We start from the raw sequence: 115,343 nt of genomic DNA on the forward strand, positions 1-115,343 counted from the left end.
TCCGGATCCGCATTGGGAATCGTTCCTGTCAGCAGCGCCGTCGCTGATGGCTGCAGCGGGCTGACCTTGTACAGCGAACCGTTTCCGAGAATCGCCGACACGTCGATTCCCGACAGAATCGGATTGGTGGTCACGGAATCCGACGCCGGAGTTATAGACACGTTCGGACCGTCGCCGTGGTGATTCGTGTAGTGGCCGCCGAAGACATCTGCGTCGAATTCGGGCCACGCTTCATGGCCTTCGGGAGGCTGTTCGTTGCGAAGGCTGAATGCGTGACTTGCCGTGCGAATGCCGATCACGGGTTTCCCGGATGCCACGAAGTCGCGCACGATCTGCAGTTGTTCGTGCGGCAGCGTCCGGCGGCGGACGCTGATCAGTACCGCGTCCGCGCTGCGGAGTACTTCAATTCCCGGAAGGCTGTTGCGATCGTCGGCGGCATCCCAGACGAAGTGGACTCGAAAGTCCTGCCCCAGATATTTCCCGGCGAACTGCCGCAGTGTGTCCTTCGTTTCGTACTCCTGTTCCGCGCACAGAATTGCCAGATCGGAGCGATGATCGTCTTCGAAGCGAAACTCGCTGCCGCCGATCAGGTCGGTGCTGAGAACTGTCGGACACCAGTAGTGTTCGATGTGTTCCACGACAAGATCCGTTCCCGTGAAATGACTGACAAACGGAGCCATGTTCGGGTTGTACATCGTGTCCGTCATATCTCGCATCAACACGACGTTCTGCCCCTGCTGCACCATTTGTCGAATGGAAAACGGCCGTCCCAGGACGCACATGTTCGTGTGAACTCCCATGACGATCACGTTTTCGATGCCGCGCTGCTTCATCAGATAGAACGCTTCCTCGCTGTCAGTGATGGCATCCTGTTCGGCGATTTCGATGGCGGGATGCTGGCGAGACCACGCACGATAATTCTTCACCGGTTCGTCACAGTCGCAGCCGCCGTCGGAATCGTCGATCGGCAGAGCTGCTCCTTCGACCTTGCTGTCCAGGTGGCACCACCTCTGCAGCGGGATTTTGGTGTCGATCGGCGGTGCGGCCTGAGCGAGCCTGCGCTGCGGCCAGTCTTTGTAGAAGTCCATTGTGTCGCTGGGACAGTGAATGATCAGCACGCCCTTTCTGCGAGCGGCGCTGACGACTTCGTTCATGCGCGGAGCCATCTGGCCGACTCGCTTCGTGGCATTCGGGCACCAGTGTTTGTCCCACATGTCGCAGATCACCAGTGCGGTCCTGTCCGCCCGCCAGGTGACCGGCGTCGTCAGCGAGTGAAACCGACCGCTGCCTGGTTCTGTTTCCGTCCGCTGCCGGGCGGAGAGGTTCAGTTGCTCCTGTGAAAAACCGGTTGCAGTCAGCACAGCGACCGCTGAAACAATCGTGAAGAGTCGCAGGTGGAAGAAGCTCATGAGTCGGGCTTTCGTGCATGGTGCGGGCGAACGAAGCGAAACGGCTGCCATCGGGAAAATGTTACCGCCGGCTTCGGAAAGTTTCACACGTTGAACAACCGTCGGGCGTTGTCCGTTGTGACCTTCACGAATTCATCGATCGACAGCCCGTGAACGTCGGCCAGGCATTCTGCCGTCAGCCGGACCCAGGCCGGTTCGTTTCGTTTGCCGCGGTTCGGGTGAGGCGCAAGATACGGGGCATCCGTTTCGACCAGCAGGCGGTCCAGCGGCACGGACTTCGCCACGGACCGCAACTGGTCGTTCTTTCGAAAGGTGACCATGCCGGCAAAGGAAATGTGCATGCCCATCGCCACACATCTTGCCGCTGTTTCCGCATTGCCGCAGAAGGAATGCATCACACCGTTCAGAGGGCCGTGGACGGCTTCGGCTTCCAGCACATGCACAACTTCCGCGTCGGCCTCACGGCAATGCACGATGAACGGCAGTCCGCTGCTGCGGGAAAACTGCAGGTGCCTGATGAAGTATTCCGTCTGAATGTCCAGCGGTGCAAAGTCCCAGTACTTGTCGAGCCCGGTTTCGCCGATCGCGACAACCTGCGGGTGAGATGCCAGGTCGACGATTGCGTCCCAATCGCCGGCGTGAGCTTCGTGCGCATAGTTGGGCTGGATTCCGACGACAGCGGACACATTCTCGAAGCGGTTCGCCAGCAGCACCGCCGCTTTGCTGGTTTCCAGGGTGATGCCAACCGTCAGTATTCGTTCGACACCGCTGTCGACCGCTCGCTGAATGACTTCTTCCAGATCCTGATGAAACGCTTCGGCGTCCAGGTGGCAATGAGTGTCAATCAGCATCGGCGGCATCGGCGAACGGCTCTGCAATTCCAGTATTCAGCGAACGATGAATCGGACGGACGAGCCGCATTGAGTCGGCCGTCCGGGCAGGCAAGCGTAGCGAAACGATGTGCGGGAGAACATCGCGGCGGTATCCCGAATTTACCGCGGCGATTCGATAGCTTGGAAAACTCGCGACGACTCGTGACACTCCGGCTTCGCCGGCCGACTGATCGCCGCGCTGCATGAGCGACCCGACGAAGGAACCTGATCCGACGTGAATCTCGCCGCAACAAACGTCCTGACACTGCCGGACTACGCTGTCATCGTGTTGTACCTGATCGGGACCATCGCGATGGGATTCGCGATCGGTTGGCGCATGAAGACCGGTGCTGACTTCTTTCTGGGTGGCCGGCGGCTGCCGTGGTGGGCGATCGGCATGTCACTGGTCGCAACAGACATCGGCGGAACGGACATCATCGGCGTGGGCGGAGCCGCGTACAGTCACGGACTTGCGGTGGCCAACTTCGAATGGATCGGATGCGTGCCCGCGATGATCGTCGGTGCTTTCCTGTTCATTCCCTTCTTCTACCGCGCCGGCGTTTACACGGTGCCGGAGTTTCTGGAACGCCGCTACAACGCCGGTGTGCGAGCCGTGATGGCAGTGTGCTGGCTGTTGTTCATGGCCTGCAATCTGGGACTGATGCTGCTGGCATCCGCGAAGATGATGTCGGCCGTCTTCGGCTGGAACGAAGCCGTCTGCATCATCGTGACGGCAGTTCTGGTCGGCGGTTACACGTTTGTCGGAGGACTCGCGGCAGTCGTTTATACCGACATGATTCAGTGCGCGGTGATGATCGCCGGGTGTCTGTCAATTCTTGTGCTGGGACTGATCCGGGTTGGCGGAGTCGGCGAATTGAAGGAACGCCTGGCCGAAGCGGAAGCTCGAAAGGCGGCGGTCGCGATACACCAGGACGATGTTGCAACGGCGGAAACGAGTGTCCGGGATTCGTCAGCGCTGCAGCACACGTCGCTGATCCTTCCCGTGGATACGAAATCGCCGTTTCCCTGGCCCGGCGTCTACTTTGGTCTCGCGATGATTCTCAGCCCGGCCTACTGGATCGGTAATCAGGCCATCGTTCAGCGGTCACTGGGGGCTCGCAGTGAGTTCGAAGCCAAAGCATCCTACATCTGGGGAGCACTGCTGAAGAATATCATACCGCTGATTGTTGCTGTCCCCGGACTGATCGCCGTGGCGATTCTTCCGGATCTGAGCGACGGCGATACGGCCGTGCCGAATCTTGTGGGCGAACTGCTGCCTGCCGGCATGCGCGGCCTGTTCGTCGCTGCGTTTCTGGCGGCACTGATGTCAAGCATCGATTCCTACCTCAACTCCGCGGCGACGATTGCTTCCAGCGACTTGTACAAACGCTTTATCAATCGAAACACGACTGACGAACAGTTGCTGCTGATCGGACGCGCGACGACGGTGGCGCTGGTGATCTGGGCGGTCGCGTTCGCGTTTGCGTTGTCGGTAATGAACGAGAAGTCCGGTCTGTACGCGATTTTTCAGACGCTGATGGCGTTCTTCCAGGGACCGGCATTCGCGATTCTGCTGATCGGAATTCTCTGGCGACGAGCCACCGGCAGTGCCGCGTTGGTCGCGCTGTTGTGCGGAATCGGCACGTCTGTGTCGCTCTATGCACTGAATCAACCGGCCGTGTATCAGGCACTCGGATGGCAGCCGCTGTTTCAGATTCAGGAGCCGTTTCTGTACTTTTCCGTCTGGGCATTTCTGGTGACCGCCGTCCTGTTGATCGTGCTCAGCCTGCTGACTAAACCGATTTCAGACGAGCAGCTTGCGTACGTGCTTCGCGGCAGTCGCGACGAATCGGAAGCCGGCGGTTCAGGAACGGCGGCGGCACACGTCGGCGCGAGTTCAGCATCGGGAGCAGGCGAATGACACCGCTGCACCGGATCGGTGATTTTCTGCGGCATGCTCTGGGTGAAATTCCCATACCGCTGGTACGAATCCTGTTCGTCGGCAGCTTCATTGTGCTGCTGATCTGGGTGCTGCTGCTGCCGCGTTCCGCCACGACGGCACCGAACGGGTCGGGGCGTGCCGGGGACAACCTGAAAACGGGAGCCGTCGTAACGCTCGTGATACAGATCCTGATCTACTCGATATTATGATGCGGTACGGAAATCCCTGTCGGGCCGCTCACGAATTCAGTCGGGACTGCTGCCATGAATGTTCGAATGTTGCTGTTTGTGGTCCTTCTCTCAGTTTCGCCGTTCTCAGGTCGATGCGCGGCCATTGATGTGCTGTTCCCGGCCTATGCCAACCCGTGTTGCGACGGCGGCCCGCTGATGTGGTCGTCGCTGATTGAAACGGCCCGCGACCGGAGGCGGATGTTTGAACTGCACGTCATTTTCAATCCGGCGTCCGGTCCCGGAATTGAGCGTGACCCGAACTACGTGGATGCGTCCGGCAACGGCCCGCTGAAGGATTTGAAATCTGCCGGCGGAATCATCCACGGTTATGTCGGCACCCGCTACGGCACTCGGCCGCTTGAGGACATCAAAGCGGATGTAGACGCATACTTCACAGGTCACTACGCGGGCTTCGTCGACGGCATCTTTTTTGACGAGATGTCCAACGACCTGGCGAACACGGGCTACTACGCCGAACTGCAGGACTACGTGAAGTCTCTGCAGGCGACAGCTCGAACGTTCGGCAATCCGGGGACGCCATACACGGAGAACCCCAGCGGCCAGACGGAATTCACAGCTGAGGACTATATCGATTCGCTGGACACGATCATCACCATCGAGAACACCGACGCCGTGTACATGACCGAATACAGGTCATTCCCGTACCTTGAAGATCTGCACCCGCACAAGATCGGCCACATTATTCACTCCCGAAAAACGTGGGACGCCGGACTGCTGAAACTTGCCGCCGAACGGGGAGCCGGATTCCTGTATGTGACGGATGATGTCATGCCGCCGAACGACAATCCCTACGATGCCATCCCCGGTTACTGGGGGCAGTTCACGTCTGATGTTTCTTCATTCAACAAGTCGGAATTCAGAAAGCCCCCATCGCGCAGAGGTCGCGGCCGCGACGGCAAACGTCGCGAATCTCGCGGTGAGCGGCGTCGGTAGCCGGTCGAAATTCTTTTCGCAGCGAATTCGCCTGTGACGAGAGATGACGATCGAATGTGACCGGCCTGCGACAAAGACTCACACGATCCCGGCGGCGGATTCGTGTCATTGCGGACGCAGAATCACGGGTTCGCCGTTGCCCGGCGAGTCTGATCGTGCGGCAGGATTTCCATCACGACCGGCTGGCCGGGCCTCAACTGCAGCCGGCTGTTGTCAATTTCCGCTTTGACCTGAACCTGTTGGTTGACCGGATCGATTTCCGGACTGACGAAAGTGATCTTTCCCGAAACAGTGACGGTACCGTTTGCGTCGGTCGCCGAGACTCGCACCGAACGTCCGCGAGCGGACAGGTCCATCTGCGAGGCGTCGGCATGACCTTCGACAAGCAGTCGGTCCAGCCGGACGATTCGAAAGACAGTGTCTCCCGGTTCGACCCATTCACCCGTGTCGCGCATCTGTTCAACGATAACGCCGACCAGCGGTGACAAGACCTGTCGCCTGCGAAGCTGTTCTTCCGCCAGGGCGAGCGACTCCTGCTTCATCCTGACCATCAGATCGGTCACATTGGATTCGGTGCGCGCCTGGTTCAGTTCGAATTCCAGCCGGCGGACGGCGGACTGCTGCTGCTGAATTGTGGCATCTTCGACACCGGTGCGAATGCCGGCGATCCTGAGGTCGTCGCGGGCTTTTTCGATCTGCAGTTCTCCGGAATCGCGATGCAGCTGCAGACGTTCCAGTTCCGCATCGGACACGCTGGGCTTGAATTCCTTTCGCGCGGCCAGAGCGCGATTCAGATCCGCCAGAGCGGCGTCACGTGACTTGGTGGCCTGACGCACGGCCGTATCGGATTCGGCCTGCTGACGGGCAATGCGGCTGGTGATCCTTGCCTGTTCAAGCAGATGTTTCGCCTCCTCAAGCGCTGCCGTGGCGATTTCAACAGTGACAGACGATTCGTGCCGTTTTGTCGCAATCAGCAGATCCAGCTTCGCCACTTCCACCGCGATTCTGGCTTCCGTATCGTCCAGCGTCGCCAGCGGCTCGCCCTGCGCCACAGTGGCACCTTCGGTACCGATGACCTGCTGCAGAACGCCGCGGTTCAATGCCGGTACATTGGCCTCCTCAAGAACCCGCAGATAGCACGAATTGAGCGTAATGGTCTGCGCGGCAGCAGGTCCCGCCAGCGCGCAACAAGCAAACGTCAGCACGACCAGTCCCCGCCCGGCGTGGAAATGGCTCTGGTGTCGGCGATGCGAACTGGTCCACGCAACTGACGATTTCTGACACATGGTGGCTCCTTCCTGCAGCAAATGTGCTCATCTGTTTTGTGTGGAGGCACTCCGGTTGCATCCTCCGTGGACGCGGCTTATGTCCGCGCACCGTTCCTTTATACTGGCCGCGGCGGACGCCGATACTTTTCGCTCTTCTTGCTCCCGCGAGCCCGAATGTCTCATTCTGCCCCGCTCGCGGTATAGTTCCGGCGGGATTTCCTTCCGGCATCGATCCACGGACAGCAGGTCGGTCAGCGGGCCGAAAATGACTGTCCCGGCCGGCGACTCATCATTCGGCGAGATCGACACAGATGATTTCGTTGTCGTTCCGGATGTAGGCGTGCTGATTGGCGAACGCCGGCATACTCCAAACGACGTCACGGCCGAACGCGACATTGCTTGGCTGGATCACGTTCGCCCGATCGACTTCTTCGTATCCGTCAGGTGACAGCTTCGCGATGATCAGATCGCCAAGTTCGTTGAAGATCCAGAAATGATCCTCGTGCCGGACGATGAATGCCGTTTCGGAACCGGCCGGGCGTTTTCCGATAACGTCCGTTGTTTCCCACAGCAGATCTCCCGACGGAAGATCCACCGCTCTCATCACGCCTTTCTGATCAAACCCATACAGGACGTTATCGGCCAGAATCGGTTGAACGTTGACCGGGCAGATGACGTCCTTTTTGCCTCGCCAGACTTCGGTGGCTCCGGGTTTGTCCGCATTCAGCTTCAGCAGCAGGCTGACGTCGCTGTATCCGGCGACGTAGAGGTGTTCTCCCGCCAGAACCGGCGACATGATGATCGAACCGTTTGTGGCCTTGTACGGAACGGACCAGTATTCTTTGCCGGTATCGGGATTGATGGACGAAACCGCGTCCGGCCGCAGCAGGATCAACTGACGGGCGCCGGCGTAATTGATGATTGTCGGCGGCGAGTAACCCTGTTCCGGTGCTGTCGTACTGCGCCAGACTTCCTTTCCGGTCCGCTTGTTGAAGGCAACGATGTGGCTGCCTTCGCCGCCGGCGAGTGTCAGAATGTTGTCTCCGTCAATCAGCGGGTGAGCGGCATATCCCCAAAGCGCGGCCTTCGTCCTGTAATCCGCCTTCAGGTCCTTTGACCACACGATCTCGCCGCTGCCGGCCTTGAAGCAGAACAGGTTGCCTTCGGCGCCCAGAGTGTAGACGTAATCACCGTCAACACACGGCGTACAGCGCGGACCGGACGGATACGAGATCGTGTACTTCACCGGGTACTCGTGCTTCCACAACACTTCACCGGTCGCTTCATCCAGGCACATGACCTGTTCCGTACCGGTGAACTCCTTCCGTTCGAAGTTGCCGACCTTTACGTCATCGCTGGTTGCGTATGCAGTCAGAAAGACTCGCCCGCCGGAAACCGCGGGACCGGAATAGCCCCCTGCGACAGGAGTGCGCCACAGAATCTTCGGCCCGCCGGATGGAAATGCGGTGATGATTCCGCTTTCGCGCCAGGTGTTGTCGCGCCCCGGTCCCATCCACTGCGGCCAGTCGTCCGCGAGAACATTCAGACTGCCGACACAGCAGAGACAACACGCCAGCAAGAGACTTCGCATTTCAAGGCACTCCCGATTGATAAGAACATGGATTCTGACGCAGCGGTGTTGCGCTGCAAAGAGCGTTCGCGGGTTATAGCAGCAGCCTGCGTTCGAGGAACTCGATCACGCGGCGAAAATACACGAACCCGGCGCGGGCCGGGCCACAGTCCACGCGAGCGACGACTCCCGAACCTGGCCGGAGGTGATCGCGCGTCGCAGCGGCCGGAAGTTCAGCCGTGGCCAGTGTCGCCAGTCTGCCGGTCTCGTCCAGTTCCGTCGATTCCGCCACGGAAGTCAGCGTTGTGTGATGAACATTCTGCGGCGACGTCTCCAGCACAAACGTCACCGGCAGTGATTGCGTTGCGGTTGCCTGGGCCGCGAAGACGTGGCGGATGTCCGATTCCGGAATGCGAAGCTGCAGTTCCCACGGCCCGGTTTCGTCGGCGACTTCCAGCAGGAGCTGACCCTTTTGAACGGGACGTCCGGTCAGTGATTCGGCAATCCGTTCGCGATGGACTGTTCCCGGAATTGGCGAACGAACAACAAGAGTCTCAACCTGAGCATCGACGATCGATTTCTGCTGTTCCAGTCCCAGGACGCGCTGCTTGAGTTCTTCCTTTTCCGCCGAAATTGGCAAACCGCTGTTCGACGCGGCGACACTGGAGCGAGGCAAGGACTCAAGCGCGGCCAGCCGTGTGCGCGCGGCGCTGAGGTCGCCCTGCAGCCGCTCCTGCAGAATCTCCAGTTCGTCGTTTCGAATTCGGCAAAGAACATCGCCCTGCCCGACAACCTGGTGGTCCGCAACAACGACCTCGGTAATCACGCCTCCTTCCGGAGCAAACACGAACTGCCGACCGACGGGAATCGTTGTGCCGTATGCTTCGATTCGCAGCGTCGCGGTCCCGAACAGCAGCCACAGCAGCGGCAGCCCCAGCAACAGCGTGACAGCCAGCGCGCGTCGTGCGAACACTTGCCCAATCGCGTTGCGAAGGCGGACCGTCGGTCTCAGGTTTTCGACTCGCCGGCAGTTTTCCAGTGCCTCGGCAACATGCCGGCACAGAATGTCGGCAGTCGCAGTATCGGACGCTGCCGGAACGCGGCCGAATTCAATCACAGCCGCGGCGTCGGCCGTTGCCCAGTTGGCATCGCGCGACAAAGGCCGGACCAGTGTGGCGGAATCGCCGGACGCCTCACCGCCGTCGATTCCGGAATCCGTCGAACCCGTTGCGGCGGAGGCTGCTTGTTCGACGAGCCGCCGGAGTGCCCGAACCGCGTCCGACCGGTGTTCCGGGTCCGTGACTCCCGTCGATGACGACAACTGCCAGTTTCCGCGTGATTCCCGGACAGCCACGGAAACTCGGTCCGCCCTCAGGACGGCCGCGCCGTCGGTGGCGAAGACTGTCATGACGCGGTTTCGATCGAGTCCGTCGTTCATCGCCGTGACCAGATTCAGGATGCCCGAATAGCGGTCGGACATCTGAAGCATCCGCGAAAGCAGCTCGCGGCGATAAAGGTCAGCGATGACGTCGGCCAGCATCTGCAGCAGATCGGTCGACATGGGATCCGCCGGCATGGCATCCGCCGCGGACACGGCCAGCACAATTTGAACTTTGGGAACTACGTCCGCGCTGGAAATCAGTGTCGCTCTGACGTCGCTGCCGGATTCGGTTTCGTACGGTTCTTCGTCGAGTCTGACGCCGGTCGATTGAGCGATCGCCAGCGGTCGCCCGTCGCCGCCCATCGTCAGCAGCGGCGCGCGGCTTCCGGGACGGACGTCCCACACAGTCACCGCGCTGCATTCCGGCAGATCGCTGATTTCGCGCGTCAGGGCTGCCAGCAACTGAAACGCATCGTCCGGTGATGAGCATCGTCGTTCCGCCTGCTGCAGCATGGCGGCTGCGCGGAACTGGACGGTGGAAGAATCATCGATTGCCACAAACGCTGAACCTGTAACTGGCAAAAGCTGCCGGTTGGTATTCTTAGCCCAGATTCCGGGATTCATACCACAGCGCCGTTCAACGCTCAAACACCAGACGCCGCTGGCCATTCACGCAAATCGTCAAAGTCATTTGCCGATGATCCCGACACAGGCACTTCCTTGCGCGGTGCCAAACGCCTGCGCGTTATGCACATGACGATGATCGCGTCCGCACGGACCTGCGGCGCGGCACGTCAATGTCACGAATACGGCAACGTCACGAAACGGAAACTCCGCTTCGTGACAACGGCTGGCAGCGATCCTATTGAGCCTTTCTGAATGGATGTCGAAAATGGCGAGTTTCCATCAACAACGATTGAGTAACTCGACAGTTCCTCCTGCTGCAGGCGCTGCGCGGAATCACCTGCCGGCATCCTGCCTGATGCTGCTCGTGTCGGCGATATTCTTCGGCTGCACCGCCGCATCACCGGAAGTCTGGGAAACGACCGTCGGCAACGACACGACAGCCGTCGACAGAATCACCTCACAGATTGACAGCGCGAAGCCGGAGATCTTCGAAGTCAGCCAGTCCGTTGAACCGGTCACCGCGTTCACAATCGAAAATCTGACGGAAGACAGCTATCGCGACATGGACCTGAACGCCGTGCTGCGGACAGCGATGGAAAACTCCACCGTTCTGCGCGACATCGGCGGTGTGGTTCTCAGGTCTCCCGGCACGACAACGACACGCTATACCAGTCAGCTTCAGGAAACCGATCCGCGATTCGGCATGGAAGCCGCGCTAAGCGCGTTTGATGCGCAACTGGCGGCTTCGGCAGCGTTCAACAACAACAACCGCCTGTTTAACAACACCTTCTTTGCCGGCGGGACGCGTGCCTTCAGTCAGGACCTGAACGACTACCAGATCGAACTGTCCAAACTGACGGCCACGGGATCACGAGTGGCTCTTCGCGGAGTGGCCAACTATGACGCAAACAATGCTCCTGCGAACACATTCGCGTCGGCGTGGCAGAGCTGGCTGGAAGGGGAAATCCGCCAACCGCTGTTGCAGGGCGGCGGGCTGGAATTCAATCGGATCGCCGGCCCCGGCGGTACACCCGGCATCTACAACGGGATTCTGATTGCCAAAGTCAACAACGACGTCAACAACGCCGACTTCACTGTCGCACTGCGTGACTATGTCAGCAACATCGAAAATGCCTACTGGGACCTGTATCTGGCCTACCGCGAACTGGATGCTCGCAAGAAGGCGATGGAACACGCCCTGATCACCTGGAATTCCCGGAAGGCGACGGAACAGAATACTCAGGATCTGTCCGAAGAATCTCTCGCGCGACATCAGTATTTTCAGTTCAAGTCCGAAGTCGACGAAGCACTCAGCGGTCGCCTGCTGCAGGGAACGCAGACTCGCAACGGCAGCAAGGGCGGAACGCTGCAGTCCACCGGCGGAGTGCTGACGGCTGAACGCCGGCTAAGGCTTCTGATCGGTCTGCCGGCATCCGACGGAATGCTGCTGCGTCCGTCCGAAGAACCGACGATGGCGCAGATTCATTTCGACTGGCAGTCCGGAAGCCAGGAAGCGCTGACTCAGCGACCGGAGCTTGCCCGGCAGCAGTTGATCGTCAAGAAGTCGGAAATGGAACTGCTGGCAGCCCGGAACTTTCTGAATCCCCGGCTGGACGCGTTCGGCCGATACCGATTCCGCGGCTTCGGTCACGATCTGATCGCCAACGGATTCCAGGGCGGAACGGAACCCGCTTCGGCGCTGGGTAACCTGGTGACGGGCGATCAGCAGGAATGGGCTCTGGGCGTTGAGCTGACAGTGCCCATCGGATACCGCCAGGCTCACGCCGCGGTTTCCAATGCCGAACTTTCGCTGGCGCGAGCTCGCGCGATCCAGCGCGAACAGCAGCGGGAAGTCATCAGCGATTTGAGCGGCGCGATCGCCGACTCGGCCCGCGCCTACGTGGCCGTGCAAAACAACCTGAACCAGTACCTGGCCGCTCAGGAATATCTGAAGGCGCTGACAGTGCGGTCCAACCAGCGCATCGACGTTGACGTTGACCGGTTGCTGGATGCTCAGCGCCGCGTGGTCGAATCCGAAATCCGCTTCTTCCGCTCACGGGCCGAATACGCCGTGGCGCTGAAGAACATTCACTACGAAAAGGCGTCGCTGCTGTCGTACCGGGACCTGCGGCTGAACGATACGGAACCTGTCATTGCAGAACCGCTGCCGGTCGGCGGAGAAGTGTTCTTTGACGACGTTGTCCCCGGTGAGCCGCCGGTGGAGATCCCCGCCGAAGACGGTCCGTCGGAAGCCGTGCCCGCTCCCGATTCCACACCGGCGCCGGATGCCGCTGCAGATGATTCTCAGCCGGCGCAAAAGCAGCCGGCGATCGCCGTTGAGGAAATGCTGCACGCGATCCGTCAGCGCCGCGAGAAGAAATCCAGGGGCAGCAGAATCGCCGGCGGAGTGGCGGATCTGGCAGGCAAGACGGTCGCTTCGGCAGCATGGGCTGCCACGGCTCGCGAAATGGATCCGGCAACAACGTCCCAGGTCGTCCCGGATATCTCACTGACATCCGACGTCGGCAAGTTCTCACCGCTGCCTGGCAATGACGACGAACCCGCCGTCGGCGCCATGACTCCGATTTCGCTGACTCCGATTTCGCTTTCACGAGAAGTCATTTTGAAGCCAGAGCCCGCTGGTCAGGAAAACAGGCAGCCATCCGCAGAACCTCCGGTCATCGGCGAATTCACACCGCTGCCGCAGTAACGCCTGGCATGGCGCGTCAGCGGTCGAACTGGTCAATGTTCAGCGGACTAACCAGCTCCGAAGCATCGCGCTGTAGGGATTCCGCGGACGTGAATGCGACATAAAGCGTTCCCAGCGAATCCAGCGAACCTTCGACGGAGAATGCATTTTCCACCGCGCCGTTTTCGACGACGGTGATGGTCTTCGTCCAGTTCAGCGGTTCAAATCGTTCCGGTCTGTCGAGTGCGTCGAGCTTTCCGATTTCGATCCGCATGTCATGATGCGGCTGCTGTCCCGCCGGAACCGTACCTGGCGGCAGCCCGACGCCGATCTGCAGAACGCCGCCGCCGCCCTGCCGACTGCTCCACACCAGCATCTTCGGAAGCCCGTTGCCGGTGCCGCCAAACTCGATGGCGTGCTCACGACCATCCGCCTTTAGCACGTCGGTCAGCGACAGAAAATCATTCGGCACAGTTCGCTGCATTTTCCAGTGAGCACTGATGCCGATGCCGCGGTCCTTTGGCCACGGCGTCATCTGCAGCACCCAGCCAGGGCCGCCCTGTTCATAGGTGAACGTCTGAGTGAACTGGTCCGGCCGAAAGTCCGGCAGCCCCGCGGCGTGGACGTCAAACTGAATCTCCGCAGGCTGTCGCACGGGACGATAGACGTCATCATTGTCCAGCATGATGGTCACCGCCGCTGTGCCGAAACCATCCTGCACATCGGTCAGCCGGATCTTCGACATGGCTCTCAGTTTTGTCGGCGAATCCTGAACCGCTTCATCGGCGGCACTGCGTCTTGCGGTCGCGAAGAGTGGCGGCTGCTGACGCCAGATCTTTATTTTTCCCTGTTTCCAGTCGGGCTGGAGCCTGAAGTTATCGCCACCGCGAAGTGTCAGATTGCCGAGTTTCATGTCCGAAAATGTGACTGAGAATTCTCCAGAAGGAATCCCCTCGATCGCCGTTCCCAGCCTTGCGGACCGGCTGAACGGAGGACTTGAGCCGGTGATTTGGTATTCGCGGGGATCAAGTGCGCTGGTGATCCTGTCGAAGAGTTGCTCCTGGTTGTTCTCCGCATTCACGATCGGAAAATTCAGACCGGTTTCAAAGACACTCCTGAGTTGAATAAGTTCGTTTTCACGGCCCTTCAGATCCAGCGCCACGACGACGGCAGTATGCAGGTCGTCCCGATAGGCGTCCTGCAGTTCTCCGAGGGTCTTTCTATTAGCAGTTGTAATGCTGGGAAGTGCATCATCGTCTGCGGAGATAATCCTTGCCCGCTTCAGTTCAGCGGCATCGCCGATATCGCTCGCGGCGCCGTCTGTGATCGCAATGACCAGTCCGCTTTCTCCCGAGGCGAAACCGTTCGCCGCGCGCGTCAGTCCAAGTCCCAGCGGCGTCGATCCCCAGGGACGAACTTTTCGCAGTTGATCGTCAATCACCATGCGGAATTTCTGACGCGTTTCGTTCGTCAGGCGAGCGGGTTCGATGAGAACTTCGACGTCATCACGGTCTCGCAGATTCGGGGGCACGGGTCGACCAAAGAACTCCGGATAGTCAGGATTCGGCTGACCGGCTCCGTTGACTCGATGCCCGTAGACAATCAGCCCGGCGCGGTCGTCATCCTGCAGAGTTCCCAGAATCCGCGTCAGCGTGTTCAGTGCCGTGATCTGACGACCGGCACCGCTGAAATTCATGCTGCCCGACCAGTCGACGACAAACATGATCGGACGCACATCTTTGCCGTCGATCACGACACTTCCCGTATCGGCGTGGCGAACCAGGCGGATTGTCCGCTGGTTCGGCAGGCACGGATTCGCTCGAAAGGGACTGCCGGACCACACTTCGCCGCGGAAGAACACATCGGCCTCCAGCGGAACCGGTCCGCAGCCGTCGCTCCCCGGACTTGTCAGAATACGCACCATCATGTTGCGGGTCGCGGTCTGCGACGACATGGGAACGCTGACCGCCTGAGAATTCTGATCGACGCCGACGAATGGCGACTGGCTGAGCACCCGCACCGCCGCGATGCCATGCACGGACTGGTCATTCCGTCCGTTGACATTGATCGATGCGCTGAGTCGCTGTTGAGGCGCTTCACCAAGAATCAGCTCTTCAGCAGGTCCTGCGGAGTCGAATCGCAGGGCCACGACGTTACGCAGCCGATCGCGAAGGTCCTCAATCTGCTTTGACATCAGTTCCGCGATTCCGCCCTGAGCGGGCGTTCGCAGGTTCGATGCCAGTTGATCGGCCGCTGACAGCCAGCTTTCGGTCCGACGGAAGTACCAGTGCTGTTCGCCGGGCTTGTCGCCATCGTCAGGCTGCAGCCAGCGACTTTGAATCGACCGATCTGCATTCATCACACAATACTGAAACCGTCGAATTTGATTCGCCAGGACGGTCGGCGAGTCAGAGCTTTCCAGCAGAAACGTGACGTCGTAACCGCTGATCAGCAGGCGGGATTCCACGTCGGCAACGTCAAGCTTTCGGCGGCGATCGGCAAGTGACCCGGTTCCCGCGACGGCGGTTGCCAGCCGCTTGTCACGAACCTCCATCCAATGTTCGCGCACGAGTCCGGCCAGCGTCGCGCGTTGTTCGTGATCCGGCTGTGTTGCCGTTCGAAGATCGCGATATGCCGCTCGAAGCCGGTCGAGTCGCGCGGTGTCGCCGGAGACTGCCGCCAGCAGACTGTGAGTCTGCAGCATCCATGCCGCGTTCCATGCCGCGGCATCGTTGTCGCTGGATTCATCTGCAACGGACTCCCTGGCAGGGCTGCCTTCCGCAGCAGCCGCCGAAGTCGCCACTTCTCCGTCGAGACCCGTCACGATGCTCATCAGGTCGCGCCGCTGCTCGACAGACGACATTGTCAGGTCGAGCAGCCGCCGGGCACGATTGCGGAGACTAAGCTTCGCCGGAAGTTCGGCCGGAAACGACTTGCCGGCGTTGCCGTCCGAAATGCAGGTTGCGATCAGTTCCGTCGCGACCCTGGTCGCATTCGCGTGAGATCTCGACAATTCCCGCTCGGCGTCCTGCAGTTGCTGTGTCAGGACTCCGACATCGTTCAGCGAACCTGGCTGTGCTGACTTGTCACCGGCAAGCAGTGGTAATAGTTTTTCCGTGTCGCGAATCAGTTGAACCGTCGCCGCCGGTAGCGGCCCGTCGTCTGCCGCTCGCACCGGAAGTTCCGAGGCGCTGCCCGGTTCCAGGACGTCCAGGAAACTTTCCCGCGTCGTCTTCGGCAGTTCGTCCCGAACCGCAGCAGCGTAACGGGCAAGCGCAGTGATGTCGTCCAGCGCGAAGGACAGTGTCGTCAATGCCTTCTGGCGAGCTTCCGCGCGTGCCTGCAGTGCGCTAAAGAAAGCATCGGCGTTCTGCTGCCGCGTTGCCCGCGGAGGCTGGCTTGACGGTTCATCCGCCGCGACGGCGCTGTTGACGAACAGCAGATCTTCCGAAGTCAGCAGCAGGTTGTCGGCATCTGTGATCATAGGGCCGATGTTCTGCTCAATGCCGAAGGCTTCGGCCACCGCGTTTTCGGCTCGAACGCGCACGCCGGCGGCCGTCTGTTGTTCTTCGCTCGACGGAGCGGCGACACCTGCCTGCTGAAAAGGATACGACTGCAACTGCGAAGTCAGCACGTCTTCGGCGCTGCTGAGATCCGAGGCACCGTCCGCTTCGGACTTCCACAGATTTCTCAGCCGCTGTTCCGCCGGCAATCCGCGAAACCAGTCGGCTCGCAATCCCCGAGTCGCCGCGATTTCGTCGACCGCCGGGCTGGACTGTTCCAGCAGTTTCAATTGACCTTCGGCGACATCCAGCGCGGTTCCTGCGGGCTTTGTTTGTCCATCCAGCAGATTTCTTTGTGCGGACAGCAGTGATTCGGTGGCAGATCGCCAGCGCATGGGATCCCACAGAATTGCCGAACGAGCGGCCAGAGCTTCTCGCTGCTGCCAGAGTGACATCATCCGCTTCGTGAGCGTTTCATCGAGGGAGCCCGTCGAAGCTTCCAGCGCCGGAGGAAGGTTCTTCATCACAATGAAGTTCTTCCGGTCGTCCTGAACGTCAAGACTTTCCAGCGGCGGAAAGATGGCGACCTGCTGCCCTGCGACGCTGCGGTGTCCGCGAACCCAGGCATCGGTTTCTGACTGAACGAAGCGGCAGAATTCGGCGACGGTCAGATGTCCATCACCCTTCGCTTTGGATTCCGCCGCCTGATCGGCCTGCAAGGTGAATGCTCGGCGGACAATGCTTCCGAAAACTGTGCGGCCATCTTCCAGGGATCCCGCCTTCCAGTTCGTAGCGCCGTCAGAGGACGATGCCACAACGACCAGATTGTCAATGTCGTCCGGCCAGGTTCTTAACTGCCGGGTGATGTCCGAGCCGACCGTTCCCAGCCGCCAGTCCGGTTCCGTTTCCAGGTCAAGCAGCAGCAGCTTGTGCTGTTTTGGCCGACTGCTGAGCGATTCCTTCAGAGTGGCGAGATTCTGGAAATCCGAACCGACTCGCAGATCCGGACTGCCGTTGCCGACGACGCAAAACTGTGCTGAATCCCGGCCGGCGACCGCCAGCAGATTGACGTAGACAACAATCACGTGGGCATTGTCGATCGCAGAACTGTCAGCGCTGTCCGGTTGCGCGGCAAAAGACAACTCGGCGGGATGGCTGCTGGAGATTTCGGATGCCGAGAATCCCCGAGCCTTGTCGGCCGGGAAGCCGGGCGCGGAGCTGTACGAAAACTGCGGCGTCTCCCGCAGCAGATCGATCGTTACGAAATGCGTATGAACGGGAACATTCAGATTCCACAGATAGATACCCGCGCCGACAAAGACGGCCAGCAGAATGACGCCCAGTCCCAGCCGGGCGAGCCGTTTCCTGGACGGTCCTGAACTGCCCGGAGCGGCCGCGGCGCGGCGACCGGATCGCCGCCAGCTTCGACCGGCTGTTTCGTCCTTATCGCGGCGCGGAGCCGCGCCGCCACGCCAGCCTCTGCCCCGGCCACCGGTCATTGCCCTTCTCCCCGGAGTTTCGTGATAAAGATCCAGACGTTGGCCGCCATCAGCAGAGCCGCCGCGGCGAACAGAATTCCGGACAGCAACCGGGCTCGCGACTGTGAACGTTCCAGTTGCGGCGTCCAGGCAACGTCGGCTTCGGATTCGTTCAGCCGATCCAGCACGCCGCGCACAAATCCCTGCTCCGTCGATGCTTTTCCGGTTGCGGCGAAATAGCAGCCGTGCAGCCGGACTCCCGGTTTCACGATGCGGTAAAGGCTTTCTCGCAGCAGCGTAACCAGCGCCTGTTTGCGCTGACTGATTTCGCAAAGCATGTGAAACAGCTTGGGGTTGTCCTTGTTGTCAACGTCATTGGAAAACGCGGTGTAGACCCAGCCGCGGAACCACTGCATCGCGCGGTCGACAACCCAGCCGGCGTTGCCGTCGTTGATTTCCGCTCCGGCAGCGAACCGCGATCCGGCTCGCGATTTTCGCAGTCCCGGCTGCATTCGTTCGGCTCGCAACAGGAATTCCTTCATACCGGTCAACGCATCCAGTTCCGTAATCAGCGCGACGACGGGAAACTGCAACTGGAAGGCTTCGTGAACAGTCACCAGATCATCGCGAATCGCCGGAGCCAGCCGCCTGGCATAGTCCTGGTCCGATGCCCAGGAAATCGGGACCGCCTGCAGCATGCCGTTGATGGGGCAATAGGGCCGCCGCGATTCGGAAATCAGCCGGCACAGATGCTGCATGCGGCGGATGCCGACCATGGTGTCGATTTCGGAAATCGGGCGAAGTCGCTTCTTTCCATATCCCTTGGCGACCGTGTTCAGCCCGGAGAAAGTCTGCATGGCTTTTTTCAGACTGCCGGGAGACATTGTTCCGAAGAATCCTCCGATACTGCCGGCCATGGTTCCCGTCATGGTTGCCGTGGGAACCGCTGCCGGCGCGGGGGCGAGTTCGTCGGGCATCGACATGATTGTGCCGGTTCCCGTCTGCGGCGGACGAACGGCAGCGGGTTTCAGGGAACCGGCCTGCTGCGTCGCGGTGACTCCGCCGGGAAGAGCCATCATGGTACCGCCGCCGCGGAATTCCCCGGAAACCGAATTGCTTTCGTCGATCGAACCGTGCTGGCAGTTGGTTGTGCCGATTCCCGTACAGGAAATAAAGATGGCATCATCGTGAGCGTAGACTCGCAGTACCGCCGACGTCTGCGACACCGGCGGCGCGACCACCTTCCACTGAATCCCTGAAGCGGCGTCAAAAGCGCTTTGTTCCTGCTGCGGCGTCAGACCGTTGACCAGAAACAACGGCAGTTCGTCAATGTACAGACGCTCGCGATCCAGCGCGTCCAGAGCTTCGTGCCAGTCGCGATCGATATCAGTGAACTCCGACTCCTCTTCGATACCCAGCAGTGTCGAAAGGTACAGCAGAACTCGCACAATGGCGTAAATCACCAGGAACACCAGGCCGCACCAGATGCGATTCATCCAGCCGATCGTCAGCCCCATTTCTCCGATCCCCAGCCCGCGTCGTATCCCATCGCTGAAGATCGACAGCAGGATGAAAACAACCGCCACGGCCGTGTAGTGGATGGCCAGATACAGCTTCGGCGAAACGATAGCCGACTTGGGGACGACGCCGCAGATCAGCCGCAGCCAGTCCATTGCCTTGTAGAAGAAGTGCAGCATGTGAGTTCCACGTGATTCCAAAAAACGTCAGTAAATGTGAGACCCAAAGATGTGTGGTTCGATGATCGAAAAATGCATGCGAAGACGTCCGAAAGACTTTTGACGGGGCCTCCGCGTATCCCCTGGCAGGAGCCGCTTCACGCGAGCCCAAAATCAGGTTCCAGCGAGATTCCGCCCCGGATTGGCGAACTGCCGCGGGACGTTCTTCCGGATAGTCATTCTCCCCGGCAAGGAAAGAACGAAGCGGTTGTCGCTGATCGTATTGACAACTTGAGTGACCGCGAACGTGTTGTTCGTCACCAAATCTCTATTCCGCCGCGACGGTAACCGACCCTTCTGTAATTTTGATCCCGGACTTCGAACCCGATTTCTTGGTGTATGAGTTCTTCCATGTCAGGTCGTATGTTCCTGGCTGCAAATCGGAAAACGTGACGCTGCCCCCTTTGCCGGGGCTCTTTTTCATTCCGGGAGTCGGGCCCTTCAACTCCACGTCAAAAACTGCCCGGCTGCTGAATGTCACCACGACGGCACCGAGATTCGGCCTGGTTTCCTTCATTTCCGGCCCGGGTTCACGGTACAGCAGGACTCGCCTGCTGTCCTGCACGAAAAGTCCGACGCGGTTGGTGACCTTCACGTACAGTTCGGCAGTCTGCTGGTTTCGCTGCCTCTGGTTTGGCGGCACGGGCGGGACCAGTGAGCCCAAATCAGCGGGCGGGAATTCGAAGCGAGCCTGCTGTTCCGGTTCAAACACGCCACCTGATTCGGGCAGCGGAATCTCCTTCAGCTTGCCTTCATCAAAGCCAACGGCGACGCTTTTGATGCCGGACTGGTCATCTCTCACGCGGACAGAACCTCGCAGAGTTTTCGTAACATCCTGATCGTTTCGCGGCAGCTCAATCTGAACAATTTCGGGTTCCGATACATCGAATGTGAACGCCGCGTCGTCGCTGCCCAGATCGGCCGGCGGTTCCGTCTGCCGTAACGTGCTTCGCAGCGTAAACCGACCTTCCCCCAGTCGCGTCCTGAAGTCCGAAAAGTCAACTTCCGGCAGCTTCGTGTCCGTCGACAGCAGCCAACCGACGCCTTCACCGGGCCGGACGATGGCGCTGCTGACTCGCGGTCCCCGGAGCTTAATCAGCGGATAGGATGTTCGTGAATTGTTGCCCTGCAGGACTTCCACGCGCACCAGGTATTCGTTGCCGCTGCCCAGAGATTCCGTTCCTCCGTGGATTTCGACTTCGCCGCGGAATTCGGCTGTTTTCCAGTCCGCTCCCAGCAGTAATTCGTTGTTGAGCCATTGTGCCTTGACAGCATCGGGGTTCAGCAACTGCAGGTCGGCATGGATCGAAGGGTGTTCGCCCTGGAGCAACTCGGGATTTCCTGAGCGGCTCAGTTTCCAGCGCCACGCTGCGGGGACTCCCGCCGCGGACACGCTGAATTCCAGGTCGCTGTTTCCGCCGCGCAGCTCCTGTTCAATCTGCGGCTGGAACGTAATGCGAGCGATCTGCTCCGATTCCAGGTCGGCCAGGCCGCTGAACGGAACTTCGACAAGATTCTGCAGCCCGCGATTCAGTTTGACGTCAACAGGAAGCTTCGCCGGACGCAGCACGCTTTCATCCAGAATGGTGTTGCGTCTTAAGGGAATGGACAGAGTTCTGGACGACGCATCGTACTGCGGTGTCGGTCTGACAACGTACTGGTCGGCTCCATACGGATCCGGGTAGACGTCGACCTGAACCGTGGCACTTTTGCCGGCCGGCGACAGCGGCGTCACACGGAACTGCAGCCCATGGGAAATCAGAAACTGCGGGGCTGCGGGAGCTGCTGCTGCGGCCGCTGGTGGTGCCTGACCTTCGGCGGGAGGCAGCAGCGGAATCGCGGCTTCGTTGTCCGTTTCGGAGAAGCTGACCGTACGCTTCGCGCCGATTTCGGTCAGTTCGCTGTTTTCATCCCGGACAAAGATCTGAACGTCGGCCTGCGGCATGATGTCTCCCGGCGGACGCACCAGCCTCACGGATAACGGCAAGGGAGCGTCAGCGGGCGTTTTTGGAATCAGCTCGAGCAGTTTTCCGTTGGCACCAATGCGGGACAGGATCTTCTTGTTGCCGGAGTAAAACGCGATATCCCACAGCGACGGGTCAGTGGCCGGAAACACGGTGAGCGACGTCGTTTCCTGAACGATGCCGTACGCGTCGACTCGGACGATCACGACCGGTGCCACCTGCTTCAAATGCGAACTGCCTGAACTCGCGACGGACAAGCGCAGCAGATTGTCGGCGGCGGGATGCAGCGTCTTCCAGCGACCGTCGCCGGGATCCTGCCGAGCACCCTCCGGTCGCATCAATTCGCTGAAGACGTAGATCGAGTCACCTTCCGGCACTCCGGCAATCGGCACGGTTACGGAACCGGCGTCCGACGTTTCCAGCCGCTTTGAGATAGCGGCCAGCGCGCTGACCGGACGTGCTGCTCTGAGATCAAACAGTTGTCTTAACCGCTGGGCGTAGTCGCCGACGGAAGAGTGGCGTTGCAGATCATCCTGAATCAGCGACCGGAAATCTTCTTCCGATGTCAGCAGCGCAGGGGCTTCGGTATCCTGACCGCTCAGCAGCGAATTCCACGCACTGCGCAGCCGTGTTCCCAGGACCACGCGGCTCTTAATGGCATCAATCGTCCGTCCGTCCGACGCTTCATCCCTCTGCAGGTCGGCCACCAGTTGTGACCACAAAGTCCAGAGTTCCGTATCGGCATCCGAGTATCCCGTGGCGGACAGCGCCCGGATTGACCAGAACGCCATCCAGAGGCCGGTTTCCGACATCCCCTGGCTTCGAGTTCCGCCGGAAGGCGACACCTTCTGCAGCGCCAGTGAAATCTGTTCGCGCTGTTCGAATGAGACCCACGGATCGTTCAGAACATCGAACTGCTGGTCGACGGCAAGGCTGCCTCGCGATGCGGACGCGAACATTCCTTCGGCGACGCTGCGAAGACGAGTGAAGCGGGTCACCTGATCGTCGACACCGACCGGGCTGCCCTGAGGTTCCGACAGCGCGACCATGTCGTCGAAGCTGCCCTGCAGATTCGTGCTGTTCAGCACTGCCTGAGGAAAACTGCGAACGTTCACCGCAGCGCCGCCTGTCGCGTCCGAAATCTGCGATGCCGATGTCAGTTCGTTGCCGGACAGCACGACTCGTTCCTGCTGCTGAGCCAGCAGCTCCAGCAGCGCCGGCAATTCGGCGTGTTTTGCGTCCAGAACCGCCTGATCACGATTGATGGTCGCAGCGGTTGTCTGAGCTTCACCGAGAATTCGGTTGGCTTCATCAAGTTGTTTCTCCGCCAGAGTCAGCGCTTCATCGCCGACGGCCAGCCAGCGTTCGGCGGCTGTCGTCCTGATCAGCGCCTGTTCGATGTTGGTTTGGATCCGATTCCAGGCCGCCGCACGAAGATGCTCACCACCGGACGCGAAGCCGGTAGCGAGACGAAGTGTCTGCCGCCTTGCCGTCAGGATTTTCGAAAGCAGCGACAACGCCCGGGAACTGCTCTGAGCGCGCGGAAACAACTCGTTCAGCGCCACGAGTTCATGAGGCCACTCGTCTGAGCGCCACGCGCCGCTGCGATTCAGGTTCTTCAGAAACGCGGGCCACTGTTGTATCGCCTCGGTGCGCTGTTCGGCCGGCAGTTGATCAAAGGACGCTGCCAGTTCCTGCAGATGGTCACCGACAAGCCAGTCGATGAACTGCAGCCGGTTGCGGTCCTCGGCGAAATAGTCGCGGGCGGGGGTCAGGCGATCTCCTTCCTGAGCACTCGTCACCTGATCCATCACGCCCCGCGGGTCCGGCGGCCGAGTTCTGTTTTCGGCGCCGCCGGCATCCTTGTCGGAGGTGTCTTCGGCCAGCGGCGGCTGAACCCACAGTCGCAGTTCCTGAAGTTCCCGCGACACGACGGATGAAGTCGCACCGCCAACGGTTTTCTGAATCGTGCGTATCAGAGCGTCGGCCGAGTCGTGGCAGCGAGCGAACGTGTCGTCGTCATTCTGCCGGAGTGCCAGGTCCGCACTGAGCAGCAACTGCTGGAGATTCAGCCATTCGCGCCATGCCACGGCTGCGGCGATTCCCTGTTCGCGCAATTCATCGCGTTGTTTCCACAGCGCTGCCATCTTTTCCGAAGGAGTCGCGTCGCGCGGCCGGGAGGCGGTCGATTCCGCGGCGGGAGCGTCGCCTTCAGCAGCCGCCGGCTCCTCAGTTTTCTCTGCTGATTCCGAGGCCGGGGCCTTATAAACGACCTGAGTCAACAGGCTGGCGCTGGACGCCGTCCGGCCACCGTCGAACCGGGCAATCGTCTGCGTGCCCCCGAACGATTTCGCGTCAACGGAGCTTCGGATGGCGGCTTCCAGATCGCCGATCGTCTCTGCTTTCCCGTCTTGAAAAGCCTGTGCGACGGCGTGGCCGAATGCCGTTCCGGAGAAGGAAATCCGATCCGGCGTCGCCGGACTGCCCGGTTCGGCGGGCGCAGTTGTTTGGGGAGTCCTGGAAATGACCGGCCAGTTCCGTTCACCCGACGCCGCGGAACAGATCACTGTCAACCGGCGGTACGGATGATCTTTGGCGTCACCGTCTTTGGCCGATTCCAGAATATGTCGAACAACGGCGACGTTGTCGTTGGCGAGGACTCCGGTCGTCAGACCGGGGCGTGTCTGCGAAACGTCCAGCAGCAGAACAACGCTGGCAGGTGACGATTCCAGCAGCGTGTCGAGCAGCGACCGCAGCGAGGTATCGGCATCGCCCGAGCCGGACAGCAACTGCAGGTCCAGCACGTCATCTTTTTCGATCTGAGCGACGGCATTGACCGAACAATAGACGACCAGTGCCGCGTTCCTGGGAACGTCCGCCAGATCGGTTTTCAACTTTGCCAGGTCGGTCTTCACCGGAGCGGCGACGCGAGCACTGTTCTGTTCATTCAGGCCGGTGAAAACCGTCTGCAGTTGTTCGACATCTCCCAGCGCGGCCGAGTTCGGAGACAGTCGCTGCTGTTCGTATCCGGTTTCCACAATGCTGACGAACTGCACCGGCGTTGTTGAACCCGGCCAGATGATCCAGATGCCGAACGACAGCAGCAGGAACAGCACTGCCGCAAGTCCGGCAATCTTCTGTTTGCGGCTGCTTTTGCGTCGACGTCCGCCGCCGGGCCGCCAGTTGCGTGAGTGGGATCTTGAGGACACGATTCTCAGCCCGATGGGTTCTGATTTGCGAATCAGCGAGTGCCACGTTTGATGAACGCCGGACACGTAGGCAATCGTATGCTATCAAGGCCGGGCGGCATGGCAAAAGGAACAGCAGCGGATCGGCGTTGGCAAGATTTCACCGCCAGCAAGCCATCAACTCACGAAATCTCCGGCTTGCCTGGACTGCCTGGTTCGACTGAGAACGCGGCGGCGCCGGAGCTTTACTCGCGGCAACGCACTGGCACCGCGAAAGGTGCGATCATCCTGATAACCGGACGTCGTCGCCCTCTTGCGTGACAGATGCCTATTCGGCAGTGTGGAATCGTCGGCCGCAACGGCGTACCGTAGCAGCGGGATCGTGGCACGACGACGTGCCCGAACCTGCCGGGCGGCAACACGGCGGCACGACGTCTGATTTCCCGATCTCCTGAATCGGAGACCTCTCTTATGGTGCATGACGACAACCTGGACACGTCGATGCCGTCGGTGGATCGCGTCAATGAATTGCTGGACCGCTGGCAGGCCGCTCGCAGAGATGGCAGGGAGTTGAGTCCGGAAGAACTCTGCCGCGACTGTCCCGAAATGCGCGGACTGCTGGAATTGAAGATTCACGCGCTGCAGAGAACGGACACGGTGGTGAGCGACGATCCGGATTCGGAATTCAACGCTGAAGGAAGCAGCGAAACTCTGTGTGTGAACAGCGAAATCACGGATCTGGCATTTCACGCAAAGGGCGGTCTGGGAGCCGTCTACCGCGCGACGGAGAAGGAACTCAACCGCGAAGTCGCCGTGAAGTTTCTCCACCGCAACCTGGTTGACAACCTGGAATGCCAGCACCGGTTTCAACTGGAAGCCGAAGTCACGGGACGGCTCGAACATCCCGGCGTCGTTCCATTGTACGGCATTGGCCGCGCGGACGACGGACGGCTGTTCTACTACATGAGGTACATCGATGGCGAAACACTCGACGACGCCATCTGTCGGTTCCACAAGGCTCGAACCGGTCGAAAGTCGCTGGGAACTCACAGCGTGGAATTCCGCAGACTGCTGACCTGCTACGTGTCCGTTTGCCGGACCATCGCGTACGCGCACAATCGCGGCATCGTGCATCGCGATATCAAACCGGCCAATGTCATGCTGGGACGCTACGGTGAAACAATCGTTGTCGATTGGGGCCTGGCGGTACCGGTCATGCGCGATGACCGATTTCGGCTCAGCGGCGAAGCGACTCTGATGCCGCAGTCCGGTGGCAATTCCGGAACATCCTCAGGCGCGGGTGTGGGGACTCCGGCCTACATGAGTCCCGAGCAGATGACCGGTCTGGCGCCGACTCCTGCCTGCGACGTCTACAGTCTTGGTGCGACGCTGTACCGCATTCTGACGGGCGAACCGGCGTTTGTCGCAAACCGAGCCGAACGGCTGGCGTGGCTTGTGCTGCACGGCGATTTTCGAAAGCCGCGGGAAGTCTGTCCCGCCGTTTCGCAGACTCTGGAAGCCGTGTGTCTGAAAGCCATGGCGCTGCAGCCGACAGCGCGATATCAGACAGCGCTTGAACTGGCTGACGATGTCGAAAACTATCTGGCCGATGCTCCGGTCACGGCGTATCCCGAACGACTGACTCAGAAAATCCGCCGCTGGGCGCGACGCCACAAGGCTGCCACGCGGTCCGTTCTTCTGGCGGCGGTGGCGATTCTGCTCATCAGTTTCTTTTCCGCCCTGCGAATGAAACGCCTTGCGTTTCTGGAATCGGAAGCTCGCGAAGAAGCAAGCCGTCTGTACGTCACGGCCGAGGAAGCGCGAGAGACCAATCTGAAGAACTCCGCCGGCTTTCTGGCACAGGCGATCGGGTACGAGATCGATCGGCGCTGGCGACTTCTGGAAACCGAAGTCCGGTCCGAGGAACTTCGTCGGATGGTCCAGGAAATCAACGCCAATTCCGGCAACGCCGTGCTCCGGCGCCCGCTGCAAAGCTGGCTGAACGATCGCCGTGTTCTGAAGGAAACCGCGGTGCAGAATTCCGCGTGGTGTGTCTACGACGCCGACGGAATTCAGGTCGCGCGGTCGCCGCGAGCGGACAGTATCGGCAGAAATTTTCGGCACCGCGACTACTTTCACGGCTTCGGTCGCGACCTGGACGGTGGCGACGAACGGCTGAACGAAGTCCGGCCGTTTCAGTTCGTGCTGGACCGCGTCAGCGGACAGGATGCCGTTTATATGTCCTGCGTGTTCGAAAGCACCAACACGCGAACTCTGTTTGTTTCGTTCACCGCACCGATCTGGGACAAGCCGGAGGAAGCTGATGATCGGTCACCGATCGGAGTGTTTTCGCTGCCGGTCGAAATCAGCCAGTTCGACATGCCGCCGAACGCGATGCTGTTTCAACTGGACAACGATCCCTTTGAAGACAAGCCCGGGCTGATTATCGCTCATCCGCAACTCGGTGATCGCAGCGAGAACGACCTTCCGCCGCGCGTGTCCGACGATGTGCTGGAACTGGCCCGCGTGCTTCGCAATGAGCGGCTGCGGTCTCGACGAGCGGGCAGCGTGTCCGCGTCCCGGCAGGACGCCTTCATTCGGGAATTCGCGGACCCAATCACATCGCAGGTGGCTCCGGCGGTCATCGAACCGATTGTCGTACCGGGTCGCCCGGAAGTCATCGCCGACACCGGCTGGTTCGTTGTCGTTCGCGAACTGTAGAGACGCCCGGTGGATCAGTTGATGCCATCATCCGTCGTCGATGGCTATTCCGACGTTTGTCCCAGAATATGGTCGACCATGCGTTTCACGTATTCTCCTGACGCATTCATCGACTTCACAGTTTCCTTTGCTGCAGCCGCGGCGGAGCCCATATCGTCCAGTTCCACCAGCGCGGCATGACGGACAAATTCGCTGTTGTCGGACAGTGCTGTCACCACTGTCGGTAGTGCGTCTTCGGTTCGGCCCGCGCGATGCAGACCTCGCGCGGCGGCAACTCGCACGGCCCCGGATGCATCGGTCAGCCGAGCCGTCAGCGTGCGGATGTCCTCATCGGAAACGGCTGGCAGGTTTCCAAGTCCCGTGGCAGCCCACCAGCGGACAGCCGCATCATCCGACGCCGCGGACGCTCGCAGAGTCGCCGCGTCCTCAGCCGCGGGTTGGCGAGCTATCAGAGCAATGTTCAGCAGTTGTTCGCAGCGCTGCTGGCCGCCATTCTGATGCAGAATTCCCCAGCGGCTGCCGATCTGCTGTTCTTCCGCATCCAGGATCGGCTCGGGAATCAGCTGAGCATCGCGAACATCCAGTTGCCAGCGACTGCATTCCTGCTGCAGACGAGCCAGCAGTTCGGCGCGCTGCGGATCACCCGCCAGATTGTGAAGTTCGAACGGGTCGTTCTGCAGATCATACAATTCGTCGGCCGGACGCTGAGGCGCCAGAAACTGAGCAGACTCCGGGTGCAACCGACCTTCCGCCAGCAGTCGCCGCATTTCCTTTCGGACAACGCTGTTTTCGGAATAGCCGATGTGCTGCAGAGCCGGCCGCCACGGCATGAAGTTTCTGACGTACCGATACCGGTCGTCTCGCACGGAACGCACCATGTCGAACCGCTCATCCACGCGATCGCGGGCACCGTAAATGTACCGGCGCGGTTCCGGAAGATTCGGTCCCAGAAACGGCTGGCCGAACATGTGATCGGGAACTTCGACTCCGGCCAGATTCAGGACGGTCGGCCCCAGATCGATAAGATTGATGAGTTGATCGCTGACGCTTCCGGGAACGCCCTGACCGGCGACGCGATACTTTTCCGGGACGCGAGCGATCATTGGCACCAGAGTACCCGTGTCGTAGATCCAGCGTTTGGCTCGGGGAAATCCGTCGCCGTGGTCGGACCAGAAGATCACAATCGTGTTGTCCGCCAGACCGGCTTCATCCAGTTCCCGCAGGTAGTTTCCGGCGGTTTCGTCCATCACCATGATCAGATCCAGCAATCGAGCTTCCGCGGCTCTCACATCCGGTGTATCGGGATAGAGCGGAGGGACGACGATCTTCGCGGGATCGTGCAGCCGTTCTTTGGGAATCCCCTCGACGACCTTTTCCCAGTTGGCAGGCCAGATCCGGCTTTCATGCGTCATCGTCAGATTGAACACGGCAAAGAACGGCTGATCGTCGCTGCGCCGGTTTTTCCAGTGAGCCTTGTTCGACGATTCGTCCCAGACGTCTTCAACCTTCCAGTGGAAGTTGTAGTCGGTCTTCGAATTGTTTGTGCAGTAGTATCCCGCCTGCTTCAGGTACTGTGGAAAGCACTTGACGTGTTCCGGCAGAGTCGCCTTCGACCGCATGTGATTCGCTCCCAGGCCGATCGGGTACATTCCGGTGATGATGCCGGTCCGGCACGGAGCGCAGACTCCGTGGGGCGTGAACGCTCGCGTGTAGCGGACTCCTTCCGTGGCCAGACGGTCCAGATTCGGAGTGGTTGCGTTCGCGTCTCCGTAACAGCCCAGATGCGCACTAATGTCTTCGCAACTGATCCACAGGATGTTGGGACGGTCGTCAGCCGCGCACTTCGTCTGGCGGCAGGGAAACGCGGCCAGAATCAGAACAACGGCGGTCAATACGCAGCGCATGGAGCAGGTTCCCGATGAATTGCGGCAAGTCAGCAACAGACACCTCCCATAGTGCCACCAGTTGCCGCGACGATCAAGCATGACCGACCCGTTCACCGGAATCCGATGCCTGCCGCGACTGCCTTGTTTCGGTTGACCGACAGATCCATAATCACGGCCGCAGCGCTGCGACCGGCGGCATTTCGTCCAGCGACACTCGAAGCGGCTTTTCACTTCGACGATTCCATTCCTGTCCCAGGTGAGTCCATCACAATGAAAACGACTGTTTGCTTTTTGTGCCTCGGTTTCATGCTGGCATCCGCCGGCGCAAACGCGGAAGTCCCCGGCGCGGAAGCCTTTGGAAAGACAAAAGACGGAGAAGCCGTGGAAAGCTATACACTAAAGAGTGATCAGGGTCTTGTTGCAAAAGTCATCACACGCGGCGCCACGCTGGTGGAGCTTGATGTGCCTGACCGAAACGGGCGGTCTGCCGATGTTGTCCTGGGTTTTGACACCGTTGCCGGATATGAATCTGACGACAATCAGTACTTCGGCACAACCGTCGGGCGAGTCGGAAACCGGATTGCAAAGGGCCGATTCACTCTGGACGGTAAAGAGTATCACCTGGCCATCAACAACGACCCCAACCATCTGCACGGCGGAGTCGAACGAAGTCTGGACAAAGTGGTGTGGGCCGCTGAACCGTTCGAAAACGATCGAGGCCAGGGAGTGCGATTTTCCTATACAAGTCCCGACGGCGAAGAAGGCTATCCGGGAACTCTGCACGTCGAAGTCAGCTACTTTGTTCCCAAATCCTCAAATCGTGTTGGTATCCGGTACCGAGCCACGACCGACAAGGCGACTCCCGTCAACCTGACGAATCACAGCTATTTCAACCTGGCAGGAGCCGGAAGTGAAACCGTGCTGGATCACACGCTGATGCTGAACGCCGACAAGTACACTCCGGTTGACGACACACTGATTCCGACGGGAAAGATTGAATCGGTGGAAGGTACGGAACTGGACTTTCGGAAAGCCAAACGCATCGGCGACGACATCGGCCCGCTGACAGACACCGGCGCAATTGGTTTCGACCACAATTTTGTGCTGAACGAGAATGGCGGCGATCGACGTCGCCGGCTGGCCGCCGTGCTTACGGATCCGGGTTCCGGCCGCGTGCTGACCGTGCGGACCACCGAACCGGGGGTCCAATTCTATTCGGGCAATTTCCTGAAGGGCCAGAAGGGCAAAAACGGTCGCACATACGCTCACCGCAGTGCGCTGTGCCTGGAAACTCAGCACTATCCGGATTCCGTCAACCACGAGAATTTCCCGACGACAATTCTGCAGCCGGGGCAGGAACTGCGCAGCTCGACCGTCTTCGAATTCAGCGTGGCGGATTAGATTCGCGGACCGCTGCCCGCTGCCACAGGCCGCGATAGATTGGCAGACCCAGTTTCCTTTTTTTGCGTTCGAAACTGGTCTGATAGTCCATATCGTGGCCGGGGCTGCGTTCCGCCGGCGGTTCCAGCGCGGTGAACTGCAAGTGGCTGTTCATCAGATCGCTGATGATGTCGAAGTATTCCGCCACGTCGGACCAGGAATGCACTTCCCCGCCGGGCCGGACAACTCCTGCCAGCATGTCGACGAACTCCGGTGTGAACAGCCGGCGTTTGTGGTGACGCTTCTTCCACCACGGATCGGGAAAGTACACGTGCGCCGCGTCGACGGAATGCGGTTCGATCATTTCCGTCAGGACTCGCCGACAGTCACCGCCGATCACGCGGGCATTCGTGAGTTCGCCCTTCATCAGGCGAGTCGCCGTGCGGCGGCCTTCGCGATAGTCGATTTCCAGTCCCAGATAATTGATGTGCGGATTGGCCGTCGCCGCGGTGTGCAGAAACAGGCCGCGCCCGCAGCCGATGTCGAGCTGAACCGGGTTGTCGTTGCGGAAGAAGTCGGACCAGTCAAGCCGGTCACCGACGTCGGCGATTACCTGGAACCACGGCTTCAGCGGTTTGATGGGGGCCGTCTGCATCAGTTCAGCTGCCCTCGTCGCCTTCCACCACGGCGCGGTTCACGGTGACGCCCAGCATTTCGCCTTCAAACATCAGTTGTCCGTCGACGAATCCCTGGAACTGAAACTGCGCCAGCCTGCGAGCTCGCACACGAGTCACCTGCGCCACCAGATCCAGCCTTGAGCCTGGAAAGATGGGCTTCCGAAAGCGAACGGAATCCATGCCGCCGAACCCCAAATAGTCGCCGCCGATCAGGTCGTACTTTCTGGCGTAAAATCCCCCCAGCTGCGCCGCGCTTTCACACTGGACGACGCCGGGCATCAGAGGAAAGTCCGGCATGTGGCCGCGGACCCAGAATTCCTGATCGGTGATCTGCTTGTAGCCGACAATCAGGTGTTTCGGTTCGTCGACATGAATTATCGCGGTCAGTTGCTCCATCTCGTGACGCTGCGGATTGATCTCCCGAATATCGTCGATGGAAAACAGCGGCCTGGAAAAATCAAACCGGCTCATGTCGACCAGTGGTTCAGATGGCATGGACGAAACTCGTGGTGGTTACTTCGGCTTCAGAAGGGCACGGAACAGCCGCCGGTAACGCTCAGCGGCCTCCGACGATGTCTGAGATCTGGGTCAGATCCGTCACCAGGCGATCGGGGCGAGTTGCGGAATCCTTGAGCATTTCGACAGGAGCTTCAAGCCCGTTTTTTTCCGCGGCCAGCAGCGCCGTTTTCATTCCCGCAGCCTTTGCGGGAACCAGGTCCGTGGTCAGCCGGCAACTGACGTGCAGCGTTTCTTCGGGAGCAATGCCGATGCTGCGAAGTTCCTCGCATGCTGTGGAAAACAGCGACTTCGACGGCTTTTTGACACCCAACTGATGGGAAAACAGGATCGTCTCGGGACAAAAAACGGTCGGCAGCGGCGGGAGTGTACCCTGAGCTCCCAAAGCCCGCAACAACTGCACCATCGTGAACGACTGACCGTCCGCCAGCAATCCCTGCTGAATCTCCAATGCGGCCAGGTCCGTCATTACCTGCACCGCTCCGCAGCGAGCCTCCAGCGCCTGCAGATTGCAGTGAAAGAAGTACGCGATCTTCTGGCACAACTGACGGACGTCTCCATAGATTCCGGCGTCGTAGCTGTAATCCTTGTCATACAGCCGATCGACGATGCCTTCCCAGACATCCACCAGGTCGACGTCGGTGAAGTCGCCGCGGCGTTCGGGCGCCATCATCGACAGCCGCTGAGCGTAATCGCGGTACTGATTGATCATCGATTTCCACGGCGGCCCCGGCTTGCGGTACATGCTGTGCCACATGTGAAATTCGTGAATCGTCTTGTCCAGAGCAATCTGCAGCCGCACTTCGTCATTCGGAAACAGCGAGAACCCGCCGTCGGAAGTCCGCAGGATCGTTCCATAGACATCCCACAGCACGGCACGAATTCCCGGCAGCGGCTTCAGCTTCGGCACTGCCCTGACAGGTGTGGGAGCCGGCACCGAGGGCCAGATCAAATCCCGTTCGTCCAGTGAATCAGCGTACTCAGCAAGCGACAGTGGCATTTGTGGAAATGGAAAACGACAAAGAAGCGGCAGACAACTTCCGCCGGCGGCACCGGACGATGCGATCCGGTTTGCAGCGCGCAGAAGTCGGAAGTCGAAGGTGTCCGCCGCGACCGGCGGAATTCTCAGTTGTGGTCGGAGCGTAGCCCGATTTTCAGGCCGGGAAAAGCCTTCCCCGGCGACCGAATTCGACATCCCGGCAAAACCATCACAGGAGTCCCGACAATCCGATTTCCACGAAGAAACTGACGCGCCGCGTGATGGCTGTCCTGCTAATCTTCGCCCGTCCCGGATACAGGTTTGTCAGGAAAGGATGATCATGACACACGGTTTCCGAATCGCCGTCGCGGCGGCTGTCGTCTGCTGTCTTGGCTCCGCGGGCTGCGGTCCCGATGCGGTCCCCGTTCAGGAGCTGTCGACGTCAGCCGATGCAATTGCCCCGGCGTCCCCGATCGTGGTTTCGCCCGACGACTGGCCGTGGTGGCGAGGTCCGACATTCAACAATGTCGCTTCGGATCAGTCCGTGCCGACAACCTGGAACGAATCGCAGAACGTCGTCTGGAAGACTCCAATTCCCGGCAGGGGACATGGTTCACCCACTGTTGTCGGAGACCGGATTTTTCTGTGTACGGCCGACGAGAGTCAGCAGCGGCAGCTCGTGCTGGGGCTGGATCGCGGCACCGGAGAACAGCTCTGGGAAACTGTGGTCCATTCCGGAGGACTTCCCGGTCGGCGTGAAATGCATCCCAAAAGTACTCACGCGAATTGCACCGCCGCCTGCGACGGCTCGCGCGTGTTTGTCGCATTCCTGAACAACGAGGAAATCACTGCCACCGCGCTGTCGACGGAAGGAGATATTCAGTGGCAGACGAAGCTGGGACACTTCGGTTCGAAATTCGGATACGCTCCGTCGCCGTGTCTGTTTGAATCGCTTGTCATCATCGCCGCTGATAATCGAGGCGGCGGCTTTCTGGCGGCTGTCCATCGTGAATCGGGCGAGATCGTCTGGCGCAAGGCTCGCAATAATGTCGACACGTATTCGTCCGCGATCGTGACAGTCGTCGCCGGGAAGCCGCAACTGCTGATTAGCGGCGATAACAAAGTCGCCAGCTACGATCCGTGGACCGGAAAGGAATTGTGGGACTGTCCGGGCACGGCCGAAGCCACGTGTGGAACCGTCGTCTGGAAGGACAATCTGGTCTACGGCAGCGGGGGCTATCCGGAACAACAAACGCTGTGCGTCGACGCCGCGAGTGGTCAGCCGGTATGGGAAGACGGCGTGAAGTGCTACGAACAGTCCATGCTGGTCGCCGGTGACTATTTGTATGCCGTCACCGATGACGGTATCGCGATGTGCTGGAACGCCGATACGGGCGATCGCCAGTGGCGACACCGGCTTTCCGGGCCCATCAGCGCTTCGCCGGTGCTCGTGGGAGACCTCATCTTCGCCACGAACGAATCCGGAACAACCTGGGTTTTTCGTGCCGCACCAGAGAGATTCGAACAGGTTGCGAAAAACCAGCTTGGCACAGAAAGCTTCGCGTCGCTGTCAATCTGCGGCGAGCGAATCTACGCGCGAGTCGCCTCCGACGCGGGCGGTGCCAGGCAGGAGTTTCTGTACTGCATTGGTGACCAGGAATGAAGCGGCATCGCGTGGACGCAACAGATTTGTCGTCGTCCCGCCGCTCGTCGATTTGAATTCCTCATTCACCGCCGCACCCCGCGGAACATGCTGCCACATGCGGAATCGACTGAAGTACCGTCCGACTGTCAGGCCGGGAGCGAGTTCGTTCGGTGGTTCAGCAGGTTCAGAATCAGGCCGGTCAGCGCCAGGGCATCACTGAGCGTTTCGTGAGATTCACTGGATTGCGGACGGCCGGCGTCGACAAGCAGGATGCGACTTTCGTCGTTCGAAACGTGTGCCGTGACGTGCAGTGCAGAACTGCGGGTGGCGCTGTTCAGCCACGAAGCGAGTTGCGAGTTGCTGAGTTGCCGGCCGCTGCGGTTGAAGACTTTCAGATGCCGATCATCTTCCGCCACGACGAATGCCGCTTCGGCATCAAACCGTTTCAGGGTGTCGAACACGGCTGGATCGGTTGCGTTGCCGGTGATCTTCGAAGGAAGTTCAGCAACCAGTGGACCGGCTCCGGGAGCGCCGCCGGAAGATTCAACAAGCTCCCTGAGGCGTTCGACGCACTTTGAGTCTTCCGCGAACAGAACAACGCGTCTTCGCACATCTGACGGAAACCACCGCCGCAGCCATTTCCGGTATTCGGGTTCAAAATCGACGCTGCGGTGCTGACCGCTGACTCGCACGGATCGAAATACCAATCCGGAACGGTTCGGCAGCGACGGCAGCGTCAGCAGCATCTCCGGAGCCTGCTGTGTGTCGCGATTTGAGCCATTTTCATCAGCAGCGCGGCCGGGGACGCCGGTGTCGTGACAGCCAGCCGGTTTGCTCGAATGCTCATTTCCCGGCTTTGGTGAATCGACTTCACTCGTCGTGTCGCGGCTTGTTCGAATCCGGTGCAGGAAGTCGTGTACCGAGGTCGAATGCAGCTCGGTTCTGACTTCGCCCGACGCTGCTGCGGAAACACGCGTTGTGGAAAAAAGTGCTGTGTGAAGAAGTGAAGTGTTGCGATCCGCGCGGACGGAAACGCCATATTTCTGCCACGGAACGCTGATGCCTTCGCCGGACCGGTCAAACACGTCGATGCCGGTGAATCCCGCCGCGCAACCGGCGCCGGTTACAATCACGCCGGCACTGACCGTCGGCATCGAGCGCAGGCATTCCTGAAGTGACGCGGTCGTGCAGCGACCGATGTCGATCACATGACATCCGTTCTGGCGAATCGAGGAAATCACTCCCGCGAAGATGTCGGGCGAATGCCGTCGACCGTCGAATCCGGCGGCGATGGAAATCTGTGACGCACAGCGCACGTAAGGCGCGCGGTTCGCGCCGTCGGCGGCTTCGGAGCGAGCGGCGTCAGACTCGGAGCCGGCATCGAAGTCAACTGAGGTACGTGTCAGGTGCGTTGCGAAGATTGCCGCCAACTGAGCCGCTTTCGTGCGATCCATGTCGTTCAGGTACGCGGCTCGCACGCCAAATGCCGTCCGTCGAATTCCCGGTTGGCGACAACTGGCAGCGCTGACGGCCTGGTGCGGGTATCGTTCGGTGGTTTCACTGTTCCGAAAACGCAGGTCGCATTGCAGACATGTCTGCCAGCCCGATGCCAGTCTGGCCGTGTGGACGGCGTGACTGACCGGCGACGATTCACCGGGGCAGAAATACACGTCGGACGCGGCCATCGGCAAGCGGCCAGCGCCAGAAGTTGTTATCTGAGAAGTCGCGTCCATGCGTTCTGTGTGCCCGTGAAGAGGAATCGGCGGAGTATCTGCGATTGACTCAAATCGGGCCAGATCGATCGTCGACCTTAAACGGCATCCAGTTCCAGCAGCAGACTGTCAATGTCGTTTTCGAAGACCGCGCCGAGCGATGCGTCGGCAACCTGGAAATCGGTTCGTGCGCTCCAGGCGGACGCGACTGTTCCGGACGGCGTGTCGCGGAATGCTCGAACCCAGGCGCTGTAACGGCCGGGGGACAGGCTTCCGGCGTCAAACGCGGGATCGGTCAGGTCCGTCAGGTGAACAACACGAGCACGGATCGATGTGCCGCGGGCGCTGACTTCGTTGATCCACAGTTCGACGTGTGTCGTGACAGCGCTGGTCGCCCAGGAAAGTTCGACACCGTCCACGGACAGACTCGGCGTGTCGCTGACGGCCATCGCATGCGGCCAGCCCCAGCGAGTTTGTCCGCCGCTTGTCAGCACAGCGCGGACCCAGACCTGGTATTCGCCCGGATTCAGATCGTCTTCGATCACGTGTTCCGTTGCGGCGATTCCGGCAAGCCGGTACGCCGGATCGGACTGTCCGACCTGCCGGACATAGATTTCGTAGGAAGCGGCTTCGGCAATCGGTTGCCACGACACGGCCTGCGGCTGACCCGGCAGCAGCGTACCGATGGGATCTACGAACACGGCGTCTCCATAAACTGCCAGCGTTGCTCGCTGCGACCACTGCGTCGCTGAACCATCCGCAAAGCTTGCTTTGACCCAGGCGTGATAGCGGCCGGGAGCGAACGGCGTGATCGTTGCGCCGGCAAGCGCTCCCGTACCGCCTTGTGCGACCTCCGTGTTGAATGTGGCCAGGGATTCAGCATCGTCGTTGATGCGTTCGCCGGTCACGGCATTTGCGATCCAGACTTCAAACGACTGCGCGCCGCTGGCCGCCGACCAGGTGAATCCGTTCGGCAACACGGTAACGTCCGGCCGGTCAGCGATCGTCAGGCGGTAGGTGTCACTCCATTCGGTCACGACGCCGGATGACAGCGCCGCTCGAACTCGGACCAGGCTGATTCCGGCAGGAAGTCCGTCAGGAAATCCGTACTGTGGGTCGGACAACCCCGCAGCTCGGGTGACGACTTCTGCATTCGCTTCCGATACCGCTTCGATCTCATAGCTGATCGCGTCTTGGGCGTTTTCCCAATGCACCAGCGGGGAGACATTGGCGGTGACGGCAACTCCGTCGCGAAATCGCAGTTTCGCGCCAAGGACGGAAAATCGGTCTTCGGATGACCAGTCGCCCCGGGTTCCGTCAGCAAACACCGCGCGGAACCATACGGAGTAGCGACCGGCAGACAGGTCGCCGACGTCCAACTGCGTACTTTCGACATGGCGATCCAGCAGCACAGGCTGGCGACTGTTTTCACTGCTGACCCAGACTTCGTAGTGACTGACGGGATTGCCGGTCAGAAGCTGCGTCTTCTCCGCAGCCGCCGCGCCGGCGGGAGTGACCTGAACGGCGCGCGAGCCACGGTCAGCGACGGTCGACCATTTCAGAAGTGCCGCTTCCGGTGAAAGCTCGTCGGGCGACGTTCGAACCGGACGTTCGTCGAAGAGACGGACAAGCGCGGCTTCCGACCAGTTGCTCCAGGAACCGTTCCTGAGTGAGTTGTCACGCGTGCGAACCTGAATCAGGACCTGCGCCGGTCCGGAGTATCCTCCCGCCGGCCGCCCTTCGACGATGGTTGAGGGATCGTGCAGCAGGGCGACGGACTGTTGTGATTCAAGACGCTGAATCGGCGCGCCGGAATCGGGATCCAGGATTCGAAACTCGTAGCTCAGTCGGCTGGTGGTCACGGCGTCGGCGTCCGTGAGTGAGTTCCAGTCGTCCGGCCGCAGACCGCTTCCGATATAGATCAGACCTGAGTCAGCGACCTCGCCGGTGAACCGCGTAACGAAGACGTCCTGCGTGCGAGCCACATAGTCCTGCACAAGTTCCGTTTGAGGAACGATGGGCACTTCGATCGGGTTGGGTTCCGGTGACGGAGGATCGACACCGGGACCGGGATCTTCAGCCGGATTCAGTTCAACGGATTCGATGACGGTATCCGGCGCGCCGAGATCAATCACACTGATCGAGTCTTCCGAAATCGCGTACAGATACTCTTCGACACGCACACTGCGCCGGACGCTGCCTGGCTGGTCGATGTCACTGACAACTTCGAAGCCGTTGATCGGATCGACGTGCAGCATGATCAGGCCGGCGGTCCAGGTGCCTACTTCAGGATTTGAAAACGGCACCGCCAGCAGTTGCCGGTCAGCGATGTAGTTGAATGCGTGGTGGTCAACCAGCGCCTCGGACTGTCCGCTTCGCCCGCCTTCGAAGGAGTACCGGTGCAGCAGGATCGGGTTCGCCATGTCGGAGACGTCAAACAGCGAGACCTGAACTTCCTGAAACAATCCGAAACCCGGCGGGTCATTGTCGTCCGCTCCGCGACCGACCGCCAGCAGCAGGTTTTCGTCGATCAGCTGCAGGTAGTCGGAGAATCCGGGAATCTTCAGTTCCCCGGTCACGCGGGGATTTGTCGGATCACTCAGGTCAAACGAATACACCGGGTCCACGCGCCGGAACGTTACCATCCACGCGCGGTCGCCGTCGAAACGCATGGCGTAGATGGTTTCCGTCGGCGCGATTCCTTCGACACTGCCGACCACATTCAGTGCATCACCGGTTTGTTCCAGCACGTAAAGATTGTTTTCCGAATCCACGCCGTTGAATGCCGCAGTTGTTGTGGCGACTCGCAGGTAGCCGTCGAATTCGTCAACGGAAAACTGATCGTGAACAGTTCCGCGAACACTTCCCGATGCCTCCAGCAGCATCCGTTCTCCGGTAAGACTGACCTTTGTGATGCGAACCGACGGCTGACTCTGATCGAGGATCCAGAAACGTCCATCCACCTCAACCTGCTGATACTCATTCGTCAGCAGGTAGATCGCGTCCTGCGAAGCGTACAGGATTGTTCCCCAGCCGCTGCCGACCGGAATGCTGACGTTGTCGACAGGACCGGGATTCGTTTCCGTAACGTTGAACTTCAGCACGTTGGTCTGTGAACCGGCAACGCTTTCGAAGTCCGTGTCGAGGAAGGAATCGTTCAGCCATCCGATTCGCTCCGGATCGCCCGAGATCGTGTCCCTGTAGATTCCCGGAGGCGTCGACCGTTCCACGACACTGTCCAGCGTCTGCAGAAACTCGTCGCGAGTCTGATATCGGTAGACGGCGTTTCCATCGTCGCCGAATCCGTCGAACACAACCTTCAGACCCGGCAGGTACGGCACGTTGAACGAGTTGTTGACGACAACGTAAACATCGTCCCCGATCGCTCGCGCGTTGACGTACGCGCCGTCCACGATTGTCTGCTGAACCAGGGATGGCTGAGCCGCATTTGTCACGTCGAACACGCTGACGGTCGTCTGAAGGCGAGGCAGCAGAACGGAATCCATCAGGCCGAGAACCGGCGGAGCCTCCGGACCGCTGTTCCCCGTCGCGATCACGGTCAGGCGACCGTTGTGCAGGAACATCGCCGATGGATACCCGTTCAATTGAGTGCGGGACACGACGTCGGCCGCTTCCCCGGACTCACCGATTGTCCGGACAATGACAAGTTCACCGTGAGTCAGGATGTAGAGGTACTGACCGTCTGTTTCGACGATGTCGCCTTCGTCAACGCCGGCCACCTGCACGTTGGTCTCGGAAAACGTCAGGCTGGCGGCCTCACCCGTCGTGATGCCGCGATCAAAAAGATCTGCTTCGGCAAGTCCGACACGAATGTCACCGATGACGGGCAGCCAGACGGCCGATGTTTCCTGACCGAACAGGTCTCCGTAGGCGGCGTCCGCATCGGACAGCAGCTTTTCGCGAACCGCCTCGCGCCATGCGCTGAGCGCAGGATCGGTGCGGCTGTAAATCAGCTCCGCATCGCGACCTTCCAGCAGCGCGTGAAATTCGCGGACGTCCCGGATGGGAGGCGTCACGACGCGATCCACGCCAGGACCGTCGTAATCCCCCGAGCCGCCGATGCGAAAGTGTTGCCGGGGAAATTCGGGAGCGGCAACGGTGACTTCATCCGTGACCAGATACGCATCCGTGACCGGTCCCTGCGCCGCAGTCGTCGAATCCGGCGAAGACAGGCGTGACAGAATCCAGATCTCATTGTCGACGACGTGGATTTCTTCGATGCTGATCGAATAGCCGGGGGCAGCAGTGTCTTCGGAAACGACAAACGTCTGTTCCACGACGGCGGCCGACCCGGTGGCGCTGAGAAGCTGTCTGGATTCCAGCACTTCGAGCGAAGCGTGTGTCCGCAGAGCTGCGAAGCGAGGCGACTGGCGGCGGGACCGGCGGCGACGTGATGATCGGTGAGCGAACATGATCGGTGGCTTTGAAAATGGTCTACAGGTTTTCCCGGACTCTACCGGAACCGGACGGTTGATCTCACCCTTTTCAGGGACTCACAGGCCGGTGAATTCCGGTGGAATCGGGCGAGCCGCGGGTGTTCGTCGACTTACGAAGCCACAAACCGGCAGGATCTGCCGAAGCGAAGCGTGTCCGGCGGGCGATATTCGGCCAGGGTCGAATGGCCGGCGAAATCAGTGATCGTCCGCGGTGTTCAGTGGTGAGGCCAGCTCCGCGGCTGCCTGGAGAGCGATGTAGGCTCCCAGGCAACCGCGACAGCGGCGCAGATGGCTGAACAGAACGGACGACAATTCGCCGTCCGGTTCTGCCAGCAGCTCGATCGGCAGGCTTTGGCGGACCTGCCGGCATTCGTCATTCATTGTCGCGGATCGCGCGGACGAGATCGATTCGGAAGAGGTCATGTGGCCACGTCCAGTTTCAGTCGAAGTCGTTCGATGGCTTTCTGTTTTCGCCGTGTGACTGCCTGAGGTGAAAGGTCAAGCAGCCGGGCGATTTCGGTTCCGTCGTAACCGCGCCGCAACATTTCAATCACCAGTCGCTGATCCAGCGGCAGGGATTCGATTTCGTTGCGAAGATCGATAATCAGATCGGAATCCGGTTCACAGTCGGCCGGTTCAAACTCCATCGTTGTTTCCGCGGGACCGCCGCGAATGCAGCGCTTCCGCAGTTTGCCAAAAGCTCGATCCGTCGCTCGGCGGACCGCCTTCTGCAGGCGCAGGGTCTGAGACTGCGGATCTTCCGAGAATTCCTCCAGCTCTTCGTCCGAGTGATTGAACTGGATCCACGCGTCCTGGAACAGGTCATCCGCGTCGTGCGTCGCACTCAGATGCCTGTTTCGAAAATACTGATATCGGGTCAGATTCCGCATCAGGGAATCGTCAGAGTTCAGAGGCATTTCCTGGCTCCGTGAGGTGTTCGAAGGACTTCCAATTCAGCGATTGGATGTCACCGAAGGACCTCGTGGAGCAATACTGTGCCGCAGCCGTCGAAGCTGCCCGGACATCGCATCTGTCCGGCCGAATTCCGAGCCCGAAAGTGAGTCGCTGACGGGCGGGCCACGCGGGTTGCAGTCAAATTTCAGTTGCTGCCAGATCCCGGAAATCTCCGGCGGTTCCGGAGGTTGATCGGAAAGCAGCAGTAGTGTCGGGTCGCCGCCGATGGAAACTTCCAGCCGCGCCATCGCGTGCTGTTCGCGATGCAATTCGCGCGGGCCGGAATTCGAATCGGAAGGTTCCGCGAATTGTTCATGAGCCTCGGACAGGTCGCCTGCCGGAACCGGGCTTTCCAGAATTTCATTCGTCGCGCGCGTGGTCAGCCAGGCTTCGACGGACGCACCGGCGGCTTCGTATCCATCGGCGGGACTCCGATTGCCGGAATGCGCGGCAAGGCTGCTGTTTGAAGTCGGCAGGACAATCGTCAACAAACCATTCGCAGATGAAACCCCGACGGCAAGCGGATTGTTCAACGGCGTCGGACGGATCGCGAGCTCGGCAGCGAGCGGCACCAGTCCAGGACCATCGTTCAACGGGAATTCGGCCGGTGCGGGCGATGTCGTGTCGCCGTCGGCACCGTGCGCGCCGGCGCCGCTGGAGGCGTCCGGCCCTTCGTCGGCGGCACCGCCGTTCAGCCGCGGTTGTGGTCGGCCAGTTGCCGACAACGCAGCCGCGTTCGTGGAATCAGCAACGACGACACGATCCGCTTCCCGCCGCAGTGGGTCCGTTGGCGACACGAGATCCTTCGTCGATTTCACCGTCGGCTGTGTCGGCAGCGATGACTCGAATCCTGGCAGCTTAAGCGTGATGTTCGGCAATGTGATTGGCAGCGAGTGCCCGGCATCTCCATTCGGCAGCGGAACCGAACCGCCGGAAGAGTTCACCGCGAAGTGAACGGTAATCTGACCGCCGGAAAGATCGATCACGAGCCGCTGTCCGGCCGGGAGCGAGCCGGAAATCTGAAGCGTCAGAACGCGATCACGGCCGATCGGTGGCGAAGGGGAGTCTTCGCCGTTGACGGCGTCGCCGCTGCCCGGAGCCGTCTTCTGTCCGTCAGGTACGAACACCGCGGCGGAATGCTTTGTCCGCGGGGAAGACACCCGAATGGTGCCGTCGACCTGTCGCGTTCCGTCGATAATCGTCGCCGGGACGGACATGGTGGAGTTCTGCGAAACGGCAACAGCAACCGCTTCAGAAACATCGCCGACGGCGGCGGACAGCAGCAGACGCGGTTCCAGTTGCGCTTCGACCGACAACGGCGCCGCGACCGTCTGGCAACGTCGGCGTCGCCGGGATCGCAACGGATATGACCGCGGCAGCCATCGATGAAGTATCTGCCGGATCTTCACGCCGTGATACCTTGCAGGGTACGGTGCGGGAAGCTGCGGCTGCGGCCAATCCAACCGGCGAATGTACCTTCACACACGATGGCCGTACCGAACCCGTTCGGCGCCCACGCTTCGCAGGGCTCCGCTTCTTTCTGACCGGGTTGCGGCAGCGTGATTGTCAGCAGCAGTTCCTGCGGCGATGTTGTCTGATTTGATGTGCGCATCTTGCGCCCCCTGGTTCTTACAGGACCGGCGACGGACGGGATTCCGCCCGATCTGACATTTTTCCTGCGATTTCCGAAAAGATTCGCCGGGACATCCGGCGGACTTCAGTCGGTGGAATTCAGAATTCGCATTGATCCCAGCGTTCCGGGCCGAATCGCCAGGTCGGAATTTTCGAATTCCGCGCGAATCCGCACCTGCTGGTTAACGGGGTCGATTTCCGAACTGACAAACGTAATGTGGCCGGGAATCTCACTGCGACCAGCGGCGGGCGGGCTGCCGTTGTCGCCATTTCGCTGGTCTGCAACCGCGGAAAGCCGCCCGGCCGGTGTAATCAACACGCTGCGGCCGACCAGCGACTGATCGGCATCAACGGCGTCGAGAAATCCTTCCGCCTGCAGAGTTTGCAGATGAATCAGGCGAATCACAGCAGTGCCTGGTTCCAGCCATTCACCAGGTTGCTTTTCGATTTTCGCGACAACGCCGTCAAAGGGAGCCACGATCCTTCGACGCCGCAACTCCAGGCCAGCAGCGGCACCTTCGTTTTCCACGATTTCGCGATTGATGCGAGCGACGCCGGCATCCTTCTGAGTCTGCTTCAGCGCGAGTTCGAATCGGGCGATGGTCTCCTTTTGCTGCTGCAGCTCGGCCTGTTCCATTTGCGGCCTCAGCTTCGCCTGGTCGTGATCGTGCCGGGCCTGTTCGAGCTGCAGTTTCCGGTAACTCTCCGTTGCTTCCAGGCGGTCGAATTCCATCTGAGAAACGGACTCCCGGAACTGTTGCCGGGCCTTTCCTGCGCGGATCAGTTCCAGTCCCGCCAGTTTCCATTGAGATTCCGCGAGTCGCACGGCGACGTCGTTTTCGGAATCGGCCTGAGACAGCTGCAGCGAGACCTGCTGGCGCTGTTCCGCCGCCTGGGCCTCACGCAGTTGAGTGGCCGCGGACTGCACGGCAAGGTCGTCTTCGCTGCGGGCGACGGCGATCGCAAGATTCAGCTCGGCCGTCTTCAACGACAGTTGCTGCTGTTCGTTCGTCAGTTCGGCCAGTAACTGACCGTGTTCAACGCGCTGCCCTTCGGTAACGTGAAGTTGCTGGATCACGCCCGCATCGTGAGCCGACACGCTGGCCTGTCGAACCAGGCTGACGGTGATTCGCGGAATGACAACCGAAGAATCCTGTGCCTGCGCCCCGACGACGGATGGCAGCAGCAGGCAAAACCAGGTGAGCGACGTGCTGAAAAATTTCCCGTCGGACATTGCCTTCGACTCCTGTTGAATGTGCGGCCTGCACCAGGCGATCAATCCCCTGACCTCACACCGATTTTCGTCGCTGTGAATTCGCGGCCGGCACGACTTACAGCCACGCAAAGCTGACCTGCTGCAGGAATTCAATCACTTCGCGAAATATCACGAATCCCAGGGGCCGGCGTCCACAGTCGATTCGTGCGGTCACTGATGTTCCGGGGCGAAGGTCGGAATCTGCGGATTCTGCAACGTCGGCTCTGGCAATGCACGTGAGCTGACCGTCGATGAGCTGAATGGCTGAGTCGACCGTTGTCAGCGTCGCGTCATGCCGCTCGTCGGGACGAGCACGCAGCAGGTAGCGTACGGTCACGGGCTGATCGGTCGATCGTCGATGAGAATTCAGGTATCCGATCATCGCGTCGGAAATCCGCAGTTCCAGTTGCCACGGTTCGTTGTCGGGAACGATCTCCAGAAGCAACTGTCCGCGCTGGACCGGGCGTGAAATCAATTCGTGAAGCGGTTCACGGCGAAACACCATTCCGTCGACCGGAGCTTCAATGCGCAGGGCGCTGATCCGATCCAGCAGCAGTTGCCGGCGTTCGTTCAGGTTGTTCAGCCGCAGTTCCAGCAGTTGTTCGTCGGAACTCTGCCGTGTTTCGAGCCCTGCAGGTGATTCATTGCCGGAACCCGTCAGTCGAGCCGTCCGCGCCGCGGCAAGCTGAGCACCGACGGTATCGATTTCTCCCTGAAGCTGACGCTGCTGAAGCTGCAGGTCCGCGTTTGAAAGTTCCAGCAGCACACTGTGGCTGCTGACGTGCTGGTCCTGCTGAATCGGCACAGCCTGAACGACTCCGTCTTCCGGCGCGAAAACCCGCTGCCGAAGTTTCGGTGAAAGCTGTCCGGTTGTTTCAATTTCAAATCGTACTGGCCAGAACAACAACACCACGACCGCCACGGCTCCACTCGCGCCGATCAGTCGTCGCCTGCCGGAAGTTCGCGGGTTCGCATTCGGAACAATCGCCCGAAGTCGTTGACGGCAAATCTGCACCAGTTCCTGCAACACGGGTTCGCAAGGCGCTGCGGTGTCCGTGAAGGCTTCAACAACAAGAACATGTTTCGGGGTGTTGTGATCCTGTTCTGACTGCGGTTGGGAAACAGCTGTGGACGTTTCGTCGCGAGATAGCGGAAGGACGCGAAACCGCGAGACGCTGTTGGACGCCAGCACTTCAGTCGCACGTTCGATCTCGGGTTCGTTCGCTGGTTCGTCGACGTCAATCCAGCGACTCGCGCAGGATGTCGCAGCGCTTCCGGCAATCGCCTCGATGGCTCGGACCGAAGCGGCGGCGGGATTGATCTTCTGAACACCGCTCACGGCAATCACGCGACATGCCGTGCCGTTCCGTTCCAACAGCGAGACGCGACAGTCGCCGAGCACTGCGGGGGTGCTGTGCGCAATCGCGGCCGCGAGTTCGGGAACGGTACTGCAGTCACTGAGCCGAACAGCCAGCGCCGTCATCGTCCGCTGCTGCCGCAGCCGGGATTCCGATTCCGTTACCAGTTGACGACTGGCATGTTCCGCGACGACAGACAGCACGGCGTGCCCGGCTTCGGTCAGCGATTGATCAGTCGCCAGACGTGACGCCGCGACCAGCATCGTGCATCGAATGTTGTCACCAACCGGCGTCGACAGCACCACAACCGAGAGGTCCGGGTCAGCACACGTCGCCGCGCCGCGGGCCGAAGAAGACTCGGCCAAAGAACATTCGGCCAGAGAAGATTCGGCCCTTGACCATTCGGTCGCCGAGATGATCGAAGTGCGCTGGCTGGACGCCTGCAGAACTGCGTCGTCCGGCAGGGCGATGGCGATCGTCCCCGCGTCGGCAAGCCGCTCGACGCTGCCATTCCATGCGTCGTCAGGCGAATTGTCGTCATGCCGAACCAGGACGAGTTCGACAGCCGGGACGTCTGCGGCAAGGCACAGTGTGTCGCGGCATTCTTCGGCCAGCTTCGCGATCGAGACGCCGCCGGATGCTTTCTGTTCAAGCTGTTCCAGCCGCGACTCGAAGGCCGGCAGCCATTCGTCTGTCATGGCGATCGTTGTGTTCGCGAAGGACGGAAAGATGTGACGACCGGAATTCTGGCAGGACTGACCGTGAACGGAAGTGAACAAAGGCAGCGCGCGTTCCGCCCGCCGCCGACACTGTCCGGCGAGCGCATTTCCGGGGCGTGCATGTTCGCTGGCGGTTGACGTGGCCGGCATGGCCTAGACGCACAAGCGCGTGGCGGACTGTAACGATTATCCGGGTTGTTCCGAGCGTTCGGATTATGCAGGCGGAGGGAAGCAATTCTCGCTGGTTTCGTCGCCCCCAGGGCATGCGGCGGATTCTGACGACTGCAGCGGACGTGAAAGTCGTGATGAATGATCGGCGTGGATTCGCGCCTCTGACCGATGACAACGTCAGGCAGATTGCACTCCGCAGCGCCACCCGCGCGGCGCGACTTTTCAGGAGTGTCGCCGGTCAACAGCAATGTCAAATTCCGCTCGGAACCCGAAGGACTCACGCGCTTCCGGCGGCGAATGCGCCGCCGCGGGTTCCGCTGCGCACGCGCCGGGCATCAGATGGCTGACGCGAATGGTCGCGGCAATGTGCGCCGTGATTGCATCCGGGGTGTTGCTGCTGGCTGGCTGCAGCACTCCAGCCGCCTGGCAGGAAACTGTGGGAAACGACACATCAGCGATTGACCGAGTCGCGGCAAGAGTCGATCAGCCGGCCACGGAAATTCACACCGCCGCCATGTCCCAGGCTCCGCTGACCGCGCGGGATCAGATCCGGCTGGACGAGATCTCCTACGTGGACGTGTCGCTGGACGAAGTCTTGCGAGTCGCCATGACGAATTCCGACGTGCTGCGCGAACTGGGCGGCACGGTCCTGCGGCATCCGGAAATCATGTACTCGCGATTCTCCAACAGCCTGCAGGTGACGGACCCGCGTTTCAGCCCGGAAGCGGCTCTCAGCGCATTCGACGCGCAGCTGAAGGCGTCCGCGTTTTTCAGCAACAACGACCAGATCTTCAACAATCCGTTCTTCGCCGGAGGCATCACGAACTTCCGGCAGGATCTGAACGAGTACAACATCGAACTTTCGAAGCGCACCGCCACGGGTTCCCGGTTCGCGCTGCGTTCGATTTCGAAATACGACAGTAACAACGCTCCCGGTAATACGTTCCCCAGCGCCTGGGACACGTATCTGGAAGGCGAACTCCGTCAGCCGCTGTTGCAGGGCGGCGGACTGCAGTTCAACCGAATTGCCGGTCCCGGCAGCAGTCCCGGAGTTTACAACGGCATCCTGCTGGCCAGGGTCAGCGCCGATCGCACTCAGGCGGAATTCGAAGTCGCCGTGCGTGACTACGTCAGCAACGTGGTCAATGCGTATTGGGACCTGTACTACTCTTACCGGGATCTCGACGCGCGTTCGCGAGCGATGCAGCGGTCACTGGAAGTCTGGAATCGGGTTCGATCACGGCAGCAGAGTGATCTGGATTCCGGAGCTCGTGAATACCTGGCCCGAGAACAGTACTACCGGTTTCGGACGGAGGTCGATGAAGCGCTGTCCGGCCGGCTGGTGCAGGGGACTCAGAATCGCAACGGCAGCACCGGCGGAACCGTTCGAGGGGCAAGCGGAGTGCAGGTTGCCGAACGCCGGCTGCGTTTGCTGACGGGAATGGCGATCACGGACGGACAACTGCTGCGCCCATCCGATGAGCCTCTGCTGGCCGATGTCGTGTTCGACTGGGACGCCGTGATGCACGAAGCGCTGAATCGCCGGCCGGAAATTCGCCGACAGCAGTTGCAGGTTCGTCGCCGGGAAATGGAACTTCTGGCGGCTCGCAACTTTCTCAACCCGCAGCTCGACGCCGTGGGACGCTACCGTTTTCGCGGATTCGGGCACGACCTGGTGAATTATGACGGCCTGCAAAGCAGTACGGCTCCGTCTTCGGCCGCGGGCAGTCTGACCACCGGAGATCTTCAGGAATGGTATCTGGGCGTTGAGTACACGGTTCCGCTGGGATTCCGGAAGGCTCACCTGGCCGTCACGAACTCCGAACTGATGCTGTCGCGCGAACGGATCATTCTTCGCGAACAGCAGCGCGAAGTTGTCCACGACCTGAGCAACGCGATCACCGACGCGTCACGAGCATACGAAGCATGCCGCAACTGCATGAACCGGTACCTGGCGGCTCACGAACTGCTGCAGGCGTACGAAGCCAGAGACCAGAACGACATCGAGATCGACGTCGACCGACTGCTGGACGCTCAGCGCCGCGTCGCCGAAGCGGAGATCCGCTACTTCCAGTCGCGCACCGAATACGCCGTCGCTCTGAAGAACGTTCATCTGGAAAAAGGTTCGCTGATGGCCTACAGCGATCTGGAGATTCTGGATGGCGAAGTTCCTGTCGTGACGGAACCCGTGACCGGCACGGAACAGTCCGATGCGGGTCAAGCCGACACCGAGCCGCCCGCCAGGTCGACAACAGCACCGGACGAAGCCAGGGAACCGGAGCCGACGGAACTTGACGATTCCGTCGAATAACGATCGGCAGGACCCGCTCACGGCGGCAGCGATCACCGTGGACTCCGGCGGGATTCTCTTCAGGCGACCATCCGCGGAACGGGCTTCGTGTAGCGATCCCGCGCCCTGCGACTCCAGCGCGTGAGATTCCGTGAAAGCCCGCCTGCGAACTGGCGTTGCCCGCTGACAACACGCTACAACGTATTCCTGCCGAAAATTGCCGTTCAATCAGGAAGTGTCATTCATGAACCCCAGTCGCCGCCAGTTCCTTGCCGCCGCCGCAGCCGCAACCACCGCAACGATTGCCGCGTCGCACGTTGCCGCGTCCGGAGCTTCCGCCGCGAGCGCCGCCGCCCAGCCGACGGAGTTTTCGTACTGTCTTAACACCGCCACGATCCGCGGCCAGGAACTGGGGATCGAACAGGAAGTGCGCGTCACCGCCGAAGCCGGTTATAACGCCATTGAACCGTGGATCGGCAGTCTGCGGAAATTTGTGGAAAGCGGCGGCGTCCTGAAGGATCTGCGATCGCTGATCAGTGACAGCGGCCTGACCGTCGAAAGCGCGATCGGATTCGCTCAATGGATTGCCGACGACGAAGCCGCTCGAATGAAGGGGCTCGACGAAGCTCGTCGAGACATGGAGATGCTGCGCGAGATCGGCGGGACTCGCATCGCGGCGCCGCCGGTGGGCGCTCACAACGACGGACCGAAGCTGGACCTGATGGTCGTCGCGGATCGCTACCGAGCTCTGCTGGAAATCGGCGACGAAACCGGCGTCGTACCTCAACTGGAGGTCTGGGGCTTCAGCCGCAACCTTTCTCGACTCGGTGAATCCGTGGCCGTCTGCGTTGAAGCGGGACATCCAAAAGCCTGCCTGTTGCCGGACGTGTACCACATCTTCAAGGGCGGCTCTGACTTTGCCGGCCTGTCGCTGCTTTCGGATTCGGCCATTCAGGTGTTTCACATGAATGACTATCCGTCGGAACCTTCGCGGCAGGAGATGAACGATTCGCACCGCGTGTTTCCCGGCGACGGCGTCGCTCCGCTGGCCGACATCCTGAACATGATCGGCGGCCACGGTCGCAAAGTGGTGCTTTCACTGGAACTGTTCAACCGCGATTACTGGCAGCGCGATGCGCTTGAGGTTGCAAAGACCGGGCTGCAAAAAATGCAGTCGGCCGTCGCGTCGATCCAGCCAGCCAACGCCTGACAGCCTGCCGCCGGACCCCCGGACGGCTTCGCCTGGGAGAGGTGCCGGCACGGCTGCGCCGCGAATTGCAAGTACCCCTCCCGGCCGAAGGCCATCAGGGAGGGGTCGAACGAGCGAAGCGACGTTCGGGGGAGGGGACGTCCGCGCAATGGTCATTCTGCGTTGCAGAACGCTGAACGCGCGCCCGGCCCTCTCCCCGGCATCGCTTCGCTCGCCCGACCTCTCCCGGACGGCTTCGCCTGGGAGAGGTGGATAGCGCGGACGCTGCGCAGTGAGGTCTGCAGGCCGTGTTGCGTTGGGGGCGTCGGCAATCGGACGTGTTCGAGAGGTTGCCAAAGCTCAAGCGAAACGTGATGCTTTGCTGCCGGCTGCCGTCGGGCGAACGCGGAAGTTCCTGCGAAACAATCTGCACAAAGGCGCGACAGACATGCTTCGGATTTGCGTATTACTGACCGTGCTGACTTCGACCCTGCCGGCCGAGGAAATCCGCGTTCCGGCTTTCACGTCGTATGTCGATCCCGACGGCGACGGCGCGCGAGTGTCGGAGAAACGCGGCGTCACTCAGTGGACCGATCCGGGAACGGAAATCGTGTGGTTCGGCCGGTTTCAGCACACGGGGAAATTGACGGCCACGGTCGAACTCAGACTTCCCGCAGGCATGACATCGATGCTGCAGCTCACCGTCGGGCAGCATTCCCGCCAGGCGGAAGTGACTGGTCAGGGTGACTCGCTGGTGACCGCAGAGTTTGGTGCGTTCAACATCGCAGACACGGGGTACCAGTCGTTTCGGCTGCGATCCATGAACAGTGAAGGCCATGCAAACGGTGACATCGAAGCGCTGGTGCTTGATGGTCCCGCGACCACGGATTCTCACTTCAACCTGAAACCCCGGAGAAACGCGGCTTCGGTTCATTTGTTCTATCCGATTCCGAACGACACTCAGATATCGGCGTTCTATTGCGAGATGACGGGGCTGGAAGATCCTCTGTGGTCGTACTACATGGCCTGTGGCTGGCATCGGGGCTACTTTGGAATGCAGGTGAACAGTCCCACAGAACGCCGCATCATTTTTAGCGTCTGTGACAGCGGCAACGAAGCCGTTGATCGCAGCAAAGTCGCGGCGGAAGATCGGGTGACACTTTTCGACAAGGGCGAAGATGTGTTTTCCGGCGATTTCGGAAACGAGGGCACCGGCGGGCACAGCCACCTGAAGTTCCCCTGGGTCACCGGCGCAAAGCAGCGGTTTCTGGTAACCGCGGAACCCGTCGACGAAACTCACACGATTTTCGCCGGCTACTATTTTCGGCCGGACACGCAGCAGTGGATGCTGATTTCAAGCTGGAAGGCACCGAAAGAAGGCGGCTATCTGCGCGGCCTGTACAGCTTCAGTGAGAACTTCGTCGGCCGAAACGGCCACGTGCTTCGCAAAGCTCTTTACGGCAATCAGTGGATTCGTGCCGCAGACGGAACGTGGCGGGAATTGACAACCGCCAGGTTCAGTCACGATCCGACCGGCCGGGAAGACCGACTCGATCGATTCATGGGAATCGAAGACGGTCAGTTTTTTCTGTCGCACGGCGGGTATGTCGAGGGACAAACAGAATTCGGCAATACGTTCGAACGTCCCGCCACCGGTGATTCTCCGGCCGGAATGAAACTTCCGCCGCTGCCCGCGCCGCGGCGATCCACGGAATAGGCGAACTACTCCGGCGCGCCGTCTGCCGCGGGCGCGGGGACTTCGACCCAGAACCAGCCGCGAAGATCGTTTTCGTGGAATCCGGTGGCCTGGTCGCCGGGATACTGCCGCTTCAGCGCGGCCTGAACATCGGCGGGGATCTGATCTTCGGTGCCGTGGCAGACGACGCACTTCTGCTGCAGACGGATCGGCAGCAGCACTCCCAGCGTTTCGTCCGCCAGAGCGACCAGCCGCGGCGAATCGACTTGTTCCGTCACGAAATCCGTCGCCCAGTCGGGGGCCGGGTTCATGGAATTGCGCAGCCGGAACGACGTTCGCCCGATGTCGACGCCGAATTCCTGTTTGACCTGTTCCGCCATAGCGGGAGCTTCCGCGCGACACACGTCAATGGCGGCGGCCGGCCCGTTCTGTTCGATAACGCTTGTCAGCCGACCGGAAAGCCTGGTGAACAATGCGTCTCTGGCAGCCAAAGCTGTGGTGTGCTGTTCCTGCTGCGACGCCGAAAGCTGTTCGACAGAATCGATCTGCCGAACACTATCGACCGCCTTGTCCGGTGCAGCGACCGAGCCGGAGGTTGCCGACGGCGGCGACGTCGTCGAAGCCTCCCGCCCGCAGCCGTTCAGCAGCAACACAGCGATGACAGGAATTGCAGCAGACGGGTTGCGACGCATGATGGCTCCTTCGGACTGTCCGGGAATGTTCCTGGGAAGTGACTGTGGGGGAACGCTCCTCGCTCCGGCGACGGACTGCGGAACAGTCCGCAACATTCAGCGCACTCCTGACCGGTGATCTCCTGATGTCAGCGCTTCCGGATCAGCAGTGACGTCGTCATTGTCGTCTTCCAGCTCTGCCGATCGCGGGTTGTCGCTTTCGGCGGCTGGGTTCTTCGGTTGAGAATTGGCAGAGTCCGACCGGACCTGGCAGCTATTGCTGAGTCAGGTCTGCATTCCGAATTTCGGAAGCACCCACATGTTCAACACGAACCAGCCCGCCAGAACGGCCAGTGGAATCCAGAGGTCTCTCATCGTCTTGCCTTCTTTGTTGGTCTTGCTGTGCCAGTTCTGCTCGCCGCGCCACAAGGTGTGACGTAACCGCTCAGTCCGCACGAATCGGTCCCCACGTTGTTGTGTTGTCGTTTGCTGCGGAGTAGCGGCAAATGTCGTGCCTTCCGATTTATCGAATCCGGGCAGCCAGACGCGTGAAACAATTCGATCGCCGCGAACATTGTGGAACGAGTCCGCCATGTGCCGCGACTTGTGTTGAGAAGTATTTCCTTCTGATCGCCTGCAGGCAATGATTGGCATTCAAGTTGCGAACGGTATCCGTCCGTCCCCGGCTTGTGCGGCGGGTGACCGCGCTGTCGTGGCAGCGTTCCGTTTACTCTCGATTGAGGAGAAATGACCATGAGAACATTGACGATCCTTGCGGTAATGGCCTGCTGTGTCCGCGCGGAAGCTCAGAGGCCGGACCTGGCCGCGTGTCCCTGCGGACCGGACTGGATTGTGGGAGCCGACCGGGCACTGATACCGCAGGACTGGTACGGCGCAAACTTCCGTCCGGCCTGCAACCGGCACGACGCGTGCCTGAACGCCGGCTGCGACAGCCGAGGACGATGTGACAGGCAGTTTCGGCGAGACCTGCTGGCCTCCTGCCGAAATTCCGCACGACCGGGTGAATGTCGACGAGTGTCGAACATCATGTACCGTGCCGTTCGCTCATACGGCGGACGCGACTTGTCGCCGTACGAACAGCAGGCGGCCATCAATCGCCTGCGAGAAGCGAACGCTCGCTACGGAAGAAATCCCTATCCGGGCTACGCAGGCTATGGATGGTAGCTCGCCGGATCCTGCCGACGGTGATTGCGCGAATCGAACCTTGCTGTGATCACCCGGAGTCGCGGCTTCGCACGGAGCCGCCAACGTATCCTGGCCGGGTTGTGCCACGGATTGCACAGTCCGGTCGCTTGCGGGTTGCCACGGATCGACGGTGACCGGCACTCCGGCAGTTGACACTCACGTGACAGCCATTCGATGAAAGACCCGGCGCTGTTGGAACATCGCTGCCGGCAGCGGCGGCTCGTGTCAACAGGCTGAACCGATTGGGGACTGTTCGGAGGACACCTGCACGTCGTTCGTCAGGCGGTCCACGTCAGGAATCGCCAGCACGGATTGCTGCGCTATCTGCTTCAGATGCCAGCTTGGCACCTGACCTCGCAGCCAAACATTTCCGCGGCTGACTCCGACCGCCACGCGCTGAAGTTCGCCAAAGCCGGATCGGCGAAACGACTGCTGGATTGTCTCCAACAGTCGATCGTCGTCGGCACTTCGCGGCGAATCCGGTTCAGAAAGAGTGACATGCTGTCGAAGGTTGTCGGCGAAGTCGCTTACCGGCTGCGGTGCGGACAGCGTCCTGTCAGACACCCTTCGGCCGGCGTTCAACAGTGAGGTAATCGTCATTGAGAGCTCCTTGTAGCCACGATGTGCGTTGAAGGACGGTGCACGCCACAACAGCGAGCCGGTGGAGCCATCATTACCTCGCTGTGTGAATTCCGCATCAAGAAATGACGGTCAACTCGTGTCAGGAGTTTTTCCACACGCAGCCTGCGAAAGCCGGCATCGCGCGGATGTCGCCGATTTCAGAATCGTTTACGGCGTCAGCAGGTCATCAACGGACTCTGACAGCACTTCGTCCAGAACCTGCAAATCGCTGTCCGGGGGACTCGCGGGTTCAGGGCTGGCCGCCAACGCTGCAGTTTGAGTGCTGGTCCGCGAAGACTGATAGGTTCCCGCCGACCCGGATGATGCCGTAGTCGGAACTGACGGTGGTGCTGTCGGCGGTGCCGGATACCACTCCGACGACGCGAAGCCCGGACCGAACAAACCGGGAAACGACGTGGGCGGCATCGCCAGAAAGTGCTGGAACACGATCACGGCATCGGAAATGTTCAGAATCGCGTCACCGTTCATGTCCGCGAACAGGGAATAACCAGCGCCGCCGGGCTGGGCCAGAAAATTCTGAAACACCAGCACCGCGTCGCTGATGTTGACCAGTCCGCTGCGATTGGCATCGCCGGGATTAACAACGAAGTGGAAATTGAAATCGTTCGCGGGGTGTCCCTGGGGAGCCGGTCCGCCGGAAACTGAGTCGACCTGGTTGACGAAGTCGCCGTCCAGCGGATCGCCACTGACGCTCAGCACGGTGTCCTGGATCTCCAGTCGCAGCGCGTCGACCGGCAGCGCGGCATTCAGATCGATGATCATCTGATTTCCGACGACGTTGATCTGGCTGATTGACGGTGACGAGTTGACGGCATGAATTGAAACGTTGCCGTTGGCGACGACCGAGCCGGCATCAATGTCCTGGCTGAACGTCACCACCAATCGCCGGATATTCGACCACGGCAGCGGCTTTGTCTGAGTTGCCGCACCGGTCAGGACCGAATAGCCGATTCCCGCGCCGGAACCCGCCGGCGCGCCGTCCGACGTATCGCGGAAAGCTGCAGACCATGACGTGGAGCTGACCTGTAAGTCACGCACCTGCATCCTCGTGACCCCGGCAACCTGCAGCACGGAGATCGCACCGCGATTGGCGCCACCGTCGTCTCGACCGGGAATTCCCACGACCAGCTCGCTGACGCCGTCGCCGTTCAGGTCGCCTGCGTACGAAACGGCGGCTCCGAAGTTGTCCGCGTTGTTCAGCGCTCCGGTGAAGCTTCCCTGAGTATCGCTGACCTTCTGCTGAGACTTCACCGTCCCGTCGGTGTGCATCAGCAACACGTAGGCTGCTCCGCGATCGGTTCCGCCGTCGTCGTCGCCCAGTGCTCCCACGACCAGGTCCGTCACGTAGTCTCCGTCCAGATCGCCGATCGCAGTGATCGAGCTTCCGAACTGATCGCTGACATCCAGTGCCGCCGAAAAGCCGCCGGTCGTGCTGCTGATCTTCTGGTGCGACTTCACGGTTCCGTCGGAGTTCAGGAACAGCACGTAGATGGCGCCGCCATCGGCGCTTCCGTCGTCATCCCCGGATGCTCCCACGGCAAGATCGGGGACACCATCGGCATCGAGATCGCCGACACCTGCCACCGATGACGCGAAGGAATCACCGTCCAGCAGCGCTGCGGTGAAGTTGCCGGATGTATTGCTGATCTTCTGAAGCGCCTTTACTGTGGCATTGGCGTTCATGAACAGCACATACGCGGCTCCGCGGTCTGTGCCGCCGTCGTCATCGAACGGCGCGCCAACGACCATGTCGCGGACACCGTCGCCGTCGAGATCGCCGATGCTGGCGACGGAAGTGCCGAAGCCATCCGAATCGTCCAGCGATCCCGCAAACGGACCGGAGGCGTCACCGATTTTCCCGGCTGACTTCACGCTTCCGTCGGGATTCAAAAACAGAGTATACACCGCACCGCGATCGGTTCCGCCGTCGTCATCGCCGGGGGCGCCCGCGACGATGTCGACGACCTGATCGCCGTTCAGGTCGCCGAGTTTGGCCAGCGAGCGACCGAATTCGTCGCCGTGACCGAGCACGCCGCCGAACCCGCCTTCGGAATCACTGATCTTCTGATGAGACCTGACCGAGCCATCGGCATTCAGAAACAGAACGTAGACGGCCCCGCGAGACGGACCGCCGTCGTCATCGCCGGGGGCACCGACCACCAGGTCCGGTATTCCGTCATGGTCCAGGTCACCAACGGATGTGACGGCGGCACCGAACTGATCGAAGTTTTCCAGAACGGCTGTGAAGCTTCCGGCCGTATTGCTGATTCGCGTGTCAGACGTCACGACTCCGGCGGAAGGCTGGTAGCTGCCGAAGTTCAGATCCTGCTGAATCCGGTCAGCCAGGACGGTGACGCGATACGCTCCATCAGTCGCGGCGACGTATTCCAGAGCGTCCAAACCGGTGACCTGTGACAGCGACAGCAGCGGCGACTGAGCCCCAGTGATCGGGTCAACAATCATCAGGCCGGTGGCATTCTGTGTGGGCATGACAAATTCTGATCCGAACGTTGCAAAGCCGTATGCGTTGAATGCCGGATTTGCCACGGACAGCAATGTGGCGACGCCGTTCGTCAGATCGAATTCGTAGAACTCATCGTCTGCGTTGTCAAAAAGGAGGAATTTGCGGCGAACGGGATCGAATGACACGCCGCTGGTAGCGGTCATGCCGGGGTTTCCCGGACCGATCACGGTTCCCGCGCCGGTGGCCCGGTCGAAAGCCATGAGTCCGTTGCCGCCGGTCGTCGAACCGGCTCCGTAAAGCGTGTCGGTGAGCGGATCGTACGCCAGTCCCCACGCGGCGTTTCTCCCGACGGCACCGATCAGCGTCGCCTGGCCGGTAGCCGGATCGACAGAATAGAGACCATCCGTATTTGTTCCTGACAGCGCGTACAATTCGCCATTGCGAGTGACCGTCAGCCCGTGGATGTTCGCACCCAGCGCACCGATCGTGCTGACCTGGCCGGTGGCGGCATCGATTGTGACCAGGTTATCCGGGCCGGCGTCAACACCGTAAAAGAACGCCGGCCTGTTCCCCGGTGCGGTCTCCACGTGACCGGCGGGGACAAGTTCGCGAATCGTGTAGTCGCCTGTCGGCAGATTCATAAACAGGAAGTTCCCGCCGGTATCGGTCACGTCGAAGAGTTCACCGGCGTCGAGCATTCCGTTGTCGTTTGAATCGAGGTAGACAGTCACTCCCGACACGGGGTTCTCACCGGAATCACGAACGCCGTTGGCATTCGTGTCTTCGAACTTTGTACCGCTGATCGAACCTGTGGCTCTAATGTTGCCGAAATCGAGTCCGGTGATCGTCGGCGAGGAACCAACCGTGATGCGATGGCTGCCATCAGCGCCGCCTCCGCCGCCGAGACCTGACATGTCAAAACCAGTCTGAAAGCTGCGGATCAGCGTTCCATCGGGAGCGTATACCAGCACGGTACCGGACAGGTCATTGAAGCCCAGGTAGATTTCCCCGCTGACACTTGTGATTCCGAAATTGTCACCGTTGCTGACGGGTGCGTGTGTGAATGTGCTGTTGACCGATCCGTCCGCAGGATTCAGCAGAGCGACCTGGTTTGAGGATCCGACAGCACCGACAAGCTGACCGCCCGCAGCGTCCGGCAATTCACCGAGACCTCCAAACGGATTGAAGTTGCCTCCGGCGCTTAACTGAATCGTGCTTGTAAGCGTCATTGTGACCGGGTCGACGACTTCAATGACGTCGGCGAACGGATCATTGACATAGATTGAACCATTCAGCGCCGCGACGCCGTCCCAGCGTCCGGTGGCGTCCAGTCCGAGCGAACCGAGCACTGCACCGGTGTCCGGATTCAGCTTGTACAGCGTGTCCGTGTTCGCATCGACCAGAAACAGGGAGTTTCCGTCAAATGCCAGGCCGCTGGTCAGGGTGATCGCCCCGACGGCGGGTACAAAGGACGCCAGCGTCAGGCCAGTCTGCGGATCGACCTCCACAATGCGTGACGGGCTGGACGGATTGAAATCGATGGCAAACAGCCGGGGGATTTCCGTAACGGGAAACGTCTTGCGATAGCCATCCGGAACCACTTCCCGCACAACGTAGTCGCCGGCCGGGACGTCTGTGAAGGTATAGTCTCCGACCGCATCGGTGACGGCGAACGGTTCGATTTCTGTCGTCAGCCTGAGATTGTCGAGCACCACAGAACCGGCATTTGCCGATGTTGCATACAGGTACGCCATCCCCGGTGCAAAGATCGTGACGGTTCCGAATTGATTCAGCGCCAGCACGCCGGTTGTTTTGGACGCAATCAGGTTTCCGGCGGCATCAAACGCCTGCAACAGCCCGGCGGTATTCGCTGTCGCCGCGGTGAAATCCAGACTCACGGACGGAACGGAACCGTTGAGTTCCACCTTCATCCGTGCCGGGAACTGTGAGGACTTCGACCACGTCGTGCCGTCCGCGTCGTAGGTAAACGCGTACTGCCCGGTCGAAGTCGTTCCGGAAGGGACCTGAATGGTGCCTACGGGACTCGTTTGTCCGGAGCCGTATTCGGCGGTCAGCGTGACTTCCGGAAGCACGTTTGAAACGTCCATATTCGGATAGTTGTCCGGTTCCAGGCTGATTTCTCCGGTACCGTCAAGCAGGGCGTTGTCGTTCAGGTCCAGGTAGATGGTGATTCCCGCCATTCCGTCTTCACCCGCGTCGCGCTGACCGTTTCCGTTGATGTCTTCGAACTTGGTACCGCTCAGCGTGGCTGTTTCATCGTCGCTGGTCGTCACGGTGACGATCTCGTCAGCAACGGCGTCAAAGTCATCATCACTGGCTGCGGCGTCGATGCTGATGGTGATTGCCGTCGACTGATAGCCGTCAAAAACGCCGTCATCAATTCCTGTCACAGTGACCGTCTGCGGCTGATTCCAGTTTGCCGGTGTGAATGTCAGCGGCGAGAGATCAACCGTCACTTCGCCGGGGTCGCCGCTGGTGATAGTCACAACGACGTTGACGGCCGGTTGTGCGTTCAGCACGACGTCAAATGTGTCGGTCGTGCCGGACTCACTCACGCTTGTTCCGCCGCCGGTTTCGGTCACAGTGATGCCGGCGATGTCGTCATCCACGGTTGTAACGCTCGTTGTTGAATCAGACAGCGGGTCAAAGTCGTCGTCGGAATTCTGGTCATCAACACTGATTGTGATCAGGCTGACCCGGTCGCCGTCGATGATCGCATCGTCCACACCGGTCAGGGTCACAATCTGAAGTGTGCTCCAGTTGGAAGGGGTGAATGTCAGAACGGCCGCATCGGCCGTCACTTCGCTTTCGTCGCTGCTGGTGACAAACAACACGACATTGCTGGTCGGCTGGGCGTCGAGTACGACGCTGATCGTATCCCAGGCGCCAGATTCACTGACGGAGGTCACGCCGCCGTATTCCGTCACAGTGAAGCCGGCAACGTCGTCGTCCGCGTTGCTGAAGTCGACAAGCACGTCCGGCAGCGGGTCGTACAGGTCATCACTGTTCGCATCATCAACGGCAATGGTGATTGTCGAAGTCTGCAATCCGTCAATCAGGTAATCGGCGACTCCCGTCAGAGTCACCGTCTGCACGGTATCCCAGTTCGCCGGAGTGAACAGAAGTGTCTGCGAGTCGACAACGCCCTCCGTCGTATCGTTGCTGGTGATCGTCAGCGTGACGTTTGAGGCGGGTGGCGCATCCAGCACGACGCCGAAGGAATCCGTCGAGTTCGATTCGCTGACCTGCAGTCCGCCGGGCGGAACGTTCGAGATCGTAATTCCGGGCACCGGCGGCGCTTCGACGTTGATGGAAACTGTCGCCGTCGACGTGGCTCCGTCGGAATCGATGGCTGTGTATTCAAACGAATCCAGGCCGGAGTATCCCGGATCCGGCGTGTATTCGAAGGCCCCCGTGCTTTGCATCACCAGGGTGCCGTGCGCCCGGCGATGTTGTTCCGACTACTCGCAGAAGTCCGTCGCTTTCCGTGTCGTTGAGCAGGACGCCGGATTCGTTCTGATGCGTTGATCGGTAGTCGATGGTTCCTCGCAGCGCCGGAGTTCTCGATTCCGTGTACTGCACGAATTCCGCCGCGAAGCGAATCAGAATGTTCGCGGCGTCATATTCGATTTCGAGGACTTCAAATGAGCCAACGTGACGCGTGGAACCGCGCCCATTGCCGCTGATATCCAGCAGCGCGTGAGCCGTTGCTGCCGTTGCGAGTCGCGACCGGATAGCTGCCCACCGCCAGAGACCCTGCGTCCGCCCAGAAGTTCAGGCTCCAGTCCGTCGTTCCGGAGTAGTTAAATCTCACTCCCGACGTGCCGTATTGCTGGGCGATCGACAGAGTCCCGGTGGTCAGCGTGTAGTTGTTGCCCTGTCCGACATATTCTCCCGAATCACTCTGAAGCGTCAACAGACTGGTGACCACCGGAGCGAGCGTCAGAACACCGTCCTGATCGACGGTGTAGGAATCGTCGGCGGCTGTTGGAAGCTGGTCATTGGCGGAAACTACGTTGACCGTTGTTTCGGCGGAGCCAATCCAGCCTTCGTTGATTGCGGAAAACGTGATGGTCCGGGGGTTGGTGTCAGGACTATTGCTGTTGTTGTAGAAACGCACCGAACTCAGGGCCGCCTGATAATCGGCGACAGTTGCTGTTCCGCTGAAGGTGATGGCACCGGTTTTGGAACTGAAGCCCTGGTACAGAATTCCATTTTGGGAAAACCCGGAAAGCGAATCCTGGCCTTTCCGGTAGTTGCCGGTGATTCTGACGACGGCTCCCGTCATGACGTCGCTGTCGTCGGTCAGAGTCAAACCCGGATCAATGATCACCGACACCGGCGACGTTGATGAACCGTTTTCCGTCAGCGTCGCAGGCGTTCCGGACGGTGTTACGACGGGAATGGCCACGGAGGCGTCAGGGTCGGCGAAGCCCACAAAGACTTCCAGACCGGTCGTCACCGAAAACGCTTCCACCGCCTGGAAGTCTTCGTTGGTGGTGACGACATAGCCATACGGAATCGCAGTTGAACTTCCGGCGGCGACAATCCGTCCCGTCGCATCGATGTCGATGTCCTTCAGCGGATATCCGGTGACCAGAAAGTCGATGAGCTGGCCCTGCGAATTGTACTTGTAAAGGGCCTGCTCCCAGCCCGTGGCGAAGATCTCTCCTGCGGCGTTGACGGCGATGCCATAGTGTGTTGTGAACTGCAGAGTCACCGTGTTCAGCACCTGCATCGTCAGCGGATTGATTACGGCGACCTGGTCGCCGCCGCCTCCGGATTCCAGCGCATACAGGTTTCCGTCGAGTCCAATGGTGACGTCGAAGATGTCGAACGCGGTGTCGGCGCGGTCGACGGCATATCCATTCGCGGTGTCGAAGCGAATCACGCCGCGCGATGTGCCTGTGTCACTGACATAAAGGTACTGCCCGAACTTCGCAACACCGCCGGAAAAGATGTTGCCTCCGGTGCCCCAGCCCGGATCGGTGTGGTTCGTTGTGGCCTTCGTCACAACGTCGATATTTGTCAGGACGCTGCTGCCGTTAATGACTTCGATATCGCCCTGATCGTTGACAACCACGTCGCGCAGTTGAGTTCCCAGCGGATTCAGGTCGAAGGTCTGGATCAGAGTTCCGTCAGGCTTGTATTCACGCACATAGCGATCATCGACGGCGACCAGAATATTGCCGGGACGGATCATGCCCCCGTCGTCATCAAGTACAACAATCGTCGTTGCTCCCTGCAGATAGCCGGGAGCATTCGCTTTGACGGACACGGACGTGTTGCCGTCAACGATCTCGGTATCGATGGCGTCGACCGGGACAACCACAGAGGTTTCATTCGCAGGGATCGTGGCGGTCAGCGGAACATCCAGGCGGGAACTGGTTTCCGTCAATGTGACCGTCAGCGGCTGCGAAATGTCGGTGTTTGTCCGCGTGATCGTGAGCGACGTCGCGCCCGTTCCCGCGCTTTCGACGATTGGTGACTCTGCCGCCACCAGAACGAAGGTTTCGGCGTCGGTGACCAAAAGCCCGGCGGAACCACTCGCCAGTCCGGAGGCGGCCGCTGAAATCACTACCGGAATGTCACCGTCCAGCAAAGTGTCGTCGACAATATCAATGGCAAACGGAGCCGACGCGGAACCCGCCGGAATCGTCACGCTGGTGAGTGCGGGAACGGCTTCGGATGGTTCGCTGCTCGACAATGTCACTGTCAGATCCGCTGACGTGTCCGCATTCAGCCGCTCGACGATTCCGCTGACCGCGCCGGTTCCTGCTGTTTCGGCAACGGTTGTCGTGTCAAGGGTGACGCGCAGCGACGGCACCGCAGAGCCGGATGTGGTCAGCGTCAGCGTTGGTTCAAACTCGGGAAAACTCGCCGGCGTTCCTTCATTGCTGTACATCCCGAACCCAAACGCGGTTGATGTGGGTGAGATCGAAAGGCGAATTCCGATACGGCCGGACGCGTCGTACAGCGACTGAATCTCCGCGGCGTCCAGTTGCACGGTATAGCTCGAAGGATTGCCCATCGTGAACGTCGCCACCAGCGTCGCCGGACCGGTCGCGTCAGAAGACGTCAGGGCACCGTCCGCCGAGTAGCTGAAGACGTCAACGACAGGGTTGCCGCCATATCCCGCGTTTCGCTGAAGGCGAAACTCCGCTGCGTCGATGGTCAGTCCGGCGCCCAGGCTGCTGACGTCAAATTCCAACAGGCCGCGGTCGTCACCGGGATATCCGGCCGACGTGGGATAGTCGCGCACTCGGATGTTTCCGGCGGTCGTTGTCAGATCGGGAAATGTTCCGTCCTTATTCGTGTCCGTCGCATATCCGTCGACAACGGGACCAAATGCGTCAACGGCCAGCAGCGTGCGGTCCTCCAGAATCTCCGCCGCACGGTACGTCTCCCGACCGACGCGCCTCCATCCGCGAGGACCTTTCTGACGCGTCATCAGCGAACTGATGACAGACTGCAGTGATCGGACCCTCTGCCTGAACGGCGCGCCTGATGGCCGAGTCATGACTCCTCCGGTGTGCTCAAGTGGCAACAAATGAAGAGGGCTCGTTTGAACTCAGCCCCCGCCCGTGGCTCTTATACTGGCCGCGCCGGACGCCGATATTTTTCGCTCTTCTTACTCCCGCGAGCCCGAATGTCTCATTCTGCCCCGCTCGCGGTATAGCTTTGAAGAGACTAGAGACTGCGAAAGCACGATGCCACTGAATTGAAAGCGGCTTCGCATTTCGGCCGGACCTGGACTGAACGGCTGCCCATCCCATGCGGGCTACTACTACGTGGCACGATATTCGGACAAAGCATGCCGACGCCTTGTCGGAGATTGGATGATGTGCCGGAACTGCGACGAGTGCGACGGGACGGCGATCCGGTTACCCGGTGTAAAGCGGACCAAAGTGCCGTCGTACGCACAGATCCTGCGAAGAGACGGAAGCCTCCCTTCCGTGAGTCGTCCGCACGAAGCCGTCGGCGAGTCGACACATTGACCGACCGCCGCGTCCACAAGAATCGCGTCACGGGAAATGTTTGCGTGCGGCAGTGCGCAACCGGGTCACTCCGGCCTTCGCGCGCCGGCCTTTGCACACCGGCTTTCGCGCGCCGGGGAAATGCCGGGGCGATCTTTGGTGATTGTCGAACTCAATCGCAGTCTTCGGTTGCCTGGCAGGCGGCTTCCGTGTGGAATGTGAAACCTGCCCGTGCAGCCTGTTTCCCGTCGACAACGCCTCCGGACCATCCTTTCCCATGATGCGAATTCGTAATGACCAGTGGCCGGTCCTGCTGTGCCTGAGTCTGCTGGCCTGCTGTGTCTGCGAAGTTGAAGGTGCGGAGTCAAAGGAAGTCTCGGTCATCGTCAGTATCGGCGGTGCGGAACGCGCGGTTGGCGGCCAGTGGGCGATGATCAAGGCGGACGTCGCGAACAAGTCTGACACGGATCAGGAAGCCACAATTGTTGTCACGCCGAGGGGAAGCAGCGGACTGCAGTATGCTCGCCGCGTCCATGTGCCGGCGGGAGTCGTAAGGCAATGTCACTGGCCGGTCTTCACCTGGCCTACCGACGAGAAAATGCTGCAGTTTGATTACGTTGTCCTGCAGGGAAGCGACAACCAGAATCTGGTGCAGCGGCGGATGGCGGAAGAAGTTGTTCGCACAGTGTCCGTCGGCAATTCCGCGATCAATCCAGCATCCGGCGGCGGCTATTGCGGCTGGCTGTCGACGGATACCGAATCCCTGCGGGAACGTCCCATCGTCGAGCACCTGAACGTTCTGATGCGGGAAGCGGCGGGCACTCCGGGAATGCAGGTTCTGCTGAATCCCGACAAGATCCAGGGATATCCGGAAGCATTCGACCTCCTGAGCCAGTTGGTGATTTCCGCGTCGGACCTGCATCATTTTCCGGAAGCGTGCGATGCGACTCGCGTCTGGATTCAGCGCGGCGGCAAGGTCTTGATTCATGTCGACCAGACCGGCCCGGAGGTTGTGTCGGCGCTGCTGGGCGATGCGTTTCCGCTGACGGTGATCGATGCGACGACCACCAACACGATCGATCTGGTCATCAATCCCGATTCGCTGAAGACTCGCTATCCGGTCCGCGAAGTCCACCGCGAGTTTGAGGAACCGGTGCGACTGCTGCGGACAATGATCGAAACCGGATACGTCCACTGGTCGATGGACGGATGGCCGGTGCTGGTGCAATTGCCGCTCGGCCGCGGACAGGTTCTGCTTTCGTTCATGTCCCCCGAAATCTACATCGAGGATCAATTGAATTCTGCGGGCCAGCCGGTCGGCAGCCGGATCACGACTTACAGCGAACAGATTCGCGAAGCGGTTTTTGTCCAGCCGGAAGCTCCGCCGCTGGTCAGTCGCGAAGTTCTGTCGAAAGTCGCCGCCGATCGCGTGGGCTATTCCGTGCCGACAGCCGGATTCGCCGCGTCTGTGATGTTCGGATTCACGCTGGCTCTACTGGGAGTCGGGCTGGTTGCCTTCCGGCGCGAGAAAGCCGCGGTAATGTTGTGGCTGGTTCCCGTGCTGGCGATCGCCGCCGCCGTTCCCGCGATGATGGCAGGATCCGCTTCGCGAAATGTGGCCGGTGAGACGGCCATTCGGCAGGACGTCATCTTCGTGGCGCCAGGACAGACGACGCTGGCGATGGACGGAGTCGCGTCCGTGTATTGCCCGGAACCCTCAACTCTCGACATTCGTCTGACGGATTACGCGCTGATGAATCCGCCGGAAGAAGAGTCCGGCGGAGAAATTCACCGGCTGGTGTGGACCGAACGGGGCGTTTCGGAATGGCAGAACCTGACACAGCCCACGGGAATCCGAAATTATCGAACTCAGTCACTGCTGCGGCTGGACCAGCCGTCACAGGCGGTCGCCACGTTTGACGCAAACGGACTGACGGGAAAACTCAACACGGCGTCGACGTTTTCCCCTGAAGACGCGGTGGTGGCCGGATTGTCGCCGGACCGGATGGCCGTCACGTTTGACGATGACGGCACGTTTCACAGTACTCCTGCCGACGTGCTGTCGTCGCAGCAATTCAGCATCACGACACTGCTGTCCGACGACCAGCTTTCCCGAGCCTCCGTTTACTCCGAAGTCTTCAATGACGATCCGCGAACGGAAGTGTTTCCGAATGAACTGAGCCTGCTGTATTGGTCCGATTCGCTGCCGTCGACGATGTCGCTTGCAGCCGGTGAAATGGGGCAGCAGGCATCCAGTCTGCTGGTTCAGCCGCTGAAACTGACATCGCCGCCGGTCAATACCAGGATCACGATTCCGCCGACGATGCTGCCGTACCGTGCGGTGCTGGACAAGTACGGCGGCATCGGCTCCGCGTTCAGTAACCGGAACCGTGTGTGGAACGCGTCCGAAGGCTCGGCGAACCTACTTCTGGAATTCTCTATTCCCCAGGTGTGCCAGCCGTTTCAGAGTGATTTCGCCAGACTGGATCTGCGAATCCGCGCGGGGCTGCGGAAGGTCGACGTGTCCTGCGGAACCCGCGAAACGCTGCAACTGGTTCAGACTTTGGATAGCCCCGTGGGACTGTTCACCCTGGAACTCCCCGTCGACCTGCTGCGGGAAGCCGAACAGGGCGGCCATGTCCTGATAAAACTCTCCGTGGGCGACGCCGAAGTCGTCAACAGCGACGGGGTCTCAGAAGGCGAACGCGACGACACCTGGAAGATCGAGCGTCTGATGCTGACGCTGCAGGGGCAGAGAATTGAGTGATCCCGGCGGACCGGCGTTCTGTTCCGCTTCAACGAACTTTGAACTTGAGATCCCGAACCTCATGACGAAACCGAACTCAGCAGACCCCGTGGTGAAGATTTCCGGGCTGACGAAACGCTACGGTGAGTTTGTCGCCCTGGACAACCTGAATCTGACTCTGAACCGCGGCGACATTCTGGGATTTATCGGCCCGAACGGCGCCGGCAAGACCACCACCATCAGGATTCTTGTGGGCCTGACGCTGCCGACGTCCGGCAATGCTCAAATCGCCGGTGCCGACTGCGTTCGCGACGCACGCAAAGTTCGGCGGCTGGTGGGCTATATGCCGGACCGGTTTGGTTCCTACGACAACATGCGAGTCCGGGAGTATCTGGATTTCTTCGGCGCCGCCTTTGGGATCCCCCGGCGAAAACGCCGACTTCGCATCGACGAAGTTCTGGAAACCACGAACTCGACGTGGATGCAGGACCGCTATGTCGAAAGTCTCAGCCACGGCATGCAGCAGCGCATCGGGATCGCCCGCACGCTGCTGCACAATCCGGAAGTTCTGATTCTGGACGAACCGGCCAACGGACTGGACCCTCAGGCTCGCATCGAAATGCGTGAGATCCTGCTGCGGCTGGCCGCCGACGGGCGGACTCTGATCGTGACCAGCCACATTCTGCCGGAGCTGTCGCGGATCTGCGATCGTGTGGCGATCGTAGCCGGAGGCCGGCTGCGCGCGTTCGGCACACTTCACGAAGTCACCCGGCAGCTTTCTCAGCGGCGCACGATGGAAGCTCAATTCCTCAGCGCGGACAAGCTTGATGACGTCGCGTCGCAGGTACGCTCGACGCTGGAACCGGAATGCGAAGTTACCGTCTCGCAGGCGGAATCGATCGTTCGCTTTCGCACCTCTGCCACGGAAGAACAACTGGCCGGACTGCTCAGTAAACTCGCCTCCGCCGGCCAGGTGATGACGCAGTTCCGCGAAGTCGCGGGAGACCTGGAAGAAGCCTTCATTTCGGCCACCAAAGCTGCCGCATCCGATGCGGAACCGGTCGACACTGCTGCGGCGACATCCGATTCAGAAATGGCACCGGCCGCGCAGGAGGCGTCGGTATGAACGGCAGCCTGGTCATTGTGGAACGCGAACTTCCCGGACTCCTGCGGACTCGGCAGGCGCTGTGGGTTCTGTTCTTCGTCGCGTTTTCCTTTGCGGTCACTGTTTATCTGAAGTGGCCGTCATCGGCGACGGCCGACCTGGCGGGCGTTCAGGCGGGCCAGGCGTTTCGAGGTCTGGCGTATGCGATGCTGCTGGCTGTGCTGCTGGTGGTTCCCGCGTTTCCCGCAACCGGCCTGATCCGCGAAGTCCGTCGCGGGACGATGGAACTTCTGCTGAATTCCCCGTTGCGACGGACGGAAATCTACTTCGGCAAACTGCTGGCTCTGATGGGCTTCGCGGTCCTGCTGCTGGTCGTGACGACTCCGGCGATGTCCTGTTGCTATGCAATGGGAGGAATTTCCATTCGCGGCGACGTCGCGATTCTGTATCTGGTGTTGCTGATGCTGTGCCTGCAGCTTGTCGTGCTGGGGCTGCTGGTCGGCACGTTTGCGCGCACGCCGGAATCGGGACTTCGCTGGGTCTACGGAGCGACGTTTGCACTGACGATCGTCACGGTGATTCCCCACCAGTTTCTGCAGGGCGGCGTCGGCAACCTGGCGACGGCAGCGACCTGGCTGCGTCAGCTTTCGGCGGTTCCGGCCGTTCAGGAAATTGTGGGACAGTCCGCGATCGGCGGAATCGGGCTGATGCAGGCCGAAACCTTCGTTCGTACCTGGCTGATCGCCACGAGCATCTTTGTGGTTGTCGGCAGTGTGTGGTGCGTCCAGCGTCTGAACTATTCGCTGATGGACCGCTCCCGGTCGCAGGGAATCATTACCGACGAACTTTCCAGGGGAGCTCAGATTCAGCGACGTCTGACGTTTCTGGTGGACCCGCAGAAACGCAAGGCGGGCATCCCGTTCTATTTGAATCCTGTGATGATGAAGGAGTTCCGCAGCCGCCAGTTCGGACGACTGCACTGGCTGCTGCGTCTGATTGCCGGGTGTGCGGTGCTGTCGCTGCTGCTGACTCTGGCGACAACGGCCGGAACGATTGACTGGGGCGTCGAAAAGATCGGCGGCATTATCATCATCGCTCAGGTCGGCCTGATCGTGCTGTTCACGCCCGGTCTTTCCGGTGGCATGCTGGCCGGCGAACTGGAAACCGGCGGATGGGATCTTCTGCGGGCAACTCCGCTTTCCGCCGCGCGCATCCTTCGCGGCAAGCTGATCAGTGTGACAATTACGCTGGTGCTGGTGCTGTGTGCCTCGCTTCCCGGCTACGCAATCATCATGGTGATCAAACCCGTGATGCGGGAACAGGTGGCGCAGGTATTGATCTGCCTGGTCTTCACGGCGGTACTGAGCCTGCTGATCAGCGCCACGGTCAGCAGCTTTTTTCGAACAACCGCCGCCGCGACGACGGTGGCCTACGGAATTCTGATCGGCCTGCTCGGCGGCACCATGCTTGTATGGCTGAATCGTGAATCACCGTTCAGTCATTCCTTTGTCGAACGCGTGCTCACGCTGAATCCCATGGCCGGAGCACTGAACGCGATGCGGGTCGAAGGCTTCGAAGACTACAACCTGGTACCCGCAACCTGGTGGGCCGCCGGCGCGCTGTCGGCGGTTCTGCTGGTGATTCTGCATTTTCGAACCTGGCAACTCGCCCGCGCGGACTGACTGATGAACACGCTGCTCTGTCGATTTCTGATTCTGCCCGCGGCACTGATAATGCCGACGGCCTCAGTCGCCGCTCAGGATGCGCCGTCGCCGCGACCGTCGGCACCCGACATTCCCGACAATGATGCTCTGGCATTTACCGGCGAGATCGTTCTGCCGGATATCGCTCGCTTCAATAACCTTCCCAAACGGATGTTTCTGGAACCCGACCTGTCGCTTCCGGAACCACTCTACTACCTCGGCGAGGAATTCCCGAAGACGTTTGGACGCCTGCTGGCTGGTGAGTACGAAGCCGGCCTTCAGGCGGAAGCCGTGTATTCGCTGCGCAGAATTGCCGTCAACAAATACGCGGACACAAGTGCGTACGTTTCCGATATTCAGCGGCTGATGAACACGTCGCCCGATCGTGATCTGAAGCGAGCCTGCGCACTCGCGCTTTGTGCCATGGAAATCTCGGCTGCCGACACGGATCTGCTGGCATTTTGCACTCCGGAATGGCAGGACATTTCCGAAAGTGTCGAAACCGCACTGGCTCGCTGGAAGTCACCTGTTGCAGTTCCCATCTGGAAGCAGCGCGTGGAAAACATCGGCGACTTCACAACTCTGTCGGTGCGTCTGGCCTGCCAGGGACTTGCATCTCTTCAAGTGACGGATTCAGTGCCGGTGCTGAAAAACGTGCTTCAGAACTCACAGAATCCGTTTCCCGTTCGTCGCGCGGCCGCTGCTGCCATTGCCCGGCTGGCTCACGACGACGCGATCACACTGGCGACGGAATACCAATCCGGCGGCATCCCCGAACGTCTGATGGCAGTGGCTTTGCTGGGTGACGCCGAAAGCGATGCCGCTCTGACCTTGCTGCACACAATGTGCGGCGACGAAACTCTGGCCGTCGCATCACAAGCCTGGGAGACACTGGAAACACTTAGCCCGGAACGCCTGCTGGACCGGCTGGACGAAGGATGGCGGCATCCGGAAGCCAACGTGCGATTTGTCACCGTTCGCATGTTTCGAAAGTTTCCGTCGGAGCCGCACTGTGAAGGCCTGCAAAGAATGCTGGCGGACATTCACATCGGTGTACGCAACGCGGCACGACGGTCACTGGTGGAGCTGACTGACAGCAACCCCGAACTGCGCGACGGAATTCTGCTGCGGGCCGGTCGAGCACTCACGGACAGCGACAGTAACTGGCAGCGTCTGGAACAATCCCTGCTGATCCTTGGACAATTAAAGCATCCGCCTTTTCAAAAAGACTGCGTTCCGCTGCTTCTGCATGAAAAGGCGGAAGTCATGGTCACGGCCGCCTGGGTGCTGCACCTGATGCCGCGTCACGAACTGTCGGAGGAAATCGCAGAGATCACGCTTGCTCAGCGTGAACTGATGAAGGGCCAGACATGGTCCGAAGCGCTGACCAGAGGCATCCATGAGCAGATGACGCACCTGTTTCAGCATTCCGGACTGACTCGCCAGCGAAAGGTCTATGGTCTCACAAAGGACCAGTACAACAAGGGCTCGGGACTCGCTCACGTCGCACGTGCTGCCGGACTATGGGCGCTGGGATTTTTCGAGGAAGGCAATCCGGACCCGGACCTGATCCAGGCGTATCTGGAGCGAATCTTCGACGACGATCCGCTGAACCCCGAAGACGATCGCGTGAGAGCCATTTCCGTGATGGCCATCGGCCGCATGAATGGACGCGGGTACGTCGACGACCTTCAGCGTGCTCACGATCGATTTCACACCTTCAGCATCGTCGGCCAGGCCGTGAGGTTTACCATGCCCATCATCGGCGGACCCGAAATGCCGGTTCCCGAACATCCCAACCATCAACACGGGTTCTGGATTCTGGCGCCATACAAAGGGACGCTGGCTGGCAAGGCTGAGTAATCCCGGACGGTTGTCGGACACATTCCCGGTTCACGTCACCGCGTCCGTTGCCTGCCGGTTTTTTGTCTGCTGATTTGCGGTGAATGCGTCAGCACCGTAACATCGCCGACTGGCCGGGACATCCGGCCAGCCAGCACCGTTCGATCGCATTTTCCAGTTGGAGTGAACAGCACTATGTCGAACCAGAACAGCAATTCGTCCCGCCGGGATTTCCTGAAGTCGTCGTCCGCCGCCGTGACTGCAGGAGCGGCGCTCAGCAGTCTTAGCGCCGTGCAGGCGGCTCACGTCAGCTTTGACGAGACGGTTCGTCTGGGAATGATCGGCTGCGGCGGTCGCTGTACCGGTGCTGCGGAACAGGCGATGAACACCGAGGGCCCGACGAAACTGGTCGCGATGGCCGATGTCTTCGAAGACCGCCTGCAGGGAAGTCTGCAGACGCTGCAGCGAGCTCATAAGGAAAAGGTTGATGTACCCGCAGAGCGCCAGTTCATCGGCTACGATGCGTACCAGAAGGTGCTGGAACAGGACATCGATGTTGTACTTATCGCGACACCTCCGGGATTTCGGCCGCTGCACTTTGAGGCTGCCGTAAAGGCCGGTAAACACATCTTCGCGGAAAAGCCCGTCGCCGTGGACGCTCCCGGAATTCGCAGGTTCATGGCGGCCGTCGAGGAATCGAAGAGGAAGAACCTGCTGGTCCAGATCGGACTGCAGCGCCGGCATGAACGAGCCTACATGGAGACGATCCAGCGGCTGCAGGACGGAGCCATCGGCGAAATCGTTGCCGCGCGAGCCTACTGGAACAGCGGGTACCTGTGGGTCAAACCCCGCGAAGAAGGTCAGACGGAAATGGAGTATCAGATGCGCAACTGGTACTACTTCAACTGGCTGTGCGGTGACCATATCGTGGAACAGCATATCCACAATATCGACGTCATTAACTGGCTGATGGGAACTCACCCGATCAAGGGTCAGGGAGTCGGCGGTCGGCAGGTTCGGACCGGAAAGGAATTCGGTGAAATCTACGACCACCACATGATTGAGTTTACGTACGGTGAAACACCCTTCGGGAACAATACCGTCATGCTCAGCGAGTGCCGGCACATCAACAACTGCTGGAACATGGTGGATGAGTTCGCTCACGGCACAAAAGGCTCCTGTCACATCGGCGGCGCCAGAATCTTCGACGCGAAGGGCAATGAGGCGTGGAGCTACGGACGCGGCGGTCGCGGAGGTCACCAGCAGGAACACCACGACCTGTTTGCCGATTTCCGGGCCGGAAAACGTCCGAACGAAGGTGAGTACGGTGCTCACAGCACGATGACTGCGATCTTTGGCCGTATGTGCAGCTACAGCGGCGCTGAACTGACATGGGATCAGTGCTACAACTCCGAACAGGTAATTTCCCCCGTCGAAAACTACCATAGTTTCACTGACGAGCCGCCGGTGCTGCCGAACGAAGACCTGACCTACAACATCCCGATGCCAGGCGAGACAAAAGTCCTTTAGTGGTCTGTCACGCGTCATCTGATGAGTGAAGATGTGGGATCGGACGTTTGTTTGGGAGGGCGAGGCGCCTGTTCAGCCGCGCGTACCACGCGATGTCCGTTGGGGAATCCGCTCGACGCGTACCTCGCCTCCCGAATCGCGCCCGATTGCAGCCACCATCCAATCCATCAATATTCGGCTGCCGAAGCGCTAGTGTTTCGTCAGGCATAAATCGATGGGTCGTGTGCCACTGGCCGTGCCAGTGCTCTGCAACATTGAACACACTGGCACAGCCGGTGGCACACATCAAAACACGATGGACAAGGCACTAGCCAGTTACTGCGGCGTCGGCCGCCGCCGGTGATTGCCAGCCAGTTCTGAATCGCCATCCGGCGAATGAAGCGCGGGCTGTTGCGGACCCTGAGGGATGGCCCACTGCAATAATTGGCAATCATAGAGCCACGGATCGACCCGTCCGTGTCTCTTATTGGTTTTCCGGTGATGTCGGCGGCCGCATGCGTGTTCGCGGCCAACTGTACTCACCTGCACCCGGCGTGGCGTCCTGATGTCTGAGTCCCAATTCGAATCGCCGCCGCCGGATTCGGCGTCGCTGTCCGCTGAGCCGACGATCCCACAGCTTGAAGCCGCCGTCGCGGCGGAATTGAGCCCCATTCGGCGCGAACTGCGCGCCGAGTCCATTACGCTGCGCATTCGATGGTTCGGCCTGGTCGTTGGTTACCTGCTGGCTAACGCCGGTGATATTTTCGAAGCGGCGGACCGCGGTGGGCGCCAGGCCGAACTCAACACGATTCTGACACTTGGCGCTGTGTACGCGATCGTCGACACGTGGTGGAGTCTGCGGGGAAAGGTCTTTCTGGCCGAATTCCGCATCCTCGTCTCAGTCATGGAAGCACTGTTTATCGGCCTGCTTTGCTATTTTGACCAGGGCATCGACAGTCCCTTTCGTTTCTACTATTTCCTGTCGCTGCTTGTCTGCGCCATTCGGCATCCACCATCGCTGACTTTTACAACATTCGTTCTTCATGCGCTCAGCTACACGGTTCTGGGACTGAACTCGACCGAAAATGGTCGCGGCGACACGGTTGTGCTGCTGTTGACACTCGTGTTTCTCGGCTGGACAACGTGGGCGATTATTTCGCTGACCGGGCTGTTGAAAATGGCCGAACGCAGGCTCGGGGAACTCAACGAAGAGCTTCGCGAGAATCAGTCTCTGCTGGAACACCGTATTCGCGAACGCACCAAAGCTCTGCAGGAATCGCAGGCGCTGCTCGTGCAGCAGGAAAAGCAGGCCGCCTTCGGACTGCTCGCGGCCGGCATCGCCCACGAAGTCGGAAATCCGCTGGCGTCCATCAGTTCCATCGTGCAGATGCTGAAACGCCGCATTCAGGATGACTACATCCATGAACGGCTGGAGATCGTTTCCGGCCAGTTGCGGCGAATTCAGCGGATTCTGGGAGAACTTGTCGGATTCAGTCGTCCGGCTAACGAAAACGTCACCGTTGTTGACATTCACGCGGCAATCAACAACGCCCTCAGCATCGCCAAGTATTACAAGCGCTGGAAGGGCAAGAGGGTCGAAGTCCACCTCGCGCCGGATATGCCGCCGATCAGGACCGTCTATGATCAGTTGGTGCAGGTTGTCCTGAATCTGGTCCTGAATGCACTCGACGCAACGGACGAAGGCGCGTCGATTCGAGTCACAACTGCAATCGGCGAACCTGATACCTCCGGCCGGGCGCTCGTGACGATTTCAATCGAAGATGAAGGGCACGGCATCCCCCCAGAAGCTCAGCAAAGCATCTTTCAGCCATACTTCACGACAAAGTCGACGGGGACTGGACTGGGCCTGTTCGTCTGCCGTCAACTGGCGGAAAACGAACTCGACGGAGCGATCGAACTCGTCAGATCGGACAGTTCAGGAACAGAATTCCGCATCCTGCTGTCCGCAGCCTCCGCACCGATTCGACCCGCAGCCGGGTAATTCAAACCGGCCACCGACCATCAGGGCTGAGCACGCCGACAGCGAATTTTGCCTTGTGATTTCGTCACGCCGCGCGTCGATATGGCTGACTCGGCGCAGCCGCCGGCGGCCCGACGCGATACAGATGTTCCCGGGTACACGGCATGCCGGACACGCCGCGCGACGCGTGGCGTGTGGCGACCGTCTGATAGATGCGAGCACCGCCGTCACCCAGAGCAAAGACGCATCCGGTCAGATACAAAATCCACATGCGGTACTTTTCTTCGCCAATAAAAGCGATCGCAGCGTCTTTGTTTTCTTCCAGCCGCCGGCACCAGTGTCGGCATGTCAGCGAATAATGATCCCGCCAGCCTTCAACATCGTGGACGTCGAATCCGCTGGATTCCATGCACTGTACCATGTGCCCAAGATGATCCAGTTCGCCGCCCGGAAAGATGTATTTTGCCAGCAGGCGCCGCTCCGGTGACATCCTGCGGAACGCCCTGTCGGACATCTTTCCGGGCCGCGTGATTCCGTGATTCAGAAACATCCCGCGATCAGGCAGCAGCGAACTTACCTTGCGCATGTAGCCGGCCATGTTGTCGATGCCGACGTGCTCGACCATTCCAATGCTGGCGATCTTATCGAACGGACCTTCGACGTCCGCGTAGTCGCACAACTCGACATCCACAAGATCACCCAGTCCGCGCGTTGCGATTCGCTGCCTTGCCAGAATCAGTTGCTCTTCCGAAAGCGTGATGCCAAGTGCCCGCACGCCGTAGTGCTCGGCCGCATGACAGATAAGCGCCCCCCAGCCGCAGCCGATGTCCAGAAAACGTTCTCCTTCACGAAGCTGCAGCTTCCGGCAGATCATGTCCAGTTTGTTTACCTGAGCCTGTTCCAGAGATTCATTCCAGTCGCGGAAGTAGGCACAGCTATAGACCATCTGTTCATCGAGAAACAGTCTGTAGAAATCGTTGCTGAGGTCGTAGTGAAACTGAATGAAGTCCCGGTTTTCGACCTGCTGCCGGTTGAGCCCGGTTTCGTCGCCGGAGTAGCGGTGCCGTACCGACGTATCCTCACCGCGCGCCGTCAGGAAGGATGCGGCGAATCTCGCCATCAGCCCCAGCGGCAATTTGCGAGTCTTCCGGCGGCTGTTCTTGACACGAGCCGTCTCGATGAGCGTAACCAGGTCAGAGCCGGAATAGTCGATCGAACCCCGCGCATACAATCGCAATACCGTGTCGGCTGTAGGTTTCCGAAGCAGTGTCCCGATAACGCCGGGGCTGCGGATCACGATCTCCAAACCAGGAACCACCTTCTCGCCAAGCGGCACGACGGTTCCGTCCCACAATCGAATCGATACCGACGAATTCAACCGGGTGCGCAGGTAGTCGAATAGCTCAACGGCACACAGAATCTGTCGTCGGGATCGTGAATTCCTGCTGAACATCGTGTTCGCCTTCCTGGGTTCGATTCCCTTCTGTCCCCGGTGACCGCGCGACGTGTCGTTCCAGGCTTGTAACGGCACATGGTCTGCGTCAACTCGGCGGCGCCGTCGGTCCGCTGCTCTTGAACATGATTCCGACACAGGGCGACTGGAAAGTCCGGTACTGTCCCTGAACAGCGCGGAAGTCTACCGCGATCCTGCGACCCGCTGCGAGGGGAATTTGCTGTTCAGCGAGGTTCGTTACGGACGTCGCATGCTGCGGAACCTCAGCGGGCTCTGTCGGGTCGGCGGCGGAACAAGCCGTGGAGCGAAGCACGAGCCGTCACGAAGTCGTCTGCGACGGGCGCAAAAAACAAAGGCACCTCAAGTGGAAACCCACTTGAGGTGCCGATCAGTTTCGTACGCTAAGAACCGGTGGGAAACCGCTTCGAAACGTGCAATTCATTGGCAAAAGATTAGTTGCAGCCGCCGCAGCTTCCGCAGCCGACTGAACCGCAGCCACTTGAGCCGCATCCGCCGCCAACGCCACAGCCACCGCCGCACGCCGAAACGGCCGGACGATAGACCTGAGACGTGACAGTCTGGGGCACCATCTGGCAGACCTGCACCGGAACTTCACGTGTTTCCTGACGGTTCACAGTGACAGTGTAGGTGTAAGGAACCTGCTCAGAAACCTGACGTGCGACCTTGATCGTACGAGTCTGCTGCTGAGGATTGCAAACAGTGACGGTGTACGTGTAAGGAACCTGTTCCGTAACCTGTCGCGCGACCTTGATCGTGCGAGTCTGCTGCTGAGCTTCGCAGACGGTGACGGTGTAGGTGTAAGGAACCTGCTCAGAAACCTGACGTGCAACCTTGAAGGTCCGCGTGCGAGTTTCCGGTGAGCAAGTGGTGACGGTGTAGGTGTAAGGAACCTGCTCCGAAACCTGACGTGCAACCTTGATCGTTCGCGTACGCTGCTCAGGTCGGTTCACCGTGACAGTGTAGGTGTAAGGCTCCTGAGAGGTCTGCTGCTCGTAAGCAGTATATTCAACCACTCGCTGAACCTGATTGGAAACCCAAACGCGGCGAGTTCCGCATCCACCGCAGCCGGACGATGCAATCGCGCCACAGGCACTGGCAACACCGCAGCCGCCGCAGGCAGAAACAGCACAGCCACCACAGCTTGAAGCACAGCCGCCGCAGCTACCGCAACCGCCGCAGGACGAACCACATCCGCCGCCGCAACCACTGTCGCAGCCACCGATTGGCTGTTCTTCCCAGTGACCCTGGTCTTCACAGACGGTGCGAGTGCGTGTCACAGGGACGGTGTGACAGACAGTTCGCATTCCCTGACGCTGTTCCTGAGAAGGAACCATCACGGTGAAGGTCTGCTGCTGATCTTCATAGACCGTGCGGCAGACGGTGCGTGTTCCCTGACGCTGTTCCTGGCGAGGAACCATGACCGTGTAGTTCTGCGTCTGGTCTTCGTAGACCGTGCGGCAGACGGTGCGTGTTCCCTGACGCTGTTCCTGGCGCGGAACCATCACAGTGTAAGTCTGCTGCTGGTCATCATAGACCGTGCGGCAAACTGTGCGGGTTCCCTGTCGCTGTTCCTGAGACGGAACCATGACAGTGTAGGTCTGCTGCTGGTCTTCCCAGACCGTGCGACAGACAGTGCGTGTTCCCTGACGCTGTTCCTGAACCGGAACGTTCACGGTCACGGTACGAGTCTGAGTCACCATCTGAGGAACCATGACGGTTCGCTCAACAGTTTCCCACGTTCCGCAGGCGTCTCCGCCACACCCGACCGATGCTCCACAGCCCCCGCAAGAGCTTGTCACTCCACAGCTTGAACCACAAGAACTGGCGCCGCAGGGGCTGCAGCTCGTGGCACAAGGAGCAGAACAACAGGAGCTGACCTTGCTGCCGCAGCAGCTACCAGCTTGTGCAGACGCCGTCATCAAAACGGCTGCTGCGAATGACAAGACATAACGCATGTCTCTTCAACTCCTCCTTCGAATCACACTGATTCACAAATTAGGAATTACGCCCCGAGAACGCCTCGGGTTCCCACTTTGATTCCAAACCAAAGCCCAGCCGTCTAAATTGCACTTAAGGATGAGCTCTTGAACGCCTCCCCCCTAGTCATGTCGGGGAGAATAACGTTGTGGACAGGAAAAACGGCCCACTTCCGCGACTATAACATGGGGTGTTTGAGAAGAACAACGAAAATGGCAAAAAAAGGACTGTCGAGAAAAGTATCTCGGTTGTCCATGTCATTGCTGGTTATTCCGACTACAGCGACCCGCGTCCATTTGCGCAGGTTAGGTAAACTTCGAGTGCCGTTTCCAGCATTCCGGAGGCAATTTCTTCAAGTTTATGAATCGAGAATCTGCTGCAGATGACAGGGAATTGCGCTGTGTGGTTTCGCTGCGTGCGTTGTCGGCAGGAAGGGCGGTCAGTATAGTCCGACGCGAAATCGCGAGAGGCACCGCGATCGTTCGCCTTTTTCGTGGAAACCTGACTTCAGTCTCCGGTGTAGCTGTTCATGAAATTCTGCTTAGTCGATCGCATCACGGCTCTCGTGCCGGGGCAATCGATTTCCACGATCAAGAACGTCTCTCTGGCTGAGGAGTATCTCCAGGATCACTTCCCGGGGTTTTCTGTGATGCCCGGCGTCTTGATGGTGGAGTCAATGGTCCAGAGCTGTGCCTGGTTGCTGCGAGTGACTGACGATTTTCGACACAGCACGATTCTGTTACGTCAAGCGCGTGCCGTGAAATTCAACAGCTTTCTCAAGCCGGGGCAGACTCTGGAGGTCACCGCGACTCTGAAACAGAATGACGAAAGTTCCGCCGCGTTTCAGGCTGCTGGCACGGTCGACGGCGCGTCGGCTGTCAGTGCGCGTCTGGTGCTTTCGAAGCAGAATCTCGCTTCAGGAAAGTCCGACATGGCGACAAATGACGAACGGATCCTGATCGCGATGCGTGAGCTATTTGAGCAGATTCGGCCCTGATCCCGGCACCCGCGTCTGGTGCTTTGTGCGCGTTATCGTCAGCGATGCATCCGGGATTCTCCGGCGCATCGTCAGATGCCCCTCGAATGACAATCTTTAAACGGAACGGAAGGCTGGCAAACGAATGAGTCTGAAGGGTCGAGTTGCGTTAGTGACCGGCGGAAGCCGTGGAATCGGTCGGGCGATCGTAGAGGTGCTTGCGAATGACGGGGCGAAGGTTGCGTTCGTCTATCATTCGAACAGTGACGCCGCCGATCAGGTTGTCGCAGCGCTTCGGGAATCCGGCGGCGAAGCGATGGCGATTCAGGCCGACGTCAGGTCCAAAGAGGCCTCGGAAAAGGTCGTGGCGGATGTCGTTGCGGCGTGGGGCTCGCTGGACATCCTGGTGAACAACGCAGGAATCATCCGCGACGGGCTGCTGGCCACGATGGACGCACAGCAGTGGCAGGATGTGATCGACACAAATCTGACCAGCGTCTTCAATTTCTGCCAGTCGGCGACTCGCCAGATGATGTCACAGCGGTACGGGCGGATTATTAACATGTCAAGCGTTGCGGCGGACGTGTCAAATCCCGGCCAGGCGAACTACGCCGCAAGCAAAGGGGGCGTCGAAGGCTTTACACGATGCATCGCCACGGAACTCGCTCGGCGGGGAATTACGGCGAACGCGGTGGCCCCCGGCTTTATTGAAACAGATATGACTGTCGCAGTCGTCAATGCGGCCGGTGCCGAAATCAAGAAGAAGATTCCCGTCCGGCGACTGGGACAGCCGGCCGACATAGCCAATGCAGTACTGTTTTTTGCTCAGGAAGCATCTTCGTACGTCACCGGCCAGGTGCTCAAGGTCGACGGCGGACTGACCCTGGGCGGCATCTGACGCGTTGAAACGTCGTCCAGGTTCCCGGAATCCGAATGCTCTGTCATTGACGGCCTGATTCCCGGTCGCAATTCCGGATTTTCATGCTTAAACTTCGCCGCTTGCTTCCGCCGGATTCTGGGGATCCTGCGGGACGAATCTGGGTGTCCGGTTAGAGGTGCCGTCGCCGGCCTGAACCGGAGTGCGTTGTCTGGCGACAGGAATTCCGCCAACGTAACACTGCCACGGCAGCACGGAATCATGGTGGAATCAGGAGTATGAAACACATGGCATCCGAAGAAGAGATCTTTGACACGGTTCGCGACACACTTGTCGACGCTTTGGGCGTTGATGACGACGAAGTGACGCCGGAAGCCACCTTGATCGGCGACCTGGGGGCCGAATCAATTGACTTTCTGGACATCGTTTTCCGGCTCGAAAAGAATTTCGACATCAAGATCCCGCGAGGAGAGTTGTTTCCGGAAAATCTCGCCGCAGCGGATTCGGGATTCGTCGCCGATGGCAAGGTCACGGAAGGCGGTATTGCCCAGCTGCGAGAAAAGATGCCGCATGCCGACATCGACAGCTTCGCGAAGGACCCGCAGGTCAGCAGGATTTCTGATCTGTTCACAGTGGACATGATCTGTCGATTCGTAGCGTCTCGACTTGGCTAAGGTGCATCGTCGCCGGCTGCTGTCCAGCAGGAGCAGAACGCCCGTCCGGGGAATCTTCCACGAAGTTGCAGTCGGAGCATTTTTCATGCTCACGGGCGATTCGTGAATGGTGAGTTGTTATTGCCGGACGGCAATGCGCGGACTGAGTCGGGACACAGACTGTGCCGGCGAAGGGGACGTGTGGGAATTCGGCGGAGGTGCGTTGTGTTCCCGCACCGGACGCCGGCACGTGACTGAAGCCGTGTACCGGCGGCAACGGTAAGCTTTGTTGCCTCAGATTAGGCGAGTCTTCCATGAGGTGGTATTGGGTCGACCGATTCATCGAGTTCGAATCCGGCAATCGTGCCAAAGCCGTGAAGAACGTTTCGCTTGCCGAGGAACACCTGCACGACCATTTTCCGGGCTTTCCCGTAATGCCGGCCTCACTGATGATTGAAGGAATGGCTCAGACCGGCGGCATTCTGCTCGGAGAAAAGAACAATTTCGAATACAACGTGATTCTTGCCAAAGTTCCCAAAGTGGAGTTTCACAGTTGGGCCTGTCCGGGCGACCAGTTGATTTACTCTGCCGTGCTGCAGGAAAGTCGCGCGGAAGGCGGCTCTGTTACCGTCACTGCGACGGTGGGTGATCGGCTTGTCGCGGAGTGCGAAATTGTTTTTGTGCACTTGTCTTCTGATGACCCTCAACTGAGTCGGATCGATCAGAAGAATTTCGTGTTTCGGATGAATCTGCTGGATATCCTGACCGTCGGAAACGCGGGCACCGGAGAAGCCGATCACTCACCGGGTGAGTCGTCCGGCGATCAGAGAAAGTAAGCCATGAAGCGTCGAGTCGTTGTCACCGGAATTGGTTGTGTCACGCCCATCGGCACGACCATAGACACGATGTGGGAGGCCCTGAAGAACGGCGTTAGCGGCGTTGGTCCGATTACTCACTTCGACGCGTCAAGTTTCCCCACGAAATTTGCCGCTGAAGTTCGCGATTTCGACTTCGAAGCCAGTGTCGATGACCCTTCCCGGTTTGCCGACGCCGGCAGAAATATCCGGTTTGCCATCGGAGCTGCCTCGCAGGCGGTCGCGGATTCCGGAATCATGGAGGCCGCCAACTTCGATCCGACTCAGTTCGGCGTGTATCTGGGTGCCGGCGAAGGGCAGCAGGATTTCATGCAGTTCATGAATCTGGTTGCCGGGTCCCAGAATAATGGCGAGGTCGACCTCAGGAAGTTCACGCTGGATTTTCTGGAATCGATGAACCCGCGGTTCGAACTGGAGCTCGAACCGAATATGCCGGCTGCTCACCTGGCAAGCCTGTTCAATGCTCAGGGACCGAACCTTAACTGTCTGACCGCCTGTGCGGCGTCCAGCCAGGCGATCGGAGAAGCCACCGAGATCATCCGGCGCGGCGAGGCAGATGTGATGCTTTCGGGCGGCGCGCACAGCATGATTCATCCGTTCGGTGTGACGGGGTTCAATCTGCTCACAGCGCTCTCGGAAAACAACGCAGCTCCGGAAAAGGCGTCGCGGCCGTTTGACCTGAATCGCGATGGTTTTGTGCTTGGTGAAGGTGCCGGCATGGTCATTCTCGAAGAACTCGAACATGCCAAAAGCCGAGGTGCGGAAATCTACGGCGAGATTCGCGGGTACGGCTCGACCGCTGACGCTTATCGAATCACAGATATCCATCCGGAAGGTCGCGGTGCCATCAGTTGCATCCGAATGGCGCTCAGAGATGCGGAAGTGAATCCCGAAGAAGTCGGCTATGTCAATGCTCACGGCACCAGCACGAAGGTCAATGACCTCGTAGAAACGATGGCGATCAAGGGCGGACTCGGTGAACACGCCCGAAAGACTCCGGTTTCCAGTATCAAAAGTATGATGGGACATCTGATCGCCGCGGCCGGCAGCGTCGAAGCAATTACGTGTCTGCTGGCGATCCGCGACGGTGTTCTGCCGCCGACCATTAACTACGAAACACCGGACCCGGAGTGTGACCTTGATTACATTCCAAACCAGGCGCGAGAATCCAGGATCCGCGTTGCACTTTCCAACAGCTTCGGATTCGGCGGACAGAATGTGTCGCTGATCGTTTCCAGCTTTCGGACATAAGGAAACTGTTTGACAGGTCACGGCACGAGCGATTGCCGCGTTCGAAAATCATGAGCGGGGTTCGGTCCTGTTGCACACGGGACACCACCCGCGAGGCGTTTTATCTCCAGTCAGACATACCTGACTGGACTGGAATCATGCGGAGCGAATTCGGTGCACTTTGTGTGGATCATTCTGGTTCTGCTGACGCTGGCTGCATTCGTCGACTTTGCCTATCGGCGGTTTGCCAGCCGTCGGATTCAGAAGATCTTCGAGAACGTGCCTCCCTTTGTCATCGTACCGGCCGAGCGTACGCCTGATGCCGTGGAGCTGCGCATTCCGGCGTCCGACGGACTGACGTTGTCCGGCAGTCTGTTCGTTCCCCTGTGTGATCACCCACGCTCACTGGTCATCTTCTTTCCGCCGCTGAACGGCAGTCACTGGATGGCACCGCGATACTGCCAGGCGATCCTCGACGATGGCCACGCCGTCCTTGGATTTGATTTTCGCAACCAGGGAGAAAGCGATGACCAGGACGGTTACTCACCGATTCACTGGATCACAGAATTCGAAATGGCCGACGCCGCTGCTGTTCTGGAATTCGTGGAGTCACATCCGAAGCTGAGCAGACTGCCACTGGCAGCGTTTGGTGTCAGCCGCGGCGGTGCGGCTGCACTCGTCGCCGCCTGTCGATATCCGGGAATTCGGTCAGTGATCGCCGACAGCGCTTACGGAACGACGTCGATGACCAAGCGCTTCGTTCGTCGGTTCGGTCGCTATGTCATTCCCGAACGAGCATTCAACCTGCTCCCGGATTGGCATATTGACCAGACTCTGCGGCAGGCGGTGGGGCTCAGTGAAACTGCCCGCAACTGCCGGTACGTGCATGTGGAACAGGAATGTCTGCATCGCGACCCTGACACGCCCGTCCTGCTGATTTCCGGCGGAAGGGACTCCTATGTGACAGCCGATGTCGCAATGGACCTTGCCGCGTGCTTCGGCGGTGACGACTGCCTGTGGGTCGTGGAAAAAGCGAGACACAATATGGCTCGATCTGTCCTTCAACAGGAATACGACGAACGAATCGTCCGGCACATCACTCGGTCGATGAACCAGCCAGCGTCGTCCGAAGTGTCGCCCGGCGGACAACGAATATCCTCACACAACCGGGCCGCAGCAGCCTCGTAGTGTTACGTCAGCGGTGCATCGATCCCGCGGGCACCGCATTCGGGAACGCTCGGTCGTCGAGACGGCAAGGCTCTCGCTGAGCGGCGTGCGCCAAGGAGTGCCCAGCGCCGCAGCGGCTCGGCAGGAGCCCGCGCATCCCGGGAGTCCGCATGCTCTGCATTCGCAAGGTGCCACGTGACAGACCACCATAAACCTCTGACGAACACGGGGGCGAGTACGGAGCTGGTCTTTTCATAGGGATTTCAGACGAAGCGGCCGATTGTGGATGGTGGCACGAAGGTCGCCAAACTGCTACGATCCGCAGCACAATTAAGCGTTTGCACCCGTAGCTCAACTGGATAGAGCATCGGTCTTCGGAACCGAGGGTTGCAGGTTCGAATCCTGCCGGGTGTATTGGAGTTTCGTCAATTCCTGTCTGTGAATCGGGAAGTTGATGCCGAGCGAGTGGCCTGACGGATTCAGGCTGGGACGAACTCGGGCGAGGTCTGTGACTCGATGGAAGCCCGGTTCGGTCTCTGTCACTCGCGCTCGATAGCTGCGATGGGAGTTCCCAAGAACGGTGCATCACAGGCGACTTCTGTTGTGGCGGGTTGCCGCACGGAACGACTGCTGCCTTTGGTCGCAAGAAGCGTCTCTGCATTCGAGCGGGCGTGGTTACTGACACCGCGACTCGCGACTGAGCGCTATTCGCTACCCATGAGTTCTTCGAACTCTTTGAAGATCTCCGCCTGTTTTTCGGAGTCCGAAGCTCGCACGTTGACAAGTCGGAGCATCACGCCGCAGGCACGACCGTACATTTCGTCTTCGGTCGTCCTTGATTCATTGGCGCCGATGGCGTCCTGAACCTGTCGCAGGACCGGACGCACCCGGTCGCCGAATGCCTTCCAGGAATCGTTGGAAATACTGGAAGCCGCCAGGGCCTTGTATTCAGTGCGGAATCGCGTGAGCGCAGATTTTGCATTCGGCGAAAACCCGAGCATCGACAGCGAAATCGTGCCGGTGAAGAAACCCGCGATCAGCAGCACAACAACCAGGACTCCCGCACCGATGCCCAGTGTCTTTGGTTCCGGCATGTTGAAGGACGGCACAGAGAATTCGCGCTTTTGTTTCGGTGGTTTCTTCTTCGGCAGCGATTTTTCAGACGCTGCGGCAACGATTGACTGCATTGGCGAATTCGAAGGAATTGCAGAAGCCGCTGCGGGAGAATGTTTCGGTGCCGGTTCAATCTCTGTATCAGCCGCTTCCGTGGCTTCGCTGAGTACGGGAGCCTTGGCGGCCATGGTACTTCGGGGGGCAGGCGATTCTTCGGAAAACACTTCGTTGAACAGGTCTTCAGAAACGTCGGCGGCGGCAGACTTTTTCTTTTTCCGACCGGGCTTCCTTCCAGCCTCCGAGCGCGGCGCCGGCCGGGCAGGACGTCCGGATTTCGAGTGTTCTGAGCCGGTCGGTGACTTCTTCGAGGGTCTTTCGGTTTTCGCCGGCGCAGTGGTCTTCGCCCTCGACGGCGGCACATCCTGCGTTTCCAGGGAACTCAGGAAGGAAGCGGCCAGTTCGGGAACGTCGGTTGCGATCGTCCAGTCGCCGGATTCGCCGCTGCGGACTTTGTCGGATTCTCCGAGCATTCCTTTTTCGGCCATGCGGATCAGCATCCGCATGGACATCGGTCCCATCACGTCTCCCATGGAGTCGTAGTACCACGAATCGGACTCTTCCGCCGTTTCGACGACGCTGGATTTCGGTCGGGCCTGCGGACGCGTCGTTTCATCTTCGAACTTGATTTCGTCCATTTGCAGCAGGCTGGAGTCATCTTCGATTTCGGGCAATTCCGAAGCCTCTTCGAACGAAAATGACAGTTCAGAAAGATCGCCGAGTTCCGCGGGTTCATCGCCGGACGAGGAAACAGTTGCGGCGGTCTGCATCTGGCTGGCGGCCATCCAGTTCCGCTGGTTTTCACGACGAATCAGGTCGTCGTCACTCAGCGTGCCGATGTCGATGAGCTGCCTGATTTCGCTTTCCGGCACGGGTCCGAATTCTTCACCAAGCATCTGATAGTACCAACCGTTCGCCATCTCAACGCTCCGCCTGTCGCTCCGGTCGTGAGTTCTGAAACTGCCTGTTCTGACTGCCGTCACGCGACAAATCCTGACAGGAAACTCCGCACGGTTCCAGCCACCAATCCAGGTTTCGGCGCCGCGCGGGCAGTGGCGAAAACCCACATGTTCCCGTCGCGGCATTGCACACAATCGCCGAATCCGATGTTGCCGCAACGGGGCGATCCGGCAACCGGGCAGAAAACCGGGATCGCTCGCCGGGTTATCGGTTACGTTTACAAAACGCAACATCTCCGGCGCTGAACGTGGCTCCAGGTCGCGCTGGCCGCTCGGTGCCGGCGACCAGTGCGATGATCGAAAAGAGCCAGCATCGCTGACGCACTTTTGAAGGACCTACTTTCAATCATGTCGAAGTTTCGTGTCAGAGCTCCATCGCAACTGCTGCTTGCTGCCGTCGCCGCATTACTCGCTGCCGCGCCGAGTCCGGTATTCGGCCAGGAGGATTCGCGGATTGAAGGATTCACCGAACCGTATGCCGACCTGCGGCTGGCGGCCGCGGAGATGGGAACGGTGGCCGAGGTGGCGGCCAGGGAAGGCGATCAGGTTTCGGCGGGACAACTGCTGGCCAGTCTGGACGACGCCGTGCTGAAGGCTGCTCTGGAGGTTGCGCGAGCGGGAATGCAGAGCGTCGGGGCTCTGAATTCGGCGATGGCCGATCTAAAGATCCGCAAGACCGAACTGGAAAAACTCACAGAACTGCGGGAGCGGAATCATGCCAGCCAGCAGGAAGTCGATCGGGTTGCTGGTGAGATCGCCGTGGCGGAAGCCAGAGTCCAGGCAGTTCGGGAAGAACTGGAAATCAAACGACTGGAGTTCGAACGGATCAAAGCTCAACTCGGCCAGCGGCAGATTCGAACACCGATCAGCGGCGTTGTTGTGGAGGTCTTCAAGGATCAGGGTGAGTTTGTTTCGCCGACGGACCCGGTTGTTGCCCGGGTCGTGCAACTGGACCCTCTGCTGGTTGTCTTCTCCATACCTGTCGAGCATCGAGGAGCCGTCAGCAAAGGTCAGTCTGTTCCCATGCAGATCGGCACTTCAGCGGCCGTCGCTGAGGGGATTGTGGAATATGTCTCACCCGCTGCCGACGCGTCCAGCGGAACCGTTCGCGTCAAGGTGAAGCTTCCGAACCCTGCGGGAAAATGGCACAGCGGTGAGAAATCCGTCTTGTTGCTGGATGGACTGCAGCGGACAACCGAAGTTGCTGCGCCGGAAATTGTGAAGCGCGGCCAATGATAGCGCCTGGAAACTCATCTCTGACGGCCGACCCGGAGTCAGCGGAGTCGAGGAAGCAGAATCGTTTCGCGTTGAGTGGCGGAGCACTGCAGCAGGCTGATCCACTGCCGCAACTGGCTTCGCAACTGCATGACGCGCAGCAGACGGCTCGGGACCTGGCTGCGCTGATTGAACTCGTCGAACGGCTGCAATCGGCCACCGATATTAAACGCGGCTGCCATCGGCTTGTGGATGAACTCAGGCTGCACCTGCAGGCTGACCATGTGGCAGTCGGAATTTGCGACCCGGCGGGCTCTCGCGACGATCGTCTGTCAGCGCCCGTCCAATCACCGTCATCGGTGGTCTGTCGTGTTCAGGCAATTTCCGGACAACCGAGCATCGATCCGACATCGGAAATCTGCCGATTGTCGGAAGCCGTTTTGCAGGAAAGCGTGGCGCGGTCAGCCGCTTCTGCGTGGCCACCCGGCGGCACCGGAAATCGCCACGCGCTGCTGGCTCACCGCCAGTTCGTGGATCATCACAGACTGGCGGCGGTCGTCGGGACTCCACTGCGGGACGGCGAGAATCGCTGCGTCGGAGCGGTCTTCGCGGCATTCGGCAACCGCGAACAATCGGCCTGTGTTCAGGACTCGGTCGCGAACTCGCCCGCTGAAAGGCCAGACGACGTTTCTCGTGCGTCGCGATTTCTGGCGGCGGCGGAACCAATGCTGGCGACGACTCTTTCGCTGATGATGCGGTCGAATGAGTCGCCGCTTCGGGTCGCTGCGAATGGCCTTCGAACTGCCTTCTGCAACGGACGTCTTCGAACCGCCTCGGTCATCGCGGGTATCGTCCTGACGATTCTGCTGCTGCCGATGCAGTACAACGTCCAATGTGAAAGCGAGCTGCAGCCGGCGGAACGCCGTTACGTGGCGGCCCCGTTTGACGGACCGCTGGAAGAATGTTTTGTTCAACCGGGCGACTACGTCGAATCGGATCAGTTGCTGGCTCGCATGGACGGTCGCGAAATCCACTGGGAACTGGCGGGATTAAAGGCCGATCTTGGCCGAGCCACCAATGAGCGAAATTCGAAGCTGGCGGACCATGAATTCGGCGATGCCGAAATCGCGCGTCACGAGGTGCGGCGACTGCAGAACAGGTCGGAGCTGCTGGTTCATCGCGACAACAATCTGGAAGTCCGAAGTCCGGTAAGCGGCATTGTCATCAGCGGCGACCACAAGGACGCCGAAGGAGTTCCGCTGGAGACCGGGCAGTCGCTGTTCGAAATCGCTCCTCTGGACCGCATGATCATCGAAGTCGCTGTTCCGGAAGACGATGTTCGCTGGGTCCGCGAAGGACAGCCGGTGTCACTGTTTCTGAATGCCATGCCGTCGGCCGACATTGCAGCAACGATCTGCAGGATTCATCCGCGAGCTGAACTGCGCGACAACGAAAACGTGTTTGTCGCGGAAGCCGAGATCGACAACTCACAACTGCAGCTTAAGCCCGGCATGAGAGGCCGCGCGAAGATCGCTGCCGGTCGTTATCCGCTGGGCTGGAACCTGTTTCATAAGCCGGTCGCTCATCTGGCGGGATGGCTGGGATGGTGACGGGCAGAGTTCCGTTCGACCTCGTTTCCGTCCGGTCTTGTGTTCTTTTGGTGTCGGAAATCCGGAATCTCAAATCGCTGATTGCCGCGTGTCATGGTGTCCACGTCCGATCCTTCAACCCTTGATCTTGTCCGCACACGCGTCGCGCTGCGACCGAGCGTGCGGTTTGTGCCGCAGGTCTACGGAAACGAAACGTTTTATCACATCGAAGATGCGGCGACCGGGAACTACTATCGAATCGGATACACGGAATACGTGTTCGTCTCGCTGCTGGACGGCAAAACGACATTCTCCGAAGCGCTGGCGATCACGGCTCAGACGCAGTCCGCGACGGCACTGCCGCAGCAGCAGGCAATGTCGCTGTACTGCTGGCTGCTGGAGAACAATCTGGCGGACATCGACGAAACATCGGTCGCGAGGAGTCGGACCGGCGACGTGAAAGCCGGGCGACGAAAGCCGTTCCTGGCTCGATTCAATCCGTTTTGGTTTCGGATTCCGCTGGGCCGGCCGGACGCGGCGCTGAAGGCACTGCAGCCGGTTCTGGGCTGGCTGTTCAGCGTCCGTGCGACGGTACTGGCGGTGCTGATGATGGCGGCGGCGGTTATCGCCGTGGGGATGGAATGGGACCGATTCCGTTCGGCTTCGGTGGCCGTGTTCGCGCCCGACAACTGGCTGTGGCTGCTGCTGTCCTGGATTGGACTGAAGTGCGCCCATGAAACAGCTCACGGGCTGACATGCCATCGGTACGGCGGCAGTGTGCGCGATTCCGGGATCATCCTGGCGTTTCTGGCTCCACTGGCCTACGTCGACGTGACATCAAGCTGGGGATTCAGTTCGCGCTGGCAGCGAATTCATGTGGCGGTTGCGGGGATGTACATCGAATTGCTGTTGGCGTCGCTGGCAGTCTTCGGCTGGCTTGTGTCGGAATCCGCTGTCGTCTCGCACGTGTTGTACAACGTGATCGTGATGGCCAGTCTGTCGACAATTCTGTTCAACGCGAACCCGTTAATGAAGTTTGACGGTTACTACATTCTGTCGGACCTGCTGCAGACACCGAACCTGCAGGCTCAGTCTTCTCAGGCAGTCAGTCACTCGGTAAGCCGCGTGTTGTTTGGTGTTCGGGCGACGGCGCCGGCGTCGCTGGGGCGTTCCGCGTGGCTGTTGAGAATCTACGGAGTCGCCGCGATGCTGTGGCGTGTCGTGGTCACCCTGACGCTGCTGATCGCCGGATCGGTGCTGTTTCACGGAGCCGGTCTGCTGCTTTCCGTCCTGGGAGCCCTCGCCTGGTTCGGCGCTCCTGTCTGGAATGCGGCCCGGTCGGCAAATCGGCTGTGGAGCGAATCGCCGGCGCGGCTGGTTCGCGGCGCAATTCTGGCCGGCACGATCGTCGCGCTCGCGACGACGGCACTGTTCGGGATGCCCTGTCCCTTCGTCGCGACCGCTCCCGGAATCGTCGAACTGCCGGAAGGCGCCGCTGTGCGAGCGGGAACGGACGGCTTCATTCGCCAAATTCACGTTCAGACCGGCCAGGCCGTCGAAGAAGGAACGCTGCTGTTGACGCTGGAAAATCAGCAGGTTCGCGCTGACCACGCCGATCTGCAGATTCAGATTCAGCAGGAGACGATCCGGCTGCAGTCGGCGATTGAAAAGCACGACGCCGGCAGGGCCAGAGTCGCCCGAGGAAACCTGACGTCGCTCGCGGATCGCCTTTCGGAGACCGCGCGGCAGGTCGCACATCTTGAGGTCCGAGCGACGACATCCGGCCGTGTGCTGGCGCGGGATCTGCGGGCAAGGCTGGACACGTTCGTTCGGGAAGGCGATGAACTGCTGAGCATTGACATCGGCAAGCCGCGGGAATTTCGCGTGTCCATCAGTCAGAACGATTTCCCGCTGGCACACTCGCGGATCGGCGACTCGCTGGCTGTACGGATCGGAACGCGCGGACGCTTCCGGGGTGTGCTGCAACGGCTGACTCCGCGCGCTTCGCGCCGACTTCCTGCGGAGTCGCTTGCCGCGACAGCCGGAGGACCGCTGCCCGTCACATCGTCCCAGGAACCCGATTCGCGGGACTCCCGGCAGGAACTGACGACGGAACGATTCGACGCAGTCGTTGCGCTACCGCCCGAAACCGCCGACTTTCTGAACAGCGGCGAACGAGGATACGTGTCGCTGGGACTACGAGACGAATCGGTGGCCTCCCATCTGAACTATCAGTTTCGCGGTTGGCTGAAGGACAAGCTGCGGCTGGCAAAACTATCGCAATAGAGCGCGGTCAGACATCAGCCGGGACTTCGTCGCGGGACCGGTGCGTCTACTCGCCGCGACCACCACGTCCAAATTCACCGCGACCTCCGCCGTCACCGAAACCGCCACCATCAAATCCGCCGCGACCGCCTCCTCCAAATCCGCCTCCTCCAAATCCGCCGGGTCCGCCGCCACCAAACCCACCGGGACCGCCGAATCCGCCACGACCGCCACCACCCCAGGCTCCGCCTCCTCCGCCCCAGCCTCCGCGGCCTCCGCTTCGGGAATCACCGGCGGCGGCTCTGGCCTTTGCGTAGTTCACGGCGAATTCATCGGCCGACATATCGGTAATGGGAATTCCCGCAGCGGCGAACATCGGCTGCATGCGGGGATTGTTTTCGATTTCTTCGGCGCTGACTTTTCCGTCCTGGTCCTGATCCACAAAGCCCATGACGCGTCGGCCTCGATCAACCTGCTCCTGAGTCACCTGTCCCGGGCCGTCGCCAATTCCGGCTGCCGCAGTGCCGGACGCGGATGATCCATCGACGATCACGAGCCGTTTTTCCTTCGGCTTGTAGAGCGCTTTGGTCAGGATCGATTCGCTGGAGTTGCTGGCGAGATCGTCGTTGGCCTTGAGTTCGTCGGGTGTCAGAAATCCGTCGAGATCGATGTCGATTTCGTCGAACTCTTCGAGTTGCGACCGTCGTGCCAGAATCCACTCATAGAAGGCAATCTGGCCGTCGAAGTCCGTGTCGAGTTCGCTGTACTTCGGCGGAAGGGGTGTCGTCATCGGCGGTTTCTTTGTTGGCCGGAATGGTTCCGGAGCCTGGTAGGCTGTGCGGTTTCCCGGTTGGTCGCCGTTCTGCTGGTCAGGACCACCGAACCCCGGTCCGCCGAACCCCGGACCACCGAATGGAGGCCCGCCGCCACCCTGGAATGACGATCGAAAGCTGTTTCGCATGTCGTCCGTTGTCATACCGGCGCGCAGTTGGATGCCGCGAGATTCCATGAATTGTCGAGCCTGTTCGGGCAACTGATCAATTTCGCTCTGGTCAATCGTTCCATTGCCGTCACGATCCAGGAACGACCGGCCGCCGAATCCACCGCCGCCGAATCCACCGGGAGGTCCCCCGCTGAATCCGCCGCCGAATCCGCCCCGGCCGCCAAAACCTCCGCCACCGAAGCCTCCTCGACCGCCCCGGTCGGAACCGCCGAAGCTACGTCCGCCGCGCCCGCCGCGGTCCCGGCCAAAGCCGCCGCCGTCCTGAGCCTCCGTGGTCGGAGTCAGCCACAAGCAAAGCAGAATCGCCGCAATTGATGCAATCACTTTCTTCACAGCAATTCTCCGAAGAGTCAACATCCGGCGTTCGTCAGATGAGTTCATATCGTAGTGAAAGACGCGACAAGGCCCCGTCAACAGTTTGGCAAATTGGACCCGTTGCCTCATTCACAACGCGGGAAGACGCGTCTTGGACGTGACCTAACCCCAATACAAGACAGCTCTTACCGTATCCGTCAGGGCGGAAAACCGGTAAGAAACGCCGGACCAACCGAAATTCCCCAGGGAAGTAACACCTCCGAAACGGGGGCGGAGCCGAAGGGAAACCGCATTTCAACGAAATTGACTGCGGACGCAACAGCGATTGCGGTACAAATCCACCGGCAATTCGTCACATTCAAACGAATGTTTTCATTTTGCACCGAACCGGGTCAAATCCGCCAGGAAAGCCGCCGCCGGCTGCTGATTCCGGGAAAAATAGAGACTCCTGGGTTCGCCTCTCGTGTTGTTGCTTCAAAGGAAAATGCTGAATCGCGACGCGTTTGCCCTAAGATGCTCTCGGGCCTTCATGGTGATTTCGGATCCGACTGCATCGGCGGGAAAGGAGTTCCGGGCGTTGCCGGAGCCCGCGTGGCTGGCGACCAGGCGCATGATCTCCCAGGTGGATGATCGCCAACGTAACCTGCGTTTGCCGATCCAGCGTTTTCGTCAACCGGGCAGAATGATTCATTCCTGACTTCTGAAGTCCTTTCGTCCAGCCTGCCGCTCACAATTTCCGTTCCAGGGCACTCCCATGCAATTCGGCCGAATTCAAAAATGCAGTGTGTTTCTGATCGCCGGAATGTCGCTTTTGTGGACGCTGGAATCCACGACGTTCGCTCAGGGGCGCGGTGGCAGCGAAACAGACCTGCTGCGACGGGAGGAGGTACATTCGGAACTCGGCCTGTCCGATGATCAGTCCGCACGGCTGACGGAGCTACAGAGCAAGTTCAATCCGGGACGGGACGCGTTCACGGCGTTTGCGGAGAAACTGCGCGAAGCCAAGACTGAAGACGAACGAAACAAACTGCGCCAGGAAATGCAGGACGCCACAGTTCAGGCTCGTTTGAAATTCGATGAACAGGCGGTCGGTGTCCTGAATGACCTGCAAAAGAAGAAGCTGCGGGGTCTATCCCTGACCAGCGCTGGTTTTCGAGCTTTCGCGGATGATCGGATTGCCGCTGAATATGAATTGACTGACGAGCAGAAAGAGAAAATCGCCGAACTGACCGAACAGCGACGCGAAGCTTCACGGGCGCTGGGTTTTGACTCGACTGACGAACAGCGAGAGAAGTTCAATGCAGAATGGCAGGAAAAACTCAGCGCCGTGCTGACGGCGGAACAGAAGACGAAGTACGAAGCACAGCTTGCTCAGGCCCCGACACCTGATACTGACAATTCCGCGGTCGCGGCCGCTGCCGACACCGGTAACGAATCCGCGACGGACAACGGAACGGCAACGGTCCGTCCGGTCGAATCCAATGAGCCTCCGCCGGGCGAAACCGCGGTCGCCAGCTTCGGAGACGGACCACGTCGCTACGACGGCCTGGTCGATAAGTTCCGCTTCAATTTTCGCTTCGCAAAGTGGGACGAGGTGCTGGAAATGTTTGCTGACGGTGCCGGCCTGACGCTGGACCTGCATCGCACTCCGCCGGGAACCTTCAGCCATCTGGACGACAACTGGTACAGCGCTCGCAAGGCTCTGGACATCATGAACGGCTACCTTCTGCGGAAGGGCTACGTCATGGTGAAGAAGGATAATTTCCTGATTGTCTGGAATATCGACGACGGCGTTCCTCCGAGCTTGATTCCAGAAGTCAGCGTCGAAGAACTGCTGCAGATGGATGATGAATTGCGAGTCGGCGACAACGAACTGGTGTCCGTGGTGATTCCCGTCGAAGGTCTGGAAACGTCACGTCTGGCCAAGGAAGTCGAAGCGCTGCTGGGACCGTGGGGCAGCATGATCGCTCTGACCGAATCCGGCACGCTGATCATCACGGACATCGGCTCCAATCTTCGGCGAATTCATCGTCTAATCGTGGCGGCCATGGATCACGACGCGGACAAGCTGATTTTCAAGCCCTACCAGCTCACGTACATCGACGTCGAAGAAGCCGAACTTCAGGTGATGGGCATGTTCGGCATGAAACAGGCGGCTCAGAACATGAGTCAGGCGAATGAACCGTCGCGGTTCGGCCGCGGCCGCTCACAGCCGACGGCTCCGGCGGCACCGACGCCTCCCGCGACTTCCGCCGGACTGATGATCATGCCCGATCTTCGCATGAACACGCTGTACGTCACGGGCACCGCCGTACAGCACGCTCTGGTCGAAGACATCCTGAAGACGATGGACGTTGGCTTTGATCGTGACGGAAACCCCATCAAGCGGACCGGCCGCAAGGGAACCTATCTGGAAGTTTACAAGGTTTCGTCGTCGGACGCGGGAGAAGTCGCCAAGACGATTACGGCCATGAGTCTGCCGGGCGTCACGGTGCTGAACGAAGATCGTCGCAATGGCACGATTTCGATTATGGCGACCGAACGGCAGCATCAGGAACTGGCAGTATTGATTCGCCAGATTGATAACGGCAGCGGAGCGGCATCGGTCGCCGTATATCCGCTGGGCAAGATGGACCCGCTGGCCGCGGCTGCGACTTTACGTTCGCTGTTTGTGAAGGACGGCGACAGTGGTCCGACCATCGAAACGGATCTGTACGGTCGCCGCCTGATTCTGCGGGGAACGATTGAACAGATCGCTCAGATCAAGGCCGTGCTGGTTGATCTTGGCGAAGACGGTTCACCGCCCGAACGGCGTGTTCAGGTGGGCAATGTCCGTCGCTATTCGCTGCAGGGCCGCAATGCGGGTGAGTTTCTGGATCTGCTGGAACAGGAATGGCAGCGCAACGAGCCCAACCCGATTCGCATCGAAATCCCGGCGCAGAGCAGTCCCATTCGCGGCATCGAGACTCCCGAACGAAATGCCCGCCCCGAACGTGAAGCCAACCGCCGGGGTGACGATCGTGACGACACGGATCCGTTCACGTCATTCCTGAACGAGTCGCAGTACCAGCCGGTCAGAATGTCCGCGTCGGCGGCGGGCTCCGCGACGTCGCGGCAGGATCAGACAAATCCTGCACAGGTGATGATCACTGTGATCGGAGACGAGTTGATTCTGAGCTCCAGTGACGAGAAAGCCCTGGATCGGCTGGAGGAACTGCTTGAGATGCTCAACCAGTCGCTGCCGTTCCGGACGACCTGGACGGTGTTTTATTTGCAGTCCGCTGACGCGTCGGAGGCGGCTGACATGCTGGTTCAGATTTTTCCCAACAGCTCCGTCGCCAAAACCACCGCGTCGACGGGAAGCAGTTTTCTGGGGACTCTGGGCAACAGCTTCTCTTCACTGGGGAGCAGTCTTGCCGACGCGACAGGCCTGGGCGGGCTGGGGGCCGATCCGACAACGCTGCAGATCATTCCCGACGTGCGCTCGAATTCGCTGTTTATCTCGGGAACCGATTCGATGCTGCGTGACGTTCGCGAAGTGCTGAGAGTGCTGGATTCCAACGAAATTCCGGAATCGCTGCGTGACATGCGGCCGCGCACGATTGAAGTTCGCTATGGCGACATCGATGCAATCGCCAGCATCGTGAAAGATGTTTACAAGCCGCTGATGGAACCACCGCAAACCAACAACGGCCGCGGACAGAATCCTCTGGCTGCAATGCTTGGCCAGGGCGGAGGCCAGGAGGCCGCACAGATTCGCATGACTCTGGGAGTCGACAGGCAGACCAGCAGTCTGATTGTCTCATCCAGCGAAGATGTTTTCCTGGGTGTTGAAGAAATGGTGAAAGGACTGGACGAATCTGCCCGAGCCGCGAATCGCATGATTAGCGTGGTGCAGCTAAAGAATGCGGATGCGACCATGGTGCAAAGTTCGATCTCATCCCTGCTTCCGAGAGTCACCATCAGCAGCAGCACGGCAACAGGCGGCACATCGTCCGCGGGTTCCAGCGGCTCGAACACGTCGCAGGACGCCGCAGCCGATGCGTTTCGGCAGCAGATGCAGCAGCGGTTCGGCGGATTTGGCGGGCGCGGCGGCTTCGGCGGGGGAGGTACGGGCGGCTTCGGCGGTGGCGGTTTTGGAGGTCGTGGTGGCGGCGGGTTTGGTGGAGGAGGATTCGGTGGAGGAGGGCGCGGCGGCACGGGCGGCATCCAGCGCGGTGGTGGAGGCGGTCGCGGGGGACGTGGCGGACAGTAGTTCATCGTTGCCGGAAACCTGAACCGGGCTGGTCCGGTTCGCGGGAAGACGGCGGCAAACTGAGCCCGTTGAAGGGCGGATCAACCAAACATGGAACTCGGACAACTCCTGCTTGACGAAGGCCTTGTGACCCGCGACCAGCTCGATCTGGCGCGCGGGGAGCAGAACGGAGATCGGATCGACCAGACCCTGATCCGGATGGGGCTCGTCAGCGAAGATGCGGTCCTGAAAACTCTGTCTGAAGAATTTGGGCTCGAATATGTCGACCTGAAGGACATCGAAGTTGATCAGGAACTGCTGAGTCGTTTTCCGACGTCCGCGATTTACCGGCATTCCCTGCTGCCGCTGTATCAGGAGAACGGCCACGTCGTCGTCGCTACCGGCGATCCGCTCAATCTGGAAGGACTGGACGACCTGAGCACCGTGTCCGGAATGCGGCTGGTGCCCGTCCTCACACGCCGCAATGAACTGGGATCGCGAATTCGCGAATTGCTGGGAGTCGGCGGCGACACGATCAACGAACTCGTTCGGCAGCGCACCGAAGAAGGCATCGAACTTCTCGAAGAAATCGAAGAAGACTACGGCGAACTCGGCGAAGGCGCGCAGGCTCCGTCGGTCATCCGGCTCGTCAACGAACTGCTGGTGGAAGCCGTCAGGATGAGCACCAGCGACGTCCACATCGAACCGCAGGAAAACGGCCTGCGTGTCCGCTACCGAATCGACGGCATGTTGCGCATCCAGTCGACTCCGCCGGAAATCAATCACTTTTATTCGGCCATCGTCACGCGACTGAAAATCATGTCGCACCTGAATATCGCCGAAAAACGCCTGCCTCAGGACGGCCGCATCAAACTACGAGTGCAGGGCAGAGAAGTGGACGTGCGAGTTTCCATCATCCCGATGACTCACGGGGAAGGCGTCGTCCTTCGTCTGCTGGACAAGGCGAAGATGACATTCGACCTTGCCAACGTGGGAATGCCTCCGACCGTGATCCGACGGTTTAAGGAACTGATCGGACTGCCTCACGGAATCATTCTGGTCACCGGTCCGACCGGCAGCGGTAAGTCCACGACTCTGTACAGCGCGTTGAATGAAATTAAGTCGCCGGACACAAAGATCATCACGGTCGAAGATCCCGTCGAATACCAGATGAACGGCATCAGCCAGATTCAGGTTCACAGCCGAATCGGCCTGACGTTCGCCGCAGCTCTGAGAAGTATTCTGCGTCACGACCCGGACATCGTACTGATCGGAGAAATTCGCGACGGCGAGACCGCTCAAAGTGCCATTCAGGCCGCGCTGACCGGTCACCTGGTCTTCAGCACGCTGCACACCAACGACGCGCCCAGCGCATTCACGCGACTGGTTGACATGGGCGTCGAACCGTACCTCGTGGCCAGCACCGTCGAAGGCGTGCTGGCTCAGCGTCTGGTGCGGCGATTGTGCCCTCACTGCCGGGAAAAAGTCTCACCCGAGTCCGTGGACCTTCCGACGGACTTTCCGCGGCCGCTGCCGGAGTTCATCTGTCAGCCCAAAGGTTGCCGCGAATGCCAGGACACCGGCTTTTCCGGTCGGATCGGCGTGTTTGAATTGCTGACAACCGATTCCACACTGCAGCAGATGTGCGCCGAGAACCAAAGCGCGACGAAGATTCGTGAGTACGCCGTGACGCACGGCATGACCACTCTGCGGCAAAGTGGCTGGGAACAGGTGGCCGCGGGAGTGACAAGTGTCGACGAAGTGGTGAGGATTACTCGCGGGGATCTGATTGCGTAACGCAGCCTCGCCAGGGCTGAACCACCTGTCGTCGATCCGCTGCCGGGGAACACGTTCTGACTTCAAAGCACGCCACTCGACCGCACGTCTCGGCGCGTCGCGACTTCATCCAACAATGCCCGAATTCGATTACACAGCTCGCGAGATTTCCGGAAAGCAGGTGGCTGGTACGCTGACCGCCGCCAGTGAACAGGATGCGCTGGCAAACCTGGCGGCGCGAAGTCTGTTTCCGCTGCGGGTCGCAGTGTCTGAAGCGTCGAAGAAACGGGCCACCGCCGGAACCAGGCGAGTTCGCACACGGTACCTGACGACGTTCTATAACCAGCTGGCGGACCTGCTTCGTTCGGGAGTTCCGCTGCTGCGATCGCTGCAGTTGCTGGAAGACCAGACGTCCAATCCGGCACTGAAATTTGTCACTCGCGATGTGATGGAACAAGTGGCCGAAGGGAACCGGCTGAATGAAGCGATGCGGCGGCACCCCAAAACGTTCAGTCAACTGACTGTCAGTATGGTTCGTGCCGGCGAAGAAGGCGGGTTCCTGGAAGAAGTGCTGGCCCGAGTCGCCGCATTTACGGATCACCAGGAAGAACTTCGCGGACGCGTTACAGGGGCTTTGATCTACCCGATCTTCCTGATCTGCATCGGCACGCTGATCGTGTCGGTCATCATGGTGGGGTTCGTGCCGGAATTCGAACCAATGTTCGACCGCATGCGGGAAACAGGACAGTTGCCGTGGTCCACCACGGCTTTGATGGGGATCAGCAACTTCCTTCAGGAATGGTGGATTGCGATTGCCATTGCCATCGCGGCGGGAGTGGTTGCCTTGTACCTGTACCTGGACACGGACGAAGGTCGAGTCAGCTTCGACCACTTCAAGTTGAAGGTTCCCGGTCTGGGCGGCGTGGTGAGGAATCTGGCGGTTGCCCGATTCTGTCGCATGCTGGGAACACTGCTGAGAAACGGCGTGCCCATTCTTCAATCGCTGAAAATTGCCAAAGACGCCAGTGGAAATGTGGTGCTGAGTGAGGCGATCGGCAATGCTGCCGAGAACGTTTCCGGAGGCAAGTCGCTGGCGGTTCCGCTGCGATCCAGCGGCCAGTTTTCCCGCGAAATCGTGGAAATGATCGCCGTCGGCGAAGAAGCCAACAACCTGGAAAATGTGCTGATCGGAATCGCCGACAACCTGGAAAAATACACCAGCCGCAGGATCGACGCGGTCGTCAGAATGCTGGAACCGGTGCTGCTGCTGGTGATGGCGTCGGTCGTGACATTCGTCTTGTCAGCGCTCCTGCTGCCGGTGTTGAATATGTCAAGTATGGGATGAACCGTTGCGGCAATGATCGCTGCTGCGTTGGTTGCTGCAGCGTTCCAACAGTCTCGCCTCGTTGCGTCATTCCCGGACATTCCGTCATTCCCGGAACATTCCGTCATTCCCGCGAAGGCGGGAACCCAGCCGCAACACTGGGTTCCCGCCTTCGCGGGAATGACGGAGAATCGTGAAGAATCATGTCCCGGATGATCGACATCGCAACTTTCTTCGGCGCTTTGCCTGATCGACGGGGTTAATATCAAAGAATTCGATCGACTCACAGAATTTGCGAACGCCACCGTACGGCGGGCCGGCGAATCCATCGAAACCCGGCTGATCCGGGTGTGACGACACCGATGAGCCATCGTACAATTTGCTGCAAACTCAGTGGCCTGACCGGCCTTACGAAGAAGACAAAGGATCTGAAATCATGAACACACGACGTCCCGCATTCCCTCCGTCGAAGCGACGTTCCGGCTTTACGCTGCTGGAACTGCTGATCGTGCTTGGCATCATTGTCGCTCTGGTGGCGATGGTGCTTCCCAACCTGCTGGGGCGCGATAAGGAAGCGAAGATTCAGACGACAAAGATCACCATCCGGAATGTCGAATCCGCACTGAAACAGAAGGCCGTGCATAACGACAGTGAGTTTCCGCAGGGTGGCCAGGAAGTCATTGAGGAGCTGGCGACCGTCAGTCAGGACAGCCGCGGTCGTGAACGGGCTCCCTATCTTGACGAAGTGCCGATTGATGCGTGGGGCGAACGGCTTTTTTACTCCTACGATCCCGGTGCCGACCTGATCAAGCCGAAGATCTGGTCCAGCGGCCCCGATCGCAAGGACGACAACGGCAGCAACGACGACGTCAACAACTGGGACTCGGAAGTGCAGCAGAAGTAGCGCTGCCGGCTGCCCTGGATTCCGGAGGTGAGTCCGAATGAACTCAGGCCACCCTAGTCCGGCTGAAATCGGCAATCGCCGCAGCGGCTTTTCGCTGATGGAGCTGATGATCGTGCTGGGCCTGCTGGTCGCCGTCGCGGCGATTGCCACACCGACATTGTTGTCGGAGATGCGCAACAATCGAGTCTACGACGCCGGCGAAACTGTCCGCGAAGTGCTGGCGGAATCCCGGCGGCTGGCCATCGATTCCGGCATCGACTACCAGTTTCGTTATGAGCCCAACGGTCAGCACTTCATCGTTGTGCCCACCGAAATCGAACCGAAGGATTCGAACTCACTGATCGGCGAACAGTCCACGTCGACGTACGTCAGACTCACGGGCGATCTCGGATCGGGCTTTCGTATTCGGGCGATGGACGATACTCAGGACACCGCCGAACGGCTGGGACCGGAATGGTTCGGCAACGTCCAGGACGGTGCCCTGCTGGCTCAGAAGTCCTGGTCGACAGCGCGGCTTTTTCGGTTTGACGGAACGTCGGATGATTTCAAGTTCCGCGTGACTGATGACGCCGAGCGAACCGTGGAGATCTCCGTCCGCGGATTGACCGGAGCCGTCCGATTGTCGCAGGTCTACCAGGGGTCGCTGTGATGAAACGGCGCGGAGTCTTTCACGTTTCGTCGACGGCTTCGGGTTCCCGTTCCGGCCTGACGCTGCTGGAAGTCATTATTGCGACCGCTGTGTTCCTGGGAGCACTGTCCGCCATTATGCAGATCTTCCGGCTTGGCGCGGACGCGGAAATCATGACGCAGATGGATTCCGAAGCCGTCATGCGAGCCGAGTCTCTGATGGCCGAGCTGGTGATCGGTGTGCAGCCGCTGCAGAGCGTATCGGGGCAGGCATTTGAAGACGGCGCCCCGCGCTGGCGATACGACGTGCAGGTCGATTCGGAAATTGAAGGACTGCTGCGAGTTTCCGTGACGGTGAATCACGTGCAGGACGGCGGTCGAGTCAATTCGACCTACACGTTGATCCGGCTGGTGCGCGATCCGCAGGTCTTTCTGGACGCTGCTATGTCCGCCGGAGGTGACGAATGATGCGCCGCGGCTTCACTCTGGTGGAAGTACTTCTGGCGATCGGGCTGACGACGCTGCTGATGGCGGCGGTGTACGCCGCGATGAATTCGTACTGGACTCTTGCCGTGGAGAGTCACGACGAGATCGAACGCTTTCAGATTGCACGGGCCGTTCTGAAGCAAGTATCGCGCGACATCGGATCCGTCACGTTCACGGAACAGGAAACCGTGACGTCGGACGACGATGATTCTGACGACACGTCGATGACGTCCTCTAACGACACGGCGACGTATACGGACGGCATCGTCGGCACGGCCAGCGATCTGGTGTTGTACATCAGCCGTCCGGACCGCGGCCTGAACTACGTGGCTCCTCAGCAGCAGGCTTCCGGAAGCGACCGCAGCAGTGACATGGTCATCGTCCGGTATTTGCTGGCCGACGCGCAGATGGGTGGTTTGTCCGCCGCGATTGCCGGGCGGGAAAAGTCCGGCCAGTTCAGCGGCCCGGCCGGCCTGGCTCGCGTCTACGGAGACCTGTACGGACTCAGCGACGCTCTGCAGAAAAGCAATCTGGATCTTCAACTGCAGGCCAGCACGCTGATTGCCCCGGAAGTTATGGAACTGAAGTTTCAATACTTCGACGGTGTCGAATGGCAGACGGAATGGGACAGCACGGAACTAAACACCATTCCTCTGGCGATTGAGATCGTGCTGACACTGGCGACTCTGGACGAAGACGGTCAGGTGGACAGCGGCCCGAAGGCGCTTCCGCCGACGCAGCATCGGCTGGTCGTCCCGATTCCCGTGGCCACTCCCTACGTTGGTGAGAGCGCGTTATGAGACGGAGGCATCATTTCACACACCGCTGGCCACACGTCAGTTCCGTTACACGACGGCGGGCCGCGCCGGTACCGCACCAGACCAGCCGCGGCGGTTTCGTGCTGATCGTCGTCACGATCGTGATCGTGCTGCTGTCGCTGGCGGCGTACAACTACTCCGGCACGATGCAGGTTGAGCTGGAAGCGGCGATGATGAGCGGACGCGACGTCGAAGCTCGGATGGCCGCCGAGTCAGGGATTGAATACGCCGCCACTCGAATCATGGACTATGGCTACGATGACACGATTAACCTTTATCACGACCCCGCGTCGTTCAACGGGTATCTGATTCGGGATGCCACCAGTCCCCGCGGCAGGCTGCGGTTTTCGATTCTGGTGCCCGATGAAGCCAATCTGACCGGCGGAGGAACTCGCTTTGGTGTCACGAATGAGAACTCGAAATTCAACATCAATCGCCTGCTGGAAATCGATGAATACGACACGGAAGAAGTCGGTTATGTCTACGAAGCAATGGCTCAGATACCCGGTATGACGGACGACATCGCCGACGCCATTCTGGACTGGCTGGACACCGACAGCGACCGACGCCCCGGCGGCGCCGAAAGCGGCGACTATGAAGCGTTGCCGATTCCGTATTCCGCAAAGAACGGTCCGATGGATTCCATCGATGAACTTCTGAAAGTGCAGGGAGTCACGCCGCTGTTGTTTTACGGCGAAGACGCCAATCGCAACGGACTGCTTGACCCAAACGAAGACGACGGCGACGCTTCTTCGCCACTGGACAACGGCGACGGAATTCTGGACCTGGGGTGGCAAACGTATCTGACGGCAACCAGCCGAGAACGAAACACCGACCCGGACGGCGTCGAGAAGATCAACCTGAATCAGGGACAGATGACCGAACTTTTCGATGCTCTGGAACCGGAACTCGGCGAAGAAGCGGCCGCGTTCATTGTGGCGTTTCGACTGGGAGGTACGGACTACGCGCAGCAGCTTCCGGGCGATACGCAAAACGTCGAAGGACTCATCTCCCGCGCGAATATCGATTTGACTGTCGTGCCACAGTACACGTTCACGTCGATCTACGACCTGATCGGCGGCGAAACGAATGCCGTCAAGATGCAGTCGGGCACGACTCAGACGTTCACCAGTCCCTGGCCGGAAGACGCCAACACGATTCTGAATGAGTTTCCGAAACTGGAACGGATTCTGACGGTCACGGACGACGCGTACATCGAAGGCCGGATCAACATCAATCAGGCTCGCGTTGAAGTCATGCGTGCGGTTCCCGGAATGCCCGCAGCCGTCCCGGATGCAATTCTGGCCGCGCGCCCGGCGATCGACCTGACCGGCGCATCGTCCAACCTGCTGGCTCGACGGAATACGGCTGCGTGGATTCTTGCCGAAAACCTTGTCGATCTGGAAACCCTGAGGCTGCTTGGTCCCTACATCACGACCGGAGGCGACGTTTACCGGTTCCAGGTCGTCGGACATTTTGATCGCGGCGGGCCGGGCGTTCGACTGGAAGCTATGATTGATGCAACTCAGGCACCGCCGAAAGTGACGTTTGTAAGGGATCTGACGTCGCTGGGACCCGGCTACCATCCTTCCCTGCTGCAGTCCTTTCAGCAATAAGACGGCGGGCGGATGACGCGGGCCGGCCGTCGGTTTTTCGCCTCCGGCCGGCATTTCAGCGCAAACTGTGTGCGAACTTCACGTTGCGTTGTGTCCGCCGCGACACCAACATGGTGCTGAAGTGTTAATCCCTGTGACGGAACCTGGCCGGGAAGAGCCCGTCGCTCCGGAGACAATTTCGCTTTCTTGCGGGAATTCGGGTCGGGGCGAACCGGCACGCGTTTGACTTCGGACAAATGGAATTTCAGCAGCTCAATCGATTCTGAGTCCGAAGCGGGCTCAGACACTTAACGAGATTCTTCTATGGCCGAATCACTAATCATCGAATGGGATCGCAACGAGCTGATTGCGGCTGTCGGGTCGGCGTCCGGTTCCATGGTGACGTTTCGCAAAGTCGTCGCCACACGCCGCGAGGAAGGCCAGGATCTGTCCCCCGCAGAAATCGGTGAATCGCTGCGGCGGTCGCTGACGAATGCGGGAATTGTCGCGAACAGTGCCTCCGTTGTCCTTCCACGATCGCTGGTGACGTTTCGACGCATCGAACTGCCGCACGTCCCGGACGCGGAAGTTCCGGAAATGGTCAGACTGCAGGCAGCCACACGCTTGACGGTTCCGATCGATTCCGTCTGTCTGGATTTCGTGCCCCTGCCGCTGGTTCCCGATTCTGCAACCCGCGACGTGTTGCTGGTGACGCTGCCGAAGAAAAACGTGGAACAGGTCCGGCAGACGCTGCAGGCCTGCGGGCTGGAACTGACCAGCGTTCTGGTCAGTTCGTTTGCCGTGGCAGCGTCGCTGGTTTCCGCCGGTCTGATGCCGGTCATCAGCGACCACACTGTGGAAGCACTCGTCTGGCTGCGGTCGGACGTTATCGAAATGATCTTCGTGCGAGGCAACACGGTGATCTTTTCGCACAGCGGTGCGTCGTGGCAGTCACGAGAACGCATCGAGCAGGCCGTCAAAGCGGAAGTGACTCGCGCGCGGCTGGCGGCAGCGGAAGATATCGGCGATTACACGGTCAGCCGCGTCACCCTGCTCGGAAGCGACGACATCACCAGCGCCGTGCCGGATTCCATCGCCCGGCGGCTGAGCGACGCGGAAGTTCGGCGCATTGACGCGAGCCGGATTCTGCTGGATGTCCCCGCGACCGATGATCGGGCACCGTCCGATCTGCTGGCGATTGCCGGTGCGATCGCCGGCGAACACGCCCCTTCGGTCGGCGCCGTGGACATGATCCATCCGCGACGCCCGCCGGAAAAGAAGGACAACCGCCGCCTGATCGCCATCGTGTCCATCGGAGCCGCGCTGCTGCTGCTGGTCGGCGGCTGGACGTGGCGACAAAGCGTTATCGACGGAATGGAAGCGCAGCGCAGCGCAATCGTCTCAGAAGTCAGCCGGATGAAGCGTTCCAACGACGCCGGCAAAGAAGAACTGGCGCTCGACCTGAAGCTGGAAGACTGGCAGGCCAGAGACCGGAACTGGTTTGCGGAAATGCAGAATATCCAGCAGATCTTCGGAAGCACCGAGCGAGTTCTCATCCGGGAACTCGACTTCGCTGTTACGGCAAATTCCGAAAAACTGCTGGGCACCGTCACAGCAACGGGCGGTGCGAAAAGCCGAGAGGACGTTCAGGAACTGATGCGTGTCATCCGCGACAACGGCTACGAAGTGATCGGGTCCCGCGAAGGGAGAGTGATTGATCAGGACTACAGCGAACCGATGCAACTGACGCTTAGCATTCCCGTGCCGAAAGCAGCCAAAGGCAGGGCCGCGAAGGGATCCTGAACTTGTGACAGTTCGGCACGATGCAACTGCCAGCGGCAGGCGGTGACACAGAACTCAACGGCTGAAACCGATCAGATACAAACGTGAGAACGACGATGGATGAAAAGCAGCGAACAAAGATACTGGGTGGCGCGCTGGCGGCGGTGCTGATGTTTGGATTCATCGGACCGGCTGTCTGGAAGTCCGTCATGGCGCCCGTGACGGATGCAGAACAGAAGCTGAACGCCGCCAATCGCAATTTTGACGCGGAGAAGGAGCGTGAAGATGAGCTGCTGTTTGCTCGCCAGAACATCGAAGACGCGCAGCTTGCCAGCCTGCCGCCCAACGTGAATGACGCCCAGCGCCTGTACCAGGAATGGATCACAAATCTGGCGCTGCAGTGCCGGTTCGGCAGGCTCGACGTGAAACGCGGACGCCAGCAGTCTCTGCCGGGTTCGTACAACTCCGTGACGGTCGAAGTCACCGGCGAAACGACTCTGGAAGGTCTGGGCCGATTCCTGGACCTGTTTGACAAAGCTGATCTCGTCCACCGAATCGATCACTTAAGCATCGAGAGCACGGGGTCTCAGGGTAATCCGCAGATGGAAGTGACTCTGACGGCGAACGGCCTCAGCGTCGACGGAACTCCGGCTCGCCTGGAATTGTTTGCCCGTTCCAGTATCACGGAAGCCGTGTCGGCCGATGCAACGCAACTGGTCGTCAGTAACTCGGACGCATTTCCGAAGAAGCCGCCGTTCCTGGCCCGGATCGGAACAGAAATGCTGCGCGTGACATCGAGCGCCGATGGCAATTGGACCGTGGAACGCGGAGTCGAAGGTTCCAAAGCCGTCGCTCACGCCGCGGAGGCTGTGATTCAGCATTTTCCGGTCGCGTGGAAACGGCGAGACGACAGCTTTGAACAATACGCGTCCCTGCTGGCGGCATCGCCATTCGTCAAACCCGCCGCGCCCAGGACGTATTCACCGAAGATTGCCGCTGTGGCCGACACGACGATCGCTCCCGGTGATGAAGTGTCAATGACAGCCCGGATCGACGATCTGAACACGGCAATCGGTGAACCCGCATTCGCTCTGGAAACCGGTGTCGAAGGCATGGCGATTGATCCCGTGAGCGGCGAAATCAAATGGAAGTCGCCGGAAGATGTCGCTCCGGGCGAATACAAAGCCACGGTACTGGCGACGCAGAAAAACAACGATCAACTCAGCCTGTCGAAGGAATTCACTGTCACGATCAAACTGCCGAACGAATCACCGTCGCTGAAAGTTCCCAGCGAAGCCGTGGTGGTCATCAATCGGGAATTCATCCTGACTGTGGTCGCCGAAGACGATGGTCCGGCCGACAAGCTCAGCTTTGCGTTTGAGGGAGACGCTGTTCCCGAGGGTCTGGCCATCGATGCCACCAGCGGAACCATGAAATGGCAGCCACCTGTGACGTTCACACCCGGCGACTACACCGTTCAGGTCAAAGTCACAGACAGTGGCGATCCCGCGAAGTCCGCCAGCGAAAGTCTGACACTGAAGGTCAAAGACGATTCGGCTGTGATGACGTACCTGACCGGCGCCGTGTCGAAGGATGGTGTCATGGAAGCGTGGTTCTACAACCGCGGCACCAACAAGCACGACAAGCTGCACGTCGGCCAGCGTTTGAAGATTGACGAAATGGACACGGAGATCGTCGAGATCGACAAGCGAGCCGTCTGCTTTCGCGACGAAAAAGGCCTGTGGATACTTGCCCTCGGGAAGAACCTGCGCGAGCGGGAACTTGTTGAAGCGGCTCCCACAACCGACGTCGCCGCTGAGGCCGTGGCACCGTCCACAAATACCGGTGCCGGATATGACGACGACCCGCCAAAGAAATCGGACAATGCCGAAGCTTACCGGCGACTCCCGCCCGACGCGGTGGATGCCCGCGCGTCAGAAGGCTCTCCGGCGACGTGAGCCTGCTGCCGGCGGCGACGGTACCGGAATTCCGCTGAACGTGACGGCCCGAACGAGACCGGCCACCGTCGCTCAAAGGCCATTCGCTCTGTGGACGTGTCCGGCCCCTGTCAGCTTCAAACGCCGCTGCCCGGATTGCCTTACGGAACGGCAAGGCCTTCGGAACGACCGTCCGCAGCGTCTTTCGGAACACCAGCCAGATAACGCGTCTGCATGTCGTCCCCAGCGGTCGTCATTGACTGCGTCCATGTTGAATGCCGGTCCTCAACCGGATTACCGTTTTCGTCGAGCCGCGTTCTGACGCTGTAGTGCTGCTGGAAGACCAGATTCAGCGCGCTGAGCAGCCGGGAATCGTTCAGAAAGTCCTTCAGCGCGCCCAGTCGTTCGTGGCTGAGCTTCACGTCGTTGTCGCGGATCGACTGAATGTACTCCTGATGCAGCAGTTCGAAGCGATCGATTGCCTGAGTAATGACGGCGATTGATTCGTCCGCGGGAGCACCTTCCTGCTGCTGATTCTGCAGCTCCGCCTTTCTGTCATTCATTGTCTTCAGCACCCGTTCCGCGCGGCGGTTGAGTTCTTCAATCAGTCCCGCGGTATCCGGCTTCGAATCAGAGAGGTAGGCGAACACCGCCAGGCCGAAGCACATCACGAAAACGGCGGCTGCGACAATCAGGATTGTCGTGGATCTCTGGTGACGTTTCCGCATTTCCTCCCGGATCAGTTGAAACCGGTCGGCTCGCGTCAGGTCCTTGCCCTGAATGCCGTAGCGAGTCAGATATTCGTCGATCGCCGTGGCGCGCTGATCTTCCGGAAGCGCGTTCAACTGTGATTCGGCGTGCTTCAACTTTCGCGTGTAGGCGAAATAACACAAAGCGACGACCAGGCCCAGAAGCGCCAGTGGAGTTGCGACGCCGGCCGCGGTCTGCAGAATCTGAATCATCGTGCCGTTCCCCTGTCATCTGGCTTGCGACGAGATTGTCGCGGGCGATCTCGAAGCCAGGCATCCATAATCAGCAATGCCGGAAGTCCGCTGGCCCGCACAGAGAACTCAATCATAGTAGCTGTCCGTCATCGGTGTGGCTTCCCTGCCAGGCACGCAAAATGCAAAACCGGTTGACTCGTCCTCAGTGGCAAGTCAACCGGTTATGAATTTTCGGTGCGTCCGGATGTCATGTCCATGCCGCGGTCTCCTCTTGAGTTCTCAGGTCAGTTGCCCGAAGCGGGCGATTGCGGCGACTGAACCATCGTGGTTCAGTAAGCGTCGCCTTCAGGTCCCGTCATTTCGTTTCAGCGAAGCACAGTTTGTGGCTTGACACAGTCACGGTTGCTGTCGTTGAACGAGTTCCTCAGCAGCGGAGTCGCCGTGTTGTTGTTGCGACACTTGCCGGCAGCCGACGCCATGTCCTGCAACCGCTGCGACTGAGCAATTCGGACAGCTTCTTCCAGGACCCGGTCGCCGTTGGCGGGACCGTCTTCGTCAATCACTCGCACGTCGGGAGTCACCCCGGAGCCTGACATCGGCCGGCCGTTTGGTGAGTAGAACCGGGCGGTTGTCAGTCGCAGATTTCCGCTGACCGTCTGCAGAGGAAAGTGCGTCTGAACGGTGCCTTTGCCATACGACTTATCTCCCACAATGATGCCGCGCTGATTTTCCTGAATTGCCGCGGCAAAGATTTCGCTGGCACTGGCACTGTCACCGTCGATCAGCACAACCAGCGGATTGCTCCAGGTTCGTTCAAACGTGGCAGTCTCCAGCATGTTGTCAGAAGACAGCCGTCCCTTCGTCGACACGATCGTTCCGCAGGGCAGGAATCGATTGGTGATATCGACACAGACATTCAGCAGACCTCCCGGATTGCCTCGCAGGTCGAGAATCACAGACTTCATTCCCTGGCGATACAACTGCTGCAGGGCGTCATCCAGTTCCTGAGTCGATGTCTGACCAAACTGACTAAGGCTCAGGTAGGCGACGCTGTCAGTGCCGGACAGCATCTTCATATCGTTGACGGTCCAGACTCGAATTCGGCGACGCACCAGAGTTGCCTCACGAGCTTCAAATCCCTTTCGAAAAACCTGCAGACGGATCGAGCTTCCGGACGGGCCCTTCATCAGATCCACGGAGCTGGCCATTGGCATTCCGCCGATGGAACGGCCGTCGATAGCAGTGATGATGTCGCCAGCCTGCAGACCGATCTCAGCGGCTGGTCCGTCGCGAAGAGTCTTCATCAGCAGCAAGCCATCGGCGTGTTCCTTGACTTCCACGCCGATGCCCACGATTTCACTTTCCAGACCGGCACTCTTAGTCTCCGTCTCCAGGGCAGCTCCGCGGTTCGGGTCTGCGGGTTCCAGGGCCGAAAACTTGTCAAGCGTATCGATCGTTGCATTCGTGAATTCGAAGGCCACAACGTTGGGGCCCAGACCGGGAACGGACTGAGCTTCCTGCATCACCGCCTGCATCACTCGTTCCGCGTCGTTCATGTTTCGAACCTGCATGGATTCGTAGATGCGTGACAGCGAATTGCGAAAGGCGTCCGTTCGGAACGAATCCGCGGAGATTCCCAGTCCCTGCACAAAGGCCCGGTTGTCCAATGCCATTCCCAGGTTGCGAATCGCTCGCCGAACCCGCAGATCGTAGGAACTTGGTTCCAGGTGACGCTGGTCCGTCTGCTTTGAAACTTCACGGTACAACTGAACCGCCTGATCCGTGGACATCGAACGCACCGAACGAATCGTTGTCGGATTCGGATATCGAGCCGTCAGCATCTTGTCGATGTCGCTGGCTTCGTCAGCTCCGTCACGCTGAGGCAGGGGAGCCGGCGTGAAGGGATCCAGACCGCGAGCGGGAGATGTCGGCCGATTCCAGTCCGTTCGGCCCGGCGATGCGGGGAACAATCCGTCATCGTTCAGTGCCGGACGGCCGAAGTCGGTTCGGTCCAGCGGAACACGGTAACGCTCCTGCAGACTGCCGGCGGACGGGTCACGATACAAATCGTCCTGAAGGCTGTTATCCCGCGATATGAAGTCGTAGCGAGGTCCGCTGACATTTCCGGAACCGGCCGGCGACCGAAACGGATCCGCCAGTGAATCCTGGGGAATCCGATCCCAACCGGTACCGCCTGCATCACCGCGAGCACGACCGCTGCGACGGCCCTGCCACTGTCGGGAATCCCGTGGTGCGGGATTCAGCGGATCGCTGCCGTAGCCGGTTCCGTTTCCGAAATCGCCATAACTGTTGTATCGAAGATCATCCTGGACCGGACGGAAGTTGTCGCGACCATCGCCGTAACCGTAGTCCGGTGAGAAGGTTGCCGGATAGATGTCCCGGTTGTCGCGAAGGCCGGGTGCCGGTTGGTACTGCGTGTCCGTTCCGTAACCGCTCGGATGGTACGGGTTGTACGAACCACTGCCGTTATTGTACGACGGAGCACTGTAATCCGGGCTGTATCCGGAACCGTAGCCCGTGTCGGAATATTGTGCCTGTGCTGCTGACGTAACCACCATGGCTGTGGTCAGCATCAGTGACAGTATGAATGAGGGTCGGGTCGTCATGTCCAAATCTCCTGATTGATTGTTGTTGGTTGTGCAGGAATGAAGTGTTCCGGGTGAGCCCGGTGAAGGAATGTCTATGCAACGTGCGGGAACTGATCGGAGACAAGTCCGTGGTACAGCCCGGCGGGCTCTGCATCCGCGGCCTCGGCCATCGATTCTTCCAGAAGCTCACCGCGAACAACGCGAACGTCCTGCGGTGCGTCAATTCCAATCTTCACAGCCCCGCGAGCCGTCTTAATCACTTTGATGACAATGTCATTGCCGATGCGGATGGTTTCTGCCGGTTTGCGTGTCAGTACGAGCATGATTCAGCACCTCCAGTTGAAGTCTTCCGTGATCGATGACAACCCTGTCCGACATGAACAGAACTTGTTGTCATCACAGTGACTGGATAAAGCCAATGGTGTGCCAAAAATGATTCCAACAATCACAATTCGACAAGACATTACGTAACTCAAGACTAATACACGCCTTGTGGAATTTGTTGAAGATTACAGACTGGGCAGGCTCTGACGATGGGCGAAGACGTTCCAGGAAAGGATTGCAATCACGAACCGACGGACCGCAGATTTGTTTGTCATAATGACAAATTCTGTGCAACAATCGAGATCAGCTAAGGATCTCTGTGTCTCGATCCGGTGGCGCTGAACATGCGGCGGGCTGGCTGCCCGGGGCGTCGCGCAAGGTGACGTCTTGATTGCTTCAGCCAAGACGTGGCCGCCAGCGGCGTAACGGAATCACCCGACAAATGCCTTCGGGTAAACACAGGCGACACTGCATTTCGTACCGTGCCGCGGAGCGTCACTTCGCCAGGGCGTCGAGTTGTTCCAGCGTCAGGCGGACGCAGAGAATGTACGGCGGCTGATTCGCGGACCAGTGGCCGTAAGTTGTGGAGACGATTGTTCCGTCGGGCAGAATGTTGACTCCCGGATACGCGCAGTCGGCGCCCTTTTTGTTGTCTTTCAGCCGGACAACATACTGGCCTTCGTCGCCCTGTTTGAGGTCTTCATACGTACCAACCCACGCGACCCAGTCGCCGTCGTGTTCGGGCTTCGCAGAACCCGCCGGTTGCACACTCCGGAAAGAAACAAACAGCCGGCCGTCCGCCGAATAAACGGCTGTGTGTCGATCGCCGTTCAGCGAAGCGGGCATGTCGCGAGGCTCAGTCCACGTCTTCCCTTCGTCGTCGCTGAAAATGATCTGCGAATTGTGTCGGCGGCTGTTTTCCCGCAGCAGCACCGCCAACTGTTTGCCGTCCGGAGACCGGATGGCTCCGGGTTCGCAGATATGGTGGCTCGATGATTTGCGAATCACTTCGGGAAACGACCATGTCAGTCCGCCGTCCGTCGACAGCGTTCTGAAGAGAGTGAAGGCGACCGGATTTTCCTGATGAGGCTGTTCAGCGAAGAACCGTCCGTCGTCGTGGAACATTGCCATGTAGTGCCCCGGTCCAGTTGTCAGTTCAACGACACATCCCATCGTGACAATTCCGCCCCAGTCGCCGACGGGCTCCAGCGGCGACCACGTCTTCCCATCGTCTTCCGTGACCGCCATGCGGCAGGGGTAGAGACCCGAAAACATGATGATGCGTCTGGTACCGTTCGAGTCGATCACGCGGTGCAGCGTTGGTACTTCTTTGGATGTGGACCAGTTGTCAGGAGTCGGCAGCCGGTCACTCCACGTCAGGCCGCCGTCGGACGAACGTTTGTAGACAATCCCGCCTCGGCCATGCCCCTTCGGATAGACGCACAACAGAGTGCGGCCGTCTTCCAGCAGCACAGTCGTCGGATGTCCCAGATACTGGCCTTCTTCGCGGTCGACGACAACCTGGCGGTAGACCTGATCGTCGAGATCGATGAACGGAATCGAACACGTCCGCTGCTGAGCATCAGCGGACGGCAGCATCAGCAGCAACATCGAAGCCAGCAAAATTGCAGATCGTATTCGCATGAGAGTGGCTTTCCGAAACATGGTCGTTGACTGAGCGTGATGAACCGGAAAGCGTAACAAAGGAATTCGCGAAGCCGTAGCGATCATCGCTCCTGCCCGTCACACCAACGGCGGCCGTTTCCGCAGTCCGGTTTGGACGAACCACAAAAGGTGCGGGAACTCGCGACACCATCGCGGCGAGCGACTCTCACGCGAAGGCGCATGCGCGGAGAAGCGATGAAGACGGGGAGGGATGTTGTCGGCCACCCGCAACCGTTTGCTGTTCGCGCGACAGGGCCACAGAATTGCCAGACGACAGTGGGGAAGTCGCAGCCCGTAAGCGGCAGGTGGGGCAGAGTCACCGGGAAGCAGGCCGGATCCGGTCATCGGAACGGACCGGCCCTGCAGCGCGGGTCGCAGCAACGACGAACTATCGAATGATGTTTGTCAGTTCACCCAGCACTTCGTCCGTGACGGTGATCGTTCGGGCATTTGCGGAGAAACCACGCTGAGCAACGATCAGTTTGGTGAACTCAAGCGCGAGGTCGACGTTGGAACCTTCCAGTTGCCGGGAAAGAATCGCACCGCGGTCACCGGACAGAGCGGAACCGATTTCGGCACTGCCGCTGGCGAGGGACGATCGATAGACATTGTTGCCGGCAGACAACAGTCCGTCGTTGTTTCTGAATGATGCAATCGCAAGCTGTGCCAGCGGGAACTTCACAGAGTTGCTGCCGATCGCCTCAATCGTTCCGTCCCGGGAGATGGCCACGTCTGAAATTTCTCCCGGAATGAATCCGTCAATGTCGACGTTCAGGCTGCTGGTGCTGCCGACTTCGCTGAGCGTCACGGCTCCGTCGTCCGTCGCGAAGGAAATCGAGATCGCCTGGGTGGCCTGGGCTCCGGCAAAGAGAACCTCAATATTCGGGTCACCCGCACCGGTTCCCGCGACCTGAAGCAGCGACCCGTCAAGTCCGAAACGGATGCCTTCCACGACGTTGTCCAGGAACTGGTCGGAGTTGTCAGGCAGGGAAAACGAAAGTGTCCAGGATTCGTCAGGCTGTTTTTCCAGTTGGTACGAAAGACTCCGCTCCAGGCCCTGCGGGTCGTACACCGGCAGCGTTCCTGTGATCAGAGTGGCGTCTTTTCCTTCCACAATCTGAGTGAATTTGACACCGGTTCCACCAACCATTTCGAAGGACAGCGTCGACGGCCCGGTGTCATTCGCTTCGATCCGTATCTGACCATTCACAATGGAGACCGTGGACACGGGCAGAACAGCAGCAACGGCATCTCTGAGATCACCCAGCGTCGATGTTGCGGTCACCGTGAACGTGTTACCAGTCTGCGGAATCGGTTCACCGTCGGAGTCACGTCCAAAGAACGAAATCACATCGCCGTCAGCCCAGGGCGCCGGGTTCAGGTCCACCAGCAGCGTCGTCGCATCCGCGTTCGTCTGCGCAACGCCCGTTGTGAGTGCTTCACTGGTCACGAGTTGTGCCTGAGGTCCGTTTGAATTCGCGGGAAGGTTTCCGGTGAGCGTGATCTGAGTCGTCGGGGTGCCGGGAATTGCCGCTCCGAACGGAACTCGAATTCGCGTGTCGCCGGGAACCTGAAACGACGGACTGGTCGGGTTTGTTTCCCCGACGATTCCGAATCGCTGAATGAACGAGCCGTTGGAGGGATCCACCAGGAAGCCC

69 protein-coding genes, 1 tRNA gene and 1 pseudogene (2 of these 71 cut by a window edge) are annotated in these 115,343 nt (G+C 59.8%); 37 read left to right on the plus strand and 34 right to left on the minus strand.

Annotated features, from left to right (window positions below):
- Positions 1-1,409, minus strand: the 5' portion of a protein-coding gene (locus tag R3C19_01410; GenBank protein ID MEZ6058998.1) for an isochorismatase family protein. Its footprint begins 145 nt before the window's first position; the window shows 1,409 of its 1,554 coding nt (coding positions 1-1,409); it begins with the start codon at positions 1,407-1,409; the stop codon falls past the left edge of the window.
- A gap of 83 nt (positions 1,410-1,492) precedes the next feature.
- Positions 1,493-2,260, minus strand: a complete 768-nt coding sequence (locus R3C19_01415) for a TatD family hydrolase (protein MEZ6058999.1) — start codon at positions 2,258-2,260, stop codon at positions 1,493-1,495.
- A 256-nt stretch (positions 2,261-2,516) separates the two neighbouring features.
- On the opposite strand from R3C19_01415, the gene R3C19_01420 reads away from it, so the two are divergent.
- From R3C19_01420 to R3C19_01430, 3 genes are read left to right on the plus strand one after another with little or no spacing between them, the layout of a single operon-like run.
- On the plus strand, positions 2,517-4,202 hold the full coding sequence (locus tag R3C19_01420) for a sodium/solute symporter (GenBank protein MEZ6059000.1): 1,686 nt from the start codon (positions 2,517-2,519) through the stop codon (positions 4,200-4,202).
- Complete coding sequence (locus R3C19_01425) at positions 4,199-4,432, plus strand: hypothetical protein (protein MEZ6059001.1); 234 nt, start codon at positions 4,199-4,201, stop codon at positions 4,430-4,432. Before R3C19_01420 ends, R3C19_01425 begins: the two co-directional genes overlap by 4 nt.
- A 54-nt stretch (positions 4,433-4,486) precedes the next feature.
- Complete coding sequence (locus R3C19_01430; GenBank protein ID MEZ6059002.1) at positions 4,487-5,407, plus strand: spherulation-specific family 4 protein; 921 nt, start codon at positions 4,487-4,489, stop codon at positions 5,405-5,407.
- A gap of 122 nt (positions 5,408-5,529) precedes the next feature.
- Here the strand turns inward: R3C19_01430 and R3C19_01435 are convergent, their stop codons facing one another.
- The 3 genes from R3C19_01435 to R3C19_01445 all read right to left on the minus strand — a co-directional run bounded on the left by R3C19_01435 (position 5,530) and on the right by R3C19_01445 (position 10,184).
- Positions 5,530-6,693: an HlyD family efflux transporter periplasmic adaptor subunit gene (locus tag R3C19_01435; protein MEZ6059003.1), complete on the minus strand. Its 1,164-nt coding sequence runs from the start codon at positions 6,691-6,693 to the stop codon at positions 5,530-5,532.
- 271 nt (positions 6,694-6,964) lie between these two features.
- Complete coding sequence (locus R3C19_01440; GenBank protein ID MEZ6059004.1) at positions 6,965-8,266, minus strand: PQQ-binding-like beta-propeller repeat protein; 1,302 nt, start codon at positions 8,264-8,266, stop codon at positions 6,965-6,967.
- Positions 8,267-8,339: 73 nt separating this feature from the next.
- A complete protein-coding gene (locus tag R3C19_01445; protein ID MEZ6059005.1) occupies positions 8,340-10,184 on the minus strand; it encodes an HlyD family efflux transporter periplasmic adaptor subunit in 1,845 nt (614 codons plus the stop codon).
- Between the two features lie 424 nt (positions 10,185-10,608).
- Between R3C19_01445 and R3C19_01450 the strand changes: the two genes are divergently transcribed.
- The gene (locus tag R3C19_01450) at positions 10,609-12,963 is read left to right on the plus strand and encodes a TolC family protein (GenBank protein MEZ6059006.1); all 2,355 of its coding nucleotides are present in this window, start codon (positions 10,609-10,611) and stop codon (positions 12,961-12,963) included.
- Between the two features lie 16 nt (positions 12,964-12,979).
- Here the strand turns inward: R3C19_01450 and R3C19_01455 are convergent, their stop codons facing one another.
- The 3 genes from R3C19_01455 to R3C19_01465 form a co-directional block, all read right to left on the minus strand.
- Positions 12,980-17,944 carry a hypothetical protein gene (locus tag R3C19_01455; GenBank protein MEZ6059007.1) on the minus strand — a complete coding sequence of 1,655 codons (4,965 nt, stop codon included), beginning with the start codon at positions 17,942-17,944 and terminating at the stop codon, positions 12,980-12,982.
- On the minus strand, positions 17,941-19,620 hold the full coding sequence (locus tag R3C19_01460) for a type VI secretion protein IcmF/TssM N-terminal domain-containing protein (GenBank protein MEZ6059008.1): 1,680 nt from the start codon (positions 19,618-19,620) through the stop codon (positions 17,941-17,943). The genes R3C19_01455 and R3C19_01460 overlap by 4 nt, the downstream gene beginning before the upstream one ends.
- A gap of 307 nt (positions 19,621-19,927) precedes the next feature.
- Entirely contained in the window at positions 19,928-24,832 is a 4,905-nt protein-coding gene (locus R3C19_01465; protein MEZ6059009.1) for a hypothetical protein, read from the minus strand.
- Positions 24,833-25,282: 450 nt separating this feature from the next.
- Between R3C19_01465 and R3C19_01470 the strand changes: the two genes are divergently transcribed.
- Entirely contained in the window at positions 25,283-27,532 is a 2,250-nt protein-coding gene (locus R3C19_01470) for a serine/threonine protein kinase (GenBank protein ID MEZ6059010.1), read from the plus strand.
- Positions 27,533-27,576: 44 nt separating this feature from the next.
- Here the strand turns inward: R3C19_01470 and R3C19_01475 are convergent, their stop codons facing one another.
- Positions 27,577-29,436 carry a sulfatase-like hydrolase/transferase gene (locus tag R3C19_01475; protein ID MEZ6059011.1) on the minus strand — a complete coding sequence of 620 codons (1,860 nt, stop codon included), beginning with the start codon at positions 29,434-29,436 and terminating at the stop codon, positions 27,577-27,579.
- A gap of 252 nt (positions 29,437-29,688) precedes the next feature.
- Between R3C19_01475 and R3C19_01480 the strand changes: the two genes are divergently transcribed.
- Positions 29,689-30,819, plus strand: a complete 1,131-nt coding sequence (locus R3C19_01480; protein MEZ6059012.1) for an aldose epimerase family protein — start codon at positions 29,689-29,691, stop codon at positions 30,817-30,819.
- Here R3C19_01480 and trmB read toward each other — a convergent pair.
- The 3 genes from trmB to R3C19_01495 form a co-directional block, all read right to left on the minus strand.
- Positions 30,803-31,453 (minus strand): tRNA (guanosine(46)-N7)-methyltransferase TrmB, encoded by a 651-nt coding sequence (trmB, locus tag R3C19_01485; GenBank protein ID MEZ6059013.1) that lies wholly within the window; start codon positions 31,451-31,453, stop codon positions 30,803-30,805. The two genes, R3C19_01480 and trmB, sit on opposite strands and share 17 nt — an antisense overlap.
- Positions 31,454-31,457: 4 nt before the next feature.
- Positions 31,458-31,970: a 3-hydroxyacyl-ACP dehydratase FabZ family protein gene (locus R3C19_01490; protein ID MEZ6059014.1), complete on the minus strand. Its 513-nt coding sequence runs from the start codon at positions 31,968-31,970 to the stop codon at positions 31,458-31,460.
- Between the two features lie 61 nt (positions 31,971-32,031).
- Positions 32,032-32,991 carry an HAD family hydrolase gene (locus R3C19_01495; protein ID MEZ6059015.1) on the minus strand — a complete coding sequence of 320 codons (960 nt, stop codon included), beginning with the start codon at positions 32,989-32,991 and terminating at the stop codon, positions 32,032-32,034.
- Positions 32,992-33,310: 319 nt separating this feature from the next.
- Between R3C19_01495 and R3C19_01500 the strand changes: the two genes are divergently transcribed.
- Positions 33,311-34,633 (plus strand): PQQ-binding-like beta-propeller repeat protein, encoded by a 1,323-nt coding sequence (locus tag R3C19_01500; GenBank protein MEZ6059016.1) that lies wholly within the window; start codon positions 33,311-33,313, stop codon positions 34,631-34,633.
- Between the two features lie 128 nt (positions 34,634-34,761).
- Here R3C19_01500 and R3C19_01505 read toward each other — a convergent pair whose 3' ends face one another.
- The 8 genes from R3C19_01505 to R3C19_01540 all read right to left on the minus strand — a co-directional run bounded on the left by R3C19_01505 (position 34,762) and on the right by R3C19_01540 (position 46,681).
- A complete protein-coding gene (locus R3C19_01505; GenBank protein MEZ6059017.1) occupies positions 34,762-36,300 on the minus strand; it encodes a hypothetical protein in 1,539 nt (512 codons plus the stop codon).
- A 125-nt stretch (positions 36,301-36,425) separates the two neighbouring features.
- Positions 36,426-40,760, minus strand: a complete 4,335-nt coding sequence (locus R3C19_01510; protein ID MEZ6059018.1) for a beta-propeller domain-containing protein — start codon at positions 40,758-40,760, stop codon at positions 36,426-36,428.
- 219 nt (positions 40,761-40,979) lie between these two features.
- Positions 40,980-41,207 (minus strand): hypothetical protein, encoded by a 228-nt coding sequence (locus R3C19_01515; GenBank protein ID MEZ6059019.1) that lies wholly within the window; start codon positions 41,205-41,207, stop codon positions 40,980-40,982.
- The gene (locus tag R3C19_01520) at positions 41,204-41,701 is read right to left on the minus strand and encodes a sigma-70 family RNA polymerase sigma factor (GenBank protein ID MEZ6059020.1); all 498 of its coding nucleotides are present in this window, start codon (positions 41,699-41,701) and stop codon (positions 41,204-41,206) included. Before R3C19_01520 ends, R3C19_01515 begins: the two co-directional genes overlap by 4 nt.
- Before the next feature lie 36 nt (positions 41,702-41,737).
- On the minus strand, positions 41,738-43,054 hold the full coding sequence (locus tag R3C19_01525) for an LEPR-XLL domain-containing protein (protein MEZ6059021.1): 1,317 nt from the start codon (positions 43,052-43,054) through the stop codon (positions 41,738-41,740).
- Positions 43,055-43,143: 89 nt separating this feature from the next.
- Entirely contained in the window at positions 43,144-43,350 is a 207-nt protein-coding gene (locus R3C19_01530; GenBank protein ID MEZ6059022.1) for a hypothetical protein, read from the minus strand.
- 105 nt (positions 43,351-43,455) lie between these two features.
- Complete coding sequence (locus tag R3C19_01535; protein ID MEZ6059023.1) at positions 43,456-44,604, minus strand: HlyD family efflux transporter periplasmic adaptor subunit; 1,149 nt, start codon at positions 44,602-44,604, stop codon at positions 43,456-43,458.
- Between the two features lie 97 nt (positions 44,605-44,701).
- The gene (locus R3C19_01540; protein MEZ6059024.1) at positions 44,702-46,681 is read right to left on the minus strand and encodes an HlyD family efflux transporter periplasmic adaptor subunit; all 1,980 of its coding nucleotides are present in this window, start codon (positions 46,679-46,681) and stop codon (positions 44,702-44,704) included.
- A 565-nt stretch (positions 46,682-47,246) separates the two neighbouring features.
- Here R3C19_01540 and R3C19_01545 point away from each other — a divergent pair.
- The 3 genes from R3C19_01545 (at position 47,247) to R3C19_01555 (ending at position 52,069) form a co-directional block, all read left to right on the plus strand.
- Positions 47,247-49,184 (plus strand): TolC family protein, encoded by a 1,938-nt coding sequence (locus R3C19_01545; GenBank protein MEZ6059025.1) that lies wholly within the window; start codon positions 47,247-47,249, stop codon positions 49,182-49,184.
- Between the two features lie 223 nt (positions 49,185-49,407).
- Positions 49,408-50,373: a sugar phosphate isomerase/epimerase family protein gene (locus R3C19_01550; protein MEZ6059026.1), complete on the plus strand. Its 966-nt coding sequence runs from the start codon at positions 49,408-49,410 to the stop codon at positions 50,371-50,373.
- A 427-nt stretch (positions 50,374-50,800) separates the two neighbouring features.
- Positions 50,801-52,069, plus strand: coding sequence for a DUF3472 domain-containing protein (locus R3C19_01555; protein MEZ6059027.1), 1,269 nt, complete (start codon positions 50,801-50,803; stop codon positions 52,067-52,069).
- Between the two features lie 5 nt (positions 52,070-52,074).
- Here R3C19_01555 and R3C19_01560 read toward each other — a convergent pair whose 3' ends face one another.
- Entirely contained in the window at positions 52,075-52,836 is a 762-nt protein-coding gene (locus R3C19_01560; protein ID MEZ6059028.1) for a DUF3365 domain-containing protein, read from the minus strand.
- 636 nt (positions 52,837-53,472) lie between these two features.
- Here R3C19_01560 and R3C19_01565 point away from each other — a divergent pair.
- On the plus strand, positions 53,473-53,904 hold the full coding sequence (locus R3C19_01565) for a phospholipase A2 (protein ID MEZ6059029.1): 432 nt from the start codon (positions 53,473-53,475) through the stop codon (positions 53,902-53,904).
- Positions 53,905-54,150: 246 nt separating this feature from the next.
- Here the strand turns inward: R3C19_01565 and R3C19_01570 are convergent, their stop codons facing one another.
- From R3C19_01570 to R3C19_01585, 4 genes and pseudogenes are all read right to left on the minus strand, one after another.
- Positions 54,151-54,525: a BON domain-containing protein gene (locus R3C19_01570; protein MEZ6059030.1), complete on the minus strand. Its 375-nt coding sequence runs from the start codon at positions 54,523-54,525 to the stop codon at positions 54,151-54,153.
- A gap of 189 nt (positions 54,526-54,714) precedes the next feature.
- Positions 54,715-59,232, minus strand: coding sequence for an SdrD B-like domain-containing protein (locus tag R3C19_01575; protein MEZ6059031.1), 4,518 nt, complete (start codon positions 59,230-59,232; stop codon positions 54,715-54,717).
- Between the two features lie 1,131 nt (positions 59,233-60,363).
- Positions 60,364-60,486, minus strand: a pseudogene (locus R3C19_01580) (Ig-like domain-containing protein).
- 206 nt (positions 60,487-60,692) lie between these two features.
- A complete protein-coding gene (locus tag R3C19_01585; GenBank protein ID MEZ6059032.1) occupies positions 60,693-63,503 on the minus strand; it encodes a hypothetical protein in 2,811 nt (936 codons plus the stop codon).
- Positions 63,504-64,306: 803 nt separating this feature from the next.
- Here R3C19_01585 and R3C19_01590 point away from each other — a divergent pair.
- The 6 genes from R3C19_01590 to R3C19_01615 all read left to right on the plus strand — a co-directional run bounded on the left by R3C19_01590 (position 64,307) and on the right by R3C19_01615 (position 74,936).
- On the plus strand, positions 64,307-66,796 hold the full coding sequence (locus tag R3C19_01590; protein MEZ6059033.1) for a hypothetical protein: 2,490 nt from the start codon (positions 64,307-64,309) through the stop codon (positions 66,794-66,796).
- A gap of 61 nt (positions 66,797-66,857) precedes the next feature.
- Positions 66,858-67,901, plus strand: a complete 1,044-nt coding sequence (locus R3C19_01595; GenBank protein ID MEZ6059034.1) for an ABC transporter ATP-binding protein — start codon at positions 66,858-66,860, stop codon at positions 67,899-67,901.
- A complete protein-coding gene (locus R3C19_01600; GenBank protein MEZ6059035.1) occupies positions 67,898-69,562 on the plus strand; it encodes an ABC transporter permease subunit in 1,665 nt (554 codons plus the stop codon). The genes R3C19_01595 and R3C19_01600 overlap by 4 nt, the downstream gene beginning before the upstream one ends.
- Before the next feature lie 3 nt (positions 69,563-69,565).
- Positions 69,566-71,446 carry a hypothetical protein gene (locus tag R3C19_01605; GenBank protein MEZ6059036.1) on the plus strand — a complete coding sequence of 627 codons (1,881 nt, stop codon included), beginning with the start codon at positions 69,566-69,568 and terminating at the stop codon, positions 71,444-71,446.
- 174 nt (positions 71,447-71,620) lie between these two features.
- The gene (locus tag R3C19_01610) at positions 71,621-72,955 is read left to right on the plus strand and encodes a Gfo/Idh/MocA family oxidoreductase (GenBank protein MEZ6059037.1); all 1,335 of its coding nucleotides are present in this window, start codon (positions 71,621-71,623) and stop codon (positions 72,953-72,955) included.
- Between the two features lie 544 nt (positions 72,956-73,499).
- Positions 73,500-74,936: an ATP-binding protein gene (locus R3C19_01615; GenBank protein MEZ6059038.1), complete on the plus strand. Its 1,437-nt coding sequence runs from the start codon at positions 73,500-73,502 to the stop codon at positions 74,934-74,936.
- 64 nt (positions 74,937-75,000) lie between these two features.
- On the opposite strand, the gene R3C19_01620 is transcribed toward R3C19_01615, so the two are convergent.
- The gene (locus R3C19_01620; protein ID MEZ6059039.1) at positions 75,001-76,368 is read right to left on the minus strand and encodes a cyclopropane-fatty-acyl-phospholipid synthase family protein; all 1,368 of its coding nucleotides are present in this window, start codon (positions 76,366-76,368) and stop codon (positions 75,001-75,003) included.
- A 452-nt stretch (positions 76,369-76,820) separates the two neighbouring features.
- Positions 76,821-78,101 carry a hypothetical protein gene (locus tag R3C19_01625; GenBank protein ID MEZ6059040.1) on the minus strand — a complete coding sequence of 427 codons (1,281 nt, stop codon included), beginning with the start codon at positions 78,099-78,101 and terminating at the stop codon, positions 76,821-76,823.
- 794 nt (positions 78,102-78,895) lie between these two features.
- Between R3C19_01625 and R3C19_01630 the strand changes: the two genes are divergently transcribed.
- The 7 genes from R3C19_01630 (at position 78,896) to R3C19_01660 (ending at position 84,558) form a co-directional block, all read left to right on the plus strand.
- Entirely contained in the window at positions 78,896-79,363 is a 468-nt protein-coding gene (locus R3C19_01630) for a 3-hydroxyacyl-ACP dehydratase FabZ family protein (GenBank protein MEZ6059041.1), read from the plus strand.
- A 124-nt stretch (positions 79,364-79,487) separates the two neighbouring features.
- Positions 79,488-80,240, plus strand: a complete 753-nt coding sequence (fabG, locus tag R3C19_01635; protein MEZ6059042.1) for a 3-oxoacyl-[acyl-carrier-protein] reductase — start codon at positions 79,488-79,490, stop codon at positions 80,238-80,240.
- Positions 80,241-80,506: 266 nt separating this feature from the next.
- The gene (locus R3C19_01640; protein MEZ6059043.1) at positions 80,507-80,893 is read left to right on the plus strand and encodes an acyl carrier protein; all 387 of its coding nucleotides are present in this window, start codon (positions 80,507-80,509) and stop codon (positions 80,891-80,893) included.
- A 293-nt stretch (positions 80,894-81,186) separates the two neighbouring features.
- The gene (locus R3C19_01645; GenBank protein ID MEZ6059044.1) at positions 81,187-81,708 is read left to right on the plus strand and encodes a 3-hydroxyacyl-ACP dehydratase FabZ family protein; all 522 of its coding nucleotides are present in this window, start codon (positions 81,187-81,189) and stop codon (positions 81,706-81,708) included.
- Positions 81,709-81,711: 3 nt separating this feature from the next.
- Entirely contained in the window at positions 81,712-82,998 is a 1,287-nt protein-coding gene (fabF, locus tag R3C19_01650) for a beta-ketoacyl-ACP synthase II (GenBank protein MEZ6059045.1), read from the plus strand.
- A gap of 153 nt (positions 82,999-83,151) precedes the next feature.
- Positions 83,152-84,165, plus strand: a complete 1,014-nt coding sequence (locus tag R3C19_01655; protein MEZ6059046.1) for an alpha/beta fold hydrolase — start codon at positions 83,152-83,154, stop codon at positions 84,163-84,165.
- A gap of 319 nt (positions 84,166-84,484) precedes the next feature.
- Positions 84,485-84,558: transfer RNA gene (locus R3C19_01660), tRNA-Arg, on the plus strand.
- 290 nt (positions 84,559-84,848) lie between these two features.
- Here the strand turns inward: R3C19_01660 and R3C19_01665 are convergent.
- Positions 84,849-86,234, minus strand: coding sequence for a GYF domain-containing protein (locus tag R3C19_01665; protein MEZ6059047.1), 1,386 nt, complete (start codon positions 86,232-86,234; stop codon positions 84,849-84,851).
- Between the two features lie 387 nt (positions 86,235-86,621).
- Here R3C19_01665 and R3C19_01670 point away from each other — a divergent pair, with 387 nt between their 5' ends.
- The 3 genes from R3C19_01670 to R3C19_01680 all read left to right on the plus strand — a co-directional run bounded on the left by R3C19_01670 (position 86,622) and on the right by R3C19_01680 (position 91,363).
- Positions 86,622-87,509, plus strand: coding sequence for an efflux RND transporter periplasmic adaptor subunit (locus R3C19_01670; GenBank protein MEZ6059048.1), 888 nt, complete (start codon positions 86,622-86,624; stop codon positions 87,507-87,509).
- A complete protein-coding gene (locus R3C19_01675) occupies positions 87,506-89,098 on the plus strand; it encodes an efflux RND transporter periplasmic adaptor subunit (GenBank protein ID MEZ6059049.1) in 1,593 nt (530 codons plus the stop codon). The genes R3C19_01670 and R3C19_01675 overlap by 4 nt, the downstream gene beginning before the upstream one ends.
- A gap of 93 nt (positions 89,099-89,191) precedes the next feature.
- Entirely contained in the window at positions 89,192-91,363 is a 2,172-nt protein-coding gene (locus tag R3C19_01680) for a hypothetical protein (GenBank protein MEZ6059050.1), read from the plus strand.
- A 46-nt stretch (positions 91,364-91,409) separates the two neighbouring features.
- Here R3C19_01680 and R3C19_01685 read toward each other — a convergent pair whose 3' ends face one another.
- Positions 91,410-92,678, minus strand: coding sequence for a hypothetical protein (locus R3C19_01685; GenBank protein ID MEZ6059051.1), 1,269 nt, complete (start codon positions 92,676-92,678; stop codon positions 91,410-91,412).
- A gap of 736 nt (positions 92,679-93,414) precedes the next feature.
- Here R3C19_01685 and R3C19_01690 point away from each other — a divergent pair.
- From R3C19_01690 to R3C19_01735, 10 genes are all read left to right on the plus strand, one after another.
- Positions 93,415-96,915, plus strand: a complete 3,501-nt coding sequence (locus tag R3C19_01690) for a secretin N-terminal domain-containing protein (GenBank protein ID MEZ6059052.1) — start codon at positions 93,415-93,417, stop codon at positions 96,913-96,915.
- 90 nt (positions 96,916-97,005) lie between these two features.
- Positions 97,006-98,691: an ATPase, T2SS/T4P/T4SS family gene (locus R3C19_01695; GenBank protein ID MEZ6059053.1), complete on the plus strand. Its 1,686-nt coding sequence runs from the start codon at positions 97,006-97,008 to the stop codon at positions 98,689-98,691.
- 115 nt (positions 98,692-98,806) lie between these two features.
- Entirely contained in the window at positions 98,807-100,015 is a 1,209-nt protein-coding gene (locus tag R3C19_01700) for a type II secretion system F family protein (GenBank protein MEZ6059054.1), read from the plus strand.
- Between the two features lie 415 nt (positions 100,016-100,430).
- Entirely contained in the window at positions 100,431-100,898 is a 468-nt protein-coding gene (locus R3C19_01705; GenBank protein ID MEZ6059055.1) for a type II secretion system protein GspG, read from the plus strand.
- Positions 100,899-100,935: 37 nt separating this feature from the next.
- Positions 100,936-101,547: a prepilin-type N-terminal cleavage/methylation domain-containing protein gene (locus R3C19_01710; protein MEZ6059056.1), complete on the plus strand. Its 612-nt coding sequence runs from the start codon at positions 100,936-100,938 to the stop codon at positions 101,545-101,547.
- Positions 101,547-101,993, plus strand: a complete 447-nt coding sequence (locus R3C19_01715; GenBank protein MEZ6059057.1) for a hypothetical protein — start codon at positions 101,547-101,549, stop codon at positions 101,991-101,993. The genes R3C19_01710 and R3C19_01715 overlap by 1 nt, the downstream gene beginning before the upstream one ends.
- The gene (locus tag R3C19_01720) at positions 101,990-102,811 is read left to right on the plus strand and encodes a prepilin-type N-terminal cleavage/methylation domain-containing protein (GenBank protein MEZ6059058.1); all 822 of its coding nucleotides are present in this window, start codon (positions 101,990-101,992) and stop codon (positions 102,809-102,811) included. Before R3C19_01715 ends, R3C19_01720 begins: the two co-directional genes overlap by 4 nt.
- Complete coding sequence (locus R3C19_01725) at positions 102,808-104,445, plus strand: type II secretion system protein GspK (GenBank protein ID MEZ6059059.1); 1,638 nt, start codon at positions 102,808-102,810, stop codon at positions 104,443-104,445. The genes R3C19_01720 and R3C19_01725 overlap by 4 nt, the downstream gene beginning before the upstream one ends.
- A gap of 303 nt (positions 104,446-104,748) precedes the next feature.
- Positions 104,749-106,227: a pilus assembly protein PilM gene (gene pilM / locus R3C19_01730; GenBank protein MEZ6059060.1), complete on the plus strand. Its 1,479-nt coding sequence runs from the start codon at positions 104,749-104,751 to the stop codon at positions 106,225-106,227.
- Between the two features lie 95 nt (positions 106,228-106,322).
- Positions 106,323-108,164 carry a putative Ig domain-containing protein gene (locus R3C19_01735; protein ID MEZ6059061.1) on the plus strand — a complete coding sequence of 614 codons (1,842 nt, stop codon included), beginning with the start codon at positions 106,323-106,325 and terminating at the stop codon, positions 108,162-108,164.
- A gap of 140 nt (positions 108,165-108,304) precedes the next feature.
- Here R3C19_01735 and R3C19_01740 read toward each other — a convergent pair whose 3' ends face one another.
- From R3C19_01740 to R3C19_01760, 5 genes are all read right to left on the minus strand, one after another.
- A complete protein-coding gene (locus tag R3C19_01740) occupies positions 108,305-109,105 on the minus strand; it encodes a hypothetical protein (GenBank protein ID MEZ6059062.1) in 801 nt (266 codons plus the stop codon).
- Between the two features lie 347 nt (positions 109,106-109,452).
- Complete coding sequence (locus R3C19_01745) at positions 109,453-111,714, minus strand: S41 family peptidase (GenBank protein MEZ6059063.1); 2,262 nt, start codon at positions 111,712-111,714, stop codon at positions 109,453-109,455.
- 74 nt (positions 111,715-111,788) lie between these two features.
- A complete protein-coding gene (locus tag R3C19_01750; GenBank protein ID MEZ6059064.1) occupies positions 111,789-112,019 on the minus strand; it encodes a carbon storage regulator in 231 nt (76 codons plus the stop codon).
- Between the two features lie 496 nt (positions 112,020-112,515).
- The gene (locus R3C19_01755; GenBank protein ID MEZ6059065.1) at positions 112,516-113,664 is read right to left on the minus strand and encodes a sialidase family protein; all 1,149 of its coding nucleotides are present in this window, start codon (positions 113,662-113,664) and stop codon (positions 112,516-112,518) included.
- Between the two features lie 409 nt (positions 113,665-114,073).
- Positions 114,074-115,343, minus strand: partial view of a flagellar hook-basal body complex protein gene (locus tag R3C19_01760; GenBank protein MEZ6059066.1) — the 3' portion only. Its footprint extends 371 nt past the window's final position; 1,270 of the gene's 1,641 nt are visible here — the last part of the coding sequence; its start codon lies off the right edge, out of view — the gene reads right to left on this strand; it ends in the stop codon at positions 114,074-114,076.

The sequence above is a fragment of the Planctomycetaceae bacterium genome, assembly GCA_041398785.1.
GTDB lineage: Bacteria > Planctomycetota > Planctomycetia > Planctomycetales > Planctomycetaceae > JAWKUA01.

What these genes read in the sequence shown, in the direction of transcription:
- R3C19_01680 (MEZ6059050.1), top strand. Translation starts at nt 89,192, where the DNA reads ATGGTGTCCACGTCCGATCCTTCAACCCTTGATCTTGTCCGCACACGC.
- R3C19_01665 (MEZ6059047.1), bottom strand. Translation starts at nt 86,234, where the DNA reads ATGGCGAACGGTTGGTACTATCAGATGCTTGGTGAAGAATTCGGACCC.
- R3C19_01615 (MEZ6059038.1), top strand. Translation starts at nt 73,500, where the DNA reads ATGTCTGAGTCCCAATTCGAATCGCCGCCGCCGGATTCGGCGTCGCTG.
- R3C19_01740 (MEZ6059062.1), bottom strand. Translation starts at nt 109,105, where the DNA reads ATGATTCAGATTCTGCAGACCGCGGCCGGCGTCGCAACTCCACTGGCG.
- trmB (MEZ6059013.1), bottom strand. Translation starts at nt 31,453, where the DNA reads ATGCAGACGGCCCCCATCAAACCGCTGAAGCCGTGGTTCCAGGTAATC.
- R3C19_01575 (MEZ6059031.1), bottom strand. Translation starts at nt 59,232, where the DNA reads ATGGCGGGAATCACCATCTACCTGGACCTGAACGACAACGCCCTGCTT.
- R3C19_01450 (MEZ6059006.1), top strand. Translation starts at nt 10,609, where the DNA reads ATGCTGCTCGTGTCGGCGATATTCTTCGGCTGCACCGCCGCATCACCG.
- R3C19_01750 (MEZ6059064.1), bottom strand. Translation starts at nt 112,019, where the DNA reads ATGCTCGTACTGACACGCAAACCGGCAGAAACCATCCGCATCGGCAAT.
- R3C19_01510 (MEZ6059018.1), bottom strand. Translation starts at nt 40,760, where the DNA reads ATGTTCGCTCACCGATCATCACGTCGCCGCCGGTCCCGCCGCCAGTCG.
- R3C19_01480 (MEZ6059012.1), top strand. Translation starts at nt 29,689, where the DNA reads ATGAAAACGACTGTTTGCTTTTTGTGCCTCGGTTTCATGCTGGCATCC.
- R3C19_01520 (MEZ6059020.1), bottom strand. Translation starts at nt 41,701, where the DNA reads ATGCCTCTGAACTCTGACGATTCCCTGATGCGGAATCTGACCCGATAT.
- R3C19_01695 (MEZ6059053.1), top strand. Translation starts at nt 97,006, where the DNA reads ATGGAACTCGGACAACTCCTGCTTGACGAAGGCCTTGTGACCCGCGAC.
- R3C19_01745 (MEZ6059063.1), bottom strand. Translation starts at nt 111,714, where the DNA reads ATGACGACCCGACCCTCATTCATACTGTCACTGATGCTGACCACAGCC.
- R3C19_01555 (MEZ6059027.1), top strand. Translation starts at nt 50,801, where the DNA reads ATGCTTCGGATTTGCGTATTACTGACCGTGCTGACTTCGACCCTGCCG.
- R3C19_01550 (MEZ6059026.1), top strand. Translation starts at nt 49,408, where the DNA reads ATGAACCCCAGTCGCCGCCAGTTCCTTGCCGCCGCCGCAGCCGCAACC.
- R3C19_01515 (MEZ6059019.1), bottom strand. Translation starts at nt 41,207, where the DNA reads ATGACCTCTTCCGAATCGATCTCGTCCGCGCGATCCGCGACAATGAAT.
- R3C19_01495 (MEZ6059015.1), bottom strand. Translation starts at nt 32,991, where the DNA reads ATGCCACTGTCGCTTGCTGAGTACGCTGATTCACTGGACGAACGGGAT.
- R3C19_01585 (MEZ6059032.1), bottom strand. Translation starts at nt 63,503, where the DNA reads ATGACGCGTCAGAAAGGTCCTCGCGGATGGAGGCGCGTCGGTCGGGAG.
- R3C19_01455 (MEZ6059007.1), bottom strand. Translation starts at nt 17,944, where the DNA reads ATGACCGGTGGCCGGGGCAGAGGCTGGCGTGGCGGCGCGGCTCCGCGC.
- R3C19_01705 (MEZ6059055.1), top strand. Translation starts at nt 100,431, where the DNA reads ATGAACACACGACGTCCCGCATTCCCTCCGTCGAAGCGACGTTCCGGC.
- R3C19_01720 (MEZ6059058.1), top strand. Translation starts at nt 101,990, where the DNA reads ATGATGCGCCGCGGCTTCACTCTGGTGGAAGTACTTCTGGCGATCGGG.
- R3C19_01630 (MEZ6059041.1), top strand. Translation starts at nt 78,896, where the DNA reads ATGAAATTCTGCTTAGTCGATCGCATCACGGCTCTCGTGCCGGGGCAA.
- R3C19_01605 (MEZ6059036.1), top strand. Translation starts at nt 69,566, where the DNA reads ATGAACACGCTGCTCTGTCGATTTCTGATTCTGCCCGCGGCACTGATA.
- R3C19_01440 (MEZ6059004.1), bottom strand. Translation starts at nt 8,266, where the DNA reads ATGCGAAGTCTCTTGCTGGCGTGTTGTCTCTGCTGTGTCGGCAGTCTG.
- R3C19_01715 (MEZ6059057.1), top strand. Translation starts at nt 101,547, where the DNA reads ATGAAACGGCGCGGAGTCTTTCACGTTTCGTCGACGGCTTCGGGTTCC.
- R3C19_01470 (MEZ6059010.1), top strand. Translation starts at nt 25,283, where the DNA reads ATGGTGCATGACGACAACCTGGACACGTCGATGCCGTCGGTGGATCGC.
- R3C19_01505 (MEZ6059017.1), bottom strand. Translation starts at nt 36,300, where the DNA reads ATGGCCGCGTCCGACGTGTATTTCTGCCCCGGTGAATCGTCGCCGGTC.
- R3C19_01500 (MEZ6059016.1), top strand. Translation starts at nt 33,311, where the DNA reads ATGACACACGGTTTCCGAATCGCCGTCGCGGCGGCTGTCGTCTGCTGT.
- R3C19_01430 (MEZ6059002.1), top strand. Translation starts at nt 4,487, where the DNA reads ATGAATGTTCGAATGTTGCTGTTTGTGGTCCTTCTCTCAGTTTCGCCG.
- R3C19_01565 (MEZ6059029.1), top strand. Translation starts at nt 53,473, where the DNA reads ATGAGAACATTGACGATCCTTGCGGTAATGGCCTGCTGTGTCCGCGCG.
- R3C19_01460 (MEZ6059008.1), bottom strand. Translation starts at nt 19,620, where the DNA reads ATGCTGCACTTCTTCTACAAGGCAATGGACTGGCTGCGGCTGATCTGC.
- fabG (MEZ6059042.1), top strand. Translation starts at nt 79,488, where the DNA reads ATGAGTCTGAAGGGTCGAGTTGCGTTAGTGACCGGCGGAAGCCGTGGA.
- R3C19_01475 (MEZ6059011.1), bottom strand. Translation starts at nt 29,436, where the DNA reads ATGCGCTGCGTATTGACCGCCGTTGTTCTGATTCTGGCCGCGTTTCCC.
- R3C19_01675 (MEZ6059049.1), top strand. Translation starts at nt 87,506, where the DNA reads ATGATAGCGCCTGGAAACTCATCTCTGACGGCCGACCCGGAGTCAGCG.
- fabF (MEZ6059045.1), top strand. Translation starts at nt 81,712, where the DNA reads ATGAAGCGTCGAGTCGTTGTCACCGGAATTGGTTGTGTCACGCCCATC.
- R3C19_01690 (MEZ6059052.1), top strand. Translation starts at nt 93,415, where the DNA reads ATGCAATTCGGCCGAATTCAAAAATGCAGTGTGTTTCTGATCGCCGGA.
- R3C19_01435 (MEZ6059003.1), bottom strand. Translation starts at nt 6,693, where the DNA reads ATGTGTCAGAAATCGTCAGTTGCGTGGACCAGTTCGCATCGCCGACAC.
- R3C19_01570 (MEZ6059030.1), bottom strand. Translation starts at nt 54,525, where the DNA reads ATGACGATTACCTCACTGTTGAACGCCGGCCGAAGGGTGTCTGACAGG.
- R3C19_01530 (MEZ6059022.1), bottom strand. Translation starts at nt 43,350, where the DNA reads ATGCGCACATCAAATCAGACAACATCGCCGCAGGAACTGCTGCTGACA.
- pilM (MEZ6059060.1), top strand. Translation starts at nt 104,749, where the DNA reads ATGGCCGAATCACTAATCATCGAATGGGATCGCAACGAGCTGATTGCG.
- R3C19_01600 (MEZ6059035.1), top strand. Translation starts at nt 67,898, where the DNA reads ATGAACGGCAGCCTGGTCATTGTGGAACGCGAACTTCCCGGACTCCTG.
- R3C19_01490 (MEZ6059014.1), bottom strand. Translation starts at nt 31,970, where the DNA reads ATGCCATCTGAACCACTGGTCGACATGAGCCGGTTTGATTTTTCCAGG.
- R3C19_01590 (MEZ6059033.1), top strand. Translation starts at nt 64,307, where the DNA reads ATGATGCGAATTCGTAATGACCAGTGGCCGGTCCTGCTGTGCCTGAGT.
- R3C19_01535 (MEZ6059023.1), bottom strand. Translation starts at nt 44,604, where the DNA reads ATGTCCGACGGGAAATTTTTCAGCACGTCGCTCACCTGGTTTTGCCTG.
- R3C19_01735 (MEZ6059061.1), top strand. Translation starts at nt 106,323, where the DNA reads ATGGATGAAAAGCAGCGAACAAAGATACTGGGTGGCGCGCTGGCGGCG.
- R3C19_01625 (MEZ6059040.1), bottom strand. Translation starts at nt 78,101, where the DNA reads ATGGTTCCTCAGATGGTGACTCAGACTCGTACCGTGACCGTGAACGTT.
- R3C19_01755 (MEZ6059065.1), bottom strand. Translation starts at nt 113,664, where the DNA reads ATGCGAATACGATCTGCAATTTTGCTGGCTTCGATGTTGCTGCTGATG.
- R3C19_01700 (MEZ6059054.1), top strand. Translation starts at nt 98,807, where the DNA reads ATGCCCGAATTCGATTACACAGCTCGCGAGATTTCCGGAAAGCAGGTG.
- R3C19_01710 (MEZ6059056.1), top strand. Translation starts at nt 100,936, where the DNA reads ATGAACTCAGGCCACCCTAGTCCGGCTGAAATCGGCAATCGCCGCAGC.
- R3C19_01670 (MEZ6059048.1), top strand. Translation starts at nt 86,622, where the DNA reads ATGTCGAAGTTTCGTGTCAGAGCTCCATCGCAACTGCTGCTTGCTGCC.
- R3C19_01595 (MEZ6059034.1), top strand. Translation starts at nt 66,858, where the DNA reads ATGACGAAACCGAACTCAGCAGACCCCGTGGTGAAGATTTCCGGGCTG.
- R3C19_01610 (MEZ6059037.1), top strand. Translation starts at nt 71,621, where the DNA reads ATGTCGAACCAGAACAGCAATTCGTCCCGCCGGGATTTCCTGAAGTCG.
- R3C19_01540 (MEZ6059024.1), bottom strand. Translation starts at nt 46,681, where the DNA reads ATGACAGACGAATGGCTGCCGGCCTTCGAGTCGCGGCTGGAACAGCTT.
- R3C19_01560 (MEZ6059028.1), bottom strand. Translation starts at nt 52,836, where the DNA reads ATGTTGCGGACTGTTCCGCAGTCCGTCGCCGGAGCGAGGAGCGTTCCC.
- R3C19_01415 (MEZ6058999.1), bottom strand. Translation starts at nt 2,260, where the DNA reads ATGCTGATTGACACTCATTGCCACCTGGACGCCGAAGCGTTTCATCAG.
- R3C19_01640 (MEZ6059043.1), top strand. Translation starts at nt 80,507, where the DNA reads ATGGCATCCGAAGAAGAGATCTTTGACACGGTTCGCGACACACTTGTC.
- R3C19_01645 (MEZ6059044.1), top strand. Translation starts at nt 81,187, where the DNA reads ATGAGGTGGTATTGGGTCGACCGATTCATCGAGTTCGAATCCGGCAAT.
- R3C19_01725 (MEZ6059059.1), top strand. Translation starts at nt 102,808, where the DNA reads ATGAGACGGAGGCATCATTTCACACACCGCTGGCCACACGTCAGTTCC.
- R3C19_01620 (MEZ6059039.1), bottom strand. Translation starts at nt 76,368, where the DNA reads ATGTTCAGCAGGAATTCACGATCCCGACGACAGATTCTGTGTGCCGTT.
- R3C19_01425 (MEZ6059001.1), top strand. Translation starts at nt 4,199, where the DNA reads ATGACACCGCTGCACCGGATCGGTGATTTTCTGCGGCATGCTCTGGGT.